General features: G+C 59.4%; 98 protein-coding genes and 15 pseudogenes (2 of these 113 running past the window's edge). 73 read left to right on the top strand and 40 right to left on the bottom strand.

The features are described from left to right. The 3 genes from RX331_RS26065 to RX331_RS26055 form a co-directional block, all read right to left on the bottom strand. Positions 1–1,129: the 5' portion of a hypothetical protein gene (locus RX331_RS26065; protein WP_317252651.1), read on the bottom strand. Its footprint begins 458 nt before the window's first position; 1,129 of the gene's 1,587 nt are visible here — the first part of the coding sequence; it begins with the start codon at positions 1,127–1,129; its stop codon lies beyond the left edge, outside the window. 1,201 nt (positions 1,130–2,330) lie between these two features. Then, a complete protein-coding gene (locus tag RX331_RS26060) occupies positions 2,331–3,206 on the bottom strand; it encodes an enoyl-CoA hydratase-related protein (RefSeq protein ID WP_317252650.1) in 876 nt (291 codons plus the stop codon). Next, on the bottom strand, positions 3,203–4,279 hold the full coding sequence (locus RX331_RS26055) for a LacI family DNA-binding transcriptional regulator (protein ID WP_317252649.1): 1,077 nt from the start codon (positions 4,277–4,279) through the stop codon (positions 3,203–3,205). Before RX331_RS26055 ends, RX331_RS26060 begins: the two co-directional genes overlap by 4 nt. Before the next feature lie 300 nt (positions 4,280–4,579). Here RX331_RS26055 and RX331_RS26050 point away from each other — a divergent pair, with 300 nt between their 5' ends. Beyond that, positions 4,580–5,491 (top strand): CoA transferase, encoded by a 912-nt coding sequence (locus RX331_RS26050; RefSeq protein WP_317252648.1) that lies wholly within the window; start codon positions 4,580–4,582, stop codon positions 5,489–5,491. Then, entirely contained in the window at positions 5,385–5,792 is a 408-nt protein-coding gene (locus tag RX331_RS26045; RefSeq protein WP_317258252.1) for a CoA transferase, read from the top strand. The genes RX331_RS26050 and RX331_RS26045 overlap by 107 nt, the downstream gene beginning before the upstream one ends. Before the next feature lie 906 nt (positions 5,793–6,698). Here RX331_RS26045 and RX331_RS26040 read toward each other — a convergent pair. Then, positions 6,699–6,986 carry a hypothetical protein gene (locus RX331_RS26040; protein ID WP_317252647.1) on the bottom strand — a complete coding sequence of 96 codons (288 nt, stop codon included), beginning with the start codon at positions 6,984–6,986 and terminating at the stop codon, positions 6,699–6,701. Positions 6,987–7,163: 177 nt separating this feature from the next. Here RX331_RS26040 and RX331_RS26035 point away from each other — a divergent pair, with 177 nt between their 5' ends. Both RX331_RS26035 and RX331_RS26030 read left to right on the top strand, forming a co-directional pair. Further along, the gene (locus RX331_RS26035) at positions 7,164–7,460 is read left to right on the top strand and encodes a hypothetical protein (protein WP_317252646.1); all 297 of its coding nucleotides are present in this window, start codon (positions 7,164–7,166) and stop codon (positions 7,458–7,460) included. An 8-nt stretch (positions 7,461–7,468) separates the two neighbouring features. Next, positions 7,469–8,008 (top strand): hypothetical protein, encoded by a 540-nt coding sequence (locus RX331_RS26030; RefSeq protein ID WP_317252645.1) that lies wholly within the window; start codon positions 7,469–7,471, stop codon positions 8,006–8,008. An 85-nt stretch (positions 8,009–8,093) separates the two neighbouring features. Here RX331_RS26030 and RX331_RS26025 read toward each other — a convergent pair whose 3' ends face one another. After that, the gene (locus tag RX331_RS26025) at positions 8,094–8,315 is read right to left on the bottom strand and encodes a hypothetical protein (protein ID WP_317252644.1); all 222 of its coding nucleotides are present in this window, start codon (positions 8,313–8,315) and stop codon (positions 8,094–8,096) included. A gap of 296 nt (positions 8,316–8,611) precedes the next feature. Here RX331_RS26025 and RX331_RS26020 point away from each other — a divergent pair, with 296 nt between their 5' ends. Beyond that, positions 8,612–8,827: a hypothetical protein gene (locus RX331_RS26020; protein ID WP_317252643.1), complete on the top strand. Its 216-nt coding sequence runs from the start codon at positions 8,612–8,614 to the stop codon at positions 8,825–8,827. Positions 8,828–8,867: 40 nt separating this feature from the next. On the opposite strand, the gene RX331_RS26015 is transcribed toward RX331_RS26020, so the two are convergent. From RX331_RS26015 to RX331_RS26000, 4 genes are read right to left on the bottom strand one after another with little or no spacing between them, the layout of a single operon-like run. After that, positions 8,868–9,107 carry a hypothetical protein gene (locus tag RX331_RS26015; protein ID WP_317252642.1) on the bottom strand — a complete coding sequence of 80 codons (240 nt, stop codon included), beginning with the start codon at positions 9,105–9,107 and terminating at the stop codon, positions 8,868–8,870. A gap of 8 nt (positions 9,108–9,115) precedes the next feature. Next, complete coding sequence (locus tag RX331_RS26010) at positions 9,116–9,307, bottom strand: hypothetical protein (protein WP_317252641.1); 192 nt, start codon at positions 9,305–9,307, stop codon at positions 9,116–9,118. A 57-nt stretch (positions 9,308–9,364) separates the two neighbouring features. Continuing rightward, entirely contained in the window at positions 9,365–9,634 is a 270-nt protein-coding gene (locus RX331_RS26005) for a DUF1883 domain-containing protein (protein WP_317252640.1), read from the bottom strand. Positions 9,635–9,693: 59 nt separating this feature from the next. Next, on the bottom strand, positions 9,694–9,879 hold the full coding sequence (locus tag RX331_RS26000; protein ID WP_317252639.1) for a YjzC family protein: 186 nt from the start codon (positions 9,877–9,879) through the stop codon (positions 9,694–9,696). A gap of 283 nt (positions 9,880–10,162) precedes the next feature. On the opposite strand from RX331_RS26000, the gene RX331_RS25995 reads away from it, so the two are divergent. From RX331_RS25995 to tnpC (RX331_RS25970), 6 genes and pseudogenes are all read left to right on the top strand, one after another. Further along, a complete protein-coding gene (locus RX331_RS25995) occupies positions 10,163–10,462 on the top strand; it encodes a DUF1778 domain-containing protein (protein WP_317252638.1) in 300 nt (99 codons plus the stop codon). Further along, positions 10,450–10,971, top strand: a complete 522-nt coding sequence (locus tag RX331_RS25990; protein WP_317252637.1) for a GNAT family N-acetyltransferase — start codon at positions 10,450–10,452, stop codon at positions 10,969–10,971. The genes RX331_RS25995 and RX331_RS25990 overlap by 13 nt, the downstream gene beginning before the upstream one ends. A 557-nt stretch (positions 10,972–11,528) precedes the next feature. Next, a complete protein-coding gene (locus RX331_RS25985; protein ID WP_317252636.1) occupies positions 11,529–11,858 on the top strand; it encodes a transposase in 330 nt (109 codons plus the stop codon). Continuing rightward, positions 11,824–11,952 (top strand): hypothetical protein, encoded by a 129-nt coding sequence (locus RX331_RS25980; RefSeq protein WP_317258380.1) that lies wholly within the window; start codon positions 11,824–11,826, stop codon positions 11,950–11,952. The genes RX331_RS25985 and RX331_RS25980 overlap by 35 nt, the downstream gene beginning before the upstream one ends. Beyond that, positions 11,949–12,302: an IS66 family insertion sequence element accessory protein TnpB gene (gene tnpB, locus RX331_RS25975; protein ID WP_317252635.1), complete on the top strand. Its 354-nt coding sequence runs from the start codon at positions 11,949–11,951 to the stop codon at positions 12,300–12,302. The genes RX331_RS25980 and tnpB (RX331_RS25975) overlap by 4 nt, the downstream gene beginning before the upstream one ends. Before the next feature lie 69 nt (positions 12,303–12,371). Next, positions 12,372–13,969, top strand: a pseudogene (tnpC, locus tag RX331_RS25970) (IS66 family transposase). 70 nt (positions 13,970–14,039) lie between these two features. On the opposite strand, the gene RX331_RS25965 reads toward tnpC (RX331_RS25970), so the two are convergent. Beyond that, entirely contained in the window at positions 14,040–14,399 is a 360-nt protein-coding gene (locus tag RX331_RS25965; RefSeq protein WP_317252634.1) for a hypothetical protein, read from the bottom strand. A gap of 533 nt (positions 14,400–14,932) precedes the next feature. Here RX331_RS25965 and RX331_RS25960 point away from each other — a divergent pair. After that, positions 14,933–15,433 (top strand): hypothetical protein, encoded by a 501-nt coding sequence (locus tag RX331_RS25960; protein ID WP_317252633.1) that lies wholly within the window; start codon positions 14,933–14,935, stop codon positions 15,431–15,433. A gap of 1,618 nt (positions 15,434–17,051) precedes the next feature. On the opposite strand, the gene RX331_RS25955 is transcribed toward RX331_RS25960, so the two are convergent. The 6 genes and pseudogenes from RX331_RS25955 to RX331_RS25930 all read right to left on the bottom strand — a co-directional run bounded on the left by RX331_RS25955 (position 17,052) and on the right by RX331_RS25930 (position 23,088). Then, positions 17,052–18,509: an IS4 family transposase gene (locus tag RX331_RS25955; protein ID WP_317252632.1), complete on the bottom strand. Its 1,458-nt coding sequence runs from the start codon at positions 18,507–18,509 to the stop codon at positions 17,052–17,054. A 159-nt stretch (positions 18,510–18,668) separates the two neighbouring features. Continuing rightward, entirely contained in the window at positions 18,669–20,261 is a 1,593-nt protein-coding gene (gene tnpC / locus RX331_RS25950; RefSeq protein WP_317258116.1) for an IS66 family transposase, read from the bottom strand. A 93-nt stretch (positions 20,262–20,354) separates the two neighbouring features. After that, positions 20,355–20,702, bottom strand: coding sequence for an IS66 family insertion sequence element accessory protein TnpB (gene tnpB, locus RX331_RS25945; RefSeq protein ID WP_135176416.1), 348 nt, complete (start codon positions 20,700–20,702; stop codon positions 20,355–20,357). Further along, positions 20,699–21,028, bottom strand: a complete 330-nt coding sequence (gene tnpA / locus RX331_RS25940; protein ID WP_317252631.1) for an IS66-like element accessory protein TnpA — start codon at positions 21,026–21,028, stop codon at positions 20,699–20,701. Before tnpA ends, tnpB (RX331_RS25945) begins: the two co-directional genes overlap by 4 nt. A 214-nt stretch (positions 21,029–21,242) precedes the next feature. Continuing rightward, positions 21,243–21,898 (bottom strand): annotated as a pseudogene (locus RX331_RS25935) (IS5 family transposase); the annotation flags it as partial. Between the two features lie 788 nt (positions 21,899–22,686). Then, positions 22,687–23,088, bottom strand: coding sequence for a hypothetical protein (locus RX331_RS25930; protein WP_317252629.1), 402 nt, complete (start codon positions 23,086–23,088; stop codon positions 22,687–22,689). Positions 23,089–23,613: 525 nt separating this feature from the next. On the opposite strand from RX331_RS25930, the gene RX331_RS25925 reads away from it, so the two are divergent. From RX331_RS25925 to RX331_RS25885, 9 genes and pseudogenes are all read left to right on the top strand, one after another. Continuing rightward, a complete protein-coding gene (locus RX331_RS25925; protein ID WP_317252628.1) occupies positions 23,614–24,912 on the top strand; it encodes an extracellular solute-binding protein in 1,299 nt (432 codons plus the stop codon). 116 nt (positions 24,913–25,028) lie between these two features. Further along, positions 25,029–25,814, top strand: a complete 786-nt coding sequence (locus RX331_RS25920) for a sugar ABC transporter permease (protein WP_317258251.1) — start codon at positions 25,029–25,031, stop codon at positions 25,812–25,814. Continuing rightward, positions 25,811–26,623: a carbohydrate ABC transporter permease gene (locus tag RX331_RS25915; protein WP_317252627.1), complete on the top strand. Its 813-nt coding sequence runs from the start codon at positions 25,811–25,813 to the stop codon at positions 26,621–26,623. The genes RX331_RS25920 and RX331_RS25915 overlap by 4 nt, the downstream gene beginning before the upstream one ends. A gap of 22 nt (positions 26,624–26,645) precedes the next feature. Then, entirely contained in the window at positions 26,646–27,761 is a 1,116-nt protein-coding gene (locus RX331_RS25910; protein WP_317252626.1) for a sn-glycerol-3-phosphate ABC transporter ATP-binding protein UgpC, read from the top strand. Then, positions 27,742–28,245, top strand: a complete 504-nt coding sequence (locus RX331_RS25905; protein ID WP_317252625.1) for a MaoC family dehydratase — start codon at positions 27,742–27,744, stop codon at positions 28,243–28,245. Before RX331_RS25910 ends, RX331_RS25905 begins: the two co-directional genes overlap by 20 nt. Positions 28,246–28,272: 27 nt before the next feature. Then, on the top strand, positions 28,273–29,478 hold the full coding sequence (locus tag RX331_RS25900; protein ID WP_317252624.1) for a hypothetical protein: 1,206 nt from the start codon (positions 28,273–28,275) through the stop codon (positions 29,476–29,478). Between the two features lie 45 nt (positions 29,479–29,523). Next, the gene (locus tag RX331_RS25895; protein WP_317252623.1) at positions 29,524–30,432 is read left to right on the top strand and encodes a dihydrodipicolinate synthase family protein; all 909 of its coding nucleotides are present in this window, start codon (positions 29,524–29,526) and stop codon (positions 30,430–30,432) included. Positions 30,433–30,501: 69 nt separating this feature from the next. Continuing rightward, positions 30,502–31,666: pseudogene (locus RX331_RS25890) on the top strand (fumarylacetoacetate hydrolase family protein). Positions 31,667–31,782: 116 nt separating this feature from the next. Then, positions 31,783–32,259, top strand: a complete 477-nt coding sequence (locus RX331_RS25885; RefSeq protein WP_317258250.1) for an Lrp/AsnC family transcriptional regulator — start codon at positions 31,783–31,785, stop codon at positions 32,257–32,259. Positions 32,260–32,471: 212 nt separating this feature from the next. Here RX331_RS25885 and RX331_RS25880 read toward each other — a convergent pair whose 3' ends face one another. The 7 genes from RX331_RS25880 to RX331_RS25850 form a co-directional block, all read right to left on the bottom strand. Continuing rightward, positions 32,472–33,695, bottom strand: a complete 1,224-nt coding sequence (locus tag RX331_RS25880; RefSeq protein ID WP_317252622.1) for a glycoside hydrolase family 88 protein — start codon at positions 33,693–33,695, stop codon at positions 32,472–32,474. Positions 33,696–33,793: 98 nt separating this feature from the next. Further along, on the bottom strand, positions 33,794–34,828 hold the full coding sequence (locus tag RX331_RS25875; protein WP_317252621.1) for a helix-turn-helix domain-containing protein: 1,035 nt from the start codon (positions 34,826–34,828) through the stop codon (positions 33,794–33,796). Between the two features lie 290 nt (positions 34,829–35,118). Then, positions 35,119–35,307: a MaoC/PaaZ C-terminal domain-containing protein gene (locus RX331_RS25870; protein ID WP_317252620.1), complete on the bottom strand. Its 189-nt coding sequence runs from the start codon at positions 35,305–35,307 to the stop codon at positions 35,119–35,121. 55 nt (positions 35,308–35,362) lie between these two features. Beyond that, positions 35,363–36,556: a CaiB/BaiF CoA-transferase family protein gene (locus RX331_RS25865; RefSeq protein ID WP_317252619.1), complete on the bottom strand. Its 1,194-nt coding sequence runs from the start codon at positions 36,554–36,556 to the stop codon at positions 35,363–35,365. An 89-nt stretch (positions 36,557–36,645) separates the two neighbouring features. Continuing rightward, positions 36,646–37,764 (bottom strand): acyl-CoA dehydrogenase family protein, encoded by a 1,119-nt coding sequence (locus RX331_RS25860; protein WP_317252618.1) that lies wholly within the window; start codon positions 37,762–37,764, stop codon positions 36,646–36,648. A gap of 4 nt (positions 37,765–37,768) precedes the next feature. Then, entirely contained in the window at positions 37,769–38,590 is an 822-nt protein-coding gene (locus RX331_RS25855; protein ID WP_317252617.1) for an enoyl-CoA hydratase/isomerase family protein, read from the bottom strand. A 177-nt stretch (positions 38,591–38,767) separates the two neighbouring features. Continuing rightward, on the bottom strand, positions 38,768–38,956 hold the full coding sequence (locus RX331_RS25850) for a hypothetical protein (RefSeq protein WP_317252616.1): 189 nt from the start codon (positions 38,954–38,956) through the stop codon (positions 38,768–38,770). Positions 38,957–39,414: 458 nt separating this feature from the next. Between RX331_RS25850 and RX331_RS25845 the strand changes: the two genes are divergently transcribed. The 7 genes from RX331_RS25845 (at position 39,415) to RX331_RS25815 (ending at position 46,487) form a co-directional block, all read left to right on the top strand. Continuing rightward, positions 39,415–40,176, top strand: coding sequence for a copper chaperone PCu(A)C (locus RX331_RS25845; RefSeq protein WP_317252615.1), 762 nt, complete (start codon positions 39,415–39,417; stop codon positions 40,174–40,176). A 172-nt stretch (positions 40,177–40,348) separates the two neighbouring features. Beyond that, positions 40,349–42,058, top strand: a complete 1,710-nt coding sequence (locus tag RX331_RS25840; protein ID WP_410708016.1) for a PQQ-dependent dehydrogenase, methanol/ethanol family — start codon at positions 40,349–40,351, stop codon at positions 42,056–42,058. 132 nt (positions 42,059–42,190) lie between these two features. Continuing rightward, positions 42,191–42,685 carry a c-type cytochrome gene (locus RX331_RS25835; protein WP_317258248.1) on the top strand — a complete coding sequence of 165 codons (495 nt, stop codon included), beginning with the start codon at positions 42,191–42,193 and terminating at the stop codon, positions 42,683–42,685. After that, the gene (locus RX331_RS25830; protein WP_317252614.1) at positions 42,682–43,314 is read left to right on the top strand and encodes a hypothetical protein; all 633 of its coding nucleotides are present in this window, start codon (positions 42,682–42,684) and stop codon (positions 43,312–43,314) included. Before RX331_RS25835 ends, RX331_RS25830 begins: the two co-directional genes overlap by 4 nt. Before the next feature lie 135 nt (positions 43,315–43,449). Beyond that, positions 43,450–43,545: a pyrroloquinoline quinone precursor peptide PqqA gene (gene pqqA / locus RX331_RS25825; protein ID WP_317258247.1), complete on the top strand. Its 96-nt coding sequence runs from the start codon at positions 43,450–43,452 to the stop codon at positions 43,543–43,545. Between the two features lie 171 nt (positions 43,546–43,716). Beyond that, positions 43,717–44,208 (top strand): (2Fe-2S)-binding protein, encoded by a 492-nt coding sequence (locus RX331_RS25820; protein WP_317252613.1) that lies wholly within the window; start codon positions 43,717–43,719, stop codon positions 44,206–44,208. After that, positions 44,205–46,487, top strand: a complete 2,283-nt coding sequence (locus RX331_RS25815) for a xanthine dehydrogenase family protein molybdopterin-binding subunit (RefSeq protein ID WP_317252612.1) — start codon at positions 44,205–44,207, stop codon at positions 46,485–46,487. The genes RX331_RS25820 and RX331_RS25815 overlap by 4 nt, the downstream gene beginning before the upstream one ends. A gap of 799 nt (positions 46,488–47,286) precedes the next feature. Here RX331_RS25815 and RX331_RS25810 read toward each other — a convergent pair. The 3 genes and pseudogenes from RX331_RS25810 to RX331_RS25800 form a co-directional block, all read right to left on the bottom strand. Further along, the gene (locus tag RX331_RS25810; RefSeq protein ID WP_317252611.1) at positions 47,287–48,051 is read right to left on the bottom strand and encodes a methyltransferase; all 765 of its coding nucleotides are present in this window, start codon (positions 48,049–48,051) and stop codon (positions 47,287–47,289) included. Between the two features lie 337 nt (positions 48,052–48,388). Then, positions 48,389–49,414 (bottom strand): IS110 family transposase, encoded by a 1,026-nt coding sequence (locus RX331_RS25805; protein ID WP_317252521.1) that lies wholly within the window; start codon positions 49,412–49,414, stop codon positions 48,389–48,391. A 110-nt stretch (positions 49,415–49,524) separates the two neighbouring features. Further along, positions 49,525–50,858: pseudogene (locus RX331_RS25800) on the bottom strand (IS5 family transposase). A 250-nt stretch (positions 50,859–51,108) separates the two neighbouring features. Between RX331_RS25800 and RX331_RS25795 the strand changes: the two are divergent. Continuing rightward, positions 51,109–52,134 (top strand): IS110 family transposase, encoded by a 1,026-nt coding sequence (locus RX331_RS25795; protein WP_317252521.1) that lies wholly within the window; start codon positions 51,109–51,111, stop codon positions 52,132–52,134. A 416-nt stretch (positions 52,135–52,550) separates the two neighbouring features. Here the strand turns inward: RX331_RS25795 and nodU are convergent, their stop codons facing one another. Further along, positions 52,551–54,221 carry a nodulation protein NodU gene (gene nodU, locus RX331_RS25790; protein WP_317252610.1) on the bottom strand — a complete coding sequence of 557 codons (1,671 nt, stop codon included), beginning with the start codon at positions 54,219–54,221 and terminating at the stop codon, positions 52,551–52,553. Positions 54,222–55,311: 1,090 nt separating this feature from the next. Here nodU and RX331_RS25785 point away from each other — a divergent pair. Next, on the top strand, positions 55,312–55,470 hold the full coding sequence (locus RX331_RS25785; RefSeq protein WP_317252609.1) for a hypothetical protein: 159 nt from the start codon (positions 55,312–55,314) through the stop codon (positions 55,468–55,470). A 427-nt stretch (positions 55,471–55,897) separates the two neighbouring features. Continuing rightward, positions 55,898–58,309: an outer membrane protein gene (locus tag RX331_RS25780; protein WP_317252608.1), complete on the top strand. Its 2,412-nt coding sequence runs from the start codon at positions 55,898–55,900 to the stop codon at positions 58,307–58,309. Between the two features lie 1,298 nt (positions 58,310–59,607). On the opposite strand, the pseudogene RX331_RS25775 reads toward RX331_RS25780, so the two are convergent. Beyond that, positions 59,608–59,905 (bottom strand): annotated as a pseudogene (locus tag RX331_RS25775) (FMN-binding negative transcriptional regulator); the annotation flags it as partial. 259 nt (positions 59,906–60,164) lie between these two features. Next, complete coding sequence (locus RX331_RS25770; protein ID WP_317252607.1) at positions 60,165–60,446, bottom strand: hypothetical protein; 282 nt, start codon at positions 60,444–60,446, stop codon at positions 60,165–60,167. A gap of 1,392 nt (positions 60,447–61,838) precedes the next feature. Between RX331_RS25770 and ltrA the strand changes: the two genes are divergently transcribed. Both ltrA and RX331_RS25760 read left to right on the top strand, forming a co-directional pair. Continuing rightward, positions 61,839–63,164 (top strand): group II intron reverse transcriptase/maturase, encoded by a 1,326-nt coding sequence (gene ltrA, locus RX331_RS25765; RefSeq protein WP_317252606.1) that lies wholly within the window; start codon positions 61,839–61,841, stop codon positions 63,162–63,164. Positions 63,165–63,734: 570 nt separating this feature from the next. Beyond that, entirely contained in the window at positions 63,735–64,520 is a 786-nt protein-coding gene (locus tag RX331_RS25760; RefSeq protein WP_317252605.1) for a YopT-type cysteine protease domain-containing protein, read from the top strand. 498 nt (positions 64,521–65,018) lie between these two features. Here RX331_RS25760 and RX331_RS25755 read toward each other — a convergent pair whose 3' ends face one another. The 4 genes from RX331_RS25755 to RX331_RS25740 all read right to left on the bottom strand — a co-directional run bounded on the left by RX331_RS25755 (position 65,019) and on the right by RX331_RS25740 (position 67,563). Beyond that, the gene (locus tag RX331_RS25755) at positions 65,019–65,219 is read right to left on the bottom strand and encodes a hypothetical protein (protein ID WP_317252604.1); all 201 of its coding nucleotides are present in this window, start codon (positions 65,217–65,219) and stop codon (positions 65,019–65,021) included. A 132-nt stretch (positions 65,220–65,351) separates the two neighbouring features. After that, complete coding sequence (locus RX331_RS25750) at positions 65,352–65,543, bottom strand: hypothetical protein (RefSeq protein ID WP_317252603.1); 192 nt, start codon at positions 65,541–65,543, stop codon at positions 65,352–65,354. Positions 65,544–66,004: 461 nt separating this feature from the next. Beyond that, positions 66,005–67,312, bottom strand: coding sequence for a type II toxin-antitoxin system HipA family toxin (locus RX331_RS25745; protein ID WP_317252602.1), 1,308 nt, complete (start codon positions 67,310–67,312; stop codon positions 66,005–66,007). Further along, positions 67,312–67,563, bottom strand: a complete 252-nt coding sequence (locus RX331_RS25740) for a helix-turn-helix transcriptional regulator (RefSeq protein WP_317252601.1) — start codon at positions 67,561–67,563, stop codon at positions 67,312–67,314. The genes RX331_RS25745 and RX331_RS25740 overlap by 1 nt, the downstream gene beginning before the upstream one ends. A gap of 41 nt (positions 67,564–67,604) precedes the next feature. Here RX331_RS25740 and RX331_RS25735 point away from each other — a divergent pair, with 41 nt between their 5' ends. The 8 genes and pseudogenes from RX331_RS25735 (at position 67,605) to RX331_RS25705 (ending at position 71,512) form a co-directional block, all read left to right on the top strand. Further along, complete coding sequence (locus RX331_RS25735; protein ID WP_317258379.1) at positions 67,605–67,949, top strand: hypothetical protein; 345 nt, start codon at positions 67,605–67,607, stop codon at positions 67,947–67,949. Beyond that, positions 67,925–68,287, top strand: a pseudogene (locus RX331_RS25730) (integrase core domain-containing protein); the annotation flags it as partial. The gene RX331_RS25735 and the pseudogene RX331_RS25730, both read left to right, overlap by 25 nt. Positions 68,288–68,500: 213 nt before the next feature. Continuing rightward, the gene (locus RX331_RS25725; protein ID WP_317252600.1) at positions 68,501–69,148 is read left to right on the top strand and encodes a type IV toxin-antitoxin system AbiEi family antitoxin domain-containing protein; all 648 of its coding nucleotides are present in this window, start codon (positions 68,501–68,503) and stop codon (positions 69,146–69,148) included. 159 nt (positions 69,149–69,307) lie between these two features. After that, a pseudogene (locus RX331_RS25720) lies at positions 69,308–69,832 on the top strand (nucleotidyl transferase AbiEii/AbiGii toxin family protein). Positions 69,833–70,259: 427 nt separating this feature from the next. Then, complete coding sequence (locus tag RX331_RS25715) at positions 70,260–70,616, top strand: hypothetical protein (protein WP_317252599.1); 357 nt, start codon at positions 70,260–70,262, stop codon at positions 70,614–70,616. Continuing rightward, positions 70,598–70,831: a hypothetical protein gene (locus RX331_RS25710; RefSeq protein ID WP_317252598.1), complete on the top strand. Its 234-nt coding sequence runs from the start codon at positions 70,598–70,600 to the stop codon at positions 70,829–70,831. Before RX331_RS25715 ends, RX331_RS25710 begins: the two co-directional genes overlap by 19 nt. Before the next feature lie 261 nt (positions 70,832–71,092). After that, positions 71,093–71,236 (top strand): annotated as a pseudogene (locus RX331_RS39035) (DUF2726 domain-containing protein); the annotation flags it as partial. A gap of 78 nt (positions 71,237–71,314) precedes the next feature. Beyond that, on the top strand, positions 71,315–71,512 hold the full coding sequence (locus RX331_RS25705; RefSeq protein ID WP_317252597.1) for a hypothetical protein: 198 nt from the start codon (positions 71,315–71,317) through the stop codon (positions 71,510–71,512). A 498-nt stretch (positions 71,513–72,010) separates the two neighbouring features. Here RX331_RS25705 and RX331_RS25700 read toward each other — a convergent pair whose 3' ends face one another. Further along, entirely contained in the window at positions 72,011–72,436 is a 426-nt protein-coding gene (locus RX331_RS25700; protein ID WP_317252596.1) for a hypothetical protein, read from the bottom strand. A gap of 889 nt (positions 72,437–73,325) precedes the next feature. Here RX331_RS25700 and RX331_RS25695 point away from each other — a divergent pair. The 5 genes from RX331_RS25695 to RX331_RS25675 all read left to right on the top strand — a co-directional run bounded on the left by RX331_RS25695 (position 73,326) and on the right by RX331_RS25675 (position 80,751). Further along, the gene (locus RX331_RS25695; RefSeq protein WP_317252595.1) at positions 73,326–73,511 is read left to right on the top strand and encodes a hypothetical protein; all 186 of its coding nucleotides are present in this window, start codon (positions 73,326–73,328) and stop codon (positions 73,509–73,511) included. Positions 73,512–73,516: 5 nt separating this feature from the next. After that, positions 73,517–74,986, top strand: a complete 1,470-nt coding sequence (locus RX331_RS25690) for an MFS transporter (protein WP_317252594.1) — start codon at positions 73,517–73,519, stop codon at positions 74,984–74,986. Between the two features lie 259 nt (positions 74,987–75,245). Then, positions 75,246–75,473: a hypothetical protein gene (locus RX331_RS25685; protein WP_317252593.1), complete on the top strand. Its 228-nt coding sequence runs from the start codon at positions 75,246–75,248 to the stop codon at positions 75,471–75,473. A gap of 978 nt (positions 75,474–76,451) precedes the next feature. Next, entirely contained in the window at positions 76,452–79,091 is a 2,640-nt protein-coding gene (locus RX331_RS25680; RefSeq protein WP_317252592.1) for a CehA/McbA family metallohydrolase, read from the top strand. Positions 79,092–80,103: 1,012 nt separating this feature from the next. Then, positions 80,104–80,751, top strand: a complete 648-nt coding sequence (locus tag RX331_RS25675) for an O-methyltransferase (RefSeq protein WP_317252591.1) — start codon at positions 80,104–80,106, stop codon at positions 80,749–80,751. A 1,615-nt stretch (positions 80,752–82,366) separates the two neighbouring features. On the opposite strand, the gene RX331_RS25670 is transcribed toward RX331_RS25675, so the two are convergent. Together RX331_RS25670 and RX331_RS25665 are read right to left on the bottom strand one after the other, a co-directional pair. Beyond that, positions 82,367–82,678, bottom strand: a complete 312-nt coding sequence (locus tag RX331_RS25670; RefSeq protein ID WP_317252590.1) for a YopT-type cysteine protease domain-containing protein — start codon at positions 82,676–82,678, stop codon at positions 82,367–82,369. Continuing rightward, positions 82,638–82,820 carry a YopT-type cysteine protease domain-containing protein gene (locus RX331_RS25665; protein WP_317252589.1) on the bottom strand — a complete coding sequence of 61 codons (183 nt, stop codon included), beginning with the start codon at positions 82,818–82,820 and terminating at the stop codon, positions 82,638–82,640. Before RX331_RS25665 ends, RX331_RS25670 begins: the two co-directional genes overlap by 41 nt. Before the next feature lie 238 nt (positions 82,821–83,058). On the opposite strand from RX331_RS25665, the gene RX331_RS39030 reads away from it, so the two are divergent. From RX331_RS39030 to RX331_RS25605, 13 genes and pseudogenes are all read left to right on the top strand, one after another. Beyond that, the gene (locus RX331_RS39030; protein ID WP_410708015.1) at positions 83,059–83,175 is read left to right on the top strand and encodes a hypothetical protein; all 117 of its coding nucleotides are present in this window, start codon (positions 83,059–83,061) and stop codon (positions 83,173–83,175) included. A gap of 532 nt (positions 83,176–83,707) precedes the next feature. Continuing rightward, positions 83,708–85,957, top strand: coding sequence for a hypothetical protein (locus RX331_RS25660; protein WP_317252588.1), 2,250 nt, complete (start codon positions 83,708–83,710; stop codon positions 85,955–85,957). A 522-nt stretch (positions 85,958–86,479) separates the two neighbouring features. Beyond that, positions 86,480–86,569, top strand: a pseudogene (locus tag RX331_RS25655) (ATP-binding cassette domain-containing protein); the annotation flags it as partial. 240 nt (positions 86,570–86,809) lie between these two features. Beyond that, the gene (locus RX331_RS25650; RefSeq protein ID WP_317252587.1) at positions 86,810–86,947 is read left to right on the top strand and encodes a hypothetical protein; all 138 of its coding nucleotides are present in this window, start codon (positions 86,810–86,812) and stop codon (positions 86,945–86,947) included. A 94-nt stretch (positions 86,948–87,041) separates the two neighbouring features. Further along, positions 87,042–88,331 carry a cytochrome P450 gene (locus RX331_RS25645; protein WP_317252586.1) on the top strand — a complete coding sequence of 430 codons (1,290 nt, stop codon included), beginning with the start codon at positions 87,042–87,044 and terminating at the stop codon, positions 88,329–88,331. 1 nt (position 88,332) lies between these two features. Further along, positions 88,333–88,632, top strand: coding sequence for a ferredoxin (locus RX331_RS25640; RefSeq protein ID WP_317252585.1), 300 nt, complete (start codon positions 88,333–88,335; stop codon positions 88,630–88,632). Then, positions 88,629–89,474, top strand: a complete 846-nt coding sequence (locus tag RX331_RS25635) for an SDR family oxidoreductase (protein WP_317252584.1) — start codon at positions 88,629–88,631, stop codon at positions 89,472–89,474. The genes RX331_RS25640 and RX331_RS25635 overlap by 4 nt, the downstream gene beginning before the upstream one ends. Beyond that, positions 89,474–90,817 carry a cytochrome P450 gene (locus RX331_RS25630; protein WP_317252583.1) on the top strand — a complete coding sequence of 448 codons (1,344 nt, stop codon included), beginning with the start codon at positions 89,474–89,476 and terminating at the stop codon, positions 90,815–90,817. Before RX331_RS25635 ends, RX331_RS25630 begins: the two co-directional genes overlap by 1 nt. A 145-nt stretch (positions 90,818–90,962) precedes the next feature. After that, positions 90,963–91,961 carry a polyprenyl synthetase family protein gene (locus RX331_RS25625; RefSeq protein ID WP_317252582.1) on the top strand — a complete coding sequence of 333 codons (999 nt, stop codon included), beginning with the start codon at positions 90,963–90,965 and terminating at the stop codon, positions 91,959–91,961. A gap of 302 nt (positions 91,962–92,263) precedes the next feature. Then, complete coding sequence (locus tag RX331_RS25620; RefSeq protein WP_317252581.1) at positions 92,264–93,814, top strand: hypothetical protein; 1,551 nt, start codon at positions 92,264–92,266, stop codon at positions 93,812–93,814. Next, entirely contained in the window at positions 93,811–94,713 is a 903-nt protein-coding gene (locus RX331_RS25615; protein WP_317252580.1) for a terpene synthase family protein, read from the top strand. The genes RX331_RS25620 and RX331_RS25615 overlap by 4 nt, the downstream gene beginning before the upstream one ends. 19 nt (positions 94,714–94,732) lie before the next feature. Next, positions 94,733–95,212 (top strand): annotated as a pseudogene (locus tag RX331_RS25610) (type 2 isopentenyl-diphosphate Delta-isomerase); the annotation flags it as partial. A 1,218-nt stretch (positions 95,213–96,430) separates the two neighbouring features. Continuing rightward, the gene (locus RX331_RS25605) at positions 96,431–97,120 is read left to right on the top strand and encodes a 50S ribosomal protein L11 methyltransferase (RefSeq protein WP_317252579.1); all 690 of its coding nucleotides are present in this window, start codon (positions 96,431–96,433) and stop codon (positions 97,118–97,120) included. Between the two features lie 279 nt (positions 97,121–97,399). On the opposite strand, the gene RX331_RS25600 is transcribed toward RX331_RS25605, so the two are convergent. From RX331_RS25600 to RX331_RS25585, 4 genes are all read right to left on the bottom strand, one after another. Continuing rightward, positions 97,400–97,978 (bottom strand): aminodeoxychorismate/anthranilate synthase component II, encoded by a 579-nt coding sequence (locus RX331_RS25600; RefSeq protein WP_317252578.1) that lies wholly within the window; start codon positions 97,976–97,978, stop codon positions 97,400–97,402. Continuing rightward, positions 97,975–99,369 carry an aminodeoxychorismate synthase component I gene (gene pabB / locus RX331_RS25595; RefSeq protein ID WP_317258246.1) on the bottom strand — a complete coding sequence of 465 codons (1,395 nt, stop codon included), beginning with the start codon at positions 99,367–99,369 and terminating at the stop codon, positions 97,975–97,977. Before pabB ends, RX331_RS25600 begins: the two co-directional genes overlap by 4 nt. A gap of 160 nt (positions 99,370–99,529) precedes the next feature. Then, complete coding sequence (locus tag RX331_RS25590) at positions 99,530–99,835, bottom strand: Dabb family protein (RefSeq protein WP_317252577.1); 306 nt, start codon at positions 99,833–99,835, stop codon at positions 99,530–99,532. A 157-nt stretch (positions 99,836–99,992) separates the two neighbouring features. Then, on the bottom strand, positions 99,993–100,640 hold the full coding sequence (locus tag RX331_RS25585) for a GntR family transcriptional regulator (RefSeq protein ID WP_317252576.1): 648 nt from the start codon (positions 100,638–100,640) through the stop codon (positions 99,993–99,995). A 115-nt stretch (positions 100,641–100,755) separates the two neighbouring features. Here RX331_RS25585 and bioB point away from each other — a divergent pair, with 115 nt between their 5' ends. From bioB to RX331_RS25515, 14 genes and pseudogenes are all read left to right on the top strand, one after another. Beyond that, positions 100,756–101,757, top strand: a complete 1,002-nt coding sequence (gene bioB, locus RX331_RS25580; protein WP_317252575.1) for a biotin synthase BioB — start codon at positions 100,756–100,758, stop codon at positions 101,755–101,757. A 47-nt stretch (positions 101,758–101,804) separates the two neighbouring features. Further along, complete coding sequence (gene panD, locus RX331_RS25575; RefSeq protein ID WP_317252574.1) at positions 101,805–102,158, top strand: aspartate 1-decarboxylase; 354 nt, start codon at positions 101,805–101,807, stop codon at positions 102,156–102,158. Between the two features lie 84 nt (positions 102,159–102,242). Then, positions 102,243–103,396, top strand: a pseudogene (locus RX331_RS25570) (8-amino-7-oxononanoate synthase). Beyond that, positions 103,393–104,025, top strand: a complete 633-nt coding sequence (bioD, locus tag RX331_RS25565; RefSeq protein ID WP_317252573.1) for a dethiobiotin synthase — start codon at positions 103,393–103,395, stop codon at positions 104,023–104,025. The pseudogene RX331_RS25570 and the gene bioD overlap by 4 nt, the downstream one beginning before the upstream one ends. Next, a pseudogene (locus RX331_RS25560) lies at positions 104,022–105,286 on the top strand (adenosylmethionine--8-amino-7-oxononanoate transaminase). Before bioD ends, RX331_RS25560 begins: the two are co-directional and overlap by 4 nt. 626 nt (positions 105,287–105,912) lie before the next feature. Beyond that, positions 105,913–106,518, top strand: coding sequence for a transposase (locus tag RX331_RS25555; protein ID WP_317252572.1), 606 nt, complete (start codon positions 105,913–105,915; stop codon positions 106,516–106,518). 102 nt (positions 106,519–106,620) lie between these two features. Beyond that, a complete protein-coding gene (locus tag RX331_RS25550; RefSeq protein ID WP_317252571.1) occupies positions 106,621–107,859 on the top strand; it encodes a site-specific integrase in 1,239 nt (412 codons plus the stop codon). Continuing rightward, complete coding sequence (locus RX331_RS25545; RefSeq protein ID WP_317252570.1) at positions 107,856–108,782, top strand: tyrosine-type recombinase/integrase; 927 nt, start codon at positions 107,856–107,858, stop codon at positions 108,780–108,782. The genes RX331_RS25550 and RX331_RS25545 overlap by 4 nt, the downstream gene beginning before the upstream one ends. Continuing rightward, positions 108,779–109,786: a tyrosine-type recombinase/integrase gene (locus tag RX331_RS25540; protein ID WP_317252569.1), complete on the top strand. Its 1,008-nt coding sequence runs from the start codon at positions 108,779–108,781 to the stop codon at positions 109,784–109,786. The genes RX331_RS25545 and RX331_RS25540 overlap by 4 nt, the downstream gene beginning before the upstream one ends. A 286-nt stretch (positions 109,787–110,072) precedes the next feature. Next, positions 110,073–110,954 carry a site-specific integrase gene (locus RX331_RS25535; protein ID WP_317252568.1) on the top strand — a complete coding sequence of 294 codons (882 nt, stop codon included), beginning with the start codon at positions 110,073–110,075 and terminating at the stop codon, positions 110,952–110,954. 10 nt (positions 110,955–110,964) lie between these two features. After that, positions 110,965–112,168: pseudogene (locus RX331_RS25530) on the top strand (IS91 family transposase). 629 nt (positions 112,169–112,797) lie between these two features. Continuing rightward, positions 112,798–113,075: pseudogene (locus RX331_RS25525) on the top strand (transposase domain-containing protein); the annotation flags it as partial. Further along, positions 113,076–113,414 (top strand): annotated as a pseudogene (locus RX331_RS25520) (FAD-binding protein); the annotation flags it as partial. Between the two features lie 1,436 nt (positions 113,415–114,850). Further along, positions 114,851–115,343 carry the start of a porin gene (locus tag RX331_RS25515; RefSeq protein ID WP_317252567.1) on the top strand. The gene runs 1,013 nt beyond the window's last position, so the window shows 493 of its 1,506 coding nt (coding positions 1–493); the start codon lies at positions 114,851–114,853; the stop codon falls past the right edge of the window.

Here is a 115,343-nt window from a genome sequence, read left to right as displayed (position 1 = left end):
TGATTATGGTGCTGTCAGCGACGTCCTTCTCTGCGACACGGTATTTTTTGGAAATAAGAGATATGCGCTTATCAACGATGCCTACAAGCGTCCGTTGAGAAAATTGCGTGGCGATGACTTCCTGACGTCGAAAGATGGCGCCATCCTCGACCAATGATGCAAAAAGACCATCAGCATACGGCCCGCCGGTTCGCGGCATGGAAGAAACGATAATAGGGGCGGTCCCCACTTCAGCTGTCAGTCTCGGCGCGATAAGTTTACCAAGAGCCGCTCCGATATTGTAACGGGTTTCGAGATGAGATTGTCGTTTTGATGTGTCGGGGCTCCCTAGGTAAAGCGTTTCGTAGGCGCACAGCCTGGTGTTATGTCGAGCATCGCATACAGAGCGATCAAGGCATTCTCCCGTTCTTCCGTTCACATACTTGATGTGGCCCGGTAAAATTTCCTCCGCCTTGCCTTGGAGTCCGGAAAAGGCACAGTTTTCCGAAGCAAAAAGCAGAAAGCCATCGTCGGTTTGCATGAATTCCAAAGGTCGTAAACCGTATCTGTTGCGGAAAGCAATGAGATTTCCCTCACCATCCAACAAGAGTGCGCTGACGGCACCATCGATGCGGTTATCGATCTCTCGAAACAGTGTTTTGTGATTCACCGGCAGACCATGCCGCCAATAATGAGCTTGACAAGTGCGCTCAATCAGCTTGAGCAAGAGTTCGGCATCCGTTTCGCCATCAAAGCTATGCCCTTGAGCGAGCAATTCTTTCCTAATCTCATCAGCATTGACCAAAGCCCCGTCTAAAGAAATCGCCAAATGGCGGTAACCGGCTTGATGGTTGTGAACAGGCTGAACGTCGTTCTCGTCGTGTTCCCTGCTAGACGGGCTACGAATGTGTGCAATCGCTGCGTGAGGCCTGAAATCGGCGTACTGTTCATCGTAGTCGATCGTTGTTAGATCGCGTGGCGGCTGAGACGACTTTGTATATTGAACGCGCTTTTCATGCATGAAAGCGGCGAGACCAAACCCCGCCTGTCCGCGAAGTGCAAGTTTCGGAAGCATGTGCTTAAGCCGATCATAAACCGTCTCCCGTGAACGACTTGACGGCAACAGAACAGCGCCAGCAACACCAGACATGCAATTTATCCTTCAAAGACGACAATTGTTGTCGTCGTCATTCGACACTGCGAGTGTCGTGTTCAACCAAGACCCCGCGTCCCACTCCGAGACTAAGACAGATGTATTCCGCCGGCGCGACGCGAAGCACGTCGTTGTTCTGCTCGCTTTTAGCAAGGCTTGTGCCAGCGTCTTAAATGGCACAGCTCACGCCGGCAGATCGCTACGGCTCTGGAAATACGAGTGTTTTGATCAAGCGGGTGCCGATCCAAGCTGTTCGATCCACGACATGTTGGCCGGGGCGCGACACGTCTTACGCAAACAGGCGTCACGAATTGAACGTCCGTAGTCGGAGCGGCGCTAAGGTGAGAGTCACCCGCCTGCGGTGTCGCGGTAATGGTTACAAGTATCATTGGCTTCCGGTGCACTATATGCGGTGCCCGTGAGCGCTGATGGCGCGATCAATAACAAGAACACGTACCTGACCGTCAAAGCTCGGCGGCTTGGCCGATGGCAGGCCGCAGGATCGGCCGACTCTCCCTTTAGGCGCAACGTGCGCTCCGGTTTCGAGTCGATGGGATCATAGGAAGTGGGCAGGCCAGCTGCAGATGATCGATGCCGTTAAAGCGCTCGGCATTGATCCCGCCGATGTCGCAGCCGGCTCGCTGACATCACGTTCATAGCCGTCTTTCTGTGAAAATCCGCGTCCCTAACCGAAGACCATCAAGTGATTTTCAAAGAAAAGATGGATCTGTCCATGAAGAGGACGGCGATGCGGCTCTCATAGACGTGCGGTCTCGGTCGAGACGGGACGGGCTTACAACGTCGAAACATCGGCGGCGACAGCTAGATGGCGCTTTCCGCTGGTACCAGTGCACGGCCGTGCCGCTCAGCATCTGGCCGTAGCGTTCGGGAATGGTTCGGCATTTGGATGAATGTGCACCACGACAAACTTTCTGGCCGGCACAATGGCCCATCGAGGCTCACCGGGACGCAACTGAGGCCGCCGGCGACATTCTGAACTGGTCGGTCAAGCAGCTGGCCGAGCGAAGTGGAATGTCGCGCGAGTTCATTCGCCGGCCTGTGGAGTACAACGGCAGTCCGCCGATTTTCGACGAGTTGATGGAATCCTCTGAGCAGGTTTTCGGTTGCGAGAATCGAATTGTTTCCCCTGGTTGTTAAGCCATTGAAAGCTTTGGCGAAGCAGAGCTCTGATGATCTTCTAAGTCCCCCGATAGCTAGGCGACCGCTTCTCAAAAAAGGCGTTCATTCCCTCTTGCTGGTCGGACGTCGTAAATGCGTGCCTGATGGCTTGTCGTTCAAATTCGAGACCGGCATCAAGCGTGGTTTGGTAGGCGGCGAGTACAGCCGCTTTAGCCAGTTCCGTGGAACGCGGCGGCTTGTGCGCGATAACTTCGGCAACTTCGAGAGCGCGACTCTGTGCCTTGCCGTCTGCCGTGACCTCGGCAACAAGCCCAGCTTGATGGGCTGCGCGCGCAGAGATCGGTTCTCCGGTCAGGATCATGAGCATCGCGAGCGACTTGCCGGCCACGCGGGTCAACCGCTGGGTTGCTCCGTCGCCCGGCAATATCCCAATATTAATCTCCGGCTGCCCGAAGGTTGCGCCTTCACCGGCGATTACGATGTCGGCCAGGAGCGCGAGCTCGTGACCACCGCCAAAGCAAATCCCCTCAATTGCGGCAATAAGTGGTTTGGGGAAATTGGCGATATCCCGCCAGGCAGAACGTCGTGCGGAATTGTCGACGGCTTCGAACCCTCGTTGCTGCATTTCCTTGATATCGGCGCCGGCGGAAAAGAACGTATCGCTGCCACGAAGAAGGACGCAGCGGACGTCATCATCCAGCGCGGCCTTGCGAAGGGCGGCCCCGAGTTCCGCGATCAGATCATTGCTCAGGGCGTTTCGTTTGGATGCCCTATTCAATGTCAAGAGCACCACATGCGGCAGGGGTGAGGTCCAAAGAATGAGGTCAGGCTTGGCGTTCAAGGGTAGCACCTTTGCAAGTTGCGGATCAGCGGATTTACACAAATCGTTTTCGCGAATGCCGTCCTGCATGCCAGCTAGCTTGCGAGGCTTCATCGTGGCCGCCTCGGCAGGCGGTCGGCTATCCGTGGTGGCGCGGTGGACGACCGCATCACCAGCCGGTAGGGCAACAGGATGCTCTTGGGGACGGGCCTTCCCGCGATCGCATTAATTAGATAGTCGGCTGCGCCGCGGCCGATTTCCGCGGCGGGAATCCTAATTGTCGTAAGCGGCGGATCCACCTGGGCGGACAGTTCCACGTCGTCAAAGCCGGTAATTGAAAGCGCCTGCGGCACGCTCAAACCCATGTTGCGGGCTTCCGACATCGCGCCGATGGCCAGCGTGTCGGTCGTGCAGATCACGGCGGTCGTGTCGGGATGGTCAGTGAGCAGTTGGCGAAGCGCGCTTTGTCCTTGCGCGAGCGAGTAGTCGGCCCTGATGACTTGAGTCGGCTGGAGCTGGATACCGGCTTCAGCGAGAGCGCGCTGAATGCCATCGAGTCGCGCGCGCGAACGGTCATTCGACGGCGGAATGTTGGCAATTGCACCGAAACGAACGTGTCCCAGGCTCAGAAGAAATTCAGTCATTTCGCGAGTGGCACGTTCGTTGTCGATGCCAATGGCGGGAATGCCGCCGCCCGCCTTAGAAACGTAAGTCGTAATGACGGGAACACCAGTTTGCTCTACCAAAGTTCTCAATTCGCGACCATGCGAGCCCCCCACGAGCACAATGCCGTCGATGCCGCGCTCGATGAGGCTCTGCATCTCCTGCAACTCGCGGCGTTGATCATACTGCGAATTGGCGATGAATAATGTGTAGCCGCTTTCGCTTAGGCGGTTCTGCAGGGCCTCCACGCCTTCGGCAAAGATTCCAAGGCCTAGCGTCGGAACAATCGCGCCGATCGTCCGCATGCGTCCCGATTTTAGTGCCCGGGCCGCACTGTCCGGCGTATAGGAGAGATTGGCGATGTAGCGCATCACTTTGTCGCGCAGTTCGGGCCTGACAATTTCTGGATGATTTAGAACCCGCGACACCGTCGCCGGCGACACGTTTGCCTTTCTCGCGACGTCCTCGATCTTCACCCTGGGCTGCGACCGGCCTTTGGGATCGGCGATCGATTTTTTGTCCATCTGATCTGCTCGGATTGGCCCATAACGGGCTGTTAACATCCGTTGGAGGTGAACCACCTGGAGGATTGCTAATCTCAAGCTAGTGTGCAGGAGATCCGTGGTTCTCATTGAACATTATTTGAGCGTCCAAGCCACATCAAGCAGAGCGCGCCGGCGGCCATGCTCTGAATGTGCAGCGCTTAACTAGCTTGACGCCCCCGATCGGGGCGACTAACCTGAAAACGATTTCAGAAAAGCGAAGATGGCGGAATGTTGCCGACATTGACGCGAGATAATTAAAGGGACCCAGCAAGAACAGTTATGGTCGATCTTCTCAAGGGCGTTCGGGTCCTGAGCTTCAATCACTTCCTGATGGGGCCTATGGGTGTGCAATTTCTCGCCGACCTCGGCGCGGACGTGATCGCTGTGGAGCCGCCAGACGGCGCCTTCCAGCGGAAATGGGGTGGGGCAGACAAGCAGGTAGATGGTCAATCCATGCTGCTTCTGACCGGCAATCGCAACAAGCGGAGCCTGACGCTCGATCTCAAGAAGCCGGACGCGGTTCTGGTTGCGAAGAAACTGATCGCAACATCGGACGTCATCAGCGAGAACTTCCGCCCTGGCGTGCTCGACAAGCTTGGGCTTGGATATGAGGACGCCAGGAATATTAAATCCGACATCATCTATGCCGCAGCGTCCGGATATGGCCCGGACGGCCCGTACGTGAATCGACCCGGCCAGGACCTCTTGGTTCAAGCGTTGGCGGGGCTTGCTACCATCACGGGAAGCCGCGATCACGGCCCCCGAGCGGTGGGTGTTTCGGCAGTTGATCATCACGGCGCCGCTCTCTTTGCGGCTGGCATCCTAGCCGCATTGGTAAGAAAAGCGCGCACGGGGCAGGGGTGTCGGGTCGATGTCAGCCTACTGTCTGCAGCGCTCGACCTCCAAATGGAGTCGTTCACCTGCTATCTCAACGGGCAAAGACCCAACGACGTGCGCCAGCCGGGTCCGATCGCAGGATGGTATTATGGCGCACCGTACGGCATCTATGCTACGGGTGACGGGCACATCGCGATCTCGCTCGGATCGCTCGACGTGCTGGCAGATGCGCTTTCAATTCCCGCCGATCAGCGCGTTCCCGACACCGAAGCTTATCGGCGGCGCGATCACATCGGCAGCAATTGCGGCCAACATCGCCAAACGCACGACATCGGAGTGCCTTGCGCTGCTTGAGGCTGGCGGAATCTGGCACGCCCGCATCAACGACTATTCCGACGTCGTCGTCGATCCGCAGGTGATTCACAACAAGAGCTTCCAGGTTGTGAAAGGGGCGACGGGGGCGCCGATTACCCTCGTCAGCCATCCCGTGTGTTATGACGGCGAGGTACCGGAAATACGTTTGCCGCCGCAGCCGCTCGGGGCACAGACGGAAGAAATCTTGAAGGAGCTCGGCTACGACGCCCAGCAATTGAAGGACCTCTACGACAAACGCGCCGTCGGCTCAGTGACATCCCTTCACGCAAAAGAGCTTTAGCAACAGCGAGCTCCCGCCCGCTTTCGGTCTGCTCTTTCCACCGTCGCGCTCGCCCTCGTCAGCAGGAAACGCGCTGGAGCAGCAATTGATCGCGGCTTTGACGGGCACGGGCGAGTTCCTTGCCTTTAATAGCTCGACCGAGGCACTGCAAATTGGATCGCAGGTGGTCCTGCGACTTCTGCCCGGGCCCGGCAAGAAGGAAAGCAATCCATTCCGAGCGAACTTGAGCTGCGCTTGGGCGACGGAAGCTACACCGGTCGCGGCCTGTCTTGATTCCAGTCGGATCTCACCTACGAGCTTGTTCCGTCTGGAAACATCCCACTCGGGTTTACCTACAAGCACGGCAACAATCAGGATACGGACGTCTTCGCTAGCTCATACCGGGTCGTCTGATCGGGAAGCTCTGATTGGCGCAGGCGCGATCATGTTTGCTCGCCGCCCTGCATCTGCCCGCTATTCTCGCCGCAAGGTCTCGATTAAAGGAGAAAGGCAAGATTCGCGAGCGATCCGCCGCGGTGCCGTTGCGGAAGCAACAACCCGCCAGCCGAGTTTCACCGGCCCGTGGCAGGCACGAGCACCTCGGTCAAAGGACGATGCTCGCCGGGTGGTGTTTCGTGTAAGTAATTGTAATGAGGCCCGACTACATACCCCGCACTCTTCATCTCGAAACCGCGGTCATTTCCGAAGTTGATCTGCTCGCTCAGCACCAGGTCATCATCGTTCTCGCCGAACCAGGGGCGGGAAGGACAGAGCTCTTGCAGAGCCTTGCGGAAAGGCTCGGAGTTCAATCGTACAGGATTCGCAGCGCGAGTCAGCCATGCGTTAAATCATCCTGGCCGCTGTCCATACACCGGCCAGCTATCGCGACTCACCAGCGGCTTCCTAGAGGCTTTGACGGGAGGGCCCTCACCAGGGTTCGAAACGAGACTCGCCATTCGGCGGATTGATAATGCGCAGGCTCCATTTCGTCGAGCCGTCCGCCGACTGACAATCGATCTTCTCGATCCTCCGGCGCGCGTCCTCGCCCATCTGTGTGTTTGTAAGTGGGACCGGACAATTGACACCATGCATTTCAATAATTTGACGAGTGAATCTTTGGAACTCTGGGCGCTTCCGGTAGTCAATGGTGGTTCCGGTCGCTGGGACCGCAAGAATCAGCATCGCTAGGGAGGACAGCAAAAAGAAAATCCGCATGGTGCGCCCCGTCAGCAGTCAGTCACAACTTACCAGTAAATAAATTGTTGCTAGGCCGCTCAAGCCAGGGGATTCATTAGCGACTTACTTTTGATGTTTCCCCGATTTGTCCCCCTTGCAAGCCCTTTCCAAATGACTCGTTCACAGCGTCGTGCGTCACCATCACGGGGCTGATTAATGACTGAATTGTATCTGCCGACGACCATCTATCGCGAAATCATTGAACGCCTGCTGCCCGTCGCGGGCGCCGGCAATGCCGATCAGATCACGGCCGTTCTCGGTCCGCTGGCAAAGGATCGCCTGGTGCCGCTGGCGGATCGCCTGGCACGCCTGGCGCCATGCCCGGCGTGCGGCATGGTGACCAGTAACGAGGTCAAAATCGCACTAGGTGAGGCAGGCGACATCTGGCCGAATCACATCCGGAGCGCAGTGGCGCTCGCGCACTATGAGGATCATGTGGCGCAGTTTCACTGATTGCGCTCTTGCAAGACGCGAAATGGCCGCGCGGCGCACCCCTGCGCGGCCTTTTTATTGCATCGTATTCTTCCTATCGCATTCCTATTTTTTTTGCTCTACGTGGGACGCCCCGTAATCAACCGATCAGAGGTATTGCGCTAATGCAAACTGAAATCGATCCGGCCTATCTCGCCAAATCCAAGCCGCTCGCGAAAGCGCTTACACCGTTGGCCAGGCACTCGAAATGCAACGCAAGGCATTTTTCCCCCAAGCGATCGCACCGAATGCTACAAGCTCTAGGTTGCTATAACGGCACGGCGGAAGAGCACAACGTTATCTTTGATGCCGTTGAGCAAAAGACCTGCGGCGACTGCTGGGAAAAATCGGAGGAACGGCGCAAGTCAGACGTGGGGCAATCCTACGAAGAGTGGATGCAGGATTTTGAACCGGCCAAGATCGAGCCACTTGATGAGCGAGACGTCCCGGCCGAGCATGTCCACATAATCAAAGCGGAAGGGGATGCGGACGACATTCCCGATCGCCTACACATTATCCGGCGAGAATGATCGACGCTCTGTAGCTTTAATCGCGACGCAGCATTGAAAAGTAACATCGGGCGCGGATCACTCCGCGCCTTTTTTGTTGCGCGAACTACGCCCAGGTTGATGCACGGGATTTTGCCGCATTCTCAGCGGCAATAACCAGGGCCTCGGAGAGTTTGAGCGCCTGTTCGGCCGTCACCTGAAAATGAACGCCCACAACGCTAGCGATAGAGAGAGTGATCTCGTCATCGATCTGCTCAACTATGATTGCGGCCGACTCGTCGATTTCGATCACCGCGACAAGGGAGAGGTCGTCAGGGTCCTTCACCATCACTACAACTCCGCGGGCCACCCCGGTGCAACATCAACCATCACCATCTCATGGACAGGCTGCGCACACGCGTGGCCGACCGGCGGGTTGTGGGGTTGGTCCGGCAGCGCAGCCTGCCGGCGAGATCATGGTCGGAAGACAGCGTAACGAGATCCTGCAGCTTCAGCGGGCCAACGTCTCGACGGCATCGGCTGAGCTGCTGCTAACGAGGATGCTGGCAAAGATCGAAGGGCTGTGCGCGGAGCGAGACCGGCTGGTCCGACGAAAGGACGCGTGCTAGGTGGCCGGAGTTGGTGATGGGCGAGCGGCTGAAATGGTACGACGACAAGGCCGACAACTCGCCGTGGATCGACGCGCTCGCCGAATTGCGTCAACAGGCCGCGCGCGAGGGCCATTGTTATCAGCACGTCCAGGCGATCACTGTCGCGATCGATCAGTACGCGGAAGCTGCCTTAGGCAATCGGAGCTATTTCTTGAACAAGCCCTACAGCACAGCATCGGCGGGTCATTAAAAGGTAATCAAGAGCCGTGATGCCACGGTGGCACGAGCGACTAAAGATTAAAACTGAGGATCATCGGCCGGTTTCCCTCCGACGCGGCGCTCTTTGCGCGTTGGAGTGCCGAATATCGAGCGTCGCGATCCAATCTCTTCAAAAGATCAGGATCGAAGACTGTTCCTGAAATGTCGTAGTCACCAGACGAGCGGCATCGGACCGTCTTTCCGTCAAAGGTTTCAACGGTAATATCCTCGGCCTCCGCCTCACAAACTGGGCAATTGATGTTGTTAGCCATGGTGAACACTACTCCTCCGATTTCAACCCATCTAGACGGGTTCGTAGAAGATCAAGGTCGGCTTGGAGAAGATGGATGCGCCCGCGGAAAGCCTTCAATTCGTCGGGTGTCAGGATCTGGTTGGCCTTCTCGGCATACTCAAGGCGCATGCTCGCTTTAAGTGTTTCGATGTCTCGCTTCAGCATTTCTTCTTCGGTCATGGCTTGCCTTCTTGTGAGCCTCGGCGGTCGCTTGGTGATGGAGAGCCTCAAGGCCCGCTAGGCAGCCTTGAGGTAGCTGATGCTGTAGCGAATATTTGCTTGGCCGCCCGCAAGATCGATCGTTACGTTCCAATACCCATCATGGGGTACGGCGACTCGGGCAGGCAACGCGCGAAAAAATCCGCCGTATGCCCGATGTTGGCGCCCAGAGCGGAAAGCTTGAAAATTGGAGTCGTCTGTCAGTCGTACGTTGCATTGGTGACTGCACTGAACCACAACCACGTCGCCGGCGTGCAGGAGCTCTCTAGTGTGTATAAAATCAGCCATCGCCTTTCTCCTGTTGAGTTCCCGTTGCTGCCTCGAGCAGCAACGGGAGTAGTCTTCGCTCAACGTCCGTTTTTGTGCTTGGTGGGGTCTACCAGCGTGTAGCCCATACCAGGCTTCGGAGTAGGGGGGAGCGGTTCACCCCGCGTGACAGTTCGTTCTTCGCCGGTCCCGCCGCCGCGCGGGCCGACTTGCTCGTACTGTCCCGAGCGGGGGGCTTCTTCACCAGGTTTGTAAATTTTAGCCATGACTGGCCCTCCTCATTGTGAGAGCCGGTGTTGACCGCGGGCGACGAACCGCTCATTTTGGTTCGCTGAAAAGCGCCTGTCCCACGTCGGCTCTCGACCCACGGGGCGGTTTCGGGCCGTCGGAAGTTCCAGTTCCGGCGGCCTTTTCTTAGGAACGAAAATACTGCGTACCGATTAACCTGTACGTCCAACGTATATACAGAATTGTGTTGACGTTGTCAATACAGCGTTATACGTTTGCTAATAAAAGAGAAAGAAAGAGTCTCGGTCATAGGAGGTTACAATGTCTGCCGCCGTTATGGAGACGCCAAGGGAGACAAAGCGCGATGCCGTCATCAATGTTCGCCTACCCACCAAGCTGCGGGATCTGATCGATAGCGCCGCGGCTGTGGTTGGGAAGACTAGGACCGATTTCATCCTGGAGAGCGCTAGAAAACACGCCGTCGACGTCCTTCTGGACCAAACGCTGTTTTCTCTCGAAACCGCCCAGTATGAAGAGTTTCTGCGTGTATTGGACGAACCTGTGCAGCCAAATGCCCGTCTCAAACAGCTGCTCGCGAGTAAGTCGCCATGGCAGAAATAAAGCCGTACGAAGAGGCGCTGGGACCAATCCTGGCACCAGCGCCTCTTCTTCCTTCACATGACGTTTCCCGCTTCGACTGTGGGAAAGTTCCCCTCAACGATTGGTTGAAGCATACGGCACTCAAGGCTGAGGCCCGTTCAGCGCGCTGCTATGTCGTTTTGCGACGCCAGCACGTAATCGGCTTTTATTGCCTCGCCGCCGGAGCTGTTGTTCACGAAGGGGCACCTAGGAAGTTGCGGCATAACATGCCCAGCCCCACCCCAATTGTGGTCATTGGTCGGCTTGCCATTGACAAGGAATATCAGGGACAAGGTCTTGGGCGTGCTCTTCTTCAAGACGCGCTTTTGCGGATTACGCGAGCGTCGGAGTTGGTGGGCGCTCGGGCTGTCGTTGTCCATGCAGTCGATCAGGAGGCCATTCCGTTCTACGCGCGATACGGTTTCAAGTCCTTTCTGCTGGGGAACCAAACGCTTTACTTGCCAATCGAAGAAATTATTCAGTCCCTTTAGCGGTGAAATACCTTTCGCCTTTTTGACTTATACTAAAGCTCGAAAGTGTGTTCGCTTGTTGATTTAGTTGAGCTTTGTCCGCCCTGTCACGGCGGAGGCCGCGGGTTCGAGTCCCGTCTCTCGCGCCATTTCTCATTGGCTTGGTGCTTGGTCTCCCGAGACTGCTCAAAAAACGTCGCTGCAAACAAAAGGCCGCCCTCAGGCGGCCGTTTTTATTCCAACCACTATCGATCTCTTTTAACGGAACGTCGAGATGCTTCGAGCTGGTGACCATCGGCTTGCTGGATCGCGTAGCCCGCCGCCGTTCTGATGCCGGTAGGATCGGTCAGCGCTTTTACGCGGGATCATCGATTTTGTTGATTTTGTCGACTCAGGTGCTCGTACCCAAGGAATTTCTTCAACTCTGAGGTGGGGACTAATCCGCGTAAAGCGGTATGGATCTGCGGGGTACATGTGTTTTGCGTTTCCGAAAACGATGGTAAGCGCTTAGCCGGAACTCTTGCTTCGGGATCGGTATAGCTGTGCAAAGAAGCCTCCGGCTTGGACGGAGGTTTGGAATGGGATTGGACAGCAAAAAGGACGTCCATTTGGGCGGCTCATCGGCGGGGTCGGTGAGCCGGCTTGAAGTTCTTGAAGGACCATCGGGGCGCCGCGTACGTTCGGAAGCTGAGAGAGCTCGGATCGTCGCCGAGAGTCTGTTACCCGGTGCCCAAGTGTCCGAGGTGGCGCGCAAGCACGGAGCGACGCGCTGGCAGATCTACGATTGGCGACGGCGGTTTCGACAGCGAGGCATGTTGCCGCCGTGCGAGGCGTCGCAGCCGACATTTCGCGCCGCTGATCGTGGAAGATGCGTTGGAGGAGCGTCAGGTTCCGGCGATCAAGCTTGAGATCGCGATCGGCGATGTCGTCCTGCGGACGGATACGGCCATTGATGCCGAGCAGCCGTCCCGGGTGATCCGCGCGCTGCGAGCATCACGATGATTGCGGCCGGTGCTGATCTGAAGATTTCCGTTGCAATGCGGCCGATGGACTGCCGCTGTGGCCATGATGGGCTTGCGGCGAAGGTGCAGGAGATGCTTCGTCTCGATCCGTTCAGCGGCGCAGCCTTCGTGTTCCGATCGAAACGAGCGGACCGGATCAAGATTTTGGTCTGGGATCGAACGGGCCTGGTGTTGGTGCACAAGCGTCTCGAAGGTTGCAAGTTCGTTTGGCCAACGATAGCGGACGGCGTGATGCGGATGTCGCCGGCGATGTTCGCGGCCTTGTTCGAGGGGCTGGATTGGAGGTTGGTCCGTCCAGAAGAAGCACGGCGCCCGCAGGCGGCGGGATAACTGCGGCAGAATGACTCGGAAGCTATTTTGAACGTGGCACGCGCGGCGGCGATATGCTCGAAATAGCGCATGAGCATCGCGGCGCTGCGCGACGAAAACGAACGCCTGAAGGCGCTTTTGGCGCAAACGCAGGCGGCCTTGAGCGAGCATCAGGGGGCGCTGGAGGCGTCGGAGGAAGCCCGACGCCGCCTGGAGGTCATTCTCGGTGAATTGCGACGCGACAGGTGGCGCGAAGTCCGAGAAGCTGCGACCAGATCAGTATCATTTGCCGCTCGAAGACGTGGAGATCGCGCAAGGCATCCTGGATGCCGCGCAGGAGAGAGCCGAGAAGGTCATCCAGGGCCGATCGCGAAACGCGACGGGTCAAAGCTCTCATCGCAATCGCGGCTGCTTGCCTGCCCATTTGCTGCGGGTGGAGCGGATCATCGAGCCTGCGAGCACGCTCTGCCCGTGCGGTTGCGGCGCCATGACGAAGATCGGCGAGGACGTCAGCAAGCGCCTTGACGTGATCCCGGCACAATGGCGCGTGCTGGTCACACGCCGCCCGAAATACATCTGCCGCCGCTGCTCCGACCCTGTCGTGCAGGCGCACGCGCCGGAGCACGTCGTACCCAGCGGGCTGCCGACCGAAGCGGCCATTGCGCACGTGATCGTCTCCAAGTTTGGCGACCATACGCCGTTTTACCGCCAGTCCGAGATCTATGCGCGCCAGGGCATCCGGCTCGATCGGGCGACACTGGGCAACTGGTCCGGTCGCGCCTGCTTCCATCTTCAACCCATCGTGGACCACATGCGCCGCCACCTGGCCATGGCGGATCGTCTGTTCATGGACGAAACCACGGCGCCGGTACTCGATCCGGGGCGCGGCCAAACGAAGAAAAGGCTACTTCTGGGCGATCGTGTCCGATGACCGCGGCCACAGCGGCCCAAGTCCGCCGATCGTGCTGTTCCGATATGCCCCCAGTCGCAGCGGTGCCTTCGCTGACAGTTCCTGGACGGCTTTGGCGGACGCTGACTGCAATGCGATGCCTATGACGGTTATGATCAGCTGACCAAAGTCGCTCGACTGCAAGGGCCTTGGAGGCTCGTGCATTGCTGGAGCCATTTGCGCCGGCGCTTCGTCAAATTGGCCCGCAACAGCAAATCGCCGATATCGCCAAGGCCGCCGTTCGGCACATCGCACAGCTTTACGCCATCGAAGCCATGGTGCGCGGTGCATCGCCGGACATCCGGCTGGCCGCGCGCAAGGAGCATTCGTTGGCTCTCGTCGCCGCTTTGAAAATGTGGTTCGAGAAGCAGCTGTCGATGATCTCCAGCGGCTCGACACTGGCCGAAGACATCAAGACATCCGCTATGCACTCAATCACTGGCAGGGGCTGACCCGCTTCCTCGAAGACGGGCGCCTCGAGCTCGACACCAACCCGGTCGAGAACGCCATCCGGCCAGTTTGCCTGACCAGGAAAAATGCGCTCTTCGCCGGTCATGAAATCGGGGCAGAAAACTGGGCCTTGCTCGCGTCGATCGTCGCCACCTGCAAGCTCAACGACGTCAACCCGGCTGCCTACATCGCCGAAACACTCGAGGCGATCATCGACGGCCATCCCCATAGCAGGATCGAAGACCTCATGCCGTGGCGATTCCGCAAAACGTCAAGCCAGCCTCAATAGGGTTCCGGCTAAGCGCTTACAAACGATGGTTTGTTCGCGCTCGGCTAACGCGAAGACGAAATGACGCGTATTACTTTGTCGTACAGCGGTTGAAGCGGGAAAAACCCATACGGGCGATTGTGTCGAGGAGGTCGGCCACGTCGTCGTCGGTAATGGATGCTGCCAGCAGGCGGCCCCATTGCTCTCGGCAGCGTTTCAAATACCCAACGTCATTTTTCCAGGACTTTTTGCGAGGTGCTTCCTCACCGCGTGGGCCCTTCGCATATTCATCTATGTATTTGTCGGCGAAGGCATCGAAAGTCAGCTGATCCGGCTTGGGCCGGCTCGCTCGCTTCTCCATAGCCGGGTCGGCGCCGTTCGCTATCGTGCCTAGGAGGATCTTGGCTTGGGTCCGAGCTGCCTCCGGCGCCATCTTACCAACGGCCGCCACGGTGTAGCGCCGAACTGGCGCTGTTCACCCGGTTCCAGCTCGATAGGCGAGGAAGGACTTGGTCCCGGTCGGGCGGATCCGCACCCCAAGCCGGGCGGCTTGGCGTCCAAACCGTGTATTCGGACGCGCGTTTTTCCAGGCTGTCGACCAGGCTCTTTGTGATGGTTTGACCGCTCATTTTGGCACCGCCAAGCACGGGGGAAGCACCGTGGGGCCAATCAGAGCATGCTGAAGCAAACACGAAGTAGCGAAGAGGTTAAATTTCGCATCCAAACCAGGAGGATAGCCAAGTGTAGCTAACTGCCTACGGGATTGTGCCGCTGTCTGGGAGACTAGGGGTCGGAGTTCAAATCCTCTCGCTCGGACCATCAAACCTTTAAAGCCAACGAAGAATGCAGAAGGGCGCAACAGGCGCCTTTCGTTGTTGCGCGCGACCATCCAGCTCTGCCCCCGCAATAAACCCCCGGTTAACTATGGATCGTTACGATCTGCCATGTCCGGGGGTGACCTCCCGGCCAAACGGAGCGGATGTTATGCCCGTCGAGATGTTGTCGTATGCCGAGTTGGGCGAAAGGCTCAAGGTTTCTCCGGAGGCCGCGCGTGCCCTGGTGAAGCGACATCGCTGGCCTCGTACCCGCGCCAATGATGGGAAGGCGCTCGTCCAAGTCGATCTCACCGAAATCAACCATTCCCCCATATCCCGTCCGCCGCAGGCGCAGACCGGTCAGCAGCTGGTCACCGCCCTCAAGCAGCAGATCGAGACCCTGCAGGCTGAGCTCACGGAAATGAAGGTGATTGCCAGCGGCTACCGCGGCGATTTCGAGCGAGAATGCGAGCGCACCAACAAGCTGCTGGCCGAGCTGCTTAAAGCAACCACTGAGACCATGGGAGCCCGCGAAAAGGCGGCGTTGCTCGAAGGCAAGCTCTCGATGATGACGCAGCCATGGCGGCGCCGGCTGGTCGATGCCTTCACGCTTGCCCTGCCGCAGGTCACCTCCAGCGCGCGCGAGAGCACTGCTTCGCCAGCTAATTGATCCGGTCCTTTCGGCCGTACACTTCTTGAGCACGATCTGGGCCGGCGGCTCGATCATAATCGTCGGCTTCCATGCCGCTCGAATTGACGTCAGGTCGATTTCTTTTTCGACCGGTCAAGTTCCGAGAGAGTCCCGATGACGATGAAATCGATCTCTCCCTCGGGAGTCTGAGTTTGGGATAGTGCGCAGCCTTGTCCCAATCGGTCAATTCCACACGTCTGTGGTGTCTGGCGACAGCGAGGCAAGATATTGTGGGCCGTCGATGAACGCATCGATGTCCCGGCTCAGTCGATGGTTGGTGTATATCATCAGGGCTGTTCGGCCACCCAGGATCGGACCGGCTGTTCCTGCCGTGTGAGATCCGAGAGTCCGTCGAGCGTCCGACCGAGGAGTTTACGCCATGCGCTCAAGTGCACTCTCCAATGCTGGGCTACTTTCGCCGGTTGTTGACTTCATCGCTTCATGGGAGGCCGCCAAATCTTGAATGGGAATGGCGTGGCGTTGTGCAAATTCCAGAACAAACTCAGGTCGTACTTCCGTGAAGAACGTTGTGATATGTGCAATCTAATTTCGCCAGTCTCTCGAGGTGATACGAGCCACAAGATCGGTCGAACTCATTGTTCGGCGATACGGAGCGTTCGTGGTGCCGAGAACGAGCTCATCAATATCATTTGGTCTGAAGGCGCGATTGGAATAGGGATGGCTGCCCTTCTCCGGTTTTGTCGCGGGAGGATCGGCATCAAGCGCATCCGCCAAGCCGCGCCGGCGATCCTCGAGGCGCTTCAGTGTCATGACGTCGTTGACGAGAACACGTCGATGCCTTCCGACCAACCGGAAAGGAAGCTGCCCGAACCCATCGTTGGTAAACCAGCGGCCGAGAGATGCCGAGAATTTCGGCAGCCTTCTCGGCTGAGATTTCCGGGTCTGATCTTAGCGGGAGAACCTCACCCGTTTCGGCCAGCGCTGTGAGAATGCTTCTCATCGCACGTAGCAGGGATGGCGGCAGTTCTGCCTTGAGTATCTGGCCGTCAGCGTGGGTAACGAACACACCGCTATCCTCAAGCGTTGACTCGATGTCCCTTGCGCGCCTCGTCCTGATCGCTACTTTAGACGGGTCAGATCTTCGGCCACGATGGCTTCCATCCGTAATAATTGAAATAAATGTAATATCTGTAGGTCTCGCAACAAGCGGTAAATTCGCAACGTTTGCTCCCGGAGCCGCCGTTAGCTTATACGTCAGCCACTACAATCTCTGCCGCGTTCATGAGGCGCTGCGGACCGCGCCAAGCGTCGCCCTTGGCGTGGCAGACCGGGTCTGGACTGTTGGTGATTTGTTAGACGCAGCGCTAGCAATCGAGCCAAACCGGCCGGTTCGGCGAAATTTCTGTGTAATCGACGGCGGAAAGACCTAAGATCAATCAACGCGCGGGCGCGTGATTGCCGTGTGGCTTTTGGCTCGCAGAGCCAGAGTCATCAGACGGCGAAGGCTGAACTGCCTTGTTGAACTCACTCATCACCTCCGTGACTAGCTAGGGTTCAGACTCAATTGATCCAATAGGCGACGATCGCGGCGAGGTGGACGGCAGCCAAGAAGTTTCGTAACCGTCCGGTGAGGCTTTCAATTACCCACAAATTCTCCTCCAACCATGACGCCCAGCGCGATGTCGGTGAGGCGTGACAGCCCGCGCCACATGAGGGTATTGCCGGGCGGCGGATCGCTGGCGCGGGCGAGATAACCGCCGAGCCGGGCGATCTTGATCAGATAGTGCGAGAGCGTTTTCTGTCTTACTTTTGGTTTGTCGTTGACGAGGCGATCGAGCACGCAGATTTCAGTCGCAGTCAACGCGAGGGTTGGCGGTGCGTCTGGGGCGGAACGGTTGAGCATCGTCATCCAGAAGATCCGCCAGCTCAGGATGCAAAAGAGCGAGATCAGATTGGTCAGACGCTGGGCGGTCCTGAGTTTCGACTCCTCAGCTTTGCAGCCCGATTTGAGGATCTTGTGGAACACCTCGATCTTCCATCTCAAAGCATACCATTCGAGCTTCTCAATGGCGTCGGTGCGGGAACCAACAGGCAGGTCGGTGATCAGCTTCCAATCGATCTTCTTTCTGTTTTTCGGCGTCCCGCGCTCTTCGGCATGGATCACCGTCAGGGTCAGAGCGGGATAGCGCTTCTGCTTTCCGATCGGCGGCAGGACGCGAATCTTGCGATACCTGATCTCAAGAACGGCCTGGTCGGGATCGCCGTTGCTGTCTCTGACCCCGATGCGATGGAGCCCTTTGACGGCGACCTCGTCCATTTCGTCGGCGATCGTGTGATCCCCGTCTCCAGCCAAGCGGTCGACGCAGGTCCTGATCAGGAAATGCGTTCCGATCTCCTGTGCTGCGCAGAAAAGCTCGTAGATGTCACTCTCGCGATCACCGATATGGATGCATCGTCCCGGATGATCCAAGAGTTGCGTAGACTGCTTGAGATTTTCCAACCACCGGACGCTTTCCTTTTTCTCGATCGGAATCCGGGTCGGATTGATCTTCTTTTTAAGCGCTGCCGTCCCCTTGAATTTCTTCCGGGTCCAGAACTTAATGGCCGCCAGCCCCAGCGGCACACCCTCGATTGTAACTGCGAGGCTCGAATGCATCAGGATGCCGCAAACCGTGTGCGATCTGAGGCGGCCCGCCTTATCTCGTCCACTGTTTATGCGCTTGGTGATGCCGATCGCTTCTGACTTTTCGCGTTGATAGCTAAATTCGGTTGTGTCGTGTAGCACAAGAACGAGACCTTCAGCGGCGGCGGCACGATCACGTGTCGATTGGAAATGGCCGGCCAGAATGTCCGCTTCGCTGACCCGGTCATTAGAAAAGAAGCGGTAGGCTGCCTTGGTATTCGCCCAATCCTGGCAGACGAGCGGAATGCTTTGTCCCATGGCGCTTCCAATCTGCGTGAGCAGTTTGCGGAATCTGTCGCCGAGCCGCGCGTCCCTAAACTCGCATCCACTGGTCTCTCGATCAATCCAACATTCACCTTCCAAGGATCGCAAACAGCCTTTTGTCGATCGATCCCTTAATCTCAGCCCCATAGAGCACCCCCTCGCGAATCAGGTGCTCAGCAAGGAATCACAAGTGATTCTTTCGACTCAAGATTTCGCCGATCAGCGGATCAGTCCGAGTGGTCAAAGTTATGGGTAATTGAAAGCCGGTGAGGGCCGCACGGGTAGTCGCGTGGCGCGATGGTCCGATCAAGCAGCGGACTGAACAGGGGTATTCTTCCATTCCCAAGGCAGCAGTTCATCGAGCCGACCTTGCGGGGTGCTGGCGATGCGGGCCAAGATGTCCGCCAACCAGGCCTGCGGGTCGATGTCGTTGAGCTTTGCCGTCATGATTAGCGTCGCCATGATAGCGGCGCGGTCGGCACCACGTTCGGAGCCGGCGAAGAGCCAGGACTTGCGGCCGAGGGCAAAGCCGCGGAGCGCGCGCTCCGCCGCATTGTTTGTCAGGCAGATCCTCCCGTCATCGATAAAGCGAGCGAACCGGTCCCAGCGGCGCAGCATGTAGTCGATCGGCTTGGCGACCGCGGACGAGTTCGACAGCCGAGCGCGTTGCTCGCGCAGCCACGCTTCCAATGCCGTTAAAAGCAGGGCACTTCGTTCTTTGCGCACCCGCAGCCGCTCTTCGACGCTTTGGCCGTTGATGCCGCGCTCAATATCGAACAGCACGTCGATGCGCTTGACCGCCTCCAGCGCGATCGGCGAGATCGCCGTGGCGTTCTTGCCGCGTCTCGCATTGGCGGCGATGTCCGCCAGCTCAAAGAACTGCCGCCTGGCATGCGCCCAACAGAGTGCGGGCGTGACCGGTCCCTGCGCGCGCGAGGCGTCATACAGCTCGTTATAGCCGCTATAGGCGTCGGCCTGCAGGATGCCGGTGAAGCTTTGGAGATGCCGCGTGGGATGCTCCTGCCGTCGATCGCGCGAGGCGTAATAGAGCGCGGCCGGCGGCGCCCGGCCAGCAAACGGCCGGTCGTCGCGAACGTAGGTCCAGATATGTCCCTTGACCGTCTGGCTCTTGGCCAGGATCGGCACCGTGGTGTCATCGCCGTGCAGCCGCTCGGCGGCGAGGACATGGCGCTCGATGAGCCGATAAAGCGGCTGCAGGACGGTCGCACAGGCGCCGACCTGGTCGGCCAGTGTCGACAGGCTCAGATCGATGCCTTCCCGGGCGTAGCGCTCGCTCTGCCGGTTCAGGGGCTGATGTTGGCCGAACTTCTCGAACAGGATCATGGCCAGGAGGTTGGGGCCGGCGAAGCCGCGTGGAGTCACGTGGAAGGGCGCCGGCGGCTGGGTGATCGTCTCGCAGTCCCGGCACGAGAACTTCTCGCGCACCGTCTGGATCACCTTCCACCGCCGGGGAACGACCTCCAGCGTCTCGGTAATATCTTCGCCCAGCTTTGATAGCTTCGATGAGCCGCAGCAGGGACAGCTCTCCGGTGCGGCGACGACGACCCGCTCGCGCGGCAGATGATCGGGGAACGGTTTGCGCGACGGGCGCTTGCGCTGGAAGGACTTGACGGTCTGCGTCCGAGCCGCCGCCCTCTCAGCCGCCAGCTCGGCTTCGGTTGCGGTTGCTTCCAGCTCTTCAAGCTGAAGCTCCATCTGCTCCAGGAGCCGTGCCTTGCGCTCCGAGCGGCTGCCGTAAATCTGGCGACGCAGCTTCTCGATCTCGAGCTTGAGGTAACCGATCAGGGCCTCGGTCGCCTTCGCGTTGGCAGCTTCCGCTTTGGCGCTCGCCGCGACCGCTTCCGCCTGAAGGCGCGCGGCGCGCTCCGCGCGGATCATCGCATGCGCGGCGGCAAGATCGGTGGGAAGCGATTCAGATGTGGTCACGAAGCGATGGAATCACATCCATCACGATCCGGGAAGCGCAAAGCCTCATCCGACCGAGGTCGGCCGCCAGGTCTCTTGTGGGTGCCTCCAGTCGATCCCGGACAAGAGATAACCGAGCTGCGCCGATGAGATCGTCACCACGCCCTCGGCCGGGCTCGGCCAGATGAAGCGGCCCCGCTCCAGGCGCTTCGTGAACAGGCAGGCGCCCTGGCCGTCATGCCAGATCACCTTCAAGAGATTGCCGCGACGACCGCGGAAGCAAAACAGGTGGCCACCCAACGGGTCGCGATGCAAGATCTCCTGAACCTGCAAGGCCAGCGACGGAAAGCCCTTCCGCATATCGGTATAGCCGGTCGCGAGCCATACCCGCACGCCGGCCGGCAACGGGATCATCGTGGCCGTCCGTCAGTCAGCGCCGCCACGACTGCGCTCAGCGTCGCCGCGTCAACCGCGCCCGTGATCCGCATCCGAGCCCCGGCCGCGAACTCGATCTCGATCGCACCGCAGGTCCCAGAGGGTGCCGTCAACGGTTGCCGTTCTGGCGCAATGGAGACTGCCGCAAAACGGACTTCGTCAGCTTGACGCTGCATCGGCCCGGGCTCGAAAGCGAGCACGCCAGTGCGCGCCTGCCGCCGCCAAGCCGTGACCAGATTGCGGTGAACATCATGTCGTCGAGCAACCTCGACAACACTGGCCCCAGGCGCCAGACTCTCCTCCACGATCCGAAGCTTCTCGGCAGTGGTCCACCGCCGTCGCCGCTCTGGACCGGACAGAACCGTAACCCTCGTCACGTTTGCTCATTTGTTTGCAAATTAATGAGCAAATCATCTCACGCCCGAGCACAATCCGGGAAGGCGGCCCTCACCGGGGGCTTACGAAGTTTCTGGCAAGTTTGTCGTAGCGAGTTGCGACACGCCTGAAATCCTTGAGCCGGCAGAAACAGCGTTCGATAACGTTGCGTCCTTTGTAGGCGCGTTTGTTGAAACTGTGGAGGGTCACCCTGTTGGATTTGTTTGGAATGACGGGCTTCGCTCCGCGATGGACGACTTCGGCGCGAAATCCATCGCCATCGTAGCCTTTGTCCCCAATGAGGGTAGACATGGGCGGCGCGAGTTTCAGAAGGGCCGGCCCTGCGGCAATATCGGCGTCTTGCCCCGGAGTGAGATAAAATGCGCAAGGCTTGCAATCAGGGTCGCTCAGCGCGTGGATTTTCGTGGTCCGCCCACCGCGCGAGCGCCCGATCGCCTGTTCATGCTCCCCCCTTTTCCGCCGCTCGCCGAGCGATGCGCTTTGATCGAGGTGGAGTCGATGGACAAAGTCACGCCATTCTTGCCGCAGCGGGCGAGCGCTTCAAAGATCGCCTGCCAATGTCCACGCTTGGCCCAGCGATTGAAACGATTATAGATCGTTGTGTATGGACCATAGTCGGGCGGGCAATCGCGCCAGCGTGCGCCGCACTGAAGCATCTGAATGATACCGCTGATGATGCGTCGATCGTCATCGCGCACTGGGCCTGTCTGGTTCGTTGGCAGATGCGGCTCTATCTGAGCCCACTGCTTGTCGTTGAGCCAGAACAGTCCTTTGCGCATCGAAGTCCCCCATGCCGAATCAACTCGGTGCGAGGGAATCAGAACTCGCTAATTAGGTACAGACCCTAGCTTGCTGGCAATTTCCTTAGCGTCACTCATTGCGTAGCTCCCACTCGCAGTGTTCCCCAGACATCGCGAAGTAACTTCCAAACCTCTACCCCCGTCAGAAACAGCAGGCAAATAACGTCCAAAAAGAAGAGCAGTTCGGATACCAGTTCGCAAATCCACCAGATCAGGAAAGGTGCCTTGTGAGCCTTCATCACCTCCCGTGGCATACCATAATACCGTAGCAGCAAGAGCCACGACGGCAAAAAGGAACACGCCCACTAATATATGTATCAAAAATCTAAGAGAATAAGTTGGCGGTGCACTCAAATCCATGGAACTTTTGTATCACAAATTGTAAAAAGTTCTAGAGTTCGCCAGATGGTAGAGCCCTCTAGCCAATTGGTCTAGCCAATTGGTTGATTGAGCCAAATGGCTCTTCGCCCTGTGTGGCTCACACAGAACTGGCCCCTTTAACGCTTATAATGGCTCCCTTTCCCACCAAGTGATTTTGCACGTGTACTAATTTTCCCACTGCGAGTGTCCTACTTAGGACAGCACCCAGTATCGCGTGCTGGAAACGGCCAGAGATCGCTATTCTTGTCGACTACGTCAGAAACCAGCGCCAGCGGAGCGCGATGCGGCGGTTGCGGCTTGTCGCGCGATGAACATTCGCTACGACAAGTGAACGCTCATTGCAGCGCGCTCGGATCTGGCGACATGGCTGGCACGGCTCCCAGCCCTCAGGCCTCTGTATCGGAGTGGTGGCCCTTTCGAAGCCAGCTGATCCTTTCCGCTTGCGGGCGAGGCGGCATTGTGTCTCGACCGACTGGTGGCTGTCGCACGTGCCGGCTCGCCTGGTAACCGTTCTGGATTTCCAGGATCCGGCAATCTCCGATGAGACGAATACGCCGGCCACTGCGATCGTCTGCACGTCTTGCGACGTCATCGTCACCTCGCAGACGACGCGGTTCGGCTTTACGAAGATATCCCTCAATACGGTGTCGGGCATCGTCCAGCTCGCGCATCAGCGCCGGCGTGAACGCGCTCAGCTTGTCAGGAGGATTGATGATGAACAGGCGCGTGCCTTCTGCGATGTATCCTTTCACCGTGGACAGAAAGGCGACTAAGAATGTTTCCTGCACGATCCATTTCTTAAAACGCGTAGTGTTCGCGTATCCATCGTGGAGGTGGACCTAAAATCATCAACAAAGTCGGCGGATGCATATCCGTCACATCAGTAACGGTCGTTGCGACATTGGCGGCACCGTCGGTCGTGGTTCAGGCCATTTAGCAATGATGTTGGATTGATTTTCGAGCTACCGGTTCCTGATGGCCTTACCATCCGCGAACCTGGAAGTAGGCTTCGGCTGTGGAATGTTTGGCTTACTCTTTCAAAGATAGCAGCGACGCAAGGCGATCGCGGGATGCGCTCACTTGTCAGCCATTGTGCATCGCAGCGAATGGATCGCAATATCCGGACGGCGATGTAGCGCAAGAAAGTACAAGAAATTCGGAAATGCGTCCTAACGCGTTACGCTCTGTACGCCAATACTTTCATTCTAGCGAGATTAGTTCTCTACAACAAGGCCCCGTCGGCTCTGTGACATCTCTCAAGTGAATAAGAACAAGCTTCTGCAGAAGCACGCTTTGCCTGGAGGAGGAAAACCATGCGAATGGAAAATAAGCTCGCGCGCGCACTTCTTGTCGGCGGCGCCTTTAGCGCCTTTTGCGCTTCGACAGCGGCGCAAGCGGAAACTGCGCTGAGCATCTGTTACATCAATCATCCAGTGCAAGTTGCAAACGTCGCGATCCTGGAGAAATGGGCGATCAAGCAGGGTGTCAAGCTGAATAAGACGGTAACGTCCTATGCGATCTATTTGCCGAAGATCACGCAGATGCTGACCTCCGGGGCCAGCGACCAGTGCGACATCATCTGGAACAATGACGACTGGGGCCAAGATCTCGCCCAATATCTTGAACCGCTCGAAGACGTTCTCAATGCCCGCAAGGTCGAGGTGGGGCAGCTTGAGCCGTTCCATACTGCCGACGGGAAGACGACCGCGGTATCGATGACGACCACGGCCGGCATTCTGTTCTATCGCACCGACCTCGTTCCCGAGCCGGAGCTGCCTCAGACATGGGAGGATCTCGTCCAGATCAGTCAGGCCCTGCAGTCAGAAAAGAAGGTGAAGTGGGGTTATGTCGGCGGCATGAGTTACACCAATACTTTCTTCAGCCTTTGGTGGACGCTCTGGAATAACAATTGCGACATCTATGCACCCGCGTATGAGCGCGACAACAAGAAGCTTGCGGCCGACGGTTGGAAGCCGATGATCTACTCTCCGTGCCAGGTGCAGACCGCGGAGTTTTGGTGGGATGCTCTCAATAGCAAGAAAATAAGCCCGCCCGGCATGACAACTTATTCGCGCGATGAGGCAAATGCGATCTTTCAGGCCGGTGATGCCGCCTTCACGGTAGCCGACACCACGTTCCTCGGCACATTCAATAACCCCGAGAGGTCATCGATCGCAGGAAAGGTCGGCATCGCGCCTTTTCCGGTCGGCCCGATGAGCAAGGGCGTCCGCACCTGGATCGACGTCTGGGGCTGGTCAATCCCGAAAGCCCTTCCAGATGATCGCAAGACTGCGGCCAAGAAGCTGCTTGGCGCCATGCTCGGCGACTCCGACGGTCAGGTCGAGCAGTGGAATCAGACCGGAGCCCCACCGCCAAACACCGACGTCTGGCCCACGCTCGAAAAGAACGACCCGACCTGGCGCAGGCTCCACATGATCCTGTTCAAGCCTGATCATGTCCATGCTGCCTACTATTTCCGCAACTGGGCGACCGTGCACAAGGTCTATTCGGACACGCTGATCCGCGCGATGAAGGGCAAGCGCGAGGATATTGCTGTTACCCTTAAGGCCGGTTCCGATGCCATTCGTGCCGGCGCTATGGCTAACGACTGATGACTGTTCGTTCCATAAAATCTGGATTCGATGAGAAAGCGCGCTTCATTCTGTTTCTCATCGCGCCTGCTGCGATCGTTCTCGCTTGTTTCGAGATCATTCCGATCTTGATCGGAATGAATGCGAGCTTTCGCGACTGGTCGCTTGTCAACCCGCAAAGGACGTGGGTCGGACTGAAGCAATACGTCGCCGTCTTCACCGACCCGGTCTTCTTGAAGATCGTTCTGCCCAATACGTTTCTCTTGATGATCGCCTCGGTTGGCGTGTCCCTTGCATTCGGCCTGGCGCTTGCATCATTGCTCAACCGTCCGTTTCTTGGCCGGGCCGTCGTGCGGACCATCATCTTGCTGCCGCTGACGATCGCGCCTGTTATCACCGCGACAATGATGAGGTGGTCTTTTAACGATCAGTTCGGTGTAATTACTGCCTTTCTCTCGTATCTCGGTCTTCCCGACATAGCATGGCTCTCCGACCGCTGGCCGAGCTTTGCGCTGGTCATCATGACTGATATCTGGATCTGGACACCGTGGTTCACCATCATCCTGCTGGCCGCATTGCAGGGCCTACCGCCCGAACCGTTCGAGGCCGCTCGGATCGATGCCGCAACACCGTGGTGTATCTTCAGGCGCGTCACCCTGCCAATGCTGCGTCCGGTGATCATCGTTTGCGTCCTGATCCGCGCAATTGACGCGTTTCGCACGTTCGATCAGGTCTGGATCCTGACCGGCGGCGGGCCTGCTCGATCAACGGAAGTGTTCAGCGTCTACACCTATGTCCTGGCATTCGTCGATCTGGACATCGGTCGCGGCACGGCCGCCGCTGGGGTCGGCGCGATCATCATGCTGCTTGTTGGGGTTGGCCTCTATAAGCTCGTCAACCGGAGCATGGAAGTGTCGCGATGATTGCGCTCGCGCTTGACGCTCTGCGGCGCGCTATCTTCGCGATCAGCATCGCCGCGATATTTGTTCTATTCGTCGGGCCCATTGTGATACTGGGCGTGACGTCGATCCGTCCCGCGTCTGGCGTATTCTACATCTGGCGCGGCACCAATTTCACGCTCAACAATTTCGTCGAGGTGCTGCATCAGTCCCAGGTGGTGGAAGCGATGTGGAACAGCTTCGTACTTTCAACATTGGCGACCATCCTTTCGCTCGGCATCACGGTCGGCAGCGGTTATATGCTGTCGCGCTTCGGCGGCTGGATCCAGCGCAGCTGGTTTGCCACCATCTACGTCTTCCGTACCGTTCCTTACATCTCCTGGGTGCTGCCGCTTTATCTGGTCAATACCCGTCTTGGGATCTACGACACGTATCTCGGTCTGTTACTGCCGCACATCGCGGTGCACGTTTGCTTCTTCTCATGGCTGATGAAAGGCTTTTTCGATGGCATCAACCCGTCGATGGAGTATGCGGCTCTGATCGACGGCTGCACACGATGGGGTGCATTCTGTCGAGTTGCGCTTCCCGCCGCAATGCCTGGAATATCCGCGCTGGCGATCCTTTGCTGGCTCTCAACATGGAATGAGTTTTTGTTCGCCCTGATCCTTTCAGGAAAACATACGCCCCTAATCACGTCAACTATGGCGCAGTTCGTCACCGAGACCGGAACGGAATGGAATTTGATGAGTGCGACCGCCGTGCTTGCGATGATGCCGGCGCTGCTGGTGACCATCTTTGGTCAGAAATACGTCATTCGCGGGCTGCGCATGTAGCTAGCGCGACCAGAGGAAGGTTATGGCACCGATCGATCTACATTACGTCGTAAAGAAGTACGGCACATTTCAGGTTGTCCACGAGGTCAACCTCAATATTGCAGACGGTGAATTCGTGGTGCTTGTCGGTCCATCCGGATGTGGCAAGTCGACGACGCTTCGCATGATCGCGGGTCTCGAGAGCATCAGCGCGGGGACTATCCGGATCGGCGACAAAGTCGTCAATGACGTGCCACCAAAAGATCGTGACATCGCGATGGTGTTCCAGAATTATGCGCTTTATCAGCACATGACGGTTTTCGACAACCTGGCATTCGGGTTGCGAAACCGGAAAGTCCCGGAGACGGAAATCAGGAGCGAAGTCACCCGCGCGACGCAAATGCTTGGTCTGGAGCCGCTCCTGGCGCGCAAGCCGTTTCAACTCTCCGGCGGTCAGCAGCAGCGTGTGGCTCTTGGACGGTGTATTGTACGACGGCCACAGGTCTTCCTTTTCGACGAACCGCTCTCGAACCTCGATGCCAAGCTGCGTGCGCAGATGCGGATCGAGATCAAGGCGCTGCGCGAGCGGGTGCCTACCACATCGGTCTATGTCACACATGATCAGGTAGAGGCGATGACGCTTGGCGACCGTGTTGTGGTTATGAAGGACGGCTGGATTCAGCAGATTGGCACGCCGCTGGAGATCTACAATCGGCCGGCCAACCGGTTCGTCGCGAGCTTTATCGGGGCGCCCGCAATGAATTTTATGGAAGTCGAGCTTATCGAAGAACGCGGCGTCATGTCGGCGCAAACGAAGGATTTCAAAGTCGAGTTGCCACTTAAACAGGCGGCCGTCCTGCGAAAGTATGGCGCCAAGATGGTTATTCTGGGCATCCGGCCCGAGCATATCCGCCTTGGCGTTCCTTCCGGGGATGCGGGCTCATCCTTCAGCGGTATCGTCACCGTTACCGAGCAGCTTGGATCGGAACTGGTGATGGCTCTCAACGTCGCGGGCAGCACGATCATGGCATCGCGCATTTCGCCAGAGACGGAGGTCAGCCCTCATGCCAGGGTGCAGATGTGGGTGGATGGCAAGGCGCTGCAGTTCTTCGATCATAAAACGGAACGGCGATTAGAATGTGCGCATCAAGCGCTTTGAAATAGCGAACAGCGCAAAGTTAGGAACGATGACTGCGATGCAGGCGAATGTCGGCGATAGCGTTCGATTTTCGAAGACAGTCGGAGAGTCCGATATCTATCTCTTTGCGGGTCTGACCGGAGATCTTTCGCAAAATCACGTCGACGAGGAATTCATGAGCCATTCGATTTACGGCAAGCGCATTGCCCATGGCGCGTTGATGGTCGGATTCATATCAACGGCCTCGAGCCGAATGATTGAAGAAAGCCTGCGGAGGGGCATCGATTCGACGCCTGTGTCGCTCGGGTACGATGGCGTGCGGTTTCTAAAACCCGTCTACATCAACGACACGGTGACGGTGACCTATACCATCAGCAGAATCGACGAGGAGCACCGCCGCACGCTCGCCAATGTGGACGTCACCAATCAACGTGGTGAACTCGTCGCCGTAGGCAAGCATCACCTCAAGTGGACGCGAAACGCGACGAACCGGGCTGCGTCCTAGGCGATCCCGTGGAGAAGGCGATCGCAGATGCATCTAGAGGGAAGAGGCGGTCGGAAGAAACTGGAGGCAATGGTGAGCACAGCAGAGCCGCGATGGGGAGAGGCGATCGAACGGATGCGCTGGCGAGTCGATCAGACGCTTGGGAGCCTGCAATCGGAATTTCCGCATTGGGCCGATGCCGCTACTGGAAGATGGACGACGACTGTCGACGGCGACTGGACCGGCGGCGCATGGCCGGGCATGTTGTGGTGGTTTGCGCGAAGAACGGGGAGCTCCAGATATCTGGATGCTGCCGCGCTGTGGAGCAGCCGGCTCAGGTCGCGGGCGCACTTACAAACTGCGTTCAAGGGCTTTAGTTTCTACTGCGGCGTTGCACTTGGCGACCTCCTGTGCGCGGACAAGGATGCCGCGGCATTGGCGCTGGATGCTGCCCAGTCGCTGAAGGGCCAATACGATCCGAGGCTGGAACTCATTCCGTTGGGTGGTGACGCCGAGGAGTCGCAGGACGTAGGTAATTGTTTTAGCAGTATCGATTCATTGCAGGCGGTTCCGCTCCTTTTCTGGGCGGCGGAGAAGACAGGAGAAGCTTCATTCGCCGACGTCGCCGCGCGACATACGACGCGGGTGCTGGACATTCACATGCGGTCCGATGGCTCGATCGTGCAGTCGAGCGAGCTCAATTCGGCGAACGGCGAGGTCGTTCGCCATTTTACTCACAAGGGCTTTAGCGACGACAGCGTTTGGGGACGGGCGCAGGCCTGGGGTCTCATCTATGCCGCGGTCGCGCTTGCCCATCGTCCGCAGGAAAAGCGCTGGATGCAACAGTTGATGGCGGGCGCCGACTGGTGGCTGTCGCATGTGCCGCCCGGCCTGGTAGCGTTCTGGGATTTCGACGATCCTGCGATCCCCAATACGGAAACCGATACGGCGGCTACTGCAATCGTTTGCTCAGCGCTGCTCAAGCTTGGGCGGCTTGCACCGTCCGCCGATCTCCGCGTGAAATATCAGGACGCAGGCGAGCGCACGGCGCGCGCTCTGATCGACGGCTATCTTACGCCAGTCGGGGCAGCGGAGGATCGTCCGCAGGGCATGCTGGTCGGCGCCTGCTTTAACAAACGACGCGACGCCCGCGCGCGGGACTCCGCGACCGATGCTGAGACGATCTTCGGCTCCTATTATCTGCTGGAGTCGCTGAACGTTCTGGATGGTTTGATCGAGGCGGAAAAGATCTAGACATTTCGATCGAAGTCGCCTCTCCCGACACGTGGGAAGCATGTCATGGCAAGAGCAGATTCTCCGGTCTACAGTGGCCTGTTTCCGGTCGCTCCCACCCCGTTCACGGAAAGCGGTGACCTCGACCTCGAAAACCAGAAGCGTGCGCTTGACTACATGATCGACCACGGCGTCGGCGGCATCTGCATTCTCGCCAACTATTCCGATCAGTTCCTGTTGTCGGAGAAGGAGCGCGACAGGCTGGTCGATCTACGCCAGTCGCACGTCGTCGCCGGCCGCAGGCCGGTAATGGTGATATGCAACCATTTCAGTAGCTGGATCGCGGAGGAGCGGGCGCGCTATGCGAGCGGGCGCGGCGCGAGCCTGTCGATGCTGATGCCGCCCTACCACGGCATGGGCCTGCCGGCAGATGAAGCTGGCATTTCAGTCGTATTGCCGAGCCTAGCGAAGATTCCGATCATGGTTCAGGATACGCCGCTCAGCGGCGTGATGCTGGCGGTGTTTGGCGCGTTTAGCCCGCGCGGTGCCGCTCGTCAGCTATTTCAAGATCGAAGTGCCTTTTGCCGCGGTAAAACTCCGTTCGCTGATCGAAGCCGGTGGCGAGCTATCGTGAGCCCATTTGACGGGGAGGAGGCAATTACCATGATGGCCGATTTCGATGCCGGCGTCACCGGCACCATGCCGAGCGCGCTGCTTCCGGACCTGTTGCGCGATGTCATCGAAAATCACAAGGCGGGACGACGCGCTGACGCCGCGGCCACCTCCACCCGCGTCCTGCCATTGATCAACTTCGAGAACCGGCAACGCGGCTTGCGGGCGGCCAAGAGCGTGATGGCCGAAGGCAAGATTATAAAATGCGAGGCGATGTGCCATCCGCTCGAGCAGATTCATCCGGATACAAGGCCCGGGCTGATCGAGCTTGCGCGGGAAGCAAGTCGGCTGGCGTTGCACTGAGGACGGCGGAAGGCGGATTTCAGTTGCCGACGCAGGTCGACGATTGCGTTGAAATCCTGAGGATTGCACATGATATCGCTGAACGCTGCATCAGTTCTGCCGGATGACGGCACCGCCGGGACACTGGTCGGCCGGGTATGGCTGCCTTCTGCGGGCGGGCTTTCGGTGGTGGCTGTCCGCAAGGACGGCGTCTACGACTTAACCGCGCGGTTTCCGACCGTGAGCATGCTGGCCGAGGAGGCTGATCCGGCTGGCGCGATGCGCAAGGTCCCCGTCACCCGGATCTCAGATCTGGATAGCATTCTAAGGAACACGCCTCCGGATAGCCGCGACCCGGGCAAGCCTTGGCTTCTGCCGCCGATCGATCTCCAGGTGTTGAAGGCCGCCGGCGTGACCTTCGCGGTCTCAATGGTGGAGCGGGTGATCGAGGAGCGGGCGCTCGGGAATACCTCGGCGGTCGCGAAAATTCGCGCCGAGGTGGTCCGCCTGGTCGGCGATGACCTTTCCAAGCTCAAGCCTAGCTCGCCACAGGCGATGCGCTTGAAGGAGGTACTGATCGAACAGCAAGCCTGGAGCCAGTATCTTGAGGTCGGAATCGGGCCTGACGCTGAGGTTTTCACCAAGGCGCCGGTGCTGTCCTCAGTCGGAAGGGAATGGACGCGGGGCTACATCCCAAATCGACCTGGAATAACCCGGAACCGGAGGTCGTGCTCGCGGCTTCCAGCCGCGGCAAGATTGTCGGCGCTGCACTTGGCAATGACGTCAACTTGCGGGATTTCGAGGGCCGTTCGGCGCTGTTGCTGTCGAAGGCCAAAATGCATCCTGCGCCATTGGACCGCTGCTGCGGCTGTTCGATCAGACCTTTTCGCTCGACGATATCCGCAAGATGGACATTGCAATGACCGTAACCGGCAACGATGGGTTCATTCTCGAGGGGCATTCATCGATGAGCAAGATCAGCAGAGACCCTGAGGATCTGGTTGCGCAGACCTTCGGGCCCGCGCATCAGTACCCTGACAGTTTCGTGTTGTTCCTTGGCACGATGTTCGCGCCGGTAAAGGACCGCGATGTTCCTGGCCAAGGCTTTACTCACAAGCGCGACGATATCGTCACCATAGCATCGCCAAAGCTCGGAAGGCTCATCAACCGCATGCGTCCGAGCGACGAATGCGAGCACTGGACTTTCGGCTCGACCGCATTGATGAAAAATTTGACTGCGCGGAGATATCTGTAACCTGATCCCGCAGCGAGAGCGCGCATAGGCTCCCGACGTTTACTCTGCTATCTCGTCCGATCACGAACTGCTCATCAGGTTTTCCGAATTTCGATCTTTTAAACATGGTCGCAGCCATGCAACTCGACAAAATTGATGCTCGTCTTCTTGACCTCGTGCAGCGCAACAATCGTCTGAGCAGTGAAGAACTCGGCGCGAAGGTCGGTTTGTCTGCATCCGGAGTTCAGCGTCGACTGAAACGCCTACGATCGGAGCGCATCATAGAAGGAGACGTTTCAATCGTTTCCCCAAAAGCAATCGGACGGACCCTGACCCTGTTGGTTCTCGTTTCGTTTGAGCGTGATCGGGCCGAGATAATCGATCGCTTTAAGCGGGCAATCCGCAAAATGCCTGAGGTGATGAGCGGATTCTATGTTACCGGACAGACCGACTTCGTTCTCCTAGTAACAGCAAATAGTATGGAAGAGTACGAGCGCTTCACGCGGTGTCTAGTACACGAAAACCCTGACATAAAGCGCTTTGAAAGTATGGTCGTTTTGGACAGGGTCAAAGCCGGCTTCACTTTACCGATGGCTTCTATCGCATGCTGGTGACCAGCGAGGCGGAGGCGGCCCGCGGTTTGAGGTCCCGCTGGGGAACACTCGGCGGCCGAGCTCAGCCCGCGTGGCGATCATGAATAGCGTGAATTGTGGGACCGCTGAATGTTGCGATCATTCAGAAAGCGTCGTCGATGGATTGCGAGCGGGCGGGATTCCTGGAACTTTCGCGTGCTGGGCAGATCAGGTCAGGCAAACGCCAGTTCACCTCACGCGAGTGTCGGCACCACAGTCATGGGTCGGAACTTACCCGGCAGCATGACGCGGCACAGCGCCTCGGTGAAGAAGAAGTCGCCGAACATGGTCGCGCTGCGCACACCCTCATTGTGCGGCTTCGAGTAGCAGGAATTCTTCAATAGGCCGCGATGTGATCCTTCTCGTGCGAACTCATCGCGGCACAGCGCTTCCAGCATCGCCAATCCCCGGGCAGTCCACGCTGAAGCGGCGGTGCCATCGGGATGTAGCCGCCCTAGTTCGAGCAACGCGGATGAAATCACGGCCGCTGCCGCCGTGTCCTTAATGTCGGCATCGGCTTCGGTCGCATCGAAGTCCCACGGCGGGACCTGAAGTCCAGCGAGCCGCTTAATATGATAATTTGCAAGCTGTTCGGCGAGGTCCAGATATCGGCGCTGCCCAGTCTCTCGCGCGGAGTTGACATAGCCGTAGATGGCCCAACCCTGACCCCGGGTCCAGGCTGATTCGTTGCCTGCTCCCTGGAACGTATAGCCGCGCTTTCGGGCGCCGCTCACCACGTCGTACTCCACCGCATGGTAGGTGGAATGGTCAGAGCGAATGAAGGACTTTGCGGTCATGTCGGCATGCGCCTCGGCGGCCAGACGATAGCTGCGGTCGCCGCTGTAATTGGTAGCCCAATACAACAGCGAGAGATTGGCCATGGTGTCGATCGCCGAACTGCATTGTCCGCGCGGATCATCCAGCGGCCCCCAGGAGGCGAGATAGGCGCCGCTTCGCGTCGTGATAATCCGTGCCCTCAGCTTGTCGGCCGCCCTCATCGCGATATCCCCATACCAGCGATCGGCGGTGATCACGTGCGCAGGAATAGCGCTGCTGTCAAAAATGAAGCCGATGTCATGGGTGTTGGGGTCGTCCGCGCGCTGAGCCACCAGCCGCATACGTTCACGTGCCCAGGTCAGGTATCTCTTCTCGTTGGTATGAAGGTAACAAGTTAACAACAGGCCTACCCAGAAGCCGCACAGCCAGTTGCCGTGGCTCCAGGCTTCGCCGTCATAGCCAGCCGACAGCGAAGCCGGCAGCTTGATCCAGGAGCCGTCCGGTGCCGTGACATGCGGAAATTCAACGCCCAATGTCGGCTCGTCTTCGGCCACTTTGCGGGCCATGACGTCCAGGACCTCGGTGAACAGTCGCCGCTGCGCGGCAGTGAGCTCGATTGAATTGTTGGTGCTGTCCGGCATGATTTCTTTCCGAGAGAACATAAGTTAGGTGAGATCTTCGCGGGCGACCCCTGATTGGTTGAAGGGCAGCCAGTTTCGTTTGGTTATTGGGAAGGCGATCAGAGGTTCAGCGTGGCGAGGCTTTGGCGGAATTCGACCGGCGATCGGGTGGTGTGCTTCTTGAAACAGCGGCTGAAATAGGCGGGATCCTCGAAGCCGAGACGGTCGGCGATCTCTGTCACACTGATATCGGAGTGCAGCAGCAGCCGCTTGGCCTCCAACATGATCCGCTCGCGAATGAGTTGGGCCGCGGTTGAACCAAGCGCTTGGCGTGTAGCTTCATTGAGCGCGCGCTCGGTTACCTTCAGGAGCCTGGCATATTCCGCCGTCTCGTTCATGGTGCCAAAATTCTTCTCCAGCGCGCTCTTGAAGCGCCGTGACAGGAGCAGGTTTCGGGATGACAGGTCGGCAATGGCGGGAGCTACGGCTATACGCGAGGTCTTCATGAGGAAGATCCGCAGATAGGACCAGATCACATCCTCATGCCCGGTCTTCTCCGCCGTGTATTCTTCGATCATTGCGTCCGTGATCTGGCGCAGACTCTCGGCCTGCATATCGTCCAGATAAAGCGCATTGTTGAGATTTTCGATACTGTAAATCGGGATGTCGGTGAGCGAATGCCGGTTGTGGACTCTGAAAGCGAAGAATTCCGGGCTAAAGCTGATAGTGTGCCCGATCGCGTCTTCCGAGAGCGTGAAATCGTGGATCTGCCCTGGAGCCATGAAGAACAGGCTGTTAGGCCGAACCTCATATTTGACGGCGTCGATGATGTGGCAGCCGGTGCCGCGGGTCACCCAGACGATGTGATAAAAGTCGTGCCGATGCGGGTAGGGCAGCGTAGATTTCATCTTCTCCAGCGGTGCAAAATGGATGTTGAGCGACTTGATCTCGGAGCCGTAATCGTAGTGCTCTATCTTCACGACCGGCAGTGAACAACACGGTTGCCGGTGCGCTGGTTGGCCTCGTGAAAAGAAGGACCGGACTGCCGCAGGTCGTTGGCCCAGCTTCGCCGGAATTAATCCTTCTACGTCATCCATCGACTTTGAGGATGCCATGGTTGGGGACCGTTGAGTTCTGAAAACGATTTCAGACATTTTATAGCCCTGGTGACACCAATATGCCAGCCCCGTCTTCCGAGGATCCCGCATCTGGTAGATTTCTGCTGCAGCGCAACGAAGCCCTTATCTGAAACGCAGATACTTGTAAGCGGAAACTCAGCTCAGGACTGCCTCGCCCGTGTATTTGCGGACGATCGTGTCCAAGATCAGAATCCGCTTGGCTTCCTTCTTGCCGATGATAGTGACCTCCGTCGTTATCTTGTCGCCGACGAAGACCGGATTTAGGAACCGCAGTTCCTGTCCGACATAAGCAAATCCGGGTCCGGTCAGTTCGCATGTGTCCGCGACACCACGGCTGCCGTGAGCAGACCGTGCACAACCCGCCTGCCGAACGAGGCGAACTCGTCATCCATGTGCAGCGGGTTGAGGTCTCCGGAGAGATAGCCGAATGCGTCAAGGTCTCCAGAGAGATAGCCGAATGCGTCAACTTCCGACTCGCTGAACGTGCGAGTCACGGTATGCGTTTGGCCAATATCGGTACCTGCCAGGATGCCTGCTTATTTGTGATGATCACGACGCAGACTTCTTGGTGATGGCTATTCCGCCTTCACACAACGCGTCGATTTCGTCCGCTGCATAGCCAAGCTCCGCCAGGATTTCCCTGGTATGTTCACCTTGCCGCGGCGGCAATCGCCGTAGCGGTGGCGCCTCACCGTCGTAGCGGACCGGATGCGCTAAGAGCCGCAGCTCGCCGGCCTGAGGGTGCTCGATCTTCATGATCATCTTGTTATGTGCGACCTGCGGATCGGTTTCGACCTCCTCATAGTCATTCACCGGCGCGTACCAGATGTTGTGGGCATCGAAGGTCTCCATCCACTCCGCTGTCTTGCGAGTCTGCACGCGCTCATAGATGATGCGATGGATCTCGTCGCGCTGACGGATCGGATCCTTAGGATCGTTGAAGGCCGCCAGCGTCGGACAGTCGAGCACCGCCGCCATCTGCGATAATGGCGTTAGCGAAATCGCGATCCAGCCGTTCGCGGTGCGATAGATCCCGTACGGAGCGGGGTGGAAGCGGCTGCCCAGCGGCGGGTCCGTGCGCGCCCAAAGCCGCCCCATGTTGAGGTAATATGTAAACGGCTCAATCTGCAGATCGAGGGCTGCATTGAGGAGGTTGCTCTCCACCAGTGCGCCGCGTCCGGTGCGCTGACGCGCAAGCAGAGCCGAAACCACGCCGAACGCTGCAAGCGCGGCGGCGTGCTGATCGACAATTGCGGAGCCGACCGGGGTCGGCGGTGCGTCGGCCTCGCCCGAGAGCATAGTCATGCCGCTCATCGCCTGCAGCAACATGTCCTGGCCCGGTCGCTTCGAGTAGGGGCCGGACGATCCATAGCCCGAGCAAGAGCAATATACTAGGCGGGGATTGACGCCCTTCATGTCTTCATAGCCGAAGCCAAGCCGCTCCAGGACGCCCGGGCGGTAGTTTTCAACCAGCACGTCGGCTTCGCGCACCATGTGCAATACGATCTGCTTCGCCTTTTCATTGCGAAGATCTAGCGAAAGGCTCCGCTGATTGCGGTTGCCGAGCAGAAAGAAGATGCTCACCCCTTCCTTGAACGCATCGAAGCCAGACCAGCCGCGCTCAAATGCGCCTCCAGGAGGCTCAATCTTGATTACGTCCGCCCCGGCGTCAGCCAGCATCTGCACAGCCGCAGGCCCCTGCAGAAAATGCGTGAAACTCAAAACCTTAATGCCCTGGAGCATGGAAACCTCATCGCTGGATAGGGAAGTTGTTCTCAAATTTCAGCGCCCGCAACTTTGCTTTAAATGCCCAAGCAGTTCGCGCGAGATGATCATGCGCTGGATCTCGGATGTGCCTTCGATGTCCAGCACTTTGGCATCGCTAAAGGCACGCGAGACCGCAAACCCATGATGCCGTAGCCGCCAAGAATCTGATGCGCCTGATGCGCCGCTTCCAGCGCTCCTTGGGTCGCGAATAGCTTGGCAATCGATGCCTGCTGATTGAAGCTTGCTCCAGCATCCTTTAGTGCGGCCGCATCATAAAGCATCAGGCGAGCGGCGTGAGCATGAGTTGCCATATCGGCAAGCTTGAACTGCAGCGCCTGGAACTCGTTGATCGATCGTTCAAAGGCCTGGCGCGCCTTCACATGGACAAGCGAGCGGTGCAGGGAGCCCCGAAGTATTCCAAGGGCAAGTGCACCGATCAGGATTCGCGCCGTCGAAATCTGCGCCAGCATCTGTTGCAATCCGGCCCCGCGCTCTCCCAGAAGATGGTTGGCGGGCACGTGGCAGTTCTCGAAGAACAACTCAGATGTCGTGGAGGCGCGCCGGCCGATCTTGCGTAGCTTCGGTCCATAGGTGCAGCCAGGCGTGCCGTTCGGGAAGATGATGTTGGAAATCTCCTTGCGGCCATCCGCCCGCATTCCGGTTACGACGGTGAGAATGGCCGTGCCTGTGATTTCGGTCCCTGAGTTGCTGATGAAGATCTTCGAACCGTCGATCACCCAGCGATCGCCATCCAGCCGCGCGCGCGTGGCTATGTTCGCGGTGTCCGATCCTGCATTCGGTTCGCAAAGGGCGATGGCGCCGATCTGCCGCCCGTCCAAGATCGGGCGCAGAAAACGCTCCTTCTGCTCGTGGGTACCGTAGTTGCTGAGCAGGCTTGCAACGGTGGAATTCGCCATCAGGGAATTGGCGAGGGCGCAGTCGACACGCGATAGCTCCTCAAGCACGATAACGAAGGAGAGCCATTGGCCACCGCCACCGCCGTACGATGGAGAGTAGGGCAGGCCGGCAAAGCCTAATTTACAAGCCTGGCGCCATATTTCGTATGGAACTGTTTCCTCTTCCCGCAACTGCTGGGACAGGGGTGCGATCTGGCTTTCAGCGAAACGTCGTACGGAAGCGCGGATCCTCGTGTGCTGATCGTTCAGCCAATGGGGCATACTCATGGGATCACTTGGAGTTCTCGGAAGTCGAAGTGCCGGCGAGCACATTTTTGGGCTTGCGACGCGCGGCAAAGGCGCTCAAACGCTCGCGGGCCGCAGTGGTGCCGAAGGTGACGGCGTAGTTTGCGGCCTCCAGATCCAGTCCCGCATTCAGCGGGATTTCGCCAGCGCGGTTGACGGTGCGCTTGGCCATTTCCATGGCAAACGGATCGTGCACCGCCAGCTGTTCGGCAAAGGCCAGCGCCGCCGACTTCAGCTCGGGCGCGGCAGCGAAAACATGAATGAAACCAAACTCCCGGCATTCCGCGGTCGTATAGTGGCGCCCGGTCAACACCATTTGCTTTGCGCGCGCCAGCCCCATCTTTTTGACCGCGAGCTGCGTTCCTCCCCACCCCGGAATGGTATTGAGTGTAATCTCAGGAAAGCCGAACCGCGCCGTATCGGATGCGACAATGAAGTCGCAGGCCAGCGCAAGCTCCAAGCCGCCGCCCAACGCATAGCCGTTCACCATGGCGATAGTCGGCTTTGAAAATTCATATAGCCTGAGCAGAACGCGCTGACCCCTTTGCATGTCGCGATAGGCTTCAACGCCATCCAACTCGATCAGGCCGCCAATGTCGTTGCCAGCCACAAAGGCTTTTGGACCCGCCCCTGTGATCACGAGCACGCGGGTCGCGCTATCCCGCGCAGCGTCGTCTAGCAAGTCGTCCAGCTCGCGCATCAGCGCCGGCGTGAACGCGTTCAGCTTGTCGGGACGATTGATGGTGAGCAGGCGCACGGCGCCAAGCTGCTCCGTCAGCACCAGACCGTTGCCGTCAGCTGTTTGCATCAAAGGACCTCAGGTTGGTGCTAGCTGACGCCACGACAGCGCCACTTTCGTTGCTGACCATGGCAGTAAAGATGCAGGTTTTGCGGTTCTCGTCCTTCTCACGCAACACGCAGCTTTGCGTGGCTGTGTCGCCGAGACACACCGGAGCATCGAAGGTGACGTGATATCGGTCGGACGCTACATATCGGTCGGACACTGCGCCCGTTCCGGTGCTTCTGCTACCATATGCCCCATCACGGTGGAGAGAAAGCCGACCGAGAGCGTTCCCTGCGCGATCCGCCTCTCGTAGCGCGGATTCTTCGCGCACTCCTCGTTGAGGTGCACGCCGTAGAGGTCGCCGACGACGCCTGCGAATGCATGTGTCATATTCGGCCACCGTCTTCGCGACGTCGGAGGCATCGCCGATCGCGTAACAGTCCATGTCAGGTCGCTTGGCCATGCTGTTGGATGGTTCTTTCGAGCTGCCGATTCGTGATTTCCTCGACATCGACGAACCTGGAAGAAAGCTTCGGCTGCCGCGGACATGTGGGCTTACTCGTCCAGATGGTAGAAGTGGCCCCGCGCCAGCGTTAGGACAGTTTGTGCGAATGCTTGGACTTTTCGGCAATCGTGCGCAGGGGAGCTCGCCGAAGGGCGCCACCGCAGAGGCGGTTGTGCGTCGCAGCGAATGGATCGGCGCCCTATCCAGATGCCGATGTCACGTAAAAAAGTGCAAGAAATTCGGAAATGCGTCCTAACGCGTTGCGGTCTGTTCGCCAATACTTTCGCTCAAAGGACGACGTTAGTCGTCGTGCATCAAAAAACCGCGAAGGGGGGGCGGCAGCGTGAAGCGCACATTCGGCGTGATCAATGGTGCCCTGTTCGACGATAATACATCTGACAGTTGGGAAGAGCGATGGTGTGAGGTCTTGGTCCAGGCATCGTCCTTCTTGGGCTCGGTGCGCCGGTTGCGATCTGCATTGAAGTTGCGACCACGCTTGCCGTCGCGTCGACCGGCACGCCGCTGCTTTTCATTCCGCAGCAGCTCTTTGCTAACCTGGATATTGTGGGCCCGTTGGCGATTCCGTTCTTCATGGACGCTGATCGCCAGGAGCTTCGCGCCCGCGCCGACATCGATCGCGGCAAGCGGATTGTGCGCGATGGTGCGAGTTTGGCTCTTTGCGATCCGACCGATTGTCGGACTTGGGCTGATGCTGACGCCCGGGCTCGCCGCGGCAGGCGACGCGCTGAAGCTGACGAATGCCCGTGTTTTCGCATCCGATCAGATCGGTATCGATCTGCCGCTTTTAATGACAATCAGAAACGATGCAGCCGAAGCTGACGCCATCTTGCGTGTCCGCTGTCCATTCGCGAATTTTTCGGAAAAGCACACGGTCGATCGCGGCGAAGGCGCACCCGCCATGCGTGCGATCAAGTCCATTCCGATTCCGGAGAACGAGACGCTCGAGCTCAGGCGAGATGGATACCACGTCATGCTGCTACAGACTCGGCAGAAACTTGTCGATGGCGAGACGTTCACATGCGCCGTCGTTTTCCAAAAAGCCGGAACAAAAGAGACGGAGGTGCAGGTTTCGCGAACGCCCTGATCTCAGACAGCGGGCGGTGAGCCCGCTGGCCGAACGCCCGGACGCTTGCCGGACGTTCAATCAACCATAAACATACCAAAGGAGGGCACTACTCATGGAGCGATCGTCAGATCACGCAAGAACAGCGAGGCGAGTGCGGCTGCTTGCGGTTGCAATCGCCGCGGGAGGCATGATGGCGGCAGCGCCGGTCTCCGCCGCGGATGAGGTCACTCAGGAACGGCTGCTGAACGTCGACAAGGAGTCAGGCAACTGGCTTCACCATCACAAGAATTACTCGGCTCACCGGTTCTCCAGTCTGAAGGAGATCAACCGCGATAACGTGAAGAATCTGAAGGTCGCCTGGACCATGCACCTCGGTGGCATCGAGGGTGGCGGCATCTGGAGCCACGGCGGGCTGGAAGGCACGCCCATCGCCGAAAACGGCTTTCTCTACGTCACCGATGGATGGGGGGCCGTCTACAAGATCGATGCCCATGGTGGCCGTGGCGTGCTGGTCTGGAAGATGGATCCCAAGACGGACCGTGACTGGGCTGGTGCCGTGGCCTGCTGCGGCGTCGACAATCGCGGCGTCGCGCTGTGGGGTGATCTCGTCATTTCGCATACGCTCGATGGCCGGCTGATCGCGACCAACAAGGAAACCGGTCAGGTCGCCTGGCAGCGTACTGTCGCCGATCCGGACAAGGGCGAGGTCATCACCGGCGCGCCGCTGATCGTCAAGAACATGGCGATCACGGGCGTAGCCGGGGCGGAGTACGGCATTCGTGGTTGGATTGCCGCGACGGACCTCTCGACTCAGAAAGAGGTCTGGCGCACCCATACAATTCCGGGCAAGGGCGAGCCGGGTAGCGATACCTGGAAGGATAGCAACAACGCGGCCGCCGCCGGCGGCGGTTCGACCTGGGTTACCGGCAGCTACGATCCCGCAACCGACACCATTATCTGGGGCGTCGGTAATCCGGGACCTGACTGGGATAGCGCGTATCGCCCGGGCGACAACCTTTACACCGACAGCTCGCTGGCCCTTGATGCCTCGACCGGCAAGATCAAGTGGCACTTTCAGCACACGCCGAACGATCCCTATGACTACGACAGCGTGGCAGAGAACGTGCTGGTCGATATCCCCGGACCAAGTGGCCCGCGCAAGCTCGCGCTTGAAGCGGATCGCAACGGCTTCGCCTATGCGATCGATCGCACCACCGGCAAGTTCGTGTGGGGACTGCCGTTCGTCAAAAAGGTCACTTGGACCAAGGGGCTCGACGCGGAGACCGGCAAGCCGGTCGAGTACGACCCGAACAAGGCCGTGCAGACCTATATCGCCTCGGTGTCGCCAAGCCGCACCAATATGGAAACCAACATCTGCCCCGGCAACATGGGCGGCAAGAACTGGCCGCCGACGGCCTATAATCCCGATCTGAAACTTTGGTACATCCCGGTGATCGAGAGCTGCAATCGCGTCAAAGTCGAGGTGACGACGCCGGAGAAACTGAAGCCGCGTGAGTTCTGGACCGGCGGCGGCACGAGCCAGCCGTTCAAGATCACCGGCAGCGTGACCGCGATCGATGTGACGACCGGTAAGATCGCCCAAAAAATGGAAACGCCGTTCCCCAATCTGGGTGGCATGTTGGCTACTCCCGAGCTTGTCTTCACCGGTCAGCCATCCGGCGAGGTGATGGCGCTTGACGCCAAGTCGCTGCAGAAGCTTTGGGAGTTTAGTACCGGCGGCGGCGTCAACGCACCGCCCATGACCTTCACCGTGGACGGCAAGCAGTATGTCGCCATCCTGGTCGGCCTGGGCGGCGCCTGGGACAAATGGTTCATCGATTCAACGCGCGAGCTGAAGAAGATACAGCCGGGATCGATGCTCTACGTGTTCGCCCTCTGACCTGCTCGCAAAGGAGGGCCCGTTAACCCGGACCCTCCAGCCTTTTGGAAAAGAGACGTGATGATGGCTTTCAACGCATTCCCGGCGGCGGCGAGCATCACGCTCGTGAGCGTCGTAGCCCTGAATCTTTCGATGCAACGCCTCGCCCATGGCCAGTCGACGCAAGCACCAGTGTCGGACCAAACCAGTGCCGGCAAGGCGGTATTCAGCAAGGCCAACTGCGTGGGCTGCCACAAATGGCACGGCGATGGCGGTGGCGGATACGGGGGTGATGCGCTGTCGCTGCGCAAGACCGAGTTGACCAAGGAGCAGATCATCGAGACCGTGACTTGCGGCCGGCCCGGGACCGGCATGCCGTTCTTCGTGCGAGGCGCCTATGACACCACCAACTGCTACGGCATGACGCGGCAGGATGTCGGTGAACGCATGCCGCCCGAGGGCAGCACGTTTCTGCGACCGAACGATATCGCGGCGGTTGCTGACTACGTGATCGCCCATGTTAAGGGCGCGGGCGAGCCGACCTACGCGCAATGTACGACCTTCTTTGGCAACACGTCGCGCGTATGTGACATTTACAAAGAAGGTGGCAAAGCATTCGGCAGGATGGGGACTGAGGGTTCGAAATGAAATCGGCACGTCGCGCCGTGATGTCGGTTGGGGCCTTTCTTGCCATTGGGATGCAAGCAGGTGTCGCGCAGGTCGAGCCCGAGTATGATGTTCGCGATATCACCGTTGGCAGGCCCGTCAGCATAATATCGGACGCCGGCTACGCTAATCTCAGCTGCGCCAGGGATCCAAAGGCCAAGCTGCCAGCTTGGTCCGTGTGGGATGAGTGCCCGGCAGAGCCCGATGCGGTTCGAGCAATTCACTTCGAGTTCGATCGTGAGACCAGCCAAGAAGGCACGATAATTGCGGGTCATCCGGTGCTTTTGACCGTCTTTATTGACGGCAAGGGCATCGTGTCAGGCCTCGATATCGAAACCGATCCGAATGCAAGACTGTATGCTCGGAAGAAGGCCTTTCTACTCGCTGCGCAGGTCAGGTCTCATTACGGCAGCGAAGGCTGGACATGTACCGAAGGGAAGGCGGAAGCCGAAGAGCAACCGGTCGGCGGTGTTTTCATCCGCGAGACATGTAGAAAGGCGCTGCCCGACCGGTTCCTCACCGTCGAGCGCAACTTGTTCAGGAGAGCCGGCCGGGACGTCAGGGATTTCGTTGATCGGACGCATGTTCGGATTACCCGGCAGATGCAATAGGCTCCTCTGCCGGAGCCGGTACATTGTGGTTTCCAGTTCTTCAACTTGCGTCACCGGGCTTGGAGAGTTGCCGAGGATGCAAGAGGGCGTGTGCTCGATGCGCAGGCCAAGCTCAGCCTCTCCAAGAGAGAAGAGATGAAGTGGAACGCGCCGAAGATCGTAGAACTGCCGGTCGGCATGGAAATCAACATGTACGCCTATGCCAGCCGCAGTCGGTATTCCGGACGGTAGGCTTCGTTTGAGGTATTTCGCCTGTTGCCTGATCGGCCCGGTGCAGGTCAGCGGCGGGCGGGTGCCGTAACTTTGCGAGTTGGAGTAGCTTTGCGATGCTGCCACCTCGTTTTCACTGGAATGTAGTCAGTTCAATCGCTCGAATTCGTCCCCTAAGGAGGTTTTTGGCAAATGGCAAAGTTAAATATCAACGGCAGGGATCTCTCCGTGGATGCGGCCAACGATACGCCGCTGCTCTGGGTCATCCGCGAGCAATTGCAGATGACGGGCACGAAGTTCGGCTGCGGCGCAGGTCTCTGCGGCGCGTGCACCGTTCACGTCAATGGCGAAGCCGTCCGTTCCTGCCAGACCATGGTCAGCGACGCCGTCGGCAAAAAGATCACCACCATCGAAGGGCTTTCCGCCAAGGGCGACCATCCCTTGCAGAAGGCCTGGATTGCCGAGCAGGTGCCGCAATGCGGATACTGTCAGTCCGGCCAGATCATGCAGGCGGCAGCTTTGCTTTCCAAGAATTCCAATCCCACCAAGGATGAAGTGATCGTGCATATGGACGGCAATCTGTGCCGTTGCATGACCTATTCGCGCATTCAGAAGGCGATCATGCGCGCCGCATCCGAAATGCGGACCGCCTCCAACGCCTCGACCGAGCGGAGGGCCACATGAATAAGCACGTGAAAGTTACCGGCAGCGCGCCTGCTGATCTCAGCCGCCGCTCGTTCCTGGTCGGCTCGGCAGCCACCGGCCTCGTGCTCGGCTATGCCGCGGTGCCCGGCATCGATTCCTCGCTCGCCGCGCCCTCCAATTTCGAGCCTTCGGTCTGGTATTCGATCGCGCCCGACGGCATCGTCACCGTCACCTGCGGCAAGGCCGACATGGGCCAGCACATCGCCTCGACCATGGCGCAGATCGTGGCCGAAGAACTCGGCGCGTCCTGGAAGGACATGCGGGTTCAGCTCGCTTCCAACGATCCAAAGTTCAACGATCCCGTGCTTGGCGCGCAGATCACCGGCGGCAGCTGGAGCACGATGATGAACTTCGAGGCCATGAGCCGCGCGGGTGCCGCGGGGCGGATGGCGTTGACGGAAGCGGCTGCCGGCATCATGGGCGTGCCGGCCGGGGAACTGGTGGTACGTAACTCCACCATCTCGAATCCGAAGTCGAAGAAGTCGATGACGTTTGCGGAAATCGTCAAGAGCGGCAAGGTCACCAAGACCTTCACGCCGGACGAGCTCAAGGCGATCAAGCTGAAGACGGCCGACCAATACACCATGATCGGTATCTCGGTGCCGCAGCTCGACATTCCACCCAAGGTCAACGGCACAGCCAAATACGGCATCGACGTCATGCTGCCGGGCATGGCCTACGGCAAGGTGGTCACCCCGCCGGTGCGCTATGGCGCCACCGTGACGTCGGTCGACGATTCCGCCGCCAAGAAGATACCGGGCTTCATCAAGGCGGTGACGCTCGACGACAAGACCGGCAGCACGAGCGGCTGGGTGGTAGCGGTGGCCAATACCTATGCCAACGCCCGCAAGGCAGCCGACGCGCTGAAGATCAGCTATGACAACGGGCCGAACGCCAAGCTATCGAGCCAGTCATTGCTCGACGAGGCCAAGCGGCTGCAGGCGCTCGACGATTCCGGAGAGTTCTTCGTCAAGGACGGCGATACGGCAGCGGCCTTCGGGACCGCAGCCAAGGTGCTGGAGGCTGAATACACTACCAGCATCAACATCCATGCGCCGCTCGAGCCGATGAACGCGACCGCCGAGTTCAAGGGCGAGATACTGCACATCTATTCCGGCAACCAGTTCGCGACGCGCTCCGGGGCGATCGCGGCGGGCGCCGCCGGGATCGATCCGAAATTCGTCGTGATGCACCAGATGTGGCTCGGCGGCGGCTTCGGCCGGCGGCTCGATGCCGACATGATGGTGCCGGCGGTGCAGGCGGCGAAGGCCGTCGGCAAGCCAGTCAAGGTGATCTACTCGCGCGAAAACGACATGACCATGGACTATTCGCGTCCCCTGACCTTCCAGAAGGTCAAGGCGGGCCTGGATGGCGACGGCAAGCTGATCGCGCTCAATCACGACGTGGTCTCGGCCTGGCCGACTGCGCGGTGGGGAATCCCCGATTTCTTGACGCCCTCGGTCGACAAGAAGGGACCGCTGGACTCGTTCACGGTGAACGGCGCGGACTTCTTCTACTCCGTGCCCAATCACTATGTGCGTGCGATTAAGAACGAGCTCGCGCACAACGCCACGCCTTCGGGTCCGCTGCGCTCGGTGGCGCCGGGATGGACCTTCTGGGCAGTCGAAAGCATGATCGACGAGCTCGCCCATGCAGCCGGACAGGACCCGGTCCAGTATCGCATTGCGCTACTGGACGGCAAAGGCAAAAACGATGGCGGCGCGCAGCGGCTGCGCAACACGCTGCTCGCGGCGATCGGGCTTGCCGGCTACGGCACCAAGCAACTTCCGAAGGGAGAAGCCATGGGGGTCGCCTGCGTGTCCTCGCAGGAGCGGCAGACCGCAAGCTGGACGGCCTGCGTCGCGCATGTCGCCGTCGCGCCGTCGGGTGAAGTCAAGGTGAAGAAGCTGACGGTTGCGACCGACGTCGGTACCGAGGTGCATCCCGACAACATCCGCGCCCAGGCCGAGGGTGCGGCGCTGTGGGGCCTGTCGCTTGCGATGTACGAGAAGGCGACGCTGAAGGACGGCGGCATCGAGCAGACCAACTTCGACACCTACACGCCACTGCGCATGAGCCAGGTTCCGGAGGTCGCGGTTGCGGTGATCGCCAATGGCGAGAGGGTCACCGGCGTTGGCGAGCCGGCGGTGACGGTGGTCGCACCGGCCATCGGTAACGCCATCTTCAATGCCTCCGGCGCGCGCGTCCGCGCATTGCCGATCACGCCGGACGCCGTGAAGGGCGCGATGAAGGCGTAAGCCCCGGTCACAAGCAGCTAACAGGGACGATCTGCCGGGGCGTCTTCCGGCGGATTTCTTGTCCATGCACTGTCTAGCAGTAAAAATGCATGTGCTGCGCTGCTCGTCCTTCTCACGCAACACCAGGGTTCCGGTCCCTTTGCTGCCATATATCCCATCACGGTGGAGAGAAAGCCACCGAGAGCGTTCCCTGCGCGATCCGCTTCTCGAAGCGCGTATTCTTGGCGTACTCCTCGTTGAGGTGCACGCCATAGAACTCGCCAGCATGCGAATGCATATAGATCATATTCGGTCACGGTCTTCGCCACGTCTGCGGTATCGCGGATCTCGTAACAGTCCATGTTGGGTCGTTTGACCATGATTTCCGACTTCGATCTTCTTCGACAACGGTTTCGTACCGGTCCCTCGGCGTCTGCGAGCCTTGGAGTAAGCTATTGTGGGGCCGGATGCCGGAGGCTGATCGTCCAAATGGGAGAAGCCGTTCAATGCCAGCGTCTTTGAGCGAATGCTCGGACTTTTGCGTGTTTCGGCATTCCCGGACACCGATTCGAAATGTGGTCTCGCGCAAATCAGCGTTCCGACACCCCGCGCGGCGCCCTTTTGTATCGGCGCGGATCGTGGTTGAGTAGCTCAGCCATTCGGCTTTCGCCATGACCGATCCGATCATGGGGCTTTCCCGCACCCGGCTTTTAAGAGTAAGCCGCGTCATATCCGAGCCTGGGCCCAAGTGCGAGTGATGCACGGAGCGGCAAGCGGAAGCGTGTCGTCAGAGTCTCAAACTCCGACCAGCCCCGCGCTATCACACCAGCCTTAGTTCAGAATCGTTGCCCTGAGTGCGCATCAGCAGCTGCATTCTTGAATCATCCCGCATGATGAATAGATACCAAAAGCGCGAGTCAAATCGCCGCGACCACTGCCATCCACATACCTTAAGCCCCGATGATTCGATCATGGGCCTGAAAGTATCGATATGTGACCCCCTAGAACTTTCAAGCAAAACTATAAGGCCATTGCGCTTGAGATGCTTGCGTATTCCTGAGAAAAATTCACGATGCAAAAGCCACTTGTCGTCCACATATATACGCGGCTCAATATTTCTGATGTACTCCAACATATTGCGCTCAACATAGTGGGGCGGATTACCAACGACGAGGTCGAACTTCTCAGATTCAGGCAACGCAAGAAGCCCGTCGCCTTGATAAATCGTTACGCGATCCCTGATATTATTTTTGCATGCGGTATATTGTGCGGCATCAATGGCGGGACGATACAAATCGGCAAGACACAGACTCTCGCAAATTGTGCCAGCCAACATCGAATATCCAATAAACGCAGGACCACAGCACCATTCAAACATGCGCTGAAAGCGAGGTCTGTCTTTAAAGCAATTGAACAAATCTAGGTAATCATCTGCGTAGTCAACGCCTCCGCCATTTAGGTTTTCCGTATAGTACACAGAAGCGCCGTTCCAGGTTTTGCACTTGTAATCTGGCGTTTCACCAGCCGGCGTTGCGGGGGCAGACATCATCGGGCCGTGTCTTTGAAAGTTATTGGCGGCGCTCAACGTAAAGTCAGATCTTTCCAGTTACAACCTAAGACAATTGGTAGTAGTTGCGAGTCGGAATCGAAAATCATTTAGATATTGAGTCGTCCGTTCTTTAATCGCGGGCACGGTGTCAACCCCGATAGACAAAAATGATCCGCTGCCGGGTTCATGGTTCTTTCCGCGGTCGTCTCTATGCAGGAGCGCCGCATGGTGGCGTTCAAGAGGCGCGGCATCTCGATGTGAAGAGCGCGGTGCGCGTAACGCCCGCGGGGACGACTTCGAGATTGCCAACGCCTTCGTCCCGGCAGGGACGCATGTTCCGCCGAGGGCGGATCTGGAGTTGTTTAAGACTGGTTCATGCGGTGCGCATCTCTGCCTGGAACTCGGTGCCATCGGTCCAGATGGCATGGAGCATGACAGCCATTTTGCGTGCGACGGCAACCTTCGCCTTTTTGGCGCCGATGCGTTTGGCCAGCTTGCTGCCCCAGCGCTTGAGCGCAGAACCTCGTCTGACAACGGTCAGCAGGACGTTCGCGGCTTCGAACAAATAAGTTCGAACCTGATGGTCGCCGCGTTTGGAGATGCGGCCCGTGCGATCGATCTCACCGGATTGATGACGTCTTGGTGTTAGGCCGAGATAGGCGCCAACGTCGGCGGAATGTCTAAAGCGAGTGGGATCATCGATGGTAACGACGAAGGAGAGGGCAGTCAGGGGACCGATACCAGGAACGGTCATCATTCGCCGAACAGTCTGGTCGCCCTTTGCCACTGCCAGGAGTTGTCGATCATATTTTTCGATTTGCTCGGTCAAACAGGACTGGGCAAGGAGCAGCGGCGCGAAAATATCTTGCAAATCCGGTGCTTCAGCGAGCACGGCGTCGACTTTGCGAGCCAGGTTGGTCGAACCGGCCTTGCCGAGCACTATTCCGAGCCCCTTACACAGACCGCGCATCTGGTTGTCGAGATCTCGCCGCAAATTCACCAACTTGGTTCGAGCCGCCAACATCGAACGGGTTTTCCAGCTCTCCGCCCCCTTCACGGCAGCTTCCCGGTACCATCCCATGCGCGCCATTTCGGCCAATCCCTTGGCATCGTTCTGGTCCGATTTGTTGATGCGCATCGATAACGCTGCGTTGGCATGACGCGCATCAAGGCAGATGACGGGAAAGCCTAGCGCCCTGAGCTGGTGCCAAAGCCAATTGGATAGCGAGCCCGTTTCAAAAACGATCCGCTCAGCATTGCCGGCATGCCGCCGCAAGAGTTTAGCGATGGCCTCCGGATCGGTAGGGGCGTTACCTTCGAATGTCACGCCGCCGTTCTCGTCCAAGACGCAAATGCTGGTCTCTTCCATAGAGATGTCCAAACCAACGTACTGCTTCATAGAGCTGCTCCCTTTCGCTATTCCGCGGAGGCAGATCCTATCCAACATCGTGTCTTCGAGAAGCCGTCAGCCGCGATTATGCCATGTGAAGAACCAGCGCGGCGCCCGGCTCAAGCGATATTTTCGGCCGGGAGGGTATCGAGGAACGCGCGGATAATGACGCGCAAGAACTCTGCCAGCCATCGCAGGAGCAGGCCGAAGTTGTAGCCGGCGGCGGCGAGGACAGCGTTGATGCGGTCGCCGAGGCGCCCCTTGAGATAATTGCGGTCCATGCGGTGCTCGGCCTTGACGTGGCCGATGACGGGCTCGACAGCCGCGCGACGCTTCATCTCGCGGCGGATGGAAGCCGTGACGCGGCGGACCTGGCCTGAGATCCAGACCCTGAACCGATGCGGGTGGTTGTGGCCGCGATACCCTTTGTCGACGTGGATGCGGCGAGCCTCCACGCCGGTGAGCTTCTCCATGTCGGTGATCACCGGGCCGAGAGTGTGCCCGTCGAAGGGATTGCCATGCAGTGCCTTGGCATGGAGCACGAACTGTCCGCCCTTCGGAGACGTCACGGGGGTGGCGATACTGACCTTGCAGCCGAACTCGTAGGCGCGCGGGCTTTACCCTTGCCGATGCACTCGACCTCGGGGGCATGTAACGCATACACCTTCGGACCGCGCTGATGCTGATCCTGGCTGCGCACCTGCTGGGCTAAACCGAGCAGCGGGCCGAAGCGAGCTTCCAGCACCGCATCGCCATCAATCTTGCGGCGGATGTCGCGGATGATCCGGCCAAGCCGTGTCCGCAGGAACTTGAGCTGGCGCCGGGCGCGTTTGAACTGGTGGGCGTGGGTATAGCGGCCGACCATGATGGCGGCGCGCTTGGCCAGGCGCAGATAGCTCTGGCGCAGCGGCACACGATTGCGCTTGGCGAGCCCGACGAGCTTGATGATGGCCCGATGCATCAGCCGCGCGTCGGTCGGATGCGCAACTGCCTTGGGCTGCACTGTGGTATCAACGACCACCCGCTCCAGGTCCTTGGGGCCGATCGCGCCAGTCTTGTGCGCCACCGACAGACTTTCCTGGATCAGCGCGACGAGCTGTTCCTCGCCGAGCCGCTGGCGCCAGCGTGTCATCGACGATCGATCGAACGGCAGACGGTGGCAGAAGCTCAATTCGCCGCAGAAGTATTGGTAATAGGGGTTCTCGATCCAGCGAGCGCACAGCACCTCATCTGACAGGTTGTGCATGTGCTTCAAAATGAACAGGCCGGCGACAAGCCGCGTCGGCAGGCCAGGCTGCCCCGACCCTGCTTGGCACACCGAACTAAAGCGGTCATCCAGGATGTTCCAGTCGATCAGCGCCGCCAACCGCACCAGCGGGTGACCCATGTCGATGATTTGATCGAGCGCCGGAAGCAACAGGTCCTTCTGGCGATCATCCCGCGGTTTGCTCATCGCCTTCCCCAATGCCGATGACCCGCGGTCAGGGAATCATGAATCGCTCAAAAGCAAAATCCCAAAACGCAGGAAAGCGTGGTCCAACACACCGCTTTCCTGCAAAATCCAATACTATATCAAGACCGCTTCTGCTTATTTCTCAGGCCGTTCCGCATTCTTCACATGGCGTAATCGCGGCTGACGGCTTCTCGAAGACACGATGTTGGATAGGATCTGCCTCCGCGGAATAGCGAAAGGGAGCAGCTCTATGAAGCAGTACGTTGGTTTAGACATCTCTATGGAAGAGACCAGCATTTGCGTCTTGGACGAGAACGGCGGCGTGACATTCGAAGGTAACGCCCCTACCGATCCGGAGGCCATCGCTAAACTCTTGCGGCGGCATGCCGGCAATGCTGAGCGGATCGTTTTTGAAACGGGCTCGCTATCCAATTGGCTTTGGCACCAGCTCAGGGCGCTAGGCTTTCCCGTCATCTGCCTTGATGCGCGTCATGCCAACGCAGCGTTATCGATGCGCATCAACAAATCGGACCAGAACGATGCCAAGGGATTGGCCGAAATGGCGCGCATGGGATGGTACCGGGAAGCTGCCGTGAAGGGGGCGGAGAGCTGGAAAACCCGTTCGATGTTGGCGGCTCGAACCAAGTTGGTGAATTTGCGGCGAGATCTCGACAACCAGATGCGCGGTCTGTGTAAGGGGCTCGGAATAGTGCTCGGCAAGGCCGGTTCGACCAACCTGGCTCGCAAAGTCGACGCCGTGCTCGCTGAAGCACCGGATTTGCAAGATATTTTCGCGCCGCTGCTCCTTGCCCAGTCCTGTTTGACCGAGCAAATCGAAAAATATGATCGACAACTCCTGGCAGTGGCAAAGGGCGACCAGACTGTTCGGCGAATGATGACCGTTCCTGGTATCGGTCCCCTGACTGCCCTGTCCTTCGTCGTTACCATCGATGATCCCACTCGCTTTAGACATTCCGCCGACGTTGGCGCCTATCTCGGCCTAACACCAAGACGTCATCAATCCGGTGAGATCGATCGCACGGGCCGCATCTCCAAACGCGGCGACCATCAGGTTCGAACTTATTTGTTCGAAGCCGCGAACGTCCTGCTGACCGTTGTCAGACGAGGTTCTGCGCTCAAGCGCTGGGGCAGCAAGCTGGCCAAACGCATCGGCGCCAAAAAGGCGAAGGTTGCCGTCGCACGCAAAATGGCTGTCATGCTCCATGCCATCTGGACCGATGGCACCGAGTTCCAGGCAGAGATGCGCACCGCATGAACCAGTCTTAAACAACTCCAGATCCGCCCTCGGCGGAACATGCGTCCCTGCCGGGACGAAGGCGTTGGCAATCTCGAAGTCGTCCCCGCGGGCGTTACGCGCACCGCGCTCTTCACATCGAGATGCCGCGCCTCTTGAACGCCACCATGCGGCGCTCCTGCATAGAGACGACCGCGGAAAGAACCATGAACCCGGCAGCGGATCATTTTTGTCTATCGGGGTTGACACCGTGCCCGCGATTAAAGAACGGACGACTATTGAAGCGTTTATTTGGGCAGCAGCACTCTTCTGCCGCAACCGTATCGAAACGACGATGGTCTTGACATGATATCATGTCACTACGCTGGGGAGCAGATTGCTACCGTGGAATGCGCGCATCTTAGCTTGAAACATACCGTCAGAAGACGATCGCTCGCTTACTGAGTTTTCGTCCACAGCATGCCATCGCACCATACGTGCTCAACCTGTCCCCACGCGCAAGCGGCTGCGGCATCCGGGAAAAACCCACATCCATGGAGGTTAGCACTGGTATTGCAAAGCAGCGGAATACCCGTGAGTTTTTCATATTCCACGAGAAGTGCGGCGACTTTGTGCTGAGAGGTCCTGCAAACGGTCTGCAATCGCGCAGATTGGTCGAGATGTACAACAGCAGGGATTTTGTCGCGCCATTCTGCTCGTGTCTGGTGATCGAAAAGCATGTAGGGGTCCGGCGTTCCCGGACTGAAAATATCCGGGGCACGATCCTCCAGGCATATCGGCGCCACCGGCCGGAAGTGTTCGCGAAGTTTGATGTCGTTGAGATAATCCTTCATTCGCGGCGAAGTTGCGGCTGCAAGAATGCTTCTGCTACCCAATGCCCGTGGCCCAAGCTCGGCGCGGCCGCTAAGGAAAATCACGGGCTTGTCGCTGGCGAGAATGGTCGCAAGTTCACGCATACTCGACGGCGCGATCTTCCATTCTGGCGGGACATCGCTACGTTGCAGGGCTGGACCACTATAGACCGACCATTCCAATGGCACGAAGCCGTTGCCAGCCGCTAGTGCGGAGCAAGCGGCACCGATTGCCGAGCCACTGTCATTCGGAAAGGGCGGCACCCAGACAGCATCAAACAGGCCGCTAGCACGTAGTGCACTGTTCCATTTGATATTGAGACCGCAGCCTCCGGCTATGCACAAATTGCGCGGCGGTAAACACGAGTGCCGCTGCAAAGCAGTCGCCATTTCGCGTAGGAGCAGGCGCTCAAGAAAACAATGAAACGATGCGAGCACATCTTCGGGTGCCTTTGCCTTTAACAGGGGCGCGCTGGCCTCGAAGAAGTCATGCACAGCCCCAAGCGGGGAGCCCGCACCACGCGAGGACTCCGCGCTGTAACGATGGACAAGCTCAGTATCGGCCGCAAACCGCTTCTCATAGAGCTCCTGAAATATCGTGACGATATCTTCATCAACAGACCCGAGCGCGATGTAGGCCATCAGCTTGCCGGCAACACCGAGGTCCCAGCTGGTGCGGTTCGCCTGCTTATACGGCCCGAAGTGATGGCCCGCGACAGCATAGACTTGGCCGATCATCGGGAATAAGCATCCGAGGAACCGGGCTGCGCGGCGTTCTACATAATACAGACGTGGAAAGGTGCCCCCGTCCCACACCAGGCAGAACGCGGGTTGTCCGGCTTTGGCAAAAGGGCTAGTGCAGTATGCGGATGCCACATGGCCTGTGACGTGCGGATAACTTTTATAAGGAAAGACCGTGTCGTCGAGCATCAAGCCAAAGCCGTCGCGCGAAGTGAGAAGGCCTTCGGTATGGCGTTCAAAATAGGTCGCCCCTTTTAGAGTGAGAGGCGCCGCCCCACTGAGGACGTGGAACTGCGACTCTACTTCCCCCCACCAGCCGTCTATGACGAACTGATCGACATCCCGCGAGTCCAGACCGTGCTCCGCCAAAGCGAGAACAACTGCATCGAGATTGTCGATGCGCTGATAACGCGGATTGTTGCTCCGCTTTTCCTGCTCGACACAGAAGACAAGCCGTCCATCCTCGACAAGAGCGATCGCTCCGTCATGCGTCAGCTTGATACCGCAGATGCGCATAGTGTCTCCATAGCTAACGCTGGCAATTCGATTCTATCGAGTGAATCGGACGCTGAAAGCATGCAAGTAAGCAGTCGTTGAACGAGTCTTTCTGGCACTGCTCGAGCTCGATCAACCTTTAATTCCGCAAGTCTAAAGGCCGTCTCCCCAGCGCGAGATCCGATTGCCAGATATCTCGCCTTGCGCATTGCATGATTTGGGCCACTGCGAATCAGAGGAATCCCTCGCCGTCTCCCGCCTCAAACTCGCGTTGGCGATCAGCTTGGCGGGTTCCCAACATCGGCACGTGTGTTTTCAGACAGAAGCATGTGTTAGGCCCACCAACCGGGGAAGCGTTCTTCGAGGTAGGCCGCGAGCCGGGTTTTCCGGTCTCGGCTATCGATTCGACTTGTCAGGTCACGAGAGGTGCCGCAACACGCAGATCATCCATGCATCGATCATCGAGAGCTGCGGCGTAGAGGCCAAGCAGGCGAAGGAATGTGGGGTTGCTTTGCCGTCGCCTCGGCATCGACGGGTGGTTCGACCCGTGTCGTTTTGACGTGTGAAGGAGCAGGAGCGTCTCGGCTATTGGCATGAATATGATGCGAGAGAAGAGCCGCTGACGGCGGGACAACGAATGTCGCGTTTAGGTAAGCGAGTGCCGCTCGTGGTCCGTGAACGGGCCAGCGGCCGGCTGGGAGGTACGCAATGTTGCCACCGGCCGACAGCGCTCACGCTTGGGGAAGAAAAAGCCTACGCCGCGGAAGAGTTTGTCAGCAAGCTGCGCTCTCGATGAACGTAACGTCGCATTTTGCGCCACCGAGATGGACAATTGGCCGAGCGACTTCCTGAATCTTCTCGAAGAGGCATCTCACCTTCGAAGGCAAGTCTAGCGGTGGAGGTTGCACGTCGGTGCGCTCAAGAGCGTTCTCGACGTCCGATACGGCGCACAAGATGGTTCAGCCTGCACGGAGTTCTCATGGGAGGGCACGACCAAAATTCCCCCGTCTGCCCTCGCTGAGGTGACGAGCGGCCCGCCCCGCGGCAAGCTGCTATCGAGGGGTGCGCCGGATGGTCCGGCGCCGAGCCTCAAGCATGGGGAGCGGGCCAGATGAACGATGGCATTTTCGTGGGGCTGGATGTGCACAAGGCGACGATTTCGGTTGCAGTGGCCGAAGCGGTGCCCGGCGGGGAAGTTCGTAACTTCGGTATCATCCCTAATCGCGCTGATCAAAATTGCCAAGCTGGCGAAGAAGCTTGGCAAGGGTGACCGGCAGGTAAGTTTTTGCTACGAAGCCGGACCCTGCGGATTTCGCCTGCATCAACAATTGACGGCCCTGTGGCACAATTGCTGCAGGGGACGAGCCCCGACCTGAAGCGGTCATCCCTGCACTGCTGCTTTCAGAAGCACGCCAGCTTTTCTGGAATGGAAGCGCCGGAACGGGCCTTCCCAAAATCCGGCAAGAGTACCCTTCGTCAGCTAATCGTCAGGTAGCCTATCTATAAAGACCGGCTGCATATTCTGGACGTGATTGGACCTCGAAGAAGACGGGGATTGGCCCACCTGGGATGATTGCGCTTAGCCGCAATTGGACCAAAAAGGGTGTAGGTGTGTCCGGTCGCTCCTAATCGGGAGGGTATGAGAGGAGTTCTGCATGCGGAGCGCACGAAATCGACCCAGGCTAGCCGAGGTCGCCATGCGCAACACAGTGTCGATCGCATTTGGGCTCTCCCTGGTCACGGCTCCTGCGATGGCGGCCGATCTGCCGATCAAGGCTGTAGAGCCCGGACCGTACAATTGGACCGGATACTATGCCGGCGTTACCGCGGGTGGCGCTTGGGGACGGTATGATACGACGACAGCGGGTTCGTTTTTCGACGCGGCTGCGGCAGAGGATGTGACCGCGGCCGGAGACCAGCGCATCAAGCCGGGCGGCTTTGCTGCCGGCATCGAAGGCGGTTATAATTGGCAGTTCGGCAATCTGCTGGTCGGCGTGGAAGGCGACTTGCAAGCCCTCCACCTGAACGGCGCGACCACGAGCCTCGCGGGCTACCACCTGTCGCCAGGCAATTCTTTCACCGTCACATCCTATGGTAACGCCAATTGGCTGTTCACCGCGCGGCCGCGGCTGGGTTTCGTCACCCCGTACCAATGGCTCGTTTATCTCACGGGCGGTCTCGCGCTCACTCAGGTGCAAGCCGACTTCTCGTTTGTCGATAGTTTCGACGCCGCAGAATCAGGCAGGCTGAATGCGGTCAGAGCTGGATACGCGGTCGGCGGCGGCGTTGAGGTGCCGCTTACGGACCGCTTGAGCGTCAAGGCTGATTATCTTCATCTCGACTTCGCCGGTGCCGGAGGAGCGGTGACGGCGAACGTCGGCACCTCCGGCCAAGTCTTCACGCATTCCAGCGGCCTTCGGGCCGACATCGTCCGTGCGGGGTTGAACTACCGGTTCGGCGGACGCGACACGCCGGTAGAAGGCGCTCCAATCAAGTGGCTTAAGATGCCGGCCTGGAATCCCTTGGGCGATTGGACCATCGAGGCGGGTACCCGAGCCTGGTTCAGCACAGGCGTTGACGGCGAAGGACCGTTGTTCAACACTCCGCCTTTCGCGCTAGCATCGCGGCTGATCTACAGCGGCCTTGCCGTCTCCGGCGAGACCTTTGCCCGCGTCGATCACGTAAGCGGGTCTTTTGCCAAAGGCCATTTGGGAGCCGGCGGGATCATCAACGGACAACATAACAACGAAGATTTTCCCGCCGTAAACGCTTATTCCAACGCGAGGTCCGACGCCTCGGGACATATCGGCTATGCCACGATCGACCTCGGCTACAATTTCCTGAGAGCGCCCGGCGCCAAAGTCGGCGCGTTCGTCGGCTATAACTACTTTGCCCAGGCGATCAACACCTATGGATGTACTCAACTTGCGGCTGACGTTACTTGCGCACGGCCATCTCCGTCGAGGCTTCTCGGGCTTACCGAGAATGATCATTTCAATTCGCTGCGCATCGGCTTGTCCAGCGAAGTCATGCTGACCGAGCGGCTGCGATTGACCGGAGATGCTGCCTTCGTACCCTGGGTCACCTACAAAGGGCTGGACAACCATCTGTGGCGTCAATTGCTCGGCCCGGACGCTTCCGACAGCGGGACCGGGGTCATGCTGGAGGCTGCGCTGGACTACAGGGTCACCGACGCCTGGAGCATCGGACTTGGTGGGCGGTACTGGGCTTGGCAGATGAACACCGGGACGGCAGGGTTCGTCAACCTGACCAATCCGGCCGAGGATTCCGTCCAGCCACAGCGGGCCAGCACGGAGCGCTACGGCTTGTTCGTGCAGTCGAGCTATCGCTGGGGCAATTCCGCGCTTTATGTCGAAGGTCTCGCCTTGCCCACCAAGGCTCCTGCACTCGCGACGCGTCCGATGGACTGGAGGGGATTCTATGTAGGAGGTTACCTGGGTGGAGGCCGCAGTGACAGCCGCTGGTCCGATCCGTTCGGGTCAACGGATGGCGCGAATGGCGCCGTCAATGTCGCCGGTTTCGGCAACAAGACCATCGCCACCGGTCCACTCGGCGGCGGTCAGATCGGCGCCAACTGGCAATGGGGCCCTTGGGTTTTGGGCGCTGAGGCCGATCTTAGCGGAGCGCACATGCTTGGCGAGCAGACCTGCTTTTCCGGCATCGGCGGCATCAACTGCAAGCATACGGTCGATGCGATCGCCACCCTCACTGGTCGGGTTGGCTATGCATGGGGCCGTGCCCTTGCCTATGCAAAGGCCGGCAGCGCGTTAAGCAGGACAACCTACGACCTGTTGGCCGACACTGCCGCACTCCGCCTGGGGACCGGCGTCACCACCCAGGATACGTGGGGTTGGGTGGTTGGCGGCGGTGTCGCATATGCACTTACCAACCAGTGGACGGCATTCGCCGAATACAACCACATCGGCGTTCCCTCAAGGGTCGTTCCTTTCCCGACCGTTGACAGGATCAACGCGGAGACGATCAACGTGAGCCAGGATATCGACCTCTTCAAGCTCGGCGTGAACTACAAGCTTGATTTCCGCCTCGATGGCGGCGATCGGTCGCTGACGGAAAGTCCTGCCCATTGAGTGCGACGCTGATTGAGCGCTTGCCGTCGAACGGATGATCACCAGCGATGATTTTATCGATCGGTGCGCGCTGGCGTGTTCGCCGTCAGCGCCTGCGAGACAAATTGAGGGATTTGCGGAGGGAGCTCGTCCAATGAACCAACTGTAAAGCAGGTCAGCGACGTCGCCACGCAGCTGCCCCACCGCATCGAGCGATTTCCCTGTAAGGCCGACCTGCTCGGGCGCCATTGATCAGACTAGCAGGCTGGTAAGGAATGGTTCTGTGATCTCAGTGACTGACGGCTCCTTTTCTTTAGAAGCGACGACGGTCACAAATTCGTTTTTGCGGTTCCAGCAGTGCCAAACATCGTGGACTTCCTGCCCACTGACGCGTTCATGCCAATCGAGGTGGATTAATCCAGAGCCACACTGAGGGCATTTTTCGTGATGTGCTATTGAGCCTGGTGCCATGTAGAACGTCACTCATTTCCCAGATACAGCATACGATTTCTGGTAGTGTCGGTAAATGATCTACATCAACGATATGCTCTTGTGGAGCACGCGCAGCGCACCAGGAATGTCCTGGTGCCCGCTCCGGAGCTAATTTCGGATTAACTCGGCCATTCCCAATCTCGAGAGGCATTCGCGTCGATTTTGCTGCTTCTCGGCGATGGCCGTCTAGCGACAGAAGACATTCAGACAGGCGAACGAGGTCTATCGATATGAGCCGGCTGCGGATATCAACCCGCACGACGGGCAAAGACTGGCGTAGCTCCCAGTGCGCACGTGATGGCCCCGACACCTGTCGCATCTTGGCAAAGATTGAAGGTCGCCTTGCAAGGCTGCCTCTGGCTTTCGCAGCCAAATGGGTCGCAAGAGATCGCCCCTGCTGTTGAGGGCGACCGAAATGAGCCAGAGGACGATGAACTGCACGGCGACATTCGCGGATGTGTCGGCAAATTGGAGGATGAAGGCGAGAAAGAATGCGGCCGTTTTCGCGTTTAGTGCTGATGCCGTCGCAGAAGCCCCCGACGCACCCCGATGGTCTGGAGGCTCGAAGGTGCGCGCCACGCGGGTCTTGAGCACGAGCCAGATGAGATACACGGCGCCCACCATCTTCAAAAAGGTGAATGCCAGGTCCTCGCCATGACGAGCGCAGATACGCCGACGGCGCCCGCCGAACACGTGGACAAAGGCCGGAGAAACCTTCAACACTCGATGCCAATCTTTCCGTTCTGCCGCCATCGTTCGCGCCACTATATAGAAGATGCCTGGCCCCGCCTGATCGCCACAAGCAGCGACGCTGCCAAGAACAGGAAGGGTGTCGCGTAGGCTTCCGGACCCATGAAGATGGCCAGAGCGCGCCGGTCGGAGCCGGACGCCATTGTGGATTGACCTTCGCCAAGTGCCCGTACAGCACTCCGTGCTCTCCTTCGGTCTCATCGAGAAAGCGCGGCAAGAGCGTCGCAATCGGCCCGTCCGCGGTGGCCGTGACTAGGTTAGCGAGGCCGGCGGAGCAAATGGTCGCTCGGATGTTTCGACCTCGTCATCTTTAAAGGCGGGGGAACATACATACGGTTCTCCTTTTTCGGTGCTGAGATAGACAGATAGACCCAGCCTGGTGTGGTTAGACTTGCCAGTTATCACTGATTTTGACGGTCCAGTTGGAGGGGCATGGTCACTAGGACAATAGCCGCGAACGAAGCTGATCGACCGCCGGAACCAGAAGCTGACAGCCGCGCTCGATCGGGCGCCTCCAGTGCGGCGTAACCCGTGACAAGCCCGATAACGTCCGGCCGATGCCGGCGGCCAGGATGAGGGTGAAAGAGTGGGGCGACCGGATAGATGCCCACGCCTTTGACGCGAGCAGCCTCAATCAACGCTGCTTCGGACGTTTGGGTAGATCGCGAAACCAGACCACCACATGAAAGCTAGGCGGCTGGCGCCGTCGATTGGAGTAGATCGCCAAATCTGCGGCGCAAAGCGTCGAGCAGGTTTTGCCGCCGCTCGCCGTTGCGCGTCGGACTCGCTTGACATGTCTGTTGTATGCACCGGTCTCGAGCATCGTCGCGAGCGCTTCCTGCTCGATCAGCGGCGTGTGCCTGTCCATGATCTGCTTGGCCGCGGCGAACAGGCACTGGAGTTGAGAGGGCACCACCAGATAGCCGATCCTCAGCGTAGGCGAGAGCGTTTGGAGACTGTCCCAAGATAGATGGTATCCCGGCTAGCTGCGAGCGCGTGCAGCGGGGGACCGGCTTAGTGTCGTATCGGTACTCACTGTCGTAGTCGTCCTCGATTACATAGGCGTCGAATTTCCTTGCCCAGGCGAACTGGTGCCGACGCGCGATCGGCATGACGCCGCTCAGCGGAAATTGATGCTACGGCGTCACGTACGCGAGCCGCGCTTCGGTCTTCGCAAGCTGCTCCGTCCAGTCCGTCGATGTCGACCGGAATCGGCACGGCGGCAGCCCCGTGCCGCGAAGACGTGCCTTGCCATCAGCTAGCCAGGATCTTCCATAACGAACCGATCGTCGGAGTTGAGCAGCAGTCGCGCACACAGATCGAGCCCCTTGCTGGGAACCGTTCACGATGATGATTCGATCAACGTCGCGTCGCACGGTCTTCGAACGTCAGACATAACCCTGCAGCGCCATCCGCAGCCACCGAGAGCCGCAAGGATTGTTGTACGCCAATCTCGTGGGCCACCGTGTCATTGCAGCGACCCCCGGCTCTTTTCCACGTAAGCACGGGGGGAATCCGAAGGTGAGACGTCACCATATCGAAAATTTGCGAGGAGGTTGCGGAGATTGCTCCTCCGAGCGCGTCGCGACTTGTCTCAAACGCTCACCGTACCCCGACATTCGCGCCTTCCGTGACAACACCGCGACATACTGCGCACGCGCCCTCTGTCGACAACAACGCGCGGTCGTACGCCATGGCGGATCTCGATAAAGCCTTCCGCCGCGGAGTTGCTCATAGGCGATCGTCACAGTATCGCGAGATACGCCGAGTTCCGCGGCGAGTTGCGCCTTGAAAGTGCGTTGAAGTCTGCCGTCTGAGATGACGGCCGCGGCAAAGCCTAGCGAGTAGCCGCGAACCGAGTCTTGCGTGGCGTCCGGTAACGGCCGTTGCGAAGCGTAGACAGGGAGGTTGTAGGCCGGAATGAAGTGAACGGGAAAATAGCCCCGAAATCGAACGTGATCGGAGTAGCCGACCCTGTCTCTCAAAGGGGAAGGCGGAACCACAGGCCGCGACAACGCGAGCGGTCAGAGGTGCTCCCGGGGTTCGTACCGCCAGCATGCAACCAAAGGAAGCAGCGTGAACAAGGGAGATCCATCCGGTTCAAGCGCAAGCTTGTAAGACCTGCCAAGCCGCTGAGGTGAGAAGGGTCTGACGACCGGGTGGAAGTCAGACTGACCGATAGTACTCCGAGGACGGGAGAGCCGGCCACATGGGGAAGCGGTCAGCGGTAGTTGAATTGTTCTTGGGCGACATGGGCTCCATTCAACGGGAGTCACGGCCTTCTATTCTAAGAGAAGATCAGCTGACCATGGAAACGAAACTTGAACAAATAGCAGTGAAAGCTCGGCGCGAGCCAAATCTTAGCTTCACCTCGTTGGCCCATCACATCACGCGCGACCGAGTGCAAAAGAATCTATTACAGATTCCGAAGCGCGCCGCCGCCGGGGTGGACGGACAGACGGTGGAGGCGGCGAAGGAGAGCTTCGAGGACTGGATAGGGCCAATGCTCCAATCCATCCATCGCCAGGGATATCGGGCGCCGAACATTCGGCGGGTCTATATCCCCAAGCCCGGTAAGACGGAGAAGCGCCCCCTCGGGGTCCCAACTGTCGCCGACCGGGCGCTCCAGCGCAGCACGGCTGAGGTGTTGTCCGCCATCTACGAGCAGGACTTTTTGCCGTGCTCGTTCGGCGGCAGGCCGAAGCTCAGCGCCCACCATGCCTTGGCGACCCTCAATGAGGTCATCGCCGGCGGCATGATCAGCTGGGTGCTGGAGGCGGATTTGAAGAACTTCTTCGGGAGTCTCGATCATGATCGGGTCCTCCGGTTTGTCGAACATCGAGTCGGTGATCCGCGCCTGATCAGCTTGATCCGGCGCTGGTTGAAAGCGGGCGTCTTGGAAGACGGAGCGGTGCACCCGAGCGAACAAGGAACGCCACAAGGCGGATCGATCAGTGTACTTTTGAGCAACCTCTACCTTCATTACGTTCTCGACCTCTGGTTCGAACGCGTGGTGAAGGGTCGGTTGCGGGGCGAAGCCCGACTGGTGCGCTATATCGACGACTTTGTGATCTGCTTCCAATATCGATCGGACGCCATCCGCGTACAGGAGGCCTTGCGTCTTCGGCTGGGGAAGTTCGGCCTCACTCTAGAGCCGACCAAGACCAAGTTGGTCGAGTTTGGTCGGTTCGCGCAAAGGCACGCGGGCAAACGCGGCAGAAACCGCCCGGAAACAATCTACTTTCTGGGTCTGACGCTCTATTGCACGCGAAACCAAAAAGGCAACTTCAAGGTTGGGATGCGCACCGAGAAATCTCGGCTAAAGCGCAGCCTTATGTCTCTGCAGGAGCTGATGCGGCGAATACGGCATTACAAGATCAGTGACCAGGTCGGTGAAATCAACGTCGTCCTGCGCGGCCACTATGCCTATTACGGCGTCGCCGGAAATCTCCGGAGTCTCGTAAAAGTTTATCGGGCCGTGGAGCGTTACTGGCGCGGAATGCTGCGCAGCCGCAGCTGGGCAGGCCGACGCCTCACTTGGGACGCCTTCAACCAAATCAAACAACGGACACCGTTGCTGAAGCCTAAGCTGCGCCTCCCTCATCGGGAGCTGCAAGCGCTTGCAGTGCTGTGAACCAACTGTCGAAGAGCGTCGGTGCGGGAAATCCGCACGCCACGTTCTGTGGGAACCGGGGGCGGGCGACCGCCTCCGGTGACCCGGTGGCGCGGTACAACGGCAGCAGCCCATCGGCGCCGTACACGCGTCCCAGGATCTATCCCTAAGCGCTTAGTAGATCTGACGCGCTCCCATTCGCAGGGTGCGGTGCCCAAGGGACGTCTTGATCTGTGCCATCAAAAGTTCGCATAACTTAGGTTTGCTTAATAAGCCACTCTGTAGCTATTCAACTTGAATGCCAATCCGCGATTACTTCGTGCGTACTAGTCAACGGCGGTCGGTGCGGACGCAAGCGCCATGCGGCGCAAATGCAGTTCGCCCCCGGTAGCAAACCGTAATCTTTCGCTATCTGGGCCGCTGCGATACGCCCACATGTACGATTTGGTCCGCGCGTCCCGTCCGTCTTCCTAACCTGAGTAGCGCCCGGCAGTCAGCTTGGCGTCAGCTTTTCTGACCATCATTCGGAGCACCCCTGAGCAGCCCGAAGGTGTTGCGAAGGGACTTACGCTAAAGAAAAGGCGAACGGCCATGTATGATCGAATCAATGGCTTATCCACACCGCTGGCCCAAGCTGTCGAACCGGGTCAGTCGGTGGATAGTGACAGCTTTATGGAAACAGTTGCGGATCTCGCACTGCGGCGGAGCCCGCCGCCTGGGGACTTGCCCGACATGGGGTGCTGTGCCAGCAAACCCAATGTCTCGGATCCAAACAACCCCAGTACATCCGGTCCAGTGAGGCCGAACGCCCCACTGTTCGAATACAGGACGGCGGAATTGGCTGACGCGAATGTAGAGGGCATATGCGTTGGGCTGACTGCGGAGTGGCTCGGCGATCTCGAGAACAGCCCGAGATCCCGAATGAGTGCGCTAACGCCGGGATCGGACGGGCACGACTCAGCGGCTGTGTGGCAGCAGCGCTATCTAGATATGAGGAGGGACTTGCGAAACGAGGGGGCAGAACCTGCTCAGGCCAACAGTAGCGCAAAATACGCCATGTTGCAGGAAGCGGGTTTGCAACCATCCCAAAAAGAGAAGGTTTACACGTTCGACGAGCCAGCGAGCATCTCGAGAATGTTGGGCAAAATCAGTGCCGACGGATCGAGGTATTTGCTTAGTTTGGAGTTCGTCGAAGGTGGGAGACACACAGTTGCGACGTCCACGTTCGATGGAAGGACCACACTCTTCGATCCAAACTATGGAGAATTCAGTGTTCCATCACACCAGGTGGATAGTTTGCTCCAAGGCCTCGCGGACCGATATATCGACGCCAATGGGCTGCATTTGAAATCAATTGCCACACGAAAAATGTCTTGAGCCGGGCCTGCAGGCAACCGCCGATTGGCGCCCGCGCACCTGAATGGGCCTATCGTGCTGATATCGCCCCCCGACGATGCGCCGTTGCAGTCGCGGGGGGCGAGCATGTCCAGATGCGGGCTCCGAAAGTTGCTCCGACTGGGCTCGACCTGGCAAGCGGCTCGTTCATGCGGATTGCAATTATCTCGCCCGGGTGTACCCCATTTGAGCTCGCCCACGTTTGAACGAACCCGCTGGAGGGGAGTGGAGGCAAGCCTGCTGAACTGAGATGTCCTATCTGAGAGGATGTTGGTCTTCGCACCCTCCTCTCAAGACAGAAGACCCAGATGGCCACGATGAGCCCTCTTCGGCAGTGAATGATCGAGGACATGATGGTCCGCAATCTGTCGCCGTGGACTCAACAATCCTACATCTGCGCGATTGCAAAGTTTACCCGTTCGCGCAGGTCCGGGCCTACCGAACCGCATCTCATCAGCCAAAAACGTTTGTGGTACCACATTAATCAGGTTGCGTGCGGGGCGCGCTTTTCTCTTGTCGACGCTTCATTTGAAAACTGTCGAAGTCTGAAGGGGGCTTGCCGGGTTTGTGCGGGCTTGGCAGGAGCAGGCAAACATAAATGTGCCATTCCCAATAGAGTACGGGATTTTTGATGAGATCGAGGCGCTCTACAAGAGGCGGGTCAACAACCTCTTCTTTCATAAATAATCCTAGTCTGCCGCGTGCGTTCGGACCGAGCGTACTCGCTGCGCTCCCTACGCCGCGGTTGCCGTCTCCGCCATCCGGTAACGATCACTCTCGCAGGTCTGCGGAAAGAGCCGAAAGCTGCTAGGCTCAGGCATGCGCTACGGTGAAACCACGCTTCAGATGGTCCAGCGGCATGTGCGGGCCGGGGAGACGATCCTCACTCGGCAGCGCAGCCTGATTGAGCGCATGACCGACGCCGGACAACCTACCGAAGAGACCGAGAGGCTCTTGGCCAGCTTTATCTGGATTCAAGGTGAGCACGTCGCGCACCTTCGCCAACTAGAAGCGTCTCGTGACGCAGTCTGAACGGCCAGCCTTCGGGTGACTTGCTTTCCATTGCTTTGGAGCCTGCGGCCTCCATGTCGTCAAGGCCAAGCCCTCCGCGCTGGTGCGGGCGGAAAACGGCGGCCGTGTCTTCGCTGCGCTCCAGCCCGCACCAAACCGCCGCTTTGCGGTCTTGACGGCAACCCACCTCATTGGCGCGGGCCTAGTCGGTTGCATGCGCAACCACAAAACTAGGACAACACCAATGAAAGCAGATGTTTTCCATCAGCGGCATCTGCTCGCCCATTGGCATGGATCGATGGGTGCCGACTACTTCGCCAGAACCGGCGACGCGAGCTACCGCGAAGGCCAGCCACTGGTCATCCGCGAGAGCGCGGTACGCGAGTCACACTCGTCGAGCGACTGGCGGCGGGTCTTGCGGCAGAAGCAGCGTGATGAAGCCCTGACCTGCCAGCCTATACTTTCAATGAACGCAGGCGCTGCATCGCGGCCGCTTTCACCGAAGTATGAATTGCGTCGGGAAAGCCCCTTGGCAGCTCGCTTTCGATTCTGGTGAGCGCAGCTTCAGCGGCAGCGGCTACCTCTTCGATTGACTCCTGCACGAGCTTTTTCGGCACGCCCGCCGCTTCGCCGGTCTGTACGAAATGCCGACCCTGCACCTCGGCGATCCTGTAGTGGTTGTTCGTCCCCACCGACATTGCGAGCTTCATCTGCTTGCGCTGGATTTGGCCTGTGTCGAGGCTGGGCTGTGCCGTGAGCACGTCATAGAGCGGTGTCAGATGATAGCGGCCGCCCGGTGTTATGAAGATGCTGAAGTTCTTCGCGTGGCCGTCGGTTGCGCCGATCAGCCAAAAGAAAATCTGTGCCTTCAACAGGGTCGCCTGATCCTCAGAGGGGTTATCGCTGCCTTTGAGCAGGCCAAGAAGCTTCACCATGCCAGGGCCGCCATCGCTCTGGTACTTGCGCGTCGGCGGTACCGACAGGGCCTGACAGAAATCCTCTTGCGGAAGGCGGAGCAGACGGCCATCCCGGGTCCACCGCCGGTCGAACCGCTCGATCACGAGCGCTGTTGTCTTGCCGAAAGTGGCAATCTCGGCTTGGTTCACCGGCAGGCCGAAGGCGGCGGCAAGTTTCAGACAGTAGTATTCATTCTCGACGCTGTTCGAGAGGTCGATGCCGTTGGGCAGCTCCCCGATCTGCGTCTTGAAGATATGGGTGGTTGGCGTTGTGCCGTGCGGCTTCAGCCATTTGCCCTCGTTCCGCAGCAGGGCCGTCTTCTCCTGCGCGCCTGCCACCGAAATCCGGAAATCATCTTCGCGCGTGAGCCCGAGCGGAGCCTGGGCAAGCCCCTTGAGAAGCTTTTCGATCGCTTCGTCGGCGACGGCGTCGCCGGCGATAGTGTGACCATCACCGTGACGACCATCATCGTCGGCGACGAACTGCAGGGCGCCCACGCAGTCCCTGCCGATCGCAGCGAGCAGGCTGTAGGCGTCGGTCCCGGCGGCGCCGACCTTTTGCGCTACCCGGCGGCGTAGGGCGTCCGAGTCGGGGAGGAGGTTGTCGAAGACAGCCGTAACGGCTTCGCCTCGGAAAGCATCCTCGCGCAGCGGCAGCGACAGGGAGACCGGAAGGGCATGTTCCCACCCGAGCCAATCATCCTCGTACCGGAATTCAATAGCACCGGTTGCCGCCTTGGTGAGGTGGCCAACAAGTCGGTTGTTGAGCAGCACACGCAGCGGTGCATGGCGAGGACGGCGGGGCATCAGAAGATTTCCTCGATGTCCGCCGGGCCGACCTTGCGACGGGCCACAATCCGAAATTCAAGGTCGAGAGCGGCCAGCACGGCGAGGATAGTCTCCAGCCTTGCCGCCGGGTTGCCGGTCTCGATCAAGGAAATCGTCTCCTGGCGCACTCCCGCCTGTTCGGCGAGCTGCGTCTGGCTGAGGTCGCGCTTTTTGCGGGCGCGGCGTACCAGATTGCCTATCTGCTGCGGTGTTCTTGCGAGGTCGGTCATGGCTCACTCTCCGGACCGCATTATGTGCTAATTCCGATAAAATGGCAATATCGGATTTAGCGAATAAATGGCAATTATGCGATGGATTTCATAAAACCAATTTATCGGAACGGCGCATAACGGCCGGCGGGCCGCTGTCCGGCTGGGGCGCTTCGGCTGCGCGGGCATGGAACGGCCAGGGCAGAAAGATGAAGCGAGTCTCGAATGAAAAAATTGCTGTTTGTTACTGCGAGCGCCGTCGCGCTTGCAGCGGCGGTACCGACTTTCGCCGCACCGATATGGTCGAGCAGCGCTCTTCACGCGGCCGGCCGGAGTTGTACTTGACAGTGATCGCCCACAGGAAGCCGACCATCTCGCGTGCGAGCGACGCGGCAAGCCACGAATGATCGGGTCTGACGATGGCACCGAGTTCAGCTGCAACGCCATCCTCGCCTCAAGGACACGGTCATCGATTCGCACTTTATCGCGCCGGGAAAGCCGATGCAGAACGGCTTCATCGAGAGTTTTAAATGGCTGGATGCGCGATAACCTGCTCAACGAAACCCTGTTATTCGATCTAGATGACGTCCGCGCCAAGCTCGCCAACTACAATATCCGGCGGCCTCACTCGTCGCTGAAATACCTGACCCCCGCGGCCTATGCTGCCCACCTCATTTCCCGCATCCGGCTCTCGGACAAGACTTCAAGCCTTCGCCCACGGCATGTCGCGCCCAAGCGCGGTTAGGCGTACGAGCCCAAAGTGCCCGTAGATGCAACGGACGATCGGCTGCGCAACCCCGACCAGCTCCTCCGATCGTCCGTTGCTCCACCCGCACCACTTGGCGTACAAAGCCTCCAGACTCTAACCGTCGCTGGATGAAAATTCAGTGGCGGGTCAGCGATACAAAGCCTTGCATATTGCCTTGACATTTGCAATGTTTTGTATCATATGAGTTCCATGAGAAAGAAACCGCAACGCCAGGAGGATAGGGCGATCTCGCTTCTCCAAAAGCGGGGCATGATGCGGCTTTCCGAATTTCTCGAAGAAGGAATTACGTCGGCCACCATTTCGCGGATGGAGCAAAAGGGCGCGCTCAATCAACTTAGTCGCGGCCTTTACCAGCTACCTGACGCGCCGCTGGACGGTAACCATTCGCTCGCCGTTGCTGCCAAGCTCGTTCCAAACGGCGTCATCTGTTACGACTCCGCGCTCGCCTTTCATGAGCTGACGGACCGCATCCCTCCCTATGTATGGATGGCGATCGGTTCGCGCGACTGGCGGCCCAAGTTTACGCGGCCCCGCATTCAGATCATGCGCTTCGGGGCGAAGGAATTCGACAAGGGCATTGAGCGTCACATGATCGAAGGCGTGTCGGTACCGATCTATACATCGGCCAAGACGATCGTTGATCTCTTCAAGAGTGGTCAGCGCCAAAAAGCCTTCTACAACGCATCCACAGGCCTTGCGCACGCTACGCAAGCGATGAAAGAAGCGCTCAGGATGCGCAAGGCGACGCCTTCAGAAATCGCAAAATACGCGGTCGAAGCTGGCATTTGGGAAAAAATCGTTCAGCCGCGCCTTGAGACGCTGACCATCAATGCGTAAGCCGCTGAAGAATGTCGGAGCTTCTGTCCGAGTGCGCCTGCTCAATCTCTCGAAGGAGCGCAGAGCCGTTCGAGCTCCTCTCACGCAGTATGCGCTTGAACGATTGCTCTACCGGCTCAGCATCAGCAAGTACAAGGACATTTTGTACTCAAAGGTGCCATGCTGCTGCGTCATTGGCTCGATGATACGCATCGACCGACACGCGATCTCGACCTGCTCGGCTTCGGCGAAGTGATCCGCAGCTTACGCCTGGCTATTTCCGAGAAATTGGTGCGATTCTAGCCAACGACGGCGTGACCTTCGACACTGATACACTCGAGGTCGATACGGTTCGTGACGATTCCGGCTATAGCGGACCGCCTCAAATGCTACGCGACGATTGACGGAGCGCGTGTGCGCATCGTGATCGATGTCGGCTATGGCGACGCGACCGAGCCTGGACTTAATGAAATCGAACTTCTGCCGTTGCTCGATCAGCCAGCTCCCAAGCTTCGCGCCTATCCGCCGGAGACAGTCATCGCCGAGAAATTCCAGGCGATGGTCCATCTTGGCTTCGCCAATACGCGTTTGAAGGATTTCTACGACATCTGGGTGCTCTCCCGGACATACGAATTCAAAGATGACCGGCTCGCGCGCGCAATACGCGCTACATTCGACCGCAGGAAGACTCAAGATTCCGACTGAGCAGCCAGATGCCCTCAGCGAAGCGTTCGCGAACGATCCGACTAAGATCCAACAATGGACTGCCTTCATCCAGGACCTCGCGATCGATCCCGGTCCTCTAAATGGCGTCGTCGAGACGCTTGCGACTGTCCTGATGCCGCACGCGGAAACGGCGCGAAACCTGAAAGGCTAGGACCTGCAATGGTCGGTCGGACCAAAACCGTCGGCATCGACGGTAAGCCCCTCAAGACCGCGCTTCATCACTGGTGGCCCCGAGGTCTTTCCGAACTCTGGAAGGACAAGGAAGGTAAGGTCACGCGCATCTCGTGGAAAGGTAAGACGCTGCGGGCACCGCCAAAGCCGTTCGGCGCGATTACCAACAGTCGTCAAACTAAATGGTCCATGGGCAGGAACGATCGAGCCACTCTTTGATGATGCCGACAGCGCCTTGCCATCGCTCGCTGCGAACTTGGAGCGCCTATCGTACGCAGATGTCAAAGACAATGCCGCGATCGACAAGCGGATTACATCGCATGACATAAGCTCCGATGATCGCAAGATGCTCGGCGAAGAACTGGCTTTCCCTGCTGGTCCGCTGTCCTGCAAATCGAAACCAGCTACATCTCACGACCGAACGAATTGGGGGCTGACCGGCGAGCAGGTCGGAAAGCACGACGACACGCTCATCGCCTTGAATATCAATCAACATTATAAGCAAATCGTGCAGTCCCTAGAGCGCGGCGGTAAGATAGTTCTCCTCCGCTCGGGTGTGAGCGCGAATTCATCATGGGCGAAGGCTATCTAAACACCCTGGCGGGCTTTACCACTGAATTGCAGTATCGCTGTCTCGTGCCGCTCACGCCGACGTTGGCAGTGCTTGCCTTCGCTTCCAACAGGTACTGGACAAACCCGCCAATCTGTACCATCGGCCTCACTGCCGCCGAGGTTAATATTGTGAACGACGTGACCAAATTTATTCGCGCGATTACATCTTCTATCGAAACGAGGCGCCAAAGCTAATTGACGCGTTTACAGTTCGCGAAATTTCGTATCCTTGAATATCATCGATTCGCGTAGCTCGATAGCGTGATGCAAACAGTTGCGAGCTTTGCCCAGAAACGAAACATCTTATGATGGATCTCCATGAAGGTTGTCGATTGAATCGTCAACGGTTCTGAAGAAGCCGTTTTCCATGAATTGCAGAAGATCGCGTCTGACAATGCCCAGCGGGTATTCGCCAAACTCCGCCTATCCGAGGTGATTCAGAAGGGCTGAACGCATCTGACAAACCGCGAATTTGATTTCTGTACCCGGAGCCATTGCGATTTTGTCGTTGCGGACCACGAAGCCAGACCGCTGCTGGCGATCGAGTATGACGGGCCGCTTCATCAATCGAGTGCCGAGCAGATTGAGCGGGATGAGATCAAGAATGAATTGTGCCGATGGGCCGGATTAGGATTGCTTCGGATCAACGATAATTATGTCACGAAGATCTATCGAGGCATGACCGTCCTGCGCTGGATCATCGAAGTCACTGAGCTCGAGAAGGCCTTCAATTCCGCGCAGAAGGAGGGGCAAATTCCATGGGAAGAACCCTTTGACCCTGCATTTCTCGAACCCGCAGGCTCCGGCGGCCCCTTTCCCTACTGGCTTGGTGCCGCCGCAAACCAATCCTTCCATAAGTTCTTTGATTACGCTTGATCGCCGAATCCCAAATGGCGTGCTGGGACAGGACACGAACGGTGCGGCGCGAAGGCTTTCGTGTCTTTACTTCGGCAACCAGATCCTTTGGACGACCAGCGGCATTCGAAAGCAAGACCTCGAATTTCCAGATTACGATCTATTGGACGAGATCAATACGTGCGAACTCGGGATCCTCTTAAAACGGTTTCGGCGAAGGGCGGTCAGGGCATTCACCGTCGAAGAATTTCGACCGATCTTCGAGCGATTTTGCGAGCTCTAGAATGCGCACCCGTCTTACTCTATGGGTGCATTCCCATTCGAGGCACATTGGGATTTTGCTAATGGATGCAAGATGAGCTAGCCCGGTCGTTCCGATGGTCCGTCGAATGGACATCCGCCGTCATCGTGGAACGGCGGTTAGCAGGTCCACCAAATCGGATAGACGCGCGGTGCGGGTGGGTTCAAAGCTGATCCAATAGAGAATTCCCCGATCTGCCGTGCCACCTCTCCCGAGATCTACTGTGTACCCATGACAATGTGCCCCACGGCCATGCGATCGGGCTGCTCTGGAGAATAGCGGTGGAGGCAGCCGTGGATGTTCCGTAGCGCCCGGTCAAGGTCGAACGCCTGGCTTGCCGTGCTGAAAGCTTTGGCCGGCCGAAGCCTGATCGTGCCAATGCTTGCGGCGCTCCTTTTCGACAACTCGCGGCCACGGACGTCGGCTACGAGAAAATCCAGCTGTTCCGGATTTTCAACATCGAACACGACGATGGTGATCCGCAAGTTTATCAACGAGGCGTACCACATCGAGAATGGGTACATGATGCAGCTCAACCCGCATAAGTTTGAGAGCATCCCCGAGTACATCAGTGATGAATGCGTTCGCATGCTGCCGCCCATCCAATAGACTTTGACCAGTGTTACATTCAGGTTCGCATGCATGAATTGATGATACTCCTGGAGAGCGCGGCGGCTGCAATTGAATCGCACTTGATGAAGCCGCCGATCCCTGGTGCGGCACTAATCCGAGACGGCTGAAAGCCGGCAGGCCTATCAGGCCATGCTGCAAGGTCCGGGGGGCAGGGGCTTGGCCGAACGGCCTGCCGCCGTCGGAAGGATCCCGATCAGATTTGACCAGGTTCGTAAGGTGATAGCCGCCTCGGCGGAGTTCGTACGCACTGCGCCTGGAGAATTAAGCCGCTGATAGTTGACGCGCCAATTTAGGGACTAAAAGGTAATGCCAGTGCAGGCTGCGGATTTTCATGCGGGATGGTCTCGAGGAATGAACTCCGCCTTCGAATCAAGGAAAACCGTTCCAATCCGGCCTTGGTCCAACGGACAAAATATCCGCAGAAAAATATAACTTATGGAGCGGTGGCACGCGGTGGAAGCGTTTCAGAGGGTTTTTGGCTTCGAACCCACTACATACTCCTTCTGCGAGAGATAGATTTGGGCCCCAGTGTCGGCCAGCATGGCCCTTGTGAGTTTTGGATGGCCGCAATCTTGCGAACTCGAATGTCTTTTCGCTCTCTCAACGCCACCCGAGCGGTTGGATGTCGTGGGCAGTCTTGTCCAACTGTGCCTGACGAGGCATGGCAATAGCAGACGGTGTTGCGCGAAGCCATGCCGTTTGATGCGGCTCGTGACACGCCGAGATATTTGTGCAGCGCAACGTCATATTGCTCGATTCTGTGGTCCCGCTTCCAAGTACATCTCGTGTAAAAGTACAAGAAATATGAAAAGGCGTCCTAACGCGGAAAATGGCAGATCGCCATACTTCTCCCTAACCGGCGTCAACCGTCGGGTCATAGAAATGCCAGGGGAAGACGCCGTGAGCACCTTGCACAAATCTGTTCGATCGTTATCGACCTGCATCCTCGCATTTGCGGGCTCTGTTCATGCGCAATCGACCGACAAAATCATTACGAAGCTTGGTCACACGCTGGGTCCGGACAATCACTATCAGCTTACAGCGCTGGAATTCGCCAAAGCCGTCAAAGCTAAGACGAAACGGTAGGAGCCTTGGACCTTCCGCATAGGATCGTCAATGGCCAAATTGGCAAGGGTGCCGCTTACTTTATTGACTGTGCCAGACGCGATCCGGTCCTCAACTTTCCGTCGATCGATATTCGTAGCCGATTTTCACAGCTGAGCGGAGCCGGACACGTGCACGATATTACTCAACCCACTGCCGCAGCGATTCGGCCAGAGAAGCTCGTTGTAACCAGGAGAATGACGGCCGGTCTCGGCGGAGGCGTAGCCCTGGAAGCGTATGACTGGAACATTTACGGCGTGATGGCCGCGTTTCTGTCGCCGCACTTCTTTCCTTCCAGTGACCCCATCACATCTCTGCTTGCCGCGCTAGCAGTGTTTGGGGCAGGCTTCCTCGCGCGGCCGCTCGGGGCTGCGTTGCTTGGTCCAGTCGCAGATCGCATCAGCCATAAGCGGGTAATGATGATCTCGGTGACGGCGATGGCGCTGTCCTCACTGCTGATCTCCATCTTGCCGACCTATAACGATATCGGCGTCACGGCAGCTGTGGCGCTGCTTCTTATTCGAATCATTCAGGGACTTTCCCTTGGCGCCGAGTCGGGTGTCGCGAATGCCATCGGGATCGAACTGGCACCACCGGGCAAGGAGGGGCGTTACCTTGGCCTGATCGGCGGTACGTTCATTCAGCTGGGTGCGATCGGGGCCAGCATGGTCGCCTTTCTGGTGAGTGCCTCGGTGGCGCCTGAGGTGATGCGCGAGTGGGCGTGGCGTATACCCATCGCGTTTGGTGGCGTGCTCGGTTTGTTTATCATTTATCTGCGGAAGGCGATGCCGGAAACTTTGCTCAATCGCGCGATGCACCGCCAAGATGAGTTGTCGCGCATTCAGAAAACTACCAGCGGCGTATGGAAAACGCTATGGAGCGTCCGGCTCTCGTTGCTCGCCGTCATTCTGGTCATCGGATCGGTGCAGATCGCTAACTACGCATGGATTGCGGGTCTGCCCAACGTGGCCAATACGGTATTCAAGGAGAACAGCACCTGGGTGTTCGGAATCCTGACGCTGATGGGGCTGAGCTGGATGGTTGCCGCCCCCTACGTCGGCGCCTTCGCGGACAAGGTGCGACCCTCGCGCGCGTTCACGCTGCTGCGCCTGCTGCTCATCCCGTGCTTCTTCCTTACATTGGTCTATTCGGAGAAGAGCATCTCCACTTTCTTCATCGTCATGGTGTTCGGCGGAGCTATCGTTGGCTTCAACATGGGCCTCTACAACTTCATCGCCACCACGCTGATGCCGCGTGCGGTGCGAACCACGGGGGTAGCCCTCGGCTATGCATTGGGCGTCTCGTTGTTTGGCGGGACTTCACCGTATCTCATGGTGTGGCTGCAACGCGAGCACATGACCTGGATATTCCCCATCTACGGATCATTGATAGCGCTGCTGAGCGTAGTGGTCTATCAAATCGCCAAGAAGCGCGGCCGCGTCTACATCGGCAACTGAACCCCGTTTGACTGCCTACTCCGTGCGCCGCGGGGCGGGCGGAGGAATTTAGGAGCCAAACCTTGTCGAGAAGCGACTATCTCTCCGCGCACGAGAGTATGCTGGCGCGGATTGCGCAGCCTCGCATTGTGGACGGAGAATGGACGTCCACTCCTGATGGTGATTGGACAGGAGGGCGTTCGTCGGTGAGCTTTGAGTCACGTATCTCGCTGATCCGGGGCGGCTCCCAATCGCCAACGCGGATACCGCGCTGTGCCGGATGCTGCCGCGCCAACACTGGACAGCCTTCAAGGGCTTCGGCTTCTATCCGCGTGCCGCGCTCGGAAGCGTCCTCCTCGGAAATGAAACCTCACGTAAAGTTGCGCTCACGGCGGCAAGGTCGCTGCAGGAAATGTTTGATCCGCGCATGGGACCGATCCCATTGGGCACTGATGCCGAAGAGGCCAGTGCTGTTGGGGCCGCCGAGAGCAGCATCGACTCGCTCTAGGCGACAATCCTGCTTTACCGGGACTTGGCCCAGCTGGGCGACTCTCAGATCGAGGCGGTCGCCAACGCTTAGATGCGGCGGGTGCTCGAAATCCAGGTGCGTCCGGATGATTCGGTCACCCCATCATCCACGCTCGACCCCATACCGGTAAGGCGCGCAGAACGCCCACACAAAGGTTACATGGATGGCAGCATATGGGGACGTGCGTAGGTATGGGCGATACTGTCCGCCCCCGTGGCTCGCCCGACGGAGCCTTTGTGGCGCGTATACCCGGTGCGGGTGCTGGACTGGTATCGAGCATGTTTCCGCGGATCTGGTTTCCTATTGGGGCTTCGACGATCCGGCAATCCCGAACACCAGCCGGGATACCGCGGCCACAGCCATCGCCGGGTATTGTGGCTGCCGCACTTGGCCCACGAGGCGCCAACTACCGATTTTTTCGCGGAGCGTACCGTGACGCAGCTGATCGCGGCGAGCGTCGGCTCCGGCGGCTAGTGTACGACTGGTGTGCCGGCTGGCCGGATCTACTGAAGATGCGCCGGCAGTCGCAAAGTCCGAGCTGTTTCGGGAGCGACAGCCGAAGACCGGCGGGTTGCGCTCAGGTGGGGATGTCACCGACGTCACCGAGGTCCCCAAAGAGATGCTTCTACGATTGGGTCGAACTGAGATGCTTCGCTTCCACTGTAGGCCTGGTCTACAGCGTTATACCTCAGCTGATGGCAGTACATGAGCACCGTCCTCGCCGGCAGGAGCGATGCGCACACGAGTTCTTCATTGCATTCAGGAGCCCGCTCACACGCCACGATGACAGTCCCACGGTCCATCTGCTTGCCGTCGACGCTCAGAATTCCGATCGCCAGTGACCTCTCGTCTATTTTGCCCATACGTCATGCGACTTTATTCAGTCGAAAAAGTTCAACGTTTTACTGCCGAATCAATGGGTCTCGGCGACGATTTCCCAGAACTGGAGTCCATCGAATGAAAACACCCTCATCGCCGCACTTCACGCCCGTTGATCTGAAGCCATATTTCAATGCCAGGCGCCGGGAGCTGGACGAGCGGCGCGGCAAGCGCGCGGGCGACACCAGCTGGATTGACTCGTTGCGGGGGCCGCAGACGCATCGCGGCATCCCGTTTCTATTCGGCGACGAAGCCGAGCCGGATGTGCTGGCCTTGCGGCCTGGGGAGGCTCCTACCGAGATCTCACTGTCACCCACATTGGCCAGCTACGTTCTCTTTGTGCATGCAGTAACAGACCATCAACCTGTGAGGCCTGAAGGGTTTGGCGAAATCGGGCCGGCCGCGCACTCTGTGGACGGCAACCCACTCGGCGACCGCGTGTCGACGTACGCACTCCGATACGCCGACGGAAGCGCGGCCAACGTGCCTGTGCTGCGGCGGTTTGCGATTCAGCAGAGGCACACTGAATGGAGCGCGAGTGCATTCGGGGCCGTGCCCCTGCGGGGTCCTATCGTGCATGCGAGCAGCGGAGAAAACTTCGCGCTCGGGCGAGCGCCGGGCGCCAGCTTCGTAAACAGCGAGGTTCGCACTGAATCGGGGCGCATTAGAATTCGTGAAGGTGAGAACCTGTGGGTTTACGCGTTGCCGAATCCGCATCCAGAGAAGGAGCTCGCGGGCCTGAGCCTGCGCCCGGAGCAAGAGGCTTCGCTCGTCTATGCGGTGAGCACGACACAGCTGTCGGAGCATCCGCTGCGCCTTCAGGGCCGTCGCAAGCTGAGGATGCGGCTGCCGCCCGGGGTGCATCTGAACAAACTTGGCGAACTGGATGTCGACCATCGCGGCGAACAGATCGGCATGGACTTGGGCAACGTCATTTCCGCCCGAGCGGTACTTAAGTACTCCAGAGCGGATTGGCTAACTGACAAGCCCGACGTGCAGCCTGTGCGTTCCGAGAATGAGGTCATCGTCGAATATTCCGCCCACCCAGACGCAAGGCTCTACCTGCGCTCCAGCGACGGACACCTGCACGTTCGGGACCTTCGATCGCTGGAAGGCATTGAAAATGCAGCAGGCACCTCGCTGGACGCTGTGCCGATCGAGCCGGCGACACGGCCCGTGAAGATCCGCATCGTTGAGAAAGGCAGTGGTGGGCGTGTTGCCGCGCGCCTGCATCTCCACGGTGCGCACGGGGAGTATTTACCGCCCAAGGGACATCACCGCAAGGTCAACACCGGCAGGTTCGAGGACTTCGCCGGCGAACTCGCGAACGGCCTGAACCAGTACGCCTATGTCGATGGTAGCTGCGACGCGGACCTGCCGATTGGGATCGTATTTGTCGAGATCAGCAGGGGGTTCGAGGTGCGGCCTCTGCGCAGCATCGTCGAAGTCACTGCGGGCACGGATAGCCTCACATTCGAGCTGGACAGAGTGCTGCGCTGGCGCGAACAGGGCTGGGTTAGCTCCGATACGCACGTCCATTTCCTGAGCCCGCAGACAGCCCTACTAGAGGGCAAGGCGGAGGGCGTCAACGTCGTCAACCTGCTCGCGTTGCAGTGGGGCGAGATGTTCAGCAACGTCGCCGACTTCGACGGACGCACGACGATCGGCGCGAAGGACTTCGGCGGCGACGGAGAGTTCGTCGTCCGCGTTGGCACAGAGAATCGGATGCACGTGCTGGGGCACATCTCGCTTCTCGGCTACGAAGGCGAGATTATCAATCCGCTGTCTTGCGCTGGATCCGACGAAGCAGCGATAGGAGATCCGTTGGAGGCGATCATGGCCGACTGGGCGGAGCGTTGCCGACAGCAAGGGGGGCTGGTCGTGATGCCGCACGTGCCCAATCCCCACGCCGAGCGGGCGGCTGATATCGTGCTCGGCCTGATCGACGCAATGGAGATGATGTCGTTTAACCCACGAACCGCGCAGATCAGCGCATTTGGTCTGGCCGACTGGTACCGGTACCTCAATATCGGCTACCACCTGCCGCTGGTGGCAGGTTCCGACAAGATGGACGCGTCCGCGCTCCTTGGCGGCTCGCGGACCTATGCGCAGCTGGGCGCGCGCGATTTTACGTACCGCAACTGGATGGATGCCGTGCGCAACGGCGATACGTTCATCACAGTCGGGCCGCTCGTGGATATGACGGTGGAAGGACGCCGTCCAGGGAGCAAGATCGCGCTTCCTCCTTCAGGCGGAACCGTCGCCGTCAACTGGCGGATAGAATCGGTCAGCGTGCGGCCGACGCGGGTCGAGTTGATTTGCAATGGCACCGTAGTCGACGAAGTACGATGCAGTGATCTGTCATGCAACGGCCATTTCCCCCTACGCGTCACCGCGTCCTGCTGGGTCGCGATCCGTGTTCGAGGCAGTGTCGCCGGGCGCGAGGCCGACATCGCGGCTCACACCAGTGCCGTGTATGTCGGAGTCGGCGAAAAACCCATCTTTGCGATCGCAGACGCGGTGTCGGTCCTCGCGCAGATCGAGGGATCGATCGCCTACGTTGATACGCTGGCCCCCAGGGCCGATGAAGCGCGGCACGCGCGACTGCGAGCTACTCTGGAGCTAGCACATCATCGCCTGCATCACCGGCTTCACGAACTTGGCGCCAGCCATGAGCATGCGCCCGTTCATTCGGTTCACGTTGAACGCGAGCATTGATGAACGAAAACTTATGATAAAAAGGTATCTGCTGTCCGTTTCCCGTTGCCTCGGTGTTGGCAGCGGCGCGTGGGCGCACCCGGACCATGGCATGTCCGGCTACGTCCACTGGCATCGAAGGTGAAGTCGCCTCCATTCGGTGACATCGCTTAACCTGAAAACCTACCAGCTTAGCCAGGCGATATCGATCGCGATCTAGGTAGGCAGCGCGACCGTCTTTGCACCCGAAGCTCTCGATCGCAGTTCTGGACGAGCTTAGGTTACCCTTCAGAAGGCGCTCACAGCATAGAATTCCCGTGTTCGTTCTGTTCTGTCGGCCGGTGCGCATGGCGCGGCGCGTCGATAGCATGCGCTTGGCAGTGCGCTTCGCGTAGCCCCATAGGACTGTTGCGTCTTGCGCGTTGGCATCGCTTGGCCCTGGCCGTCCGTCAACCCTGCTTCCTCCAGTTCAATGATGCTTCCATGCCGCCCGGCATCCATGAGAATATCGAACAACCGATAGTTCGCTTCGATCTGCGAGACTAGGCAATGCCGTCATCGAGCGACTAGCCGCGACACTAGACTTCACACATTCTTGAACTCTACTTGCACGACACAAATTTGAAATGAACTGCTGCTACTAATAGTTGCATTATGACATCCGAGGCAAGCGCAATCTAGGGTTACAGGAAAAGTGGAAGCAGCTTCGAAGACCGCCAGGCCGCAACATAGCTGTGGAATGGCCGTTGCGAAGTTCCTGGGTCGATGAGCCGCACGACATGAGAGGCGACATGCTCGTACATTCTTGCGTCCCACTTGAACGATGCCGTCGAGAAGGCTGAAGCTGGCAGGATCTGACGATGGCGGTATTGACAGATTAATTTTAAGGGCCCGTAGCACGAAAAGCTCCCACAAAGCTCTAAGTATTACTTACGCGCCATAGCAGACAGCTCGAGCCGACCGACGCGTAGTGATCCTAGAGTCTTCCCGGACCTCGAACTGAGATGCATTCCACGAAGGGAGAAATCAAGCCATGTCGCCTGCCGTTGCGCCTAGTCTCATTCAGGATGAGAATTTTCATGCGGTAACTGCGCGCCTGCTTTTGGAGCAGTATCCCCTTGATGGGGGACCGCGTAACAATCCCGAAGCGAGCCGCAATCCCTTCGATTACGTGGAGTACGGTCTCGGCATTGCGCCTGAGCAGGGCGAACTGATCTATCTGCTCTGTCGATGGCTGCGCACAAAGCGAGTAGCGGAATTTGCGACGTCTACCGGGATGTCAACGCTCTATCTCGCCGCCGCCATACGTGACAATGGCGGTGGGATCGTGATTGGATCGGAACTCGTCTCCGCGAAGGCAGCAACAGCGCGTCGCAATCTGCGCCATGTAGGTCTCTCAGACTACGCCGAGATTAGGGAAGGGGACGCTCGGCGAACTCTGCGCGATCTCGGTGGTCCGGTAGATTTTGTTCTGATAGACGGCTGGCTTGCGAATGACGGTCCCTCTTTGGCCCGACAAGTTATAGAGATTGTCGCGCCGCAAGTGCGGATTGGCGGCTATGTGATGAACGACAACGCCGAGCCGGATTTTCTCCAATTCGTACGGGATCCAGCAAACGGGTTTTTGCGCTTAACGCTCCCAATCAAAATTGGCGCGGAGCTCTGCGTGAAGGTAGCCTAGGCCTACCACCCCGTTTGCTCGGCATCAGTCCTCGACGTGATCTGTCCGGAGGTCTTCGGGATCCACTTCTGAGGCGGCATAACGCAATTAAGATAATCCAATCATGGGAGTGCATCAACACCCACGCATAAACTTCTGCTCTTTTAGCAGCGGAGTTCTCTTCGAATTGAGTGCGGGTACCGCCCTTCTGCTGGCATCTGGATAGGGTGCGCTTGGTGAGGACCGGTGCCGTATATGTCGAGGTTGGCGACAACCCCAGGACGCGGTCTCGGTCCTCGCGCAGATTGAGGGATCGAGTGCTTATGTGGATATGATCGCACCCAAGACAGACGAAGCGCGGCACTCGAGGCTGCGGGCTTTCCTAAAGTTTGCACATCATCGCCTGCATCACAGGCTTCACGAACTCGGCGCCAGCCACAGGCATGCGCCGGTCCATTCGGTTCACGTTGCACGCGAGCATTGATGAAGCAGAACTAGCGTTAGGAATCTGCTGTCCGTTTCCCGTTGCTTCGGTGTTGGCAGCGGCGCGTGGGCGCACCCGAATCATGGCAAGTCCGACTACGTCCACCCCTGCCACCCACGATCGATTAAGCTAGAAGAACAGTAGATGACGCGGACAGATTAGTAAGATCCTTGGTCATACACAGTGAGATAACCCATCGATCAGTACCCTTGCCGTAGGTTCGGCAGCTTCTCGCTGGCTGAGCTCGTTTGAAATGATTTTATACCGCCCGTGCAAGGCGATGGCAACTCAGATCTCTTAAGCTTAATGGCGCAATCTTGAAGAAAGTTGGACCTGAGGGCGCTTTCGCTTTCGGGCTTTCATTCGGGCGGCACCCACAATCGACGCCATGCCGTAATGCAAGGATTAGATCGCGAAATTCTTGTGCGAGGAAAATCTGACGCTCCAGCATCTGAATGATCTGAGTCTTTCATCGCTCGCGAATGGGTTCAGCAAGTGGCCGGAAAGGCGGAGTGTCGCGAAGGCATGATCCTTCGATGTGTAAAAAAAGCGGGGGCTCTCCGATATCTCTCACCAGCAACTGCCAAGTCTGGTGCACACTTTATGTAAGTGGCCGAAAGAGGCCGATCTGTCGAGAGGCGACTGCCGATGAGGTATTTGGTCGCGCGCAACTTTCGGATTATAGCTCTCAGTCACTGAGGAACCTCGTCAACAGTTGCAGCAAATGGCAAGACCAGCGGCCTGCGCGCCGAGCGGGGTCGCAATTGCCGCCGAAGTGTTTCCTCGCCAGCTCTCTGACTTCGCTCCGCAGAACCTAACCCTCCTGGTGAATAGTTTCAGCAAATGGCCGAGAAAAGAGGAAGCCGAGAGGCCACAGTGGCAATCGCAGGGGAGAATCAGCGGCGGAGGTTACGTGATTTCATCCGACAAGCTTTGGTAAACTTGGTCAACGGTTTCAGAAGTGGCCCGAGGAAGCGGACTGTAGAGCGGGCACAGTCACACTAGCCTCGGGTGGAGCATGCCACTTCGGAGGCGGATCAGGGGGAGTTACTGAAGTGTCGTATCTGGATGGCATGCTTTTGCTTACTGCATGACAAGGTGTCGGGCCGAGGCACGTATCCGCGCCTTCGCAGAAGGCGCTCTGGCCGGCATTCAGGTCATCTTTTGTGTACTGATTGTCGAGATATCACGCCCATTGGGGTTCCTGTAACGATCGGCGAGACCTCTGAACAATTCACCCATCTGGCTTGATCGGACAGTAAACTCTCCATAGTTAGGATCGAAGAGCGTGGTCATTCCACTCGATGTCGAGGTTGCGATTGTGTGGTTGCCGCCTTGGGCGAAACGCAAGCCGAGCAAATAAGCCGATCGGTCTTCGGCGACTTCGTTCACTATCTGCTCTATGCGCGAGGACGTACCGAACCTATATCTCGTCTGCTGTCCGGATGGTTCTAAAGCCCGCATCCCGTAACATTGTGCTTTTTGCCTGAAGGTTGTGAGAACCTCCTGCTCCGTCGCTTCGCAACAGAGCGTTGAGATCTTCATACCACTGCTGCCGCACTGAAGCTGAAGCGTGGTTTTGAGAGCCAGGTCGCGGCGCACTCATTCGGGATGACGGACTGCTGTCGAGATTGATGCGCGTTCCAGACGATCATGATCACCAATTCAGGCGATCGTGATCGCTATTTCCAGCGGTCGTGATCGGGGAGAGCGAGGCGCTCACCACCGACAGTCTGCAACCCGGGCCGCTTGGTCTTTTGCCCAATAGCAGAGGATGAGATGCCGACGGAGAGACTGTCCATGCGCCACATCGCGAAGTTCTACGCCTGCACTACAGCGTCGGCATGTCGCGGCGCGCCGTTGCCCGCAGTCTCGGCCTGGCCCAGGGCACGGTCAGCAAGTACCTGAACCGAGCCCGCCGCGCCGGCCTGAGCTGGCCATTTGTGGCCGGAGCTGGATGACGACATTCGGCTCGAGAACCGCCTGTTTCCGCCGCCTTCCGATCGGCCCAGTGACGAGCGTCCCCATTCGGAATGGACGCGTGTACATCGCGGGCTGCGGCGCCCGAACGCCACGCTGATGCTGTTGTGGGAGGAGTATTGCCACGCAAACTCTGACAGCTTCAGCTATGCGTGGTTCTGCGAACGCTACAGGGACTGGCCCTGCCGTCTCAAACTAATCCCGCGCCAGGTTCACCTCGCGCACATGGCGCATCGCAAGCCTCCCCATCGGCATCCGATCCACTCCTTCGAAACGCCGAAAGGGGGGACCTATCAGAGCCAGAAGAGGCCGCTTCGTCCGGGACGGTTTCATTCCGGGATGGTGGGCGATTTCATCTCGGAACGGTGGGCGACTTCAAATCGGAATGGCGCGCGATTTCATTTCGCAAATCGTGGGCGATTTCGAGCGGAATCAGCATCTTCGTCAGCTACTCGTCAGCCAACCAGTGTAGCGAGACAGGCTGCGCATTCTCGACGTCATCGGAGATGGAATATGAGGGGCATTGGCCGACCTGGCGAATCGCACGTTGGGCCTGCAGGAGCCGGCAGCATATGGGGATCGAGCAGTTCGAGCCCGGAGCCCGGGGCAGCCCCCGGGGAAGGCAGGCAATCTTTTGACTCCGTCCTGGAGCAGGCGCGCTCCGGACCTCAAGATGGAGCGGTGCCGCTCGTGAGCGAGCCACCAACTTCGCGTGTGGCAGTTCCGAGGTCCTCAAGTGGCGAGCGAATCAAAGCAGCAATGCAAACAATGCGCAGCCTGCGTAAGGAATTTGATGCTTCTCAGAATGCGGCCATGCAAGCCCGGAACCCGTCGGAGGCGCAAGACCTGATTGATCAAGTCATCAAGGCAGGCTCGGAAGTTCTGGACTATTACGCGAGCCTGCCCCCGGACATGGCGCATCGGCTTCTTTCCGACGATCAGGCTCGCCGACTTCGCGACGAGACTCTCTCTGCAGGCAACCAATGCAACGCCCCGGCCAGCTTGATTGGTCACGACCTCGAGGCGAGCAGGATGAAAGCCGCAGCCGTGCTCGGCAAGATGCGAGATTCCAACGCTCCGCCCGGCCAGCTGAGCCGCGCGGTATCCAGTGTGGCGAAGCACTACCTGGCCTGCATGGAGTGGTGGGGCAAGAAGGTACTGCGCTCGGAACGGATGCAGTCCGTCTGCGCGGCCACTGCCAACTTGCCAAGCAGTACGCCCGAGATGCGGAAGGCCGACGAGGCCGCACTCCGCCTGCATGCTGGCTGGGCACTTCATCCCAAGTGTATGTATCTGGAATCGCTGATTGCTCGCGCACGACTGCTGATCGAGTCTCAGGCGAGCACGTTCGAACCAGCCGTGAGCGACGCCCTCATGAGTGAGGACGGGCGGGTGCGTCTGCTCGGGACGTTTATCGACGATGTTTTTCCGGCATTTATCTCTACGAGTCCAGCCGTTCTGTACAACAACGGAGAGGCACTCGACGCAGAGCACTGCACCGTTCTGGAAGGAGTCATGGAACGGCTTTCGGAATTTGCCTCAGGGGTGCACGGCATCGTTGCCAGGCTAAGGGATGGCGGAGCGGGTGCCGACCTTCCACTGGAACTGTTGGACCAGATCGTAGAGGATGCATGGGTCATCGCGGACGATGTCACGCGATTTGTGGCAATGCAGCCAAAGAAGCCCGTCCCGATTGAACCGCCTGCCCAGGCTGCAATACCGGAAAATACCGTCTTGGCGACTGGAGGGCCACGCGGCGCGCAGGAAGGGGAAGCCAAGCGCGCACGGGCCGCAGGCGAGGGGAGTTCAACGGCCGGGCTGCGCGAGCCGCAGCTCGCCAGGCCCGATGCTGCGACGGCCTCGACAGCAAATATTATCGTACTCTCGGACCTCGGTACGAAGAAACTCGCCAGCGCAGAGGAGGCACGCGCGAGGGAAGCATCCTCGGCGACCCGTCACCTGGAGATGTGGCAGGCTCCGCCCTCCAGCATAGCACTGACGGGATTACTCAAGCGATTGGACGAGCTGCTGCAGTTCGATCTACCGGCTCAGCAAAGGGCCGCCTCGCAAGCACGCGAAATGAAGCCCGAGGACGCCGACCACGTCGTGGATCTCGTCATTAAGCGCCTGCAGACGCAGGCCGCCGAGATCGAGGCCTGTGTAGCCGCGCTGGAGGAGCCTCGCCGACGTGGCCTACTCACGCCTTCGCAAGTGCCCGAAGTGCACGAAAAAATAGTCCAGCTTAAGGTTATGTTATCCGAGATTCAGGGACAGGCAAACTCATTGAACGCGCGAAAGGCGGCGATCACGGTCGATTGCATGAAGACCTACGAATTTCCGTCGCAGAAGTACCTTGAACAGTTGCGGGCGGCAGAGGAACTGGCGTCTGTGGATCCACCGCACGCCTTGAAGGGCGAGCCAGGGACGCTGTTCGAGATCAAGCTGCAGCCCAAGCCGCTGCGCAATGGTAGGCTGCCAAGCCCGATGTGGGTGCACATCCATACGAAGCGCCCGGTACATGCGTGGCAGTTGGCGTCGCTGAGTGACGCCGAATTCGCCGCTTGCCACGTGAAGTCTAATGAACAGCGTGGCTACAATCGGGATTGGCAGAGCGCTCGAGCTGCGACGGGGCAGGAGAACGTTGTGATTCACCGTGGCAAGCTCACGCCTGCGTTCTGTAAGTCGTTGTTGAGCATCGCCCCGTTGTACCCCCTTCTCGAGACTGAGCACGCATCGATGCAATTCGCGCGGCTCGGGATGTAGTTACCTGAATGTCTCGTGCTAGAGCGTCGCTATGGTGACACCACTCAAGCAGACCGTCACCGAGAGGAAATCCTGTAGAGCTCGAAGCCGGCGCGGGCTCCCTCGAACAGGTCGACAACGGGGCCCGACTGAAAATCGATCGGGTGCGCCGTGACCCCGACTTCCGCTTGGCAGCTGAACCGTCAAACGCCGGCGATGTGTCGGCTCCAGTCCAGATGCAACCATCAGCGCTCCCCTTCATCTTCGAAAGTTGAGTGCAGATAATGAATCGGGTGCGTCAACAAACGGATGCCTCTCCGGCCGACTCGTCGGCAGATGCTGCAGCCTTTCAGCGACAGCTGAGCGAGGTCGCTGTCCCGTCCGCCGTGTCATGCAGGTCCGCGCCTATCGAGCGGATGCATCGCGACGTCAGGCGCGGCCCACTATGCGGGCGAGCGGGCACCCACATACGCCGGCTCCGCATGGTCAAGGCGGTGGAACGATGGTGAATGCGTCGGCTCGGCCGCCCGGCCATGCAAATTAGGGGAGATCTGCGCGCTGATCGGTCCTAACGGGGCCGGCAAGAGCTCGCTGCTGAACATCATCAACGGAGTCTACCCATCGGAAATAGGTTTCCGGATGGTAGCGCGTGGCGACAGTGTTTTCCGCATATTTTTTGCGCCACCAGGCTTTTAGCTTAGGGGGCTACTACAATATTCGGTAGCTGGCTAAAGCCAAATTGAGGCCCTAGGGTCCGGCCGCCGATCATCATCGACGAACAGAAGTGAACGCAAGCGCACGTGAAGCCGCTGCCCGCAGCGCCTGCCGGTCACCTTCCCCGGCGTGGCGCTGGCCAGGCTGGAACTCAAGGTGATGTTCGGTTCGATCTTCCAGCGCCTTCCCGCGCTGCGCCTGTCCGTGGCGCCCGAAGAACTGAAGTTGCGCAAGGAGATCATCACTGGGCAAGGAGATCATCACTGGCGGGTTCGAGGAGTTTCGGTGCTTTCGTGATGCGCGGACGCCGCCGGGGATCGCGATCTTCTCCGCAGTTTGTCGGCGCACCTGGCGCGAGCCGGTCAGATCAGCCAGCCATGAGGTAACCAAGATGGACGTGCAAGAAACCACGGCAGCATGCCGGGACGCCTTCGCCGAACTGGCGTCGCCAGCATGCATCCACGACCCGTATCCATTCATGCGGTGGTTGCGCGAGCACGATCCGGTGCATCGCGCGGCGTCGGGCCTCTTTCTGTTAAGCCGCCACGCCGACATCTACTGGGCGCTCCAGGTCACGGGCGATGCGTTTCGCGGACCGGCGACGGGCGAACTGGCGCGCTATTTCCCCCGTGCGGCGACCAGCCTGTCGCTCAATCTGCTGGCGTCCACGCTAGCGATGAAGGATCCGCCAACGCATACGCGTCTGCGCCGGCTGATCTCGCGCGACTTCACCATGCGCCAGATCGACAACCTGCGGCCGAGCATTGCGCGCATCGTCGCAGCGCGCCTGGAGGGCATGGCGCCCGCGCTGGAGCGCGGGGAGGCGGTGGACCTGCATCGGGAATTCGCGCTGGCCCTGCCCATGCTGGTCTTCGCCGAACTGTTCGGCATGCGCCAGGACGACATGTTGGGGCTCGCCGCCGGCATCGGCGCCATTCTGGAAGGCCTGAGCCCGCACGCCAGCGATCCCCAGCTCGCCGCGGCGGACGCGGCCAGCGCCAGGGTGCAGGCCTACTTCGGCGACCTCATACAGCGCAAGCGCACCGATCCCCGCCACGACATCGTGTCGATGCTGGTCGGCGCACATGACGACGATGCCGACACGCTGTCGGATGCGGAGTTGATCAGCATGCTGTGGGGCATGCTGTTGGGCGGCTTCGCCACCACTGCTGCGACCATCGACCATGCGGTCCTGGCGATGCTGTCGTATCCCGAACAGCGGCACTGGCTTCAGGGAGACGCCGCGGAAGTGAAGGCATTCGTCGAAGAAGTCCTGCGCTGCGACGCGCCCGCCATGTTCAGCTCCATTCCGCGTATCGCCCAGCGCGACATCGAACTCGGCGGCGTGGTGATCCCGAAGAACGCGGACGTGCGCGTGCTGATCGCGGCCGGCAATCGCGACCCGGACGCCTTCGCCGATCCCGACCACTTCGATCCCGCGCGGTTCTACGGCACCGGTCCTGGCATATCGACCGACGGGAAGATCATGCTGAGCTTCGGCCACGGCATCCACTTCTGCCTCGGTGCGCAACTGGCCCGAGTGCAGTTGGCCGAGAGCCTGCCGCGGATCCAGGAGCGCTTCCCCAGGCTGGCATTGGCCGAGCAGCCGACCCGGGAGCCCTCCGCGTTCCTTAGGACGTTCCGCGCGCTGCCGGTGCGGTTGCCTGCGCAGGGGGGCTGAGATGCGCGTCGTGGTCGACCAGGATCTGTGCAGAACCACCGGGCAGTGCGTGCTGACGCTGCCGGGCGCCTTTCGCCAGCGCGAATCGGACGGCGTGGCCGAAGTGTGCGTGGCGACGGTCCCGCAGGCGCTGCACACCGCCGTGCGGCTCGCGGCCAGGCAGTGCCCGGTCGCCGCCATTCGGGTCATCGAAAGCGACGCTGGCGATGACGAGCGCGCCAGCGCCGACCCTGCGCCTTCTCCGGCGGAGGCCGAGCGGCATGCCGCGAAAGCGCCAACGCAATCCAGGAGGACACGATGAGACGGTTTGAAGGCAAGGTGGCCGTGGTGACCGGCGCCGGCGCCGGCATCGGCAAGGCATGCGCCCTCGCCATCGCGCGCGAGGCCGGCAGAGTGGTGGTGGCTGACATTGATGGCTCGGCGGCCATCGCCTGCACCGCGCAGATCGAGGCCGAAGCGGGCCACGCGCTGGCCCTGGCCATGGACATCGCCGATGCGCAGGCGGTGACAGCGCTGTTCGAGACGGCGGAGCGGCACTTCGGTGGGGTCGACCTGCTGGTGAACAACGCGAGCGCCATGCACCTGACCCCGCGCGACCGCGCGATCCTCGACCTGGACCTGGCGGTCTGGGATCAGACCGTGGCGACCAATCTGCGCGGCACACTGCTTTGCTGCCGGCAAGCCATCCCACGGATGATCGCCCGCGGCGGTGGCGCGATCGTCAACATGTCGTCGTGCCAGGGGCTCAGCGGTGACACCGCGCATACGTCCTACGCCGCGTCGAAGGCGGCGGTGAACATGCTGTCGGCCTCACTCGCCACCCAGTACGGTTATGCGCAGATCCGCTGCAACGCGGTTGCGCCGGGTCTCATCATGACCGAGCGTCTCCTCGCCAAGCTGGACGAGGGCATGCAACGGCATCTGCGCCGGCACCAGCTCCTGCCGCACGTCGGCCGCCCCGAGGACGTAGCCGCGCTGGTGGCGTTCCTGCTCTCCGACGATGCTGCGTTCATCACCGGCCAGATCGTGTGCATCGACGGCGGCATGCTGGCACATGTGCCGACGTACGCGGATGGTGGCAACAGCCGCGCCGCGCGGCCTGCCGGCGACACCGCCGAAGCGGCCGCGGCGCCGCACTGCTGATGGACATGCTGCTCAACCCGCTCGACCGTCGGCATCGGCTGCGGTGCGACATCCCGGTCGTGCCCGGCGCTTTCCCCCTCGTCGGGCATCTTCCCGCCATCGTCTGCGACCTGCCGCGCCTGCTACGGCGCGCGGAACGGACGCTGGGTAGCCACTTCTGGCTGGATTTCGGCCCTGCCGGACACCTGATGACCTGCGTGGATCCGGATGCGTTCGCACTGCTCCGGCACAAGGACGTGTCCTCGGCGCTGATCGAAGAGATCGCGCCCGAATTGTTTGGCGGAACGTTGGTCGCCCAAGACGGCGGCGCTCACCGGCAGGCGCGCGATCCGATCAAGGCGGCGTTCCTGCCCAAGGGGCTGACCGAGGCCGGCATCGGCGACCTGTTCGCGCCCGTCATCCGGGCGCGGGTGCAGGCGTGGCGCGACCGCGGCAACGTAACCATCCTGCGCGAAACCGGCGACCTGATGCTCAAGCTCATCTTCAGCCTGATGGGAATCCCCGCGCAGGACCTGCCGGAATGGCATCGCAAGTACCAGCAACTGCTGCAGTTGATCGTCGCGCCCCCGGTCGACCTGCCCGGACTGCCCTTGCGGCGCGGCCGCGCCGCCCGGGACTGGATCGACGCGCAGTTGCGCCAGTTCGTCCGCGACGCACGGGCGCATGCCGCGCGCACCGGGTTGATCAACGACATGGTGAGCGCCTTCGATCGCAGCGGCGATGCGCTCTCCGATGACATCCTGGTCGCCAATATCCGCTTGCTGCTGCTTGGCGGCCACGACACCGCCGCCTCGACGATGGCCTGGATGGTGATCGAGCTGGCGCGGCAGCCTGAGCTGTGGGACGCCCTGGTCGAGGAGGCGCAACGTGTGGGCGCGGTGCCGACCCGGCACGCGGACTTGGCGCAGTGTCCGGTCGCCGAGGCGCTGTTCCGCGAGACGTTGCGCGTGCATCCGGCGACCACGCTCCTGCCGCGTCGCGCGCTACAGGATTTGCAACTTGGCCAACGGCGCATTCCCGCGGGCACCGATCTGTGCATCCCGCTGCTGCATTTCTCGACCTCGGCGCTGCTGCACGAGGCGCCTGATCAGTTCCGCCTGGCACGGTGGCTGCAACGCGCGGAGCCGATCCGACCGGTGGACATGCTGCAGTTCGGTACCGGTCCACACGTCTGCATCGGCTACCACCTGGTATGGCTGGAACTGGTGCAGTTCTGCATCGCCTTGGCGCTGACCATGCACAAGGCCGGGGTACGGCCGCGGTTGCTGAACGGCGTCGAAAAAGGCCGGCGCTACTACCCGATCGCACATCCGTCCATGACAATCCGCATCGGATTCTCATGAGCTGGCATCGCATCACATGCCCCGTGTGGCGAGGCAGCGGCGCTGGCGACGCGCGGCATTGCTGCACTCGGTGCGACGCCGGCAACACCGCGGCGGCTCGCCGCTCGCCGTGGCCGTCTCCTATCAGGTACAAGGACATGAAGACATGCAGACCGGTTCCACACTACACGACGACTGGACTGGCGTTTCCGCGCTCGGCGGATTGGGCGCGCAGGCGAGCGGCGCATCCGGCAGGCTGCTGCCGGAGATCTGGATGCAGGACGGCGCAAAGCGGGTCGAACAGGCGCTGGCGCGTCTTCTCTCCGCCGAAGACGACGGTGAGACCGAGCTGATGGCGGCGATGCGCTACGCCACCTTGAATGGCGGGAAGCGCACCCGCGCCTTGCTCAGTCTGGCTGCTGGCGCACTGGCCGACACGCCGGCGCACATGCTCGACGACGTCGGCGCCGCCATCGAGATGATGCACGCCTGTACCCTGGTCCACGACGACTTGCCCGCGATGGACGACGACGTGCTTCGCCGCGGCCTTCCGACCGTGCACGTCAAGTTCGGCGAAGCCACTGCGATCCTGGTTGGCGATGCGCTGCAGGCGCACGCCTTCCTGACCCTGGCGAGCCTGGATGCGCCGGGCGACAACCGTATCGCGCTCGTGCGCGAACTGGCGCAGGCGGTGTCCGCCGAGGGTGCCGCAGGCGGGCAGGCTATGGATCTGTCGCTGGTTCGAAAGCAGGTCGAGCTGGACAGGATCGTGGCGATGCACCGGATGAAGAGCGGAGCGCTGGTGCGCGCGTCCGTTCGCATGGGCGCGCTATGCGCCATCGCGGAGGATGCCGCGCACGCTCCGCTGTACTGTGCGCTCGATTGCTACAGCGCCTGTTTCGGCCTGGCGTTGCAGGTGGTCGACGACATTCTCGACGCGACAGCGGATACCGCGACGCTGGGCAAGACCCGCGGCAAGGACGCGGCGGCGCAGAAGCCGACCTGCGCGTCGATCATGGGGCTGCAGGCAGCGCGCCAGTTCGCGTTGGATCTGTTGCGCGACGCCGGGGAGGCCATTGCCCCACTGGGGCCGCGTGCGGAACGGTTGGCGCAACTCCTGCAGCGGGCCAACGCGTATCTGTTCAAGCACGCGCCATGCGCATGAGCGCGCCCGTCCGCATGGAGTCGCCCCTGTGGCGCTGCGATCGGCCGGCGGCAGCGGTGCATGCTGCACTGTGTCCGAGTCCGCTGCGCCGATCGCAGCGGTTGCCCATCACGGCCGCGGCGCACGTGGCGCGCAAGCCTATGCGGCGGACCGGCGCCAGCATCGGGGGCGCGTCGCCGCGCCAGAGTAGGGCGGCCGTCCGGCGCTGCCCATGCGCCGGGCCGCGACGGGCCTGCGGCGACGTGCGCAGCGTCTGCCCGATCCTGGTTCTCGTCAAACCGTCTGCGGAAGGAACATCCCGCGTGAACGCGCTGTCCGAACAGATCCTTTCCGAATTGCGCCACGTGCTGAGCGAGATGAGTGATGGCGGCAGCGTCGGTCCGTCCGTCTACGACACGGCGCGAGCTCTGCAGTTCCGCGGCAACGTCACCGGTCGGCAGAACGCATACGCCTGGCTCATCGCGCAGCAACAGGCCGATGGCGGATGGGGAAGCGCGGACTTCCCGCTGTTCCGCCATGCGCCCACGTGGGCGGCGTTGCTGGCATTGCAGCGTGCCGATCCTCTTCCCGGCGCGGCCGACGCAGTCCAGGCTGCAACCCGATTCCTCCAGCGCCAGCCCGATCCCTACGCGCATGCGGTGCCGGAAGACGCGCCGATCGGCGTGGAGCTGATTCTGCCGCAGTTTTGCGGCGAGGCCGCATCCTTGCTGGGCGGCGTGGCGCTTCCGCGCCACTCGGCGCTGTTGCCGTTGCGGCAAGCGTGCCTGGTCAAGCTGGGGGCGGTGGCGACGTTGCCGAGCGGCCATCCGTTGCTGCACTCCTGGGAAGCCTGGGGGACGTCGCCGGCCACCGCATGCCCGGATGACGACGGCAGCATCGGCATCAGTCCGGCGGCCACCGCCGCGTGGCGTGCGCATGCCGTGACACAGGGGAGCACGCCGCAGGTCGGGCGCGCCGATGCGTATCTGCAGGCGGCATCGCGGGCGACGCGCAGCGGCATCGAAGGTGTCGTTCCCAACGTCTGGCCGATCAATGTGTTCGAGCCATGCTGGTCGCTGTACACCCTGCATCTGGCTGGGTTGTTCGCGCATCCCGCGCTCGCCGAGGCGGTGCGCGTGATTGTCGCGCAGCTCGACGCCCGCCTGGGCGTGCGCGGTCTGGGCCCGGCCTTGCACTTCGCGACCGATGCGGACGACACCGCCGTTGCGTTGTGCGTCCTGTGCCTTGCAGGCCGCGACCCGGCGGTCGATGCGTTGCGGCATTTCGCGATCGGCGAGCTGTTCGTCACCTTCCCCGGCGAGCGCAATGCCTCGGTCTCGACCAACATCCATGCCCTGCATGCGTTGCGACTGTTCGGAAAGCCCGCCGCCGGCACCACCGCCTACGTCGAGGCCAATCGCAACCCGCATGGTCTATGGGACAACGACAAATGGCACGTTTCGTGGCTGTATCCCACGGCGCATGCGGTCGCTGCGCTGGCGCAAGGCAAGCCCCAGTGGCGCGACGAGTGCGCGCTGGCGGCGCTGCTGCAGGCGCAGCGCGACGACGGCGGCTGGGGCACCGGTCGCGCGTCCACATTCGAGGAAACCGCCTATGCGCTGTTCGCGTTGCACGTGATGGACGGGAGCGAAGAACCGACAGGGCGCCGGCGCATCGCGCAGGCGGTGGCGCGCGCGCTGGAATGGATGCTCGCCCGTCATGCGGCGCATGCATTGCCGAAGACGCCGCTGTGGATCGGCAAGGAACTGTATTGTCCCACCCGGGTCGTGCGCGTGGCCGAGCTCGCCGGGTTGTGGCTGGCGCTTGGTTGGGGCCGGCGCGTCCTGCCCGAGGGAGCAGGAGCGGCGCGATGATCCAGACCGAACGCGCGCTGCAGCAGGTGCTGGAGTGGGGGCGTTCCCTGACAGGGTTCGCCGACGAGCATGCCGTGGAAGCGGTCAGGGGCGGCCAGTACATCCTGCAGCGCATCCAACCGAGCCTGCGCGACACCAGCACCCGCACCGGCCGCGATCCGCACGACGAAACGCTGATCGTAGCGTTCTATCGCGAACTGGCGCTGCTATTCTGGCTCGACGATTGCAACGACCTTGGCCTGATCGCGCCGGAGCAGCTCGACGCGGTAGAGCAGGCGCTGGGGCAGGGCGTCCCGTGCACGCTCCCCGGATTCGAGGGCTGCAATGTGCTGCGCGCTTCGCTGGCCGCGCTCGCCTACGATCGTCGCGACTATGCTCAGCTTCTCGACGATACTCAGTGCTACTGCGCGGCGCTGCGCGCCGGACACGCGCACGCGGCAGGGGCGGAGCGCTTCTCCTACGCCGAGTACCTGCACAACGGCATCGATTCTATCGCCTACGCAAACGTGTTCTGTTGCCTGTCGTTGCTGTGGGGCCTGGACATGGCGACCTTGCGCGCGCGTCCGGCGTTTCGCCAGGTCCTGCGGCTCATCTCCGCGATAGGGCGCCTGCAGAACGATCTGCATGGACGCGACAAGGACAGGTCGGCCGGCGAGGCCGACAACGCGGCGATCCTGTTGCTGCAGCGCTATCCGGCTATGCCTGTGGTGGAGTTCCTCAACGATGAGCTGGCCGGCCATACGCGCATGCTGCGCCGGGTGATGGCTGAAGAACGCTTTCCCGCGCCGTGGGGACCGTTGATCGAGGCCATGGCGGCCGTCCGCGCGCAGTACTACCAGACCTCGACCAGCCGCTACCGCAGCGACGCTGTGGGGGGAGGCCAGCGAGCGCCGGCCTGAACGCGCGGGAGGCGGCGGCGTGCGCGCGCTGCCGTCGGTCCGATCCGACGCAACGCCGTCGCCCGGTGCGACGGAATGGAGCGAACCTGAGCGACACCGCCCTGAGCCGGCGCAAGGACGACCATCTGGACATCGTGCTGGATCGGCGAACGGCGCCGGCCACGGTCGCCGCCGGCTGGGAGTACAAACGTTTCGAACACTGTGCATTGCCCGAGTTGGACCTGACGCAGATCGACCTGCGCGCCCCGCTACTGGGCAAGACCATGTGCGCGCCGCTGGTGATCAGCTCGCTGACCGGCGGCATGCCACGCGCCGAGGCCATCAACCGGCATCTGAGCCAGGCAGCGCAAGCCCTGGGGATCGCCATGTGCGTCGGTTCGCAGCGCGTGAGCCTGCAATCCCGCAACTCTTAGGGGCTGACGCGCGCGCTGCGCCGTCTGGCGCCAGACATTCCCTTGCTAGCCAATATCGGCGTCGCGAAACGCGCGAGGCGGACGGCCCGGAGGCGACGGTGTCCACCGAGGCGGTTGTCGCCTATTTCGAGATCGTCATCCGCCCGTTGGCCGTCGCCTGCTTCTGCCACCGGCTCGGCTGATCTGACGGCGTTGCGTCAGGCGCTTGTTGGCCTCGGCGCATCTGCCCGGTCCACGCAAAGTCCGTCGATGCGCAGGAGATCCGGGCCCTCCTGATCGCACGATTGGTTCTATTTCGGACCCGATTGCGCCTCAACCGGGAAGTCCCGTTAGTCGAGGACACTAAGCCAAGAAGCGGTAGAAAATGCGATGACGATTTATGATGTGCCGCGGGGCGTTACTCCAGGCCAGACTGAGCTCTTGTTCGGCAAATAGCTGATCAGCCCGCCGCTCGAGCTGCTCTTCGAGGGGGGAGTAGATCAGAATCCTCTGGCCCGATCCCTGGTGGATCTGCTGCTGTGGCTTGCCACGCACAAGACCCTTTCTGAAAACTGCTTCACGTTTTTACAGATCATGCGAACAAGGAAACAGCCCGGATCAGGCGGCGCGAGTACCAGCTTCCATGATAGGTGCTTGGGACATTTCGCAAGATGAGGATAGGGCTAGCCGAGCCGAGACGCCGCGCTCTGCCAAGCCGATGCGGGCGTTCTCCACCTCGTCGCCGGCTTTGCTCCGGTCGGCTCGCTTCGAAGTTCCAATTTCATCAGGCCGTTAACCATCCGTGCGCAGAGAGATTTGATAGCATTCGCGCTCTGCATTTTACTCACTTGCTCGCGATCACCGGGCTTCCGGGACCAGGACTGTGGAACGACCGCCTTCGCAAACAATCGCTGATCCTGTCCATTTTCAGACAGCGGTACAAATGCTGTCGCGTTCAAAACACCGGCCGTCGTCGGCCGCATGCTAAATGTTGAAGTATGATCAGACTCTTACTGCGCTCGGACGTTGCTGGCACGGCCGTTGCTGTTGAGAGGCAGCAACACCGAGTGAGGCGGTGTGCATTCAGACATGTAAGAAGAGCGATGTTCTCCTTTAAACCGGTGGGTCCATTTCCGACAGAACAAGCGCGAGGGAACAGCGGCGCTATCGTCAGTAGTCGATTGACCGAGAGAGATATGGGACCGACTATCTGGCTGCCCCATCTTCTGCAGCACGCTGAAGCATTTCGCCTAGGCCGGCTTGCTGCGCGGAATCGGTCCCGACAGGCTGGTGATGTTGTGTGGCACGAAGAGATGGAGGGTTAGATGACCACCCCGATAGGCGTATCTGTACGGCGCCAAACAACGGACGTAGATGCAATGCTAGCCGAACTCCGATTATGCGAACGCGCGCACGATGTGGAAGTAAATGGCCTGCCCCTACACATCCTGCCTGGCGTTTTGTCACCGCGCCTAAGTCACGGCCCCGACGCATTGATGTCGAGGTGGCACATCGAACCTGGCGCGACAGTGCTCGATCTGGGATGCGGATCAGGTGTATTAGGGCTTGCAGCACTCCGTGCCGGCGCAGCATCTCTGGTGGCTCTCGATATAAATCCGCAAGCCGTTCTCACGACGAAGATAAACATCGAGCGATTAGGTTACTCGGACAGAGCCGAAGTGCGCTATAGCGATACCTATTCTGGTCTGCAATCGGGTGAAAAATTTGACATCATTCTCTTTGCCGCACCCTATTGGAATCGTAAAGCAAAAGACGACCTGGAGCGCTCTTGCTTCGATGAAGATCATAACGTTATGGCCTCAGCTCTCCAAGGTGCACACCTCCGCCTAAATGATAAGGGTGTAATGTATGTGCTCTTCTCTGATCAGGGAGATGTTGGGCGCGTCCTGAACTTGATTGATAATAGTAAGCTGCGCGTCAGAGATATGCATATTTTCCGACCCTCGATTCCAGGGGGGCACGTCCGGATTATTTGGGAGCTAACGGCACGATGACCTAACGCCGTCGTGCTGGCGGGCAAGCGAGGCTCGCACACGAATTCGATATTTCCGGCCGCGGCACGAACGCCCTCGGGATAGAATTCAAGAGGACTCAATACATCAAAACTCCTGCTCTTGGGCGAAGAGTTCTCGTCGAATTGAGTGCGGCTACCGCGCTTCTGCTAACATCTTGGATAGGATTTTGCCTGCTGAGGATCTGAGGAGCGAGCCAACTCACTCTCACATGATTCTTCTTCCGACGTTAGCCGTGCGCCATGGTATTCGATCATCACCTTAGAGAGTTCTTGTTATTCGCAAGAAGTTTGAAAGAAGCACGTGCCCTTGTTGGGTAAGTATCGATTCGGGGTGGAACTGCACGCCGTAAGTTGGTTGATACCGATGTGCGAGGGCCATGATCTCGCCTTCCTCGGAACGCGCTGTCGCCGTGAGATGCGGGGCACATATCTCATCGAGCTGAACAACAAGAGAATGGTAGCGTCCGACGCAAAGTGGGGATGAGAGTCCCGAGAATAGCCCCCGGCCGTCATGAGTTATATGCGAAGAGCGCCCGTGCATGGGGCGACGTGCACGCACTACTCGCCCGCCGAACACGCTCCCAATACACTGGTGTCCGAGGCAGATGCCGAGAATTGGCACGCGACCTGAAAGTTCGCGAACCACGGCCGTGGATATTCCGGCCTCCTTTGGAGTGCAGGGACCAGGCGAGATGACCACAGCGCGCGGCTTGAGATGAACGAGATCGCTGACGGTCAGCGCGTCGTTCCGGATCACGTCAGTTGCTTCGCCAAGTTTGCAGAAATACCGGGCAATGTTGAAGACAAAAGAGTCGTAGTTGTCGATGATGACAATCAAGATGCACCAGATGTTTCAGCGCGAAATGCGTCAAAGATTCGGTGCGCTTTGGCGAGCGTCTCCTCGTACTCGACCTCTGGATCCGACATTGCCGTTATCCCGCCACCTGCATGAAACGCGGCGAGACCACCGTCGATCATTACAGTGCGGATCGCAATATTCGTGTCCATGTGTCCGTTGAAGCCGATGAAGCCGATAGCTCCGCAATAAACATCTCGCGCCACACGCTCGATTTCGGCAATAATTTCCATCGATCGCACCTTTGGCGCCCCGGTAATGGAGCCGCCGGGAAAGCAAGCTCGCAGCAAGGTGACGGCATCTTGGTCTCTTGCAAGCTCCCCCGTTACGGTCGATACGAGGTGGTGCACTGAGGCATAGGATTCGAGGTCGCACAGCGCTGGAACCTCGACCGAATGCGGAGTGCAGACGCGCGACAGATCGTTACGCAGGAGGTCGACGATCATAATGTTCTCGGCACGGTCCTTTTCGGACGCGACTAGGAGTTCAGCGCGACGCTGGTCTTCTTCGGAATCAGCGGAACGCGCTGTCGTGCCCTTAATGGGGCGCGTTTCGACGTGTCGTCCGTCGAGCTTTAGAAATCGCTCCGGCGAGCTCGATGCAATGGTCAGCTTGCTGTAGCGCAGGAGGGCTGCAAAGGGCGCCGGATTCAATGAGCGCAGCTGGCAGTAAAAGGCAAGCGGATCAAATGAGGGTGACACCCGGGCGCTGAAGCGCTGCGCAATATTGGTTTGGAAGACGTCTCCAGCAAGAATCAAATCGATGACTCGCTGTACCGCCGCCATGTAGCCCTCGCGGCTGAAGTTGGAATGCCATGCTCCGGGTATGCCAAGGGAGTCATTCCGCGGCAGTTTTGGGCTCGCAAGCAGTGCTGCAAACTCATCGGCTCGACGGCGTGCGCGCTCACTCCGACGTGCGGGATCCTGCTCCGGCCAGCCGGTAGAGACGATCCAGCATCTATCGTCACGGTGGTCGTAGCTGATTACCACGTCATAGAAATGCAAGACGGATTGGGGCAAACGCAGGCCGGGAATTGCGGGTGCCGGCAATTGCTCCAGCGTCCTGTTCAGATCGTAAGCCAGGAATCCGGCTGTGCCTCCTTGAAACGGCGGGAGATCGAGGCGATGCTCTTGCCGATACTTGGCGAGCAGGATGCGAAGAACTTGCCACGGATCGCCATGAAGAGTCTCTCCGTTGCAACTAGCCCCTCCGTCCCTGATTATATAAGTGCTGAACGGGTCGCAGGTCAGATATGAATAACGCCCGAGCAACTCGTGCCTGGCTGCGCTATCGAGAAATGTAAGGTTCGGTCGACGGGCGAGGCATCGCATCGCTGTGACAGGCTCTATCCACTGCAGTTCTCGGACGTGCATCGGGTTGTCAGTCACTGAGGGCTGGGCGTGCTGCGAAACGCGCTCGGATTGTGATTCTCGTCCCGACCAGAGTGGCGCTCGTATAGGATCGGCAAGCTCTTGAGGTCGATTGTCAGGATGACCCGCGGCCGGTGCGCCGACTAACTTGATTCGCTGCTAGTCAGGCAAACCGCACATCTGTTGATACGTTGTAGTCGGCCGCGAACCGTAGTTCGCGGAGTGGTCGCACCCGATTGATCGACTCCTGGTATAGATGATGCGCTTTGTAAGCTGCGAGATCCGCCTCGTTCTCGAACTCACCATAGACTACGACGTCGATGTCGTTACCGAGCTGGTCGGTCTTGCTGTTGCGAGCAACCTCGAGCCGGCGGACATGTGGGATTGTGGTGAGAACCGATAGGCCTTGGATTATTTGGTCGATATGGGCCTTATCCTTGGCCGTGAACAATACGATGTGACGAATCATGGATAGCCTGAGGAGTGATGTCGCAAGTAGGTCGCATAACTAGCGGGGTATCGAGCCAGCTGCAAGGCTAGCACGGTATCCCGTGTCGCCTGGCAAGAAAATCGCTGCTTCGACAGTTTTGAAATGGACCGCGGTCTGCAACGGAACGCGTCAGATCTCATTTCGGTAAGGACGCAGGAAGGGTAAGGCGCTCAATCGTTTGGATATGGCGCGCGAGCAGGTTACAGGCTTGATCGATATTGCGCGCTCGCAAGGCTTGCAGAATCAGGCGGTGATCCTGATTGGACCGCGGTCGCGAGCCGCTACTTCGCGCCATTGCGAACACCAATCGAGAGTTTGCAAGCTGTAGTGCGTCGAGACTGGCCAGCAGGCGCGGCATCGCGCACGGCGCCAGCAGCGCTTGGTGAAAGGCACGATTGGCCATCTCAAAGTCCTGAATCGTCTGAGCATCGTCTCCTTCAATCAGCGCGAGCTCGATCCGTGCCAAATGGCTTGAGGTGAGCTTTGGAGCCGCATTGCGCAACGCGACCACTTCGAGCGCTGCACGCATCTCGGCGATCTCCTTCACTGAATTGGTATCAAGCGGGGCGACCCGCACACCGCGACGAGGCACAGTGACGACGAGGTGCTGAGCCTCCAGTTGTCGAAAAGCCTCGCGCACTGGGACGTGGCTTGAATTGAATTCTCGCGCGATATGATCCTGCCGGAGTGGGGCATTCGGCTGCAGCGCGCCGCTAATAATGCGCTCCCCGATTGTGTCCGCAATGCGCTGCGCAGTCGTCGTACTCTCTTCGCCGATCATCATAGATTATCTACCGTAAAAACCGGTGTGTTTGCGATTTACCTGAGTTAGCATCCACCTGAGATCAATGTTCATAGATAATTTTGTGTATTATCTATGATTGCATGGGGCAAGTCTTATGGTTGCTGCGGGGGAAGTAAAGCGGAACGGCAGCGGCGATAGCGGGCCGGCCCGCTGTGACTCGGAGCGCGCCGACGCTGAAGCACTCTATCGCTTGCCGTTTGCCGACCTGATGTTTGAGGCGCAGAGCGTTCATCGTAGCAACTTCGATCCAAATCACGTCGAAAGCGCCAGCCTCCTCAGCATCAAGACTGGCGGCTGTCCGGAAGACTGCGCCTACTGCTCGCAGAGTGCCCATTACGACACCGGCCTGAAGGGCACCCGCCTAATGGATTGCGCCGACGTGGTCGCCGCCGCAAAGCGCGCGAAGGAAGGCGGCGCGAGGCGCTTCTGCATGGCCGCGGCCTGGCGCAGTCCAAAGGACCGCGATCTCGATCAGATCTGTGACATGATCAGGGGGGTGAAAGGCCTTGGCATGGAAACCTGCGTCACGCTCGGCATGCTGACGCCGAAGCAGGCCGCACGGCTCTTTGAGGCCGGACTCGACTTCTACAATCACAATGTCGACACTTCGCCCGAGTTCTACGGCAAGATCATCACCACGCGCACCCTGCAGGACCGCATCGACACACTTGAATATGTGCGCGAGGCCGGCATCAAGGTGTGCAGCGGCGGCATTATTGGCATGGGCGAGCGCCTTGAGGATCGGCTTGGCATGCTGGTTCTGCTCGCCAATCTCCGAAAACCTCCAGAAAGTGTGCCGATCAACCTATGGAACGAGGTCAAGGGCGTGCCGGTCAAAGACACCGCGGACCATCCCGATCCGATCGCGCTGGTGCGGCTGGTCGCGACCGCCCGCATCATGATGCCGAAAAGCGTAGTCCGGTTGTCCGCGGGGCGACAGTACATGAGCGATGAACTGCAGGCGCTGTGCTTCTTGGCCGGTGCGAATTCGATCTTCATCGGCAATGTGCTGTTGACCACCAAGAACCCGGAAGTTGACCGCGACGCGAATTTGCTGGCCCGGCTCGGCATCACATCCGTGCCTTGCCTTAAGTGAAAGGGGCAGTGAGCACGCTGTACGCCAAGCTCCAGTGTAGGTGACAAATGCATATTACGTTGATGAAGGGCAAAATCCATCGCGCCTCCGTGACAGAAGCCGATCTGCACTATGAAGGCTCGATATCGATTGATCGCACGCTGCTCGACGCGGCGGGATTTCTGGTCCACGAGCGCGTCGAAATCTACAACATCGAAACCGGAGCGCGGTTTGCCACCTATGTGATCGAAGCTCCTAACGGATCCGGCACCATAGGCTTGAATGGTGCGGCCGCGCGACTCGCGATGATCGGAGACAGGGTCATTATCGTTGCATATGCCTCCTTTGATGAGGCGGAAGCCAAATTCTTTAGCCCCCGCGTTGTGCTGGTTGACCCAGAAAATCGCATCTTACCGGGTTGAAGGCCGAGAGGCCGGTGCTGAACCCTTTGTTCTCAGCGGCCATCAGAACTGTTGCGCGATTGATGGCTACTCTGCGAGTGAAGAATGAACTCCATCCATGCGGCCAAAGTTGCCGATTACGTCGCCGCCTTGCACAGCCTGAAAGAAGATGACCGGCTGCGCAGCCTCAAGCCGCGCGCAGGCATCGACTTCGTATCAAATGATTATCTGGCGCTCGCGAGCGCGCCCCGCATGAAAAAGGCCGTTTTGGCCGCGCTCGAGGCCGGCACACCGATCGGAGCGGGCGGCTCGCGGCTTTTGCGCGGCAATTGCGAGGAGCACGAAAGGCTCGAGGCAGAAGCTGCCAAGTTCTTTAGGGCGGAGAGGGCGCTTTTCTTTGGTGGCGGCTATGTCGCAAATTTTGCCATCCTGACAACGTTGCCGCAGCGAGGGATTTGCTGGTCCTCGATTCCCTTGTGCACGCGAGTATCCACGAAGGCGCGCGAGCTGGCAGGGCCGACTTTCGGATGAGCGCCCATAACGACCCGATGTCGGTTGAAAGCGCAATTCGCGACTGGCGGGCCAAGGGCGGAACGGGCCGCGTCTGGATCGTTGTCGAAAGTCTCTACAGCATGGATGGCGATTTCGCGCCGCTTAAAGACCTGGTCGCGATCGCGGATCGATACGACGCCTTCCTGATCGTGGATGAGGCTCATGCCACAGGTGTCTATGGCGAGCAGGGACGGGGGCTCACAGCCGCTTATGAGGCGCGCGAGAATCTTATCGTCGTTCATACCTGCGGCAAGGCGCTTGGGGCCGCCGGCGCGCTTGTCACTACCACAGACGTCCTGCGCGATTTCCTGGTTAACCGCTGCCGTCCGTTTATCTTTGCCACGGCGCCGTCACCCTTGACGGCTGTCGCAGTTCGCGAGGCACTCTTAATCCTGCAACAAGAACCCGAGCGGCAGAAAAGCCTAGACAGACTGGTCGCGTTCACGCATCGGCAGATCAGTGTACGCTTCGGACGAAGTCCTTCGGATTCGCAGATCGTTCCCTACATTGTTGGCGACAATTCTCGTGTGATGTGGCTAGCATCCGCACTACAGAGTCGCGGCTTCGATATTCGCGGAATTCGGCCGCCAACCGTGCCGGCAGGCACGGCCCGTTTGCGAATGTCGGTGACACTCAATGTAGAGGAGGATGACGTGCGTGCAATGCTCGATGCGCTCACTGAGGAGACGAGGGGCTGGTCTCGATGACTCAGCGGATCGTGGTGACCGGCACTGATACCGGGATCGGAAAAACGGTGTTTTCCGCGGGGCTCGCCGACTTTCTCGGTACGAACTATTGGAAACCGATTCAGGCCGGGCTCGACGAAGAGACCGACACTGAGTTCGTCGCACGCCTGGGCAGTCTCTCACCCGATCGCATCGTGCCGGAGCGGTACCGCCTTCGAAAGGCCGCTTCGCCGCATCATTCAGCCGAAATCGACGGCATTCGCATCGATGTCGATGCGCTAGATGTTCCGGATACCGGAGAGCGACCGCTGGTCATCGAGGGCGCCGGGGGGCTAATGGTGCCGCTGAGAGGCGGCACGCTCTACATTGATCTCTTCGAGCGATGGCGGCTTCCAGTCGTGCTTTGCGCTCGGACGGCATTGGGTACGATCAATCACTCGCTGCTGTCCATAGAGGCCCTGCGAAAGCGCCAGATCGACATTCTTGGGATTGCCTTCATTGGCGAAAGAAATTCGGAGACTGAGAGCGCAATTTGCGAGATCGGGCGGGTGCGTTTTTTGGGGCGATTGCCTTGGCTTTCTCCTCTCACAGCAGACACGCTGCAAGCCGCGTTCAAAGCCTCATTCCGTGCTGATGATTTCAAACAATGATGCCAAAGAAGAAGTCGCCAATCTGGCATCCGTTCACGCAACACGCGCTTCAAGACGAGATGACAAAGGTGGTGCGTGGTGATGGTGCTTACCTCCACACCGCGAATGGTCGCCGTATCATAGATGCAATCTCATCTTGGTGGGTCGTGACGCATGGTCATTGCCACCCTCACATCGTGAGCGCCATCCGGAGACAGGCAAAAAAGCTCAACCAGATCATCTTTGCCGGCCATACCCACGATCCGGCTGAGGAGGTTGCTTCGCTACTTTTGAAGCTCGCACCCCGTGGTCTTGATTACGTCTTTTTCTCCGACAGTGGGTCAGCCAGCGTGGAAGTGGCCTTAAAGATGGCGCTTGGCTATTGGCACAATATCGGCAAACAGCCAATACGCATTATCGTGATGCAACATTCCTACCACGGCGATACGGTTGGTGCGATGTCGGTTGGTGCCAGAGGCGTGTTCAACGCGGCGTACGGGCCTCTGCTGTTCGACGTTACCGAAATCCCTTTCCCTGCGAGAGGTCATGAACAGGCGACGCTCGATGCGCTCGAGTCTGCCTGTCGGAACGAAATGCCAGCCGCCTTTATTGTGGAGCCTCTGATATTGGGGGCGGGCGGCATGCTGATGTACACAGCCTGGGTACTCAGAGAGATGAAGCGAATTTGCGAGGCCTCGGACGTTCTATTTATTGCGGACGAGGTCATGACGGGCTGGGGCCGCACCGGAACACTATTCGCTTGCGAGCAGGCCAATGTCACGCCCGATATCGTCTGCTATTCGAAAGGCCTCACGGGAGGAGCGCTTCCGCTCGCAGTGACGCTCTGCCGCGCGGATATTTTTGATGCGCATTATTCCAAAGATCGTACGCGCACGTTCTTTCACTCGAGTTCATATACTGCAAATCCAGTGGCTTGCGCTGCCGCAAAGGCCAACCTGGATCTCTGGCAAGATCCGGAAACTCGTCAACGCGTCGCGTCGGTCGCCACGATGCAAGAGCAGGCAATTGAGACATTCCGCGCCGACGGTCGCTTCGAAAACGTCCGTCGGACAGGCACGATTACGGCACTCGATCTGAAGGTAAGGGAAACGGGATATCTCGCGGGCATCGGTCCGAACTTCAGGCATTCTCTAAGGACCGAAATCTGCTGCTGCGGCCGCTCGGCAATACGATTTACGTGATGCCGCCATATTGCGTGACACCGGCAGACCTCGATGAAATTTATGGCGGCATCAGGGATGCTGCCGATGCGCTAACTTGAAGGCGCGCTTCGCTTGCGTAACTCCCATCTGGATTGCGCCAACGCGACCCAAAGTCACTCCGCATGACGAATTAGTGCACTGGGAAAGTCCTATTGTTATGATCGAGCGACTATTGAGTACGCGCCCCTCCAGGCTCTCGCTCCGAGTCCCGGGGGCTCGTGATTCCAGATGATGGCGGTGCTGACGCCTTCCCACGCGCTGCTTCAGATATTCACGCCTACCGAAGTCGCCTTCTAAGCCATGGAGTTTGGAGCACCAGGCTCTCTATCTCTACGCCCGGTGAGTCGGTCCTAGGCGGGACCATGAAGGATACGACCTTTCGGCAAAGTTCGGCCGGTTTTCTGAGGAACCAAAGAACCTTAACTTCGCAAAGGCAGGCGAAAAGATTTCGTGACCGTCAGCGGCGTCGACCCCGGAAAAAATCCGCACATGCTGGGAGACGGACTGCACCATGACCGACCACGCGAGCGATTGATAGCTCCGGCGATACAGCTCTTAAGCGGGTGTCGGGCGCACAGCAGATGCTTTAACCAGCCTGGTACGGTGCCCCTAATACGTGGTCCTTTCAAAAACGTGATTCGTACTAGAATTTCTCGTCAAGACCTCGGGGCAATAGGGGAGTTCCTTGAAGGGGATCGGCTTGTGTCTATGCTTGATCACTACGCTTAAGTCGGATGTGACGACGCATCGATTGGAAGTGATCACGGAGACGAGGCGACGTCGTTGGTTCTCCAAGGACGACAAGGCCCGGATTGTGGAGGAGACCCTGGTCCCGGGTGCGGTTGTTTCCGAGATTGCCCGACGACACGGGCGGACACCGCAACAAGTGTTCACCTGGTGCCCGCAGGCGCGCCAGTCGTCGGCAACGAAGAGAAATGAGCTGCAATTTGTACCGGCGGTGGTGGACGCCATGGTGTCGGCAGCGACTGTTGGCCGGGAGCGCGCAGCGCTGCGACGCCAGGCCAAGCCGGATCTCGGGGTTCTCCAAATAGGTCGAGGGCATCACCATCCGAGCCGGCCGCGGCGCGGACTCTGCAATGATTGCGGCCATCGTCTATGCGCTGAAGGCAAGCCGGTGATCGGCCCGTCTGGAACAGTCCGGGTGATGGTGGCAACCAAGCCGGTCGACTTCCGCAAGGGCATCGAGGGGCTTGCTCCATTGTTGCGCGAGCACATGAAGGCTGATCCCTTCTTATGTGTCGGACGAGATTATGTGGCGGAGGCGCCCTAACGCCTGCCTGGGCCGGCCAGGCTGGATTCCTCCGCCACATAATATTTGGTGCCTCTCGCGCGGACGCGGGATCCCCCTGCGCCGCAACACCAGAGGGGCACAATGCTCGAGTTCTATTTTTCGTATCGCGGGGTGCTCAAGCGCCTTCGTAACGGGGCGCTCGGCGCCGAGATGGATCGCATCGCGGGACACTTTTTCTCGCTCGGTTACAAGCAAGCATCCGCTAAGCTTTATCTGAGCCGGATTGCGCGGTTCAGCCATTTTGCTGCGGCACATTGCGGTTCACGGCCGATCGGCGAAGCTATCGTCGATAGCTATCTATGCACATTCACCACGGACTCGCCGCGGATTGCAGCAGTGTCCGCGCTTCAACACGCGCGGCGGGTGGCGCCCGAACGATTCATTGCCTCGACGCCCATTGTAGTCGATGATCCGGACGCTCCGCTTTTGCGCTCCTTTTCTGAGTATCTGAGCAGGGTACGAGGCCTTGAGCCAAGGTCCCGCGAGGGCATTCTCTTGGGCGCACGGCGCTTTCTGGATTGGCTCCGCCATCGCCATCCTGGCCAAGACCTCGAGGCGTTGACGGCAGAGCATGTCCTCGCCGCTGTCGAGTATCGGCTGTCGCTCTCGGCAACCTCCGGCACTCGCACGGCGGCGATCTCTCACATCCGAACGTTTCTCCGCTTTCTGCATTGGGGTGGCCACCACGAGCAGGATCTGGCTCCCGTCGTTCCAAGAACGCCATATTGGCGACTGGCCCATTTACCGCCCCGGCTTTCGTGGGATGATGTTCGCCGCGCCATCGATGCGATCGACAAGGCGACGCCGATCGACCTTCGCGATCGAGCTGTCCTGTTGTTGCTCGCCACCACAGGCATTCGCAACGGCGAGCTACGCGCTCTTCAGCTCCGGGATATCGACTGGCGAGCTGGCGAGGTTTTTGTCCGGCGCACCAAGGGCAAGCGTGACCGAGTGGCCCCGCTCATCGAGGAGACCGGCGCCGCGCTCGCCGACTACATCCTGCGGGCTCGACCGAAGGTCGATAGTCAGCATCTGTTCCTGTCCTTCACGCCGCCCGTGGGACCATTCAAGTACGCGTCGTCTGTTTCGAGGATCGTGCGGAAGCGATTGCGGCATGGTGGGATCGAGCTCGGTCGCGTCGGAGGCGCGCATCTCCTGCGCCACAGTCTAGCCACGCAGCTCGTCGGGCGACGAAGACCGATTAACGAGGTCGCCGATCTTCTAGGGCACCGAAGCATCAGCACAACGGCGCTGTACGTGAAGGTCGCGGCCTCCCAGCTCGCTGAGGTCGCGCTCCCCTTTCCGGGAGGCGCCGCATGACCGCCTTCGCCGCATTCCTCGACGACAAGCTCGAGCGCTACATCGAGCTGCGCCGCTCCCTCGGCTACGCCTTCAACAAGCAAGCCGGCACGCTGCGGGCTTTCGTTCGCTACGTCGAGCGATCTCAGCTGGGTGCGCCCGCCACCCGGACGATGGCGCTGGACTTCGTCCTGTCGTTCGGTGGCGCCGCCGACAGCCGCGCGGTCCGTCACGGCGTGCTCCGCCGATTCTACGAGTACCTGGTCGTCTACGACCCCCAGACCGAGGTCTTGGAGCGCAAAGCTTGGTCCAGGGCGATTCCGCCGCCGCGCATCCTAAGTGAGGCTGAGCTGACGTCGCTTATCGACGCATGCAGCTTCATTTCGCCAGGGAACCCTCTCAGGGGCCGCACGATGGCGACGCTAATCGGATTGTTGGCCAGCACGGGAGTACGATCGGGCGAAGTGGTCGGCCTTGATCGCGGCGACGTCGATCTGACCAACGGGGTCGTTCTCGTCCGTAAAACCAAGTTCCGTAAAGACCGTCTGATTCCTGTTCACCCAACGACCCAGGCAGCCCTTCGTCGATACGCCCGTGAGCGCGACACCGTGTTTCCCAGGCCCAAAGGCGAGTCCTTCTTCCTCAGCTCGCGAGGCTGCCGTCTGTCGGCGACCGGCCTGCAAACTAACTTCGCTAAGGCCCGCAAGCTCGCGGGTCTTGACAATGGCAAGCCTCTGCGACCGCACGATCTCCGGCACCGGTTCGCGGTGACCAGGCTCAGGCTGTGGCACCAACAGCGCGCAGACGTCCAAGCGCTGCTGCCCTTACTCGCCACCTACCTCGGCCACGCCAACTATAGCGACACAGCCTACTATCTCACCGGCTCGTCGGATCTCCTCGCCGTCGCGGCTGAGCGCGCCTTCCTCCACGGAGGCGCGGCATGAACGAACACCTCCTGCTGGCGCCGCTCCTAGAGTCGTACTTCCGTGGCCGGCTGACCAAGCAGCGCAATGCCACCTCCGCGACCCTGGCCAGCTATCGCGACGCCTTGCGCATGCTGATCCTCTTTGCCGCGGCGCGTTTGCAGAAGAAGCCGGCGGCGTTGGACCTTGAAGATCTCGATCGGGACCTCGTTCTCGCCTTTCTTGATGAGCTCGAGGAGAAGCGGAACAACTCCGTCGCAACGCGCAACGCCAGACTAGCCGCGATCCGATCCTTCTTCCATCACGTCGCCGCCGCCGATCCCACCTCCTTCGGCGTCGCTCAACGGGTTCTGACGATCCCCACTAAACGAGCGCACATCGAGGTGACGCACCACCTAACCAGCGCCGAAGTCGACGCCATCGTTGCCGCCCCTGATCAGACGACGCCCCGCGGCCGGCGCGACCGGGTCTTTCTACTCTTCTTGGCGAGAACCGGTGCCCGCGTGTCCGAAGCGACCGGCGTCAACGCGAGCGACCTTCAGTTGGATCGAGGACGCCCGCAGGTGCTGCTTCGCGGCAAGGGGCGTCGCGACCGCGTCGTTCCTATTCCTCAGGATCTGCTGCGATCGCTGACGGCCTTATTGAGCGAGCGCGGCGTGGCCCATCGTGAGCCGCGGCCGATCTTTGTCGGGGCGCACAACGAGCGCCTGACGCGCTTTGGCGCGATCCACATCGTCCGGCGTGCAGTCTCTCAGGCCGTGTCCATCACGCCAAGCTTGGAGGGCAAGCCCATATCGCCGCACATCTTCCGGCATTCCCTCGCCATGAAGCTTCTCCGGTCAGGCGTGGACCTCCTCACGATCCAGGCCTGGCTTGGCCATGCTCAGGTCGCCACAACCCACCGCTACGCCGCCGCGGATGTCGAGATGATGCGCCGGGGACTCGAGAAGGCGGGCGTCTCAGGCGACCGCAGCGCACGATTCCGGCCGAACGACGCCGTCCTGCAGCTGCTTGCCAGCATCTGATTATTATGTGGCGGAGGAACCTCGGCGTGGCCGGCCCAGGCAGGCGTTAGGGCGCCTCCGCCACATAATCTCGTCCGACACATAAATGGGGTTGGACGAAGCCGCTCCGCGGCAGAACGCTCGGCAAGAGTGGCCCATCGTCGGATGAAGGAATGCGGCTGAAGCAACTGTAGCTGCTTTGACTTGCCGTGGTGAGACGTAATTTGCAGCGTTCATAGGCTTGGCTTCGAGCAAGATGGCGTTGCTGCCCTCGGGCAGATTTCGTTTTTTTGCCAAGGAGCCTTCAATGACCCCGCTTCGGTTACGCATGATAAACGACATGCAGATCCGCAATCTCTCACCGCATACGCAGGATTCCTATCTGCTGCAGGTTTCGCAGTTCGCCCGCCATTTTGCGAAGTCGCCGGCTTTGCTTGGGCCGGAAGATGTCCGCGCCTACCAAGTCTATCTGACGAACGAGAAGAAGTTGGCGCCGAAGTCGATCCACGTGACCGTCTCAGCGCTCCGTTTCTTGTACCGTGTCACGCTCGGCTTCGAATGGGATTTCGACCTCATCATTCCGTGTCCAAAGGCGCCCAAGACGCTCGCCGTCATCCTCAGCCCCGAAGAGGTGCTGCACTTCCTCGGCTGCGTGGAGAGCTTCAAGCATCAGGTGATCCTGACAACATGCTACGCCGCCGGTCTGCGCATTTCCGAAGCGGTACGCCTAAAGCCGGAAGCCATCGACCGACAGCGGATGGTGCTGCGCGTCGACCAAGGCAAGGGGAAGAAGGACCGTTACGTCATGCTCTCGGCACGGTTGCTGGAGACACTGACCGGCTATTGGCGCGCCGTCCGGCCGAAGACGTGGATGTTTCCCGGCGGTATCCCCAACGAGCCGATATCGACCAACGCGGTGCAGGACGCCTGCAGCAAGGAGCATCGGCTATCGGACCTTGCCAAGCCCGTGACGCCGCATTCGCTACGGCATGCCTTCGCCGTTCATCTACTCGAGGCCGGCACCGATCTTCGCACCATCCAGCTCTTGCTTGGCCATCGCAGCCTGTCCACAACCGCGCAATATCTCCGGATAGCCACGAACAAAGTCTGTGCGGCGACCAGCCCGCTGGAGCTGCTGCCGCGCCCAATCCCTAAGGCACCACCATCGCCGCCGCCTGAACATTTCTGACGGCGGCCCCATGGGACGCTCAGGTCCGGAAGTGGCGGATATCTTCCGCCGCTATGGTGCTGCCTGGCGCGAGCAGTACTGGAGGTCTCTATCGACTGAACGACGTGCAGCAATGACGGCGATCGAGCGCTGCCGAACGGCCGCGCTCGGTGGCCATGTCGAGCAGTGCGATCACTGCGGAGAGCGGCGGATCTCGTACAATAGCTGCCGCTCGCGCAACTGCCCCAAGTGCCAATCGCTCGCGCGGGCAGAATGGATCGAAGCCCGACAAGCGGAGCTTCTCGATACGCAGTATTTTCACGTTGTTTTTACCATACCCGACCAAATCGCAGCGATTGCCTTCCAGAATGCTGGCACCGTGTACGACATTCTGTTCCGCACAGCTGCAGAGACTTTGCGGACTATCGCTGCCGACCCCAAGCACCTCGGTGCCGAGATCGGATTCTTTTCTGTCCTCCATACTTGGGGCCAAAACCTTCTTCACCATCCCCACCTCCATTGCGTCGTTCCTGGAGGAGGACCATCCCCGGATGGCAGCCGCTGGATCGCGTGCCGGCCCGGCTTCTTTCTTCCCGTGGCCGTGCTTTCCCGTCTGTTCCGGCGGTTATTTCTCAGCGCCTTGCAAAAGTCGTTCGACACCGGCGAGCTACAATTCTTCTCGTCGCTGGAACCGTTGCGTGATCCGGCTGCGTTTCAGCGTTATCTGAACGAGGTCCGCAGAATCAATTGGGTTATCTACGCCAAGCCGCCATTTGGCAGCGCCGAACAGGTTGTGCACTATGTCGGCCGCTATACGCATCGGGTAGCGATCAGCAACAGCCGCATCATCGATATCGAAGACGGCAAAGTCGCTTTCGATGGAAGGATTACCGCCACGGAAGCCAGCAGAAAGTAATGTCGCTGGACGCCGGGGAGTTCATTCGGCGTTTCCTCATCCATGTCCTGCCCGAAGGCTTCAAACGTATTCGCTACTATGGTTTTCTGGGTAACCGCTACCGCAAGCAAAAGCTCGCTCGCTGCCGTGAACTGCTCGGAATGATACCCGCCGATGCTCATTCGGAGCCGGAAGAGCCATCCGATCCCCCGAGAAGGCTGAGCACTGCAATGCCGCTTCCTTGCGTCAATGTCCATCCTGTCATCAAGGCCACATGGTGTGCGTCGAGGTCTTGCAGCCAGGTTCGTTCAGTGCCGCTCGCTCACCGGACACTTCTTGATGCGAGACCTCGATCAACCAAGAACCGCCACCTTCCATTTCGCAATTCTTCCGGCCGCCGTAGCAGCCGATAGATACCCTGTTGTCGTTCTTCCGAGGCCAAACCTCCGGCGCTTCGCATTTTTCGGCTACTTCGCTTCCCAGATGTCGCTTCCACTCAGTACTTTCGTGCTAATGTCCGCTTTGGACTTGTCTCCAGTCCAGATCACGACGTTTCACAGATAACGGCGCAGTGATTCAACACCCATAGCTGCAGCGGCGTGCCCGCGGCTTCGTCCAACACGTTCTTAGATTACCGGCGCCCCTCGCGAGTGCTCGTGTTGGGTACCGAACCACGCGCCGCCAATCTAAAAACGCTCTTCGAGGACGGCGTCTCCCCTGGCCGAAGATTGAGGATGGTGTGATGCGTTTGTCTGCGGCAAAATTGTCAGCGCTGCTCGAAGGGCTTGATTGGCGGTGCGTGTCCACGAGGTAGGGGGAGATGGTCGTCCCGACGCAAGCCGGATAATTGGGGGCCGCGCTGCAGCGAAGTGAATCAGGGGCATCGAGCACATCGCCAGGCAAGCGCGAATATGCTTTGATTTGTCTGTGCGCGACAATCTTCCTGATGATCCCGAAACGCTGAAGGCGATGCTACTGGCCGAGCGGCACGAGAGCGAGCGGCTGCGCCATTGCAACGTCATCGCTTTGGCCGGAAGCCGGAGTCGCTTCCTGAAGAACAGATGCTGCTTCACCTCGAGGACGTCAAGCAGGTCGCGGCCTGTACCGAGGGGGTCGATGACGAGAGCGCCCCCGAAGGCCGGGTGGAGCGGGCGCGCAAACGCCGCGTCAACCGCGGAGCGCTGCCGGCGCATCTGCAGCGGGTCGAGGTCATGGTCGACATCGATGATAAGACCTGCCCCAGATGCCGGGCCATGCAGAGCCGGGAGAATTCTGCCCAATATATCGAGCCGCTCGCCGACAAACAGGGCGCCGGCGTTGGCACATCGCGCGCAGCGGTCGACGCCGACTATGCACCCAACGACTAGCAGGTCGGCCAGACCGGCAAGGTCCGTGGCCCCGAGCTGTACGTCGTGGTCGGCATTTCCGACGCGATCCAGCATCTCGCCGGCATGAAGGAATCCCAGGTGATCGTCGCGATCAACAAGGACGCGGGCGCCCCAATCTTGCAGGTCGCCGATTGCGGTCTGGTGGCGGACCTCTACCAGGCGGTGCGGAGCGAAGAACTCGGCAATCTCGGCAAGTAACCTTAAGCCCATCGGCCGGGTGAAGCCAGCCGGAGTTGTTGCGGGTCCACGTCCATCCAACCACGTGAAGCCGCAAGGCTGCTTAGCATCGAGACCGACGGTTGTCCGAAGACTGCGGCTACTGCTCGCAGAGCGCACTACGACGACGGACCGAAAGCCAACCGCCTGAGACGTGGTGAAGACTGGCGGCGCGCCGAGAACGCCTGCCGACGCGCTTCTGTAAGGCCGCGGCGAGTCGAAGTTCAAAGTGTAACGATCTCGATCAGGTCTGCAAAATGCTCAGTGCGGTGAAACGATACCTGCGTCACGCTCCGCATACTGACGCCGAAGCAGGCCGCAAGGCTCTTCGAGGCAGGCTCGATTTCTTCAACGTTAGGATCATCACCGGCGCCGCTCGCTTACCGGAGGGCCTGAACCCGAGATTGGAATTGTGGGTTTCGTCTCGCTCAGGATCGTTGCGGCGGAAGCATCATTACGGCGGTGATAGGACGCAAGGGCGCTCTCGGCGTGTCGTTCTTATTGGAGGCATCTTCCGATCCATCAGTCGGTTGGGCTCATTCCCGGAAGCGCGCACAGGATCCTCATCGATGATTTGCGTCGGGTAATGAACGAGCGCCCTGAAGCGCGAGAACATCTCTTTCAATGCGTTCAAGCGCTGGCATGCATTGCGCTCCTTTGTGCGGCGTTCGGCACGATCGCAAGAAGCGGCTCGCGTCCTGGCTCTGCTCTTGACGCTCATGTGCTTCCAGTAACCCATAACTACCTTTCATCGGTCTTGGGGGGGGCGCCGTGCCGGAGTAACCGAGATGCTAATCCGATTCGAAGGGCAAGTTTCGTTCGCGACACATGGTGTTTTGCAGATGGAGGAACGTAAGTGCCTTGAGAACAAGGCATGCAGTTGTTGCAAGCTTATTCAGGAGCTTATGCCTCGCCTGATTCCGTGACTGCAGCAAAAGAGCCGGGCGACTAGCAAAGCCGCCCAGGCGTTCTGATTCACCTCTTCACTTCATTTTCAGACGAGTTACCGATGGCGGTGTCGTATGCACGGGCCCCAATGGCCTGCGCAGTCCGAACAGTTGGATTCAGCATCATTTGATGGCGCCAAGTAGGTACCGCAATGTACGAAACGCGCGTTTGTAGCCCATTGCGGTACGAACCGGGCCGTTATGACACGACGAGAACACGCTTGCAGAGCGAGCGTGCACATTGAGTCCGACCCGTACAAAGTTTGCGGACCGATAACGAACGCAATCTGTCAACGTAAGCACGCGAGCGGCGGAATGGTCCGCGCCGCGACGTTCACTGGTTCGATTTATCAGTTGGCGTTCGAGGAAGGCCCTGCAGGTCGGGAATGATTGGGGCGGGGGCGAAGATGGTTACTCTCTGCCGTAGCAGTTGAGCAACCACCGTAAGGCGAAACATTTGGAGGACTTTTTATGAAACTGGTGAAAAGCCTTTTGCTCGGTGCCGGGGCGGGTCTAATTGCCGTAGGCGGGGTGCAGGCTGCCGATCTGCCCATCAAGGCCAAGCCGGTCGAATACGTGAAGATCTGCTCGCTGTATGGCGCCGGCTTCTACTACATCCCCGGGAGCGACACCTGCATCAAATTGGGGGGGTACCTGCGCGTTGAGACTGCGCTGAACACCAATGGGGTCTACGCGTCAGGCCGCGTGAACGGTGTCGCGGGAGCTAACAACCGCCTGAGTAACTTTTACACCACTCGTTCTCGAGGAGACCTCAACATCGATACGCGTACCGCGACCGAGTATGGCGTGCTCCGCACCTACTTCGATGCCAATTTCACCTGGACGTCAGGCGGCTATACCGGTGTCGGTGGTGGTGGTACCACCTATGCTGGTGACTTCATCGCGGGCGGCTTGCTTAGCATCCACTACGCCCTCATTCAGTTCGCTGGTTTCACGATGGGTA

Origin of the sequence: Bradyrhizobium sp. BWA-3-5, assembly GCF_032917985.1 — a bacterium.
Taxonomy (GTDB): domain Bacteria; phylum Pseudomonadota; class Alphaproteobacteria; order Rhizobiales; family Xanthobacteraceae; genus Bradyrhizobium.
The sequence above is the reverse complement of the archived record's forward strand: the minus strand, read 5'-3'. Positions and strand labels throughout refer to the sequence as shown.

Bases quoted from the DNA above. Each gene is read 5' to 3' on its own strand.
- RX331_RS26060 (WP_317252650.1), bottom strand. From the start codon at position 3,206: ATGAAGCCTCGCAAGCTAGCTGGCATGCAGGACGGCATTCGCGAAAAC.
- RX331_RS26055 (WP_317252649.1), bottom strand. From the start codon at position 4,279: ATGGACAAAAAATCGATCGCCGATCCCAAAGGCCGGTCGCAGCCCAGG.
- RX331_RS26050 (WP_317252648.1), top strand. From the start codon at position 4,580: ATGGTCGATCTTCTCAAGGGCGTTCGGGTCCTGAGCTTCAATCACTTC.
- RX331_RS26040 (WP_317252647.1), bottom strand. From the start codon at position 6,986: ATGCGGATTTTCTTTTTGCTGTCCTCCCTAGCGATGCTGATTCTTGCG.
- RX331_RS26035 (WP_317252646.1), top strand. From the start codon at position 7,164: ATGACTGAATTGTATCTGCCGACGACCATCTATCGCGAAATCATTGAA.
- RX331_RS26025 (WP_317252644.1), bottom strand. From the start codon at position 8,315: ATGGTGAAGGACCCTGACGACCTCTCCCTTGTCGCGGTGATCGAAATC.
- RX331_RS26020 (WP_317252643.1), top strand. From the start codon at position 8,612: ATGGGCGAGCGGCTGAAATGGTACGACGACAAGGCCGACAACTCGCCG.
- RX331_RS26015 (WP_317252642.1), bottom strand. From the start codon at position 9,107: ATGGCTAACAACATCAATTGCCCAGTTTGTGAGGCGGAGGCCGAGGAT.
- RX331_RS26010 (WP_317252641.1), bottom strand. From the start codon at position 9,307: ATGACCGAAGAAGAAATGCTGAAGCGAGACATCGAAACACTTAAAGCG.
- RX331_RS26005 (WP_317252640.1), bottom strand. From the start codon at position 9,634: ATGGCTGATTTTATACACACTAGAGAGCTCCTGCACGCCGGCGACGTG.
- RX331_RS26000 (WP_317252639.1), bottom strand. From the start codon at position 9,879: ATGGCTAAAATTTACAAACCTGGTGAAGAAGCCCCCCGCTCGGGACAG.
- RX331_RS25995 (WP_317252638.1), top strand. From the start codon at position 10,163: ATGTCTGCCGCCGTTATGGAGACGCCAAGGGAGACAAAGCGCGATGCC.
- RX331_RS25990 (WP_317252637.1), top strand. From the start codon at position 10,450: ATGGCAGAAATAAAGCCGTACGAAGAGGCGCTGGGACCAATCCTGGCA.
- RX331_RS25985 (WP_317252636.1), top strand. From the start codon at position 11,529: ATGGGATTGGACAGCAAAAAGGACGTCCATTTGGGCGGCTCATCGGCG.
- tnpB (WP_317252635.1), top strand. From the start codon at position 11,949: ATGATTGCGGCCGGTGCTGATCTGAAGATTTCCGTTGCAATGCGGCCG.
- RX331_RS25960 (WP_317252633.1), top strand. From the start codon at position 14,933: ATGCCCGTCGAGATGTTGTCGTATGCCGAGTTGGGCGAAAGGCTCAAG.
- RX331_RS25955 (WP_317252632.1), bottom strand. From the start codon at position 18,509: ATGGGGCTGAGATTAAGGGATCGATCGACAAAAGGCTGTTTGCGATCC.
- tnpC (WP_317258116.1), bottom strand. From the start codon at position 20,261: ATGATCCGCGCGGAGCGCGCCGCGCGCCTTCAGGCGGAAGCGGTCGCG.
- tnpB (WP_135176416.1), bottom strand. From the start codon at position 20,702: ATGATCCCGTTGCCGGCCGGCGTGCGGGTATGGCTCGCGACCGGCTAT.
- RX331_RS25925 (WP_317252628.1), top strand. From the start codon at position 23,614: ATGCGAATGGAAAATAAGCTCGCGCGCGCACTTCTTGTCGGCGGCGCC.
- RX331_RS25920 (WP_317258251.1), top strand. From the start codon at position 25,029: ATGAATGCGAGCTTTCGCGACTGGTCGCTTGTCAACCCGCAAAGGACG.
- RX331_RS25915 (WP_317252627.1), top strand. From the start codon at position 25,811: ATGATTGCGCTCGCGCTTGACGCTCTGCGGCGCGCTATCTTCGCGATC.
- RX331_RS25910 (WP_317252626.1), top strand. From the start codon at position 26,646: ATGGCACCGATCGATCTACATTACGTCGTAAAGAAGTACGGCACATTT.
- RX331_RS25900 (WP_317252624.1), top strand. From the start codon at position 28,273: ATGCATCTAGAGGGAAGAGGCGGTCGGAAGAAACTGGAGGCAATGGTG.
- RX331_RS25895 (WP_317252623.1), top strand. From the start codon at position 29,524: ATGGCAAGAGCAGATTCTCCGGTCTACAGTGGCCTGTTTCCGGTCGCT.
- RX331_RS25885 (WP_317258250.1), top strand. From the start codon at position 31,783: ATGCAACTCGACAAAATTGATGCTCGTCTTCTTGACCTCGTGCAGCGC.
- RX331_RS25880 (WP_317252622.1), bottom strand. From the start codon at position 33,695: ATGCCGGACAGCACCAACAATTCAATCGAGCTCACTGCCGCGCAGCGG.
- RX331_RS25875 (WP_317252621.1), bottom strand. From the start codon at position 34,828: ATGTCTGAAATCGTTTTCAGAACTCAACGGTCCCCAACCATGGCATCC.
- RX331_RS25865 (WP_317252619.1), bottom strand. From the start codon at position 36,556: ATGCTCCAGGGCATTAAGGTTTTGAGTTTCACGCATTTTCTGCAGGGG.
- RX331_RS25860 (WP_317252618.1), bottom strand. From the start codon at position 37,764: ATGAGTATGCCCCATTGGCTGAACGATCAGCACACGAGGATCCGCGCT.
- RX331_RS25855 (WP_317252617.1), bottom strand. From the start codon at position 38,590: ATGCAAACAGCTGACGGCAACGGTCTGGTGCTGACGGAGCAGCTTGGC.
- RX331_RS25850 (WP_317252616.1), bottom strand. From the start codon at position 38,956: ATGACACATGCATTCGCAGGCGTCGTCGGCGACCTCTACGGCGTGCAC.
- RX331_RS25840 (WP_410708016.1), top strand. From the start codon at position 40,349: ATGGCGGCAGCGCCGGTCTCCGCCGCGGATGAGGTCACTCAGGAACGG.
- RX331_RS25835 (WP_317258248.1), top strand. From the start codon at position 42,191: ATGCAACGCCTCGCCCATGGCCAGTCGACGCAAGCACCAGTGTCGGAC.
- RX331_RS25830 (WP_317252614.1), top strand. From the start codon at position 42,682: ATGAAATCGGCACGTCGCGCCGTGATGTCGGTTGGGGCCTTTCTTGCC.
- pqqA (WP_317258247.1), top strand. From the start codon at position 43,450: ATGAAGTGGAACGCGCCGAAGATCGTAGAACTGCCGGTCGGCATGGAA.
- RX331_RS25820 (WP_317252613.1), top strand. From the start codon at position 43,717: ATGGCAAAGTTAAATATCAACGGCAGGGATCTCTCCGTGGATGCGGCC.
- RX331_RS25815 (WP_317252612.1), top strand. From the start codon at position 44,205: ATGAATAAGCACGTGAAAGTTACCGGCAGCGCGCCTGCTGATCTCAGC.
- RX331_RS25805 (WP_317252521.1), bottom strand. From the start codon at position 49,414: ATGAAGCAGTACGTTGGTTTGGACATCTCTATGGAAGAGACCAGCATT.
- RX331_RS25795 (WP_317252521.1), top strand. From the start codon at position 51,109: ATGAAGCAGTACGTTGGTTTAGACATCTCTATGGAAGAGACCAGCATT.
- nodU (WP_317252610.1), bottom strand. From the start codon at position 54,221: ATGCGCATCTGCGGTATCAAGCTGACGCATGACGGAGCGATCGCTCTT.
- RX331_RS25785 (WP_317252609.1), top strand. From the start codon at position 55,312: ATGAACGATGGCATTTTCGTGGGGCTGGATGTGCACAAGGCGACGATT.
- RX331_RS25780 (WP_317252608.1), top strand. From the start codon at position 55,898: ATGCGCAACACAGTGTCGATCGCATTTGGGCTCTCCCTGGTCACGGCT.
- ltrA (WP_317252606.1), top strand. From the start codon at position 61,839: ATGGAAACGAAACTTGAACAAATAGCAGTGAAAGCTCGGCGCGAGCCA.
- RX331_RS25760 (WP_317252605.1), top strand. From the start codon at position 63,735: ATGTATGATCGAATCAATGGCTTATCCACACCGCTGGCCCAAGCTGTC.
- RX331_RS25755 (WP_317252604.1), bottom strand. From the start codon at position 65,219: ATGAAAGAAGAGGTTGTTGACCCGCCTCTTGTAGAGCGCCTCGATCTC.
- RX331_RS25745 (WP_317252602.1), bottom strand. From the start codon at position 67,312: ATGCCCCGCCGTCCTCGCCATGCACCGCTGCGTGTGCTGCTCAACAAC.
- RX331_RS25740 (WP_317252601.1), bottom strand. From the start codon at position 67,563: ATGACCGACCTCGCAAGAACACCGCAGCAGATAGGCAATCTGGTACGC.
- RX331_RS25735 (WP_317258379.1), top strand. From the start codon at position 67,605: ATGGCAATATCGGATTTAGCGAATAAATGGCAATTATGCGATGGATTT.
- RX331_RS25725 (WP_317252600.1), top strand. From the start codon at position 68,501: ATGAGAAAGAAACCGCAACGCCAGGAGGATAGGGCGATCTCGCTTCTC.
- RX331_RS25710 (WP_317252598.1), top strand. From the start codon at position 70,598: ATGGGCGAAGGCTATCTAAACACCCTGGCGGGCTTTACCACTGAATTG.
- RX331_RS25705 (WP_317252597.1), top strand. From the start codon at position 71,315: ATGACCGTCCTGCGCTGGATCATCGAAGTCACTGAGCTCGAGAAGGCC.
- RX331_RS25700 (WP_317252596.1), bottom strand. From the start codon at position 72,436: ATGCATGCGAACCTGAATGTAACACTGGTCAAAGTCTATTGGATGGGC.
- RX331_RS25685 (WP_317252593.1), top strand. From the start codon at position 75,246: ATGCTGCCGCGCCAACACTGGACAGCCTTCAAGGGCTTCGGCTTCTAT.
- RX331_RS25680 (WP_317252592.1), top strand. From the start codon at position 76,452: ATGAAAACACCCTCATCGCCGCACTTCACGCCCGTTGATCTGAAGCCA.
- RX331_RS25675 (WP_317252591.1), top strand. From the start codon at position 80,104: ATGTCGCCTGCCGTTGCGCCTAGTCTCATTCAGGATGAGAATTTTCAT.
- RX331_RS25670 (WP_317252590.1), bottom strand. From the start codon at position 82,678: ATGCGGGCTTTAGAACCATCCGGACAGCAGACGAGATATAGGTTCGGT.
- RX331_RS25665 (WP_317252589.1), bottom strand. From the start codon at position 82,820: ATGAGTGCGCCGCGACCTGGCTCTCAAAACCACGCTTCAGCTTCAGTG.
- RX331_RS39030 (WP_410708015.1), top strand. From the start codon at position 83,059: ATGTCGCGGCGCGCCGTTGCCCGCAGTCTCGGCCTGGCCCAGGGCACG.
- RX331_RS25660 (WP_317252588.1), top strand. From the start codon at position 83,708: ATGAGGGGCATTGGCCGACCTGGCGAATCGCACGTTGGGCCTGCAGGA.
- RX331_RS25650 (WP_317252587.1), top strand. From the start codon at position 86,810: ATGTTCGGTTCGATCTTCCAGCGCCTTCCCGCGCTGCGCCTGTCCGTG.
- RX331_RS25645 (WP_317252586.1), top strand. From the start codon at position 87,042: ATGGACGTGCAAGAAACCACGGCAGCATGCCGGGACGCCTTCGCCGAA.
- RX331_RS25640 (WP_317252585.1), top strand. From the start codon at position 88,333: ATGCGCGTCGTGGTCGACCAGGATCTGTGCAGAACCACCGGGCAGTGC.
- RX331_RS25635 (WP_317252584.1), top strand. From the start codon at position 88,629: ATGAGACGGTTTGAAGGCAAGGTGGCCGTGGTGACCGGCGCCGGCGCC.
- RX331_RS25630 (WP_317252583.1), top strand. From the start codon at position 89,474: ATGGACATGCTGCTCAACCCGCTCGACCGTCGGCATCGGCTGCGGTGC.
- RX331_RS25625 (WP_317252582.1), top strand. From the start codon at position 90,963: ATGCAGACCGGTTCCACACTACACGACGACTGGACTGGCGTTTCCGCG.
- RX331_RS25615 (WP_317252580.1), top strand. From the start codon at position 93,811: ATGATCCAGACCGAACGCGCGCTGCAGCAGGTGCTGGAGTGGGGGCGT.
- RX331_RS25605 (WP_317252579.1), top strand. From the start codon at position 96,431: ATGACCACCCCGATAGGCGTATCTGTACGGCGCCAAACAACGGACGTA.
- pabB (WP_317258246.1), bottom strand. From the start codon at position 99,369: ATGCACGTCCGAGAACTGCAGTGGATAGAGCCTGTCACAGCGATGCGA.
- RX331_RS25590 (WP_317252577.1), bottom strand. From the start codon at position 99,835: ATGATTCGTCACATCGTATTGTTCACGGCCAAGGATAAGGCCCATATC.
- RX331_RS25585 (WP_317252576.1), bottom strand. From the start codon at position 100,640: ATGATGATCGGCGAAGAGAGTACGACGACTGCGCAGCGCATTGCGGAC.
- bioB (WP_317252575.1), top strand. From the start codon at position 100,756: ATGGTTGCTGCGGGGGAAGTAAAGCGGAACGGCAGCGGCGATAGCGGG.
- panD (WP_317252574.1), top strand. From the start codon at position 101,805: ATGCATATTACGTTGATGAAGGGCAAAATCCATCGCGCCTCCGTGACA.
- bioD (WP_317252573.1), top strand. From the start codon at position 103,393: ATGACTCAGCGGATCGTGGTGACCGGCACTGATACCGGGATCGGAAAA.
- RX331_RS25550 (WP_317252571.1), top strand. From the start codon at position 106,621: ATGCTCGAGTTCTATTTTTCGTATCGCGGGGTGCTCAAGCGCCTTCGT.
- RX331_RS25545 (WP_317252570.1), top strand. From the start codon at position 107,856: ATGACCGCCTTCGCCGCATTCCTCGACGACAAGCTCGAGCGCTACATC.
- RX331_RS25540 (WP_317252569.1), top strand. From the start codon at position 108,779: ATGAACGAACACCTCCTGCTGGCGCCGCTCCTAGAGTCGTACTTCCGT.
- RX331_RS25535 (WP_317252568.1), top strand. From the start codon at position 110,073: ATGACCCCGCTTCGGTTACGCATGATAAACGACATGCAGATCCGCAAT.